At 30.4% G+C, this 115,343-nt stretch carries 102 protein-coding genes, 1 tRNA gene and 1 pseudogene (1 of these 104 running past the window's edge); 54 read left to right on the top strand and 50 right to left on the bottom strand.

Annotated features, from left to right (window positions below):
• The 8 genes from clpP to ACKTTC_RS00485 form a co-directional block, all read right to left on the bottom strand.
• On the bottom strand, positions 1–121 hold the 5' end (the start) of the coding sequence (gene clpP, locus ACKTTC_RS00520; RefSeq protein ID WP_408037305.1) for an ATP-dependent Clp endopeptidase proteolytic subunit ClpP. Its footprint begins 539 nt before the window's first position; 121 of the gene's 660 nt are visible here — the first part of the coding sequence; its start codon is at positions 119–121; its stop codon lies beyond the left edge, outside the window.
• Between the two features lie 803 nt (positions 122–924).
• A complete protein-coding gene (locus tag ACKTTC_RS00515; RefSeq protein ID WP_408037304.1) occupies positions 925–2,565 on the bottom strand; it encodes a tetratricopeptide repeat protein in 1,641 nt (546 codons plus the stop codon).
• Between the two features lie 63 nt (positions 2,566–2,628).
• On the bottom strand, positions 2,629–3,942 hold the full coding sequence (nqrF, locus tag ACKTTC_RS00510) for an NADH:ubiquinone reductase (Na(+)-transporting) subunit F (protein ID WP_408037346.1): 1,314 nt from the start codon (positions 3,940–3,942) through the stop codon (positions 2,629–2,631).
• Positions 3,943–3,944: 2 nt separating this feature from the next.
• Positions 3,945–4,682, bottom strand: coding sequence for an NADH:ubiquinone reductase (Na(+)-transporting) subunit E (gene nqrE / locus ACKTTC_RS00505; RefSeq protein ID WP_408037303.1), 738 nt, complete (start codon positions 4,680–4,682; stop codon positions 3,945–3,947).
• A 52-nt stretch (positions 4,683–4,734) separates the two neighbouring features.
• A complete protein-coding gene (locus ACKTTC_RS00500) occupies positions 4,735–5,379 on the bottom strand; it encodes an NADH:ubiquinone reductase (Na(+)-transporting) subunit D (protein ID WP_408037302.1) in 645 nt (214 codons plus the stop codon).
• A 2-nt stretch (positions 5,380–5,381) separates the two neighbouring features.
• Positions 5,382–6,122, bottom strand: a complete 741-nt coding sequence (locus ACKTTC_RS00495; RefSeq protein WP_408037301.1) for a Na(+)-translocating NADH-quinone reductase subunit C — start codon at positions 6,120–6,122, stop codon at positions 5,382–5,384.
• Positions 6,123–6,124: 2 nt separating this feature from the next.
• Positions 6,125–7,348: an NADH:ubiquinone reductase (Na(+)-transporting) subunit B gene (locus ACKTTC_RS00490; RefSeq protein ID WP_408037300.1), complete on the bottom strand. Its 1,224-nt coding sequence runs from the start codon at positions 7,346–7,348 to the stop codon at positions 6,125–6,127.
• A gap of 3 nt (positions 7,349–7,351) precedes the next feature.
• Entirely contained in the window at positions 7,352–8,698 is a 1,347-nt protein-coding gene (locus ACKTTC_RS00485; RefSeq protein WP_408037299.1) for a Na(+)-translocating NADH-quinone reductase subunit A, read from the bottom strand.
• Positions 8,699–8,858: 160 nt separating this feature from the next.
• On the opposite strand from ACKTTC_RS00485, the gene ACKTTC_RS00480 reads away from it, so the two are divergent.
• Genes ACKTTC_RS00480 through ACKTTC_RS00470 form a run of 3 tightly spaced genes read left to right on the top strand, consistent with a single transcriptional unit; the run spans position 8,859 to position 11,634 of the window.
• Positions 8,859–10,079 carry a type IX secretion system plug protein gene (locus tag ACKTTC_RS00480; RefSeq protein WP_408037298.1) on the top strand — a complete coding sequence of 407 codons (1,221 nt, stop codon included), beginning with the start codon at positions 8,859–8,861 and terminating at the stop codon, positions 10,077–10,079.
• Positions 10,080–10,128: 49 nt separating this feature from the next.
• Entirely contained in the window at positions 10,129–10,515 is a 387-nt protein-coding gene (gene apaG, locus ACKTTC_RS00475; RefSeq protein ID WP_408037297.1) for a Co2+/Mg2+ efflux protein ApaG, read from the top strand.
• Complete coding sequence (locus ACKTTC_RS00470; RefSeq protein WP_408037296.1) at positions 10,516–11,634, top strand: DUF3667 domain-containing protein; 1,119 nt, start codon at positions 10,516–10,518, stop codon at positions 11,632–11,634.
• Here ACKTTC_RS00470 and ACKTTC_RS00465 read toward each other — a convergent pair.
• A complete protein-coding gene (locus tag ACKTTC_RS00465; protein ID WP_408037295.1) occupies positions 11,571–12,329 on the bottom strand; it encodes an NRDE family protein in 759 nt (252 codons plus the stop codon). The genes ACKTTC_RS00470 and ACKTTC_RS00465 overlap by 64 nt on opposite strands.
• 130 nt (positions 12,330–12,459) lie before the next feature.
• On the opposite strand from ACKTTC_RS00465, the gene pruA reads away from it, so the two are divergent.
• From pruA to ACKTTC_RS00450, 3 genes are all read left to right on the top strand, one after another.
• On the top strand, positions 12,460–14,085 hold the full coding sequence (gene pruA / locus ACKTTC_RS00460) for an L-glutamate gamma-semialdehyde dehydrogenase (protein WP_408037294.1): 1,626 nt from the start codon (positions 12,460–12,462) through the stop codon (positions 14,083–14,085).
• Between the two features lie 142 nt (positions 14,086–14,227).
• Complete coding sequence (locus ACKTTC_RS00455) at positions 14,228–15,859, top strand: DUF1800 family protein (RefSeq protein WP_408037293.1); 1,632 nt, start codon at positions 14,228–14,230, stop codon at positions 15,857–15,859.
• Positions 15,860–15,883: 24 nt separating this feature from the next.
• Entirely contained in the window at positions 15,884–17,521 is a 1,638-nt protein-coding gene (locus ACKTTC_RS00450; RefSeq protein WP_408037292.1) for a DUF1501 domain-containing protein, read from the top strand.
• An 81-nt stretch (positions 17,522–17,602) separates the two neighbouring features.
• Here the strand turns inward: ACKTTC_RS00450 and rsmG are convergent, their stop codons facing one another.
• Both rsmG and ACKTTC_RS00440 read right to left on the bottom strand, forming a co-directional pair.
• On the bottom strand, positions 17,603–18,232 hold the full coding sequence (gene rsmG / locus ACKTTC_RS00445) for a 16S rRNA (guanine(527)-N(7))-methyltransferase RsmG (RefSeq protein WP_408037291.1): 630 nt from the start codon (positions 18,230–18,232) through the stop codon (positions 17,603–17,605).
• Positions 18,233–18,384: 152 nt separating this feature from the next.
• Positions 18,385–18,858, bottom strand: coding sequence for a hypothetical protein (locus ACKTTC_RS00440; RefSeq protein ID WP_408037290.1), 474 nt, complete (start codon positions 18,856–18,858; stop codon positions 18,385–18,387).
• A 348-nt stretch (positions 18,859–19,206) separates the two neighbouring features.
• On the opposite strand from ACKTTC_RS00440, the gene ACKTTC_RS00435 reads away from it, so the two are divergent.
• Together ACKTTC_RS00435 and ACKTTC_RS00430 are read left to right on the top strand one after the other, a co-directional pair.
• Positions 19,207–20,298 (top strand): fatty acid desaturase family protein, encoded by a 1,092-nt coding sequence (locus ACKTTC_RS00435; RefSeq protein WP_408037289.1) that lies wholly within the window; start codon positions 19,207–19,209, stop codon positions 20,296–20,298.
• 12 nt (positions 20,299–20,310) lie between these two features.
• Positions 20,311–21,501 carry a pyridoxal phosphate-dependent aminotransferase gene (locus ACKTTC_RS00430; RefSeq protein ID WP_408037287.1) on the top strand — a complete coding sequence of 397 codons (1,191 nt, stop codon included), beginning with the start codon at positions 20,311–20,313 and terminating at the stop codon, positions 21,499–21,501.
• 20 nt (positions 21,502–21,521) lie between these two features.
• Here the strand turns inward: ACKTTC_RS00430 and ACKTTC_RS00425 are convergent, their stop codons facing one another.
• Positions 21,522–22,001: a retropepsin-like aspartic protease gene (locus ACKTTC_RS00425; RefSeq protein ID WP_408037285.1), complete on the bottom strand. Its 480-nt coding sequence runs from the start codon at positions 21,999–22,001 to the stop codon at positions 21,522–21,524.
• A 128-nt stretch (positions 22,002–22,129) separates the two neighbouring features.
• Here ACKTTC_RS00425 and ACKTTC_RS00420 point away from each other — a divergent pair, with 128 nt between their 5' ends.
• From ACKTTC_RS00420 to ACKTTC_RS00410, 3 genes are all read left to right on the top strand, one after another.
• Positions 22,130–22,894, top strand: coding sequence for a TatD family hydrolase (locus ACKTTC_RS00420; RefSeq protein WP_408037284.1), 765 nt, complete (start codon positions 22,130–22,132; stop codon positions 22,892–22,894).
• 112 nt (positions 22,895–23,006) lie between these two features.
• On the top strand, positions 23,007–23,447 hold the full coding sequence (locus ACKTTC_RS00415; protein ID WP_408037283.1) for a doxx family protein: 441 nt from the start codon (positions 23,007–23,009) through the stop codon (positions 23,445–23,447).
• Between the two features lie 2 nt (positions 23,448–23,449).
• Positions 23,450–23,923, top strand: a complete 474-nt coding sequence (locus ACKTTC_RS00410; RefSeq protein ID WP_408037345.1) for a methylated-DNA--[protein]-cysteine S-methyltransferase — start codon at positions 23,450–23,452, stop codon at positions 23,921–23,923.
• On the opposite strand, the gene ACKTTC_RS00405 is transcribed toward ACKTTC_RS00410, so the two are convergent.
• Positions 23,920–24,366, bottom strand: coding sequence for a nucleoside deaminase (locus ACKTTC_RS00405; RefSeq protein ID WP_408037282.1), 447 nt, complete (start codon positions 24,364–24,366; stop codon positions 23,920–23,922). The two genes, ACKTTC_RS00410 and ACKTTC_RS00405, sit on opposite strands and share 4 nt — an antisense overlap.
• The gene (locus ACKTTC_RS00400) at positions 24,363–24,923 is read right to left on the bottom strand and encodes an MOSC domain-containing protein (RefSeq protein WP_408037281.1); all 561 of its coding nucleotides are present in this window, start codon (positions 24,921–24,923) and stop codon (positions 24,363–24,365) included. The genes ACKTTC_RS00405 and ACKTTC_RS00400 overlap by 4 nt, the downstream gene beginning before the upstream one ends.
• A gap of 69 nt (positions 24,924–24,992) precedes the next feature.
• Between ACKTTC_RS00400 and ACKTTC_RS00395 the strand changes: the two genes are divergently transcribed.
• Positions 24,993–25,748: a UDP-2,3-diacylglucosamine diphosphatase gene (locus ACKTTC_RS00395; protein WP_408037344.1), complete on the top strand. Its 756-nt coding sequence runs from the start codon at positions 24,993–24,995 to the stop codon at positions 25,746–25,748.
• A gap of 54 nt (positions 25,749–25,802) precedes the next feature.
• Here the strand turns inward: ACKTTC_RS00395 and ACKTTC_RS00390 are convergent, their stop codons facing one another.
• A complete protein-coding gene (locus ACKTTC_RS00390; protein WP_408037280.1) occupies positions 25,803–28,415 on the bottom strand; it encodes a TonB-dependent receptor in 2,613 nt (870 codons plus the stop codon).
• A 248-nt stretch (positions 28,416–28,663) separates the two neighbouring features.
• On the opposite strand from ACKTTC_RS00390, the gene ACKTTC_RS00385 reads away from it, so the two are divergent.
• From ACKTTC_RS00385 to ACKTTC_RS00315, 15 genes and pseudogenes are all read left to right on the top strand, one after another.
• Complete coding sequence (locus ACKTTC_RS00385; protein WP_408037279.1) at positions 28,664–29,653, top strand: AAA family ATPase; 990 nt, start codon at positions 28,664–28,666, stop codon at positions 29,651–29,653.
• Positions 29,654–29,730: 77 nt separating this feature from the next.
• Complete coding sequence (locus ACKTTC_RS00380; RefSeq protein ID WP_408037278.1) at positions 29,731–30,060, top strand: hypothetical protein; 330 nt, start codon at positions 29,731–29,733, stop codon at positions 30,058–30,060.
• Positions 30,061–30,064: 4 nt separating this feature from the next.
• Positions 30,065–30,931, top strand: coding sequence for a DUF58 domain-containing protein (locus ACKTTC_RS00375; RefSeq protein ID WP_408037277.1), 867 nt, complete (start codon positions 30,065–30,067; stop codon positions 30,929–30,931).
• A 1-nt stretch (position 30,932) separates the two neighbouring features.
• A pseudogene (locus ACKTTC_RS00370) lies at positions 30,933–31,841 on the top strand (hypothetical protein); the annotation flags it as partial.
• A 160-nt stretch (positions 31,842–32,001) separates the two neighbouring features.
• Entirely contained in the window at positions 32,002–33,006 is a 1,005-nt protein-coding gene (locus ACKTTC_RS00365; protein WP_408037276.1) for a vWA domain-containing protein, read from the top strand.
• 39 nt (positions 33,007–33,045) lie between these two features.
• On the top strand, positions 33,046–33,423 hold the full coding sequence (locus ACKTTC_RS00360; protein ID WP_408037275.1) for a four helix bundle protein: 378 nt from the start codon (positions 33,046–33,048) through the stop codon (positions 33,421–33,423).
• Between the two features lie 30 nt (positions 33,424–33,453).
• The gene (locus tag ACKTTC_RS00355) at positions 33,454–34,494 is read left to right on the top strand and encodes a VWA domain-containing protein (protein ID WP_408037274.1); all 1,041 of its coding nucleotides are present in this window, start codon (positions 33,454–33,456) and stop codon (positions 34,492–34,494) included.
• A gap of 4 nt (positions 34,495–34,498) precedes the next feature.
• Positions 34,499–35,329 carry a tetratricopeptide repeat protein gene (locus ACKTTC_RS00350; RefSeq protein WP_408037273.1) on the top strand — a complete coding sequence of 277 codons (831 nt, stop codon included), beginning with the start codon at positions 34,499–34,501 and terminating at the stop codon, positions 35,327–35,329.
• A gap of 90 nt (positions 35,330–35,419) precedes the next feature.
• Positions 35,420–37,183 (top strand): BatD family protein, encoded by a 1,764-nt coding sequence (locus tag ACKTTC_RS00345; RefSeq protein ID WP_408037272.1) that lies wholly within the window; start codon positions 35,420–35,422, stop codon positions 37,181–37,183.
• The gene (locus tag ACKTTC_RS00340) at positions 37,180–37,941 is read left to right on the top strand and encodes a tetratricopeptide repeat protein (protein WP_408037270.1); all 762 of its coding nucleotides are present in this window, start codon (positions 37,180–37,182) and stop codon (positions 37,939–37,941) included. The genes ACKTTC_RS00345 and ACKTTC_RS00340 overlap by 4 nt, the downstream gene beginning before the upstream one ends.
• Positions 37,942–38,365: 424 nt before the next feature.
• Positions 38,366–39,958 carry a SulP family inorganic anion transporter gene (locus tag ACKTTC_RS00335; RefSeq protein WP_408037269.1) on the top strand — a complete coding sequence of 531 codons (1,593 nt, stop codon included), beginning with the start codon at positions 38,366–38,368 and terminating at the stop codon, positions 39,956–39,958.
• Positions 39,959–40,030: 72 nt separating this feature from the next.
• Positions 40,031–41,893, top strand: a complete 1,863-nt coding sequence (locus tag ACKTTC_RS00330; RefSeq protein WP_408037268.1) for a SulP family inorganic anion transporter — start codon at positions 40,031–40,033, stop codon at positions 41,891–41,893.
• A 20-nt stretch (positions 41,894–41,913) separates the two neighbouring features.
• A complete protein-coding gene (locus ACKTTC_RS00325) occupies positions 41,914–42,546 on the top strand; it encodes a carbonic anhydrase family protein (protein ID WP_408037267.1) in 633 nt (210 codons plus the stop codon).
• 392 nt (positions 42,547–42,938) lie between these two features.
• Positions 42,939–46,466 carry a T9SS type A sorting domain-containing protein gene (locus ACKTTC_RS00320; RefSeq protein ID WP_408037266.1) on the top strand — a complete coding sequence of 1,176 codons (3,528 nt, stop codon included), beginning with the start codon at positions 42,939–42,941 and terminating at the stop codon, positions 46,464–46,466.
• Between the two features lie 78 nt (positions 46,467–46,544).
• Positions 46,545–46,979: a hypothetical protein gene (locus tag ACKTTC_RS00315; RefSeq protein ID WP_408037265.1), complete on the top strand. Its 435-nt coding sequence runs from the start codon at positions 46,545–46,547 to the stop codon at positions 46,977–46,979.
• Here the strand turns inward: ACKTTC_RS00315 and ACKTTC_RS00310 are convergent.
• On the bottom strand, positions 46,976–47,512 hold the full coding sequence (locus ACKTTC_RS00310; RefSeq protein ID WP_408037264.1) for a CvpA family protein: 537 nt from the start codon (positions 47,510–47,512) through the stop codon (positions 46,976–46,978). The genes ACKTTC_RS00315 and ACKTTC_RS00310 overlap by 4 nt on opposite strands.
• Before the next feature lie 70 nt (positions 47,513–47,582).
• Here ACKTTC_RS00310 and ACKTTC_RS00305 point away from each other — a divergent pair, with 70 nt between their 5' ends.
• A complete protein-coding gene (locus ACKTTC_RS00305; RefSeq protein WP_408037263.1) occupies positions 47,583–47,939 on the top strand; it encodes a hypothetical protein in 357 nt (118 codons plus the stop codon).
• Here the strand turns inward: ACKTTC_RS00305 and ACKTTC_RS00300 are convergent.
• Entirely contained in the window at positions 47,932–48,726 is a 795-nt protein-coding gene (locus ACKTTC_RS00300; protein ID WP_408037262.1) for an SDR family oxidoreductase, read from the bottom strand. The two genes, ACKTTC_RS00305 and ACKTTC_RS00300, sit on opposite strands and share 8 nt — an antisense overlap.
• Positions 48,727–48,849: 123 nt before the next feature.
• Between ACKTTC_RS00300 and ACKTTC_RS00295 the strand changes: the two genes are divergently transcribed.
• Both ACKTTC_RS00295 and ACKTTC_RS00290 read left to right on the top strand, forming a co-directional pair.
• Positions 48,850–50,241 carry a TlpA family protein disulfide reductase gene (locus ACKTTC_RS00295; protein WP_408037261.1) on the top strand — a complete coding sequence of 464 codons (1,392 nt, stop codon included), beginning with the start codon at positions 48,850–48,852 and terminating at the stop codon, positions 50,239–50,241.
• A gap of 116 nt (positions 50,242–50,357) precedes the next feature.
• Positions 50,358–51,758 (top strand): TlpA family protein disulfide reductase, encoded by a 1,401-nt coding sequence (locus ACKTTC_RS00290; protein WP_408037260.1) that lies wholly within the window; start codon positions 50,358–50,360, stop codon positions 51,756–51,758.
• A gap of 55 nt (positions 51,759–51,813) precedes the next feature.
• On the opposite strand, the gene ACKTTC_RS00285 is transcribed toward ACKTTC_RS00290, so the two are convergent.
• Positions 51,814–52,173 carry a YraN family protein gene (locus ACKTTC_RS00285; RefSeq protein WP_408037259.1) on the bottom strand — a complete coding sequence of 120 codons (360 nt, stop codon included), beginning with the start codon at positions 52,171–52,173 and terminating at the stop codon, positions 51,814–51,816.
• 37 nt (positions 52,174–52,210) lie between these two features.
• Here ACKTTC_RS00285 and ACKTTC_RS00280 point away from each other — a divergent pair, with 37 nt between their 5' ends.
• Entirely contained in the window at positions 52,211–52,450 is a 240-nt protein-coding gene (locus ACKTTC_RS00280; RefSeq protein ID WP_408037258.1) for a hypothetical protein, read from the top strand.
• Positions 52,451–52,794: 344 nt separating this feature from the next.
• Here the strand turns inward: ACKTTC_RS00280 and ACKTTC_RS00275 are convergent, their stop codons facing one another.
• The 6 genes from ACKTTC_RS00275 to ACKTTC_RS00250 form a co-directional block, all read right to left on the bottom strand.
• Entirely contained in the window at positions 52,795–53,772 is a 978-nt protein-coding gene (locus ACKTTC_RS00275; RefSeq protein ID WP_408037257.1) for a S66 peptidase family protein, read from the bottom strand.
• 36 nt (positions 53,773–53,808) lie between these two features.
• On the bottom strand, positions 53,809–55,986 hold the full coding sequence (locus ACKTTC_RS00270) for a PepSY domain-containing protein (protein ID WP_408037256.1): 2,178 nt from the start codon (positions 55,984–55,986) through the stop codon (positions 53,809–53,811).
• Positions 55,987–56,056: 70 nt separating this feature from the next.
• Complete coding sequence (locus tag ACKTTC_RS00265; RefSeq protein ID WP_408037255.1) at positions 56,057–56,713, bottom strand: class I SAM-dependent methyltransferase; 657 nt, start codon at positions 56,711–56,713, stop codon at positions 56,057–56,059.
• A 3-nt stretch (positions 56,714–56,716) separates the two neighbouring features.
• A complete protein-coding gene (locus tag ACKTTC_RS00260) occupies positions 56,717–57,259 on the bottom strand; it encodes an AAA family ATPase (protein ID WP_408037253.1) in 543 nt (180 codons plus the stop codon).
• Between the two features lie 154 nt (positions 57,260–57,413).
• Positions 57,414–57,890: a DUF2271 domain-containing protein gene (locus tag ACKTTC_RS00255; protein ID WP_408037252.1), complete on the bottom strand. Its 477-nt coding sequence runs from the start codon at positions 57,888–57,890 to the stop codon at positions 57,414–57,416.
• Between the two features lie 163 nt (positions 57,891–58,053).
• Positions 58,054–59,547, bottom strand: a complete 1,494-nt coding sequence (locus ACKTTC_RS00250; RefSeq protein WP_408037251.1) for an ankyrin repeat domain-containing protein — start codon at positions 59,545–59,547, stop codon at positions 58,054–58,056.
• Between the two features lie 130 nt (positions 59,548–59,677).
• On the opposite strand from ACKTTC_RS00250, the gene metG reads away from it, so the two are divergent.
• Positions 59,678–61,747, top strand: coding sequence for a methionine--tRNA ligase (metG, locus tag ACKTTC_RS00245; protein WP_408037250.1), 2,070 nt, complete (start codon positions 59,678–59,680; stop codon positions 61,745–61,747).
• Positions 61,748–61,928: 181 nt separating this feature from the next.
• Complete coding sequence (locus ACKTTC_RS00240; protein ID WP_408037249.1) at positions 61,929–63,383, top strand: hypothetical protein; 1,455 nt, start codon at positions 61,929–61,931, stop codon at positions 63,381–63,383.
• A 110-nt stretch (positions 63,384–63,493) separates the two neighbouring features.
• On the opposite strand, the gene ACKTTC_RS00235 is transcribed toward ACKTTC_RS00240, so the two are convergent.
• Positions 63,494–64,933: a multicopper oxidase family protein gene (locus ACKTTC_RS00235; RefSeq protein ID WP_408037248.1), complete on the bottom strand. Its 1,440-nt coding sequence runs from the start codon at positions 64,931–64,933 to the stop codon at positions 63,494–63,496.
• A gap of 204 nt (positions 64,934–65,137) precedes the next feature.
• Between ACKTTC_RS00235 and ACKTTC_RS00230 the strand changes: the two genes are divergently transcribed.
• Positions 65,138–66,040 carry a histone deacetylase family protein gene (locus tag ACKTTC_RS00230; protein ID WP_408037247.1) on the top strand — a complete coding sequence of 301 codons (903 nt, stop codon included), beginning with the start codon at positions 65,138–65,140 and terminating at the stop codon, positions 66,038–66,040.
• 43 nt (positions 66,041–66,083) lie between these two features.
• Here ACKTTC_RS00230 and ACKTTC_RS00225 read toward each other — a convergent pair whose 3' ends face one another.
• Positions 66,084–67,151 carry a hypothetical protein gene (locus ACKTTC_RS00225; RefSeq protein WP_408037246.1) on the bottom strand — a complete coding sequence of 356 codons (1,068 nt, stop codon included), beginning with the start codon at positions 67,149–67,151 and terminating at the stop codon, positions 66,084–66,086.
• A gap of 232 nt (positions 67,152–67,383) precedes the next feature.
• Between ACKTTC_RS00225 and ACKTTC_RS00220 the strand changes: the two genes are divergently transcribed.
• The gene (locus ACKTTC_RS00220; RefSeq protein ID WP_408037245.1) at positions 67,384–68,832 is read left to right on the top strand and encodes a hypothetical protein; all 1,449 of its coding nucleotides are present in this window, start codon (positions 67,384–67,386) and stop codon (positions 68,830–68,832) included.
• Between the two features lie 78 nt (positions 68,833–68,910).
• Here ACKTTC_RS00220 and ACKTTC_RS00215 read toward each other — a convergent pair whose 3' ends face one another.
• Positions 68,911–69,630, bottom strand: coding sequence for a hypothetical protein (locus ACKTTC_RS00215; protein WP_408037244.1), 720 nt, complete (start codon positions 69,628–69,630; stop codon positions 68,911–68,913).
• A 157-nt stretch (positions 69,631–69,787) separates the two neighbouring features.
• Between ACKTTC_RS00215 and ACKTTC_RS00210 the strand changes: the two genes are divergently transcribed.
• The 10 genes from ACKTTC_RS00210 to ACKTTC_RS00165 all read left to right on the top strand — a co-directional run bounded on the left by ACKTTC_RS00210 (position 69,788) and on the right by ACKTTC_RS00165 (position 85,295).
• Entirely contained in the window at positions 69,788–71,911 is a 2,124-nt protein-coding gene (locus ACKTTC_RS00210) for a Tex family protein (protein WP_408037243.1), read from the top strand.
• 41 nt (positions 71,912–71,952) lie between these two features.
• A complete protein-coding gene (locus tag ACKTTC_RS00205; protein WP_408037242.1) occupies positions 71,953–74,937 on the top strand; it encodes a sensor histidine kinase in 2,985 nt (994 codons plus the stop codon).
• Positions 74,934–75,677, top strand: coding sequence for a LytR/AlgR family response regulator transcription factor (locus ACKTTC_RS00200; protein ID WP_408037241.1), 744 nt, complete (start codon positions 74,934–74,936; stop codon positions 75,675–75,677). Before ACKTTC_RS00205 ends, ACKTTC_RS00200 begins: the two co-directional genes overlap by 4 nt.
• 166 nt (positions 75,678–75,843) lie before the next feature.
• The gene (locus ACKTTC_RS00195) at positions 75,844–78,444 is read left to right on the top strand and encodes a T9SS type A sorting domain-containing protein (protein WP_408037240.1); all 2,601 of its coding nucleotides are present in this window, start codon (positions 75,844–75,846) and stop codon (positions 78,442–78,444) included.
• 121 nt (positions 78,445–78,565) lie between these two features.
• On the top strand, positions 78,566–79,879 hold the full coding sequence (locus ACKTTC_RS00190) for a cytochrome ubiquinol oxidase subunit I (RefSeq protein ID WP_408037239.1): 1,314 nt from the start codon (positions 78,566–78,568) through the stop codon (positions 79,877–79,879).
• The gene (locus ACKTTC_RS00185; RefSeq protein ID WP_408037238.1) at positions 79,876–80,898 is read left to right on the top strand and encodes a cytochrome d ubiquinol oxidase subunit II; all 1,023 of its coding nucleotides are present in this window, start codon (positions 79,876–79,878) and stop codon (positions 80,896–80,898) included. Before ACKTTC_RS00190 ends, ACKTTC_RS00185 begins: the two co-directional genes overlap by 4 nt.
• A gap of 151 nt (positions 80,899–81,049) precedes the next feature.
• Entirely contained in the window at positions 81,050–82,564 is a 1,515-nt protein-coding gene (locus ACKTTC_RS00180; protein ID WP_408037237.1) for a nucleotidyltransferase domain-containing protein, read from the top strand.
• Positions 82,557–83,876 carry an HlyD family secretion protein gene (locus tag ACKTTC_RS00175; protein ID WP_408037236.1) on the top strand — a complete coding sequence of 440 codons (1,320 nt, stop codon included), beginning with the start codon at positions 82,557–82,559 and terminating at the stop codon, positions 83,874–83,876. The genes ACKTTC_RS00180 and ACKTTC_RS00175 overlap by 8 nt, the downstream gene beginning before the upstream one ends.
• Positions 83,860–84,285, top strand: a complete 426-nt coding sequence (locus ACKTTC_RS00170) for an NUDIX hydrolase (protein WP_408037235.1) — start codon at positions 83,860–83,862, stop codon at positions 84,283–84,285. Before ACKTTC_RS00175 ends, ACKTTC_RS00170 begins: the two co-directional genes overlap by 17 nt.
• Positions 84,276–85,295: an RNA ligase gene (locus ACKTTC_RS00165; RefSeq protein ID WP_408037234.1), complete on the top strand. Its 1,020-nt coding sequence runs from the start codon at positions 84,276–84,278 to the stop codon at positions 85,293–85,295. Before ACKTTC_RS00170 ends, ACKTTC_RS00165 begins: the two co-directional genes overlap by 10 nt.
• Before the next feature lie 116 nt (positions 85,296–85,411).
• Here ACKTTC_RS00165 and ACKTTC_RS00160 read toward each other — a convergent pair whose 3' ends face one another.
• Positions 85,412–87,403 (bottom strand): peptidase domain-containing ABC transporter, encoded by a 1,992-nt coding sequence (locus ACKTTC_RS00160; RefSeq protein WP_408037232.1) that lies wholly within the window; start codon positions 87,401–87,403, stop codon positions 85,412–85,414.
• 183 nt (positions 87,404–87,586) lie between these two features.
• Here ACKTTC_RS00160 and ACKTTC_RS00155 point away from each other — a divergent pair, with 183 nt between their 5' ends.
• From ACKTTC_RS00155 to ACKTTC_RS00125, 7 genes are all read left to right on the top strand, one after another.
• On the top strand, positions 87,587–88,906 hold the full coding sequence (locus ACKTTC_RS00155) for an SPASM domain-containing protein (protein WP_408037230.1): 1,320 nt from the start codon (positions 87,587–87,589) through the stop codon (positions 88,904–88,906).
• Between the two features lie 65 nt (positions 88,907–88,971).
• On the top strand, positions 88,972–89,880 hold the full coding sequence (locus tag ACKTTC_RS00150; protein WP_408037229.1) for a hypothetical protein: 909 nt from the start codon (positions 88,972–88,974) through the stop codon (positions 89,878–89,880).
• Positions 89,881–89,934: 54 nt separating this feature from the next.
• Complete coding sequence (locus ACKTTC_RS00145) at positions 89,935–90,291, top strand: hypothetical protein (RefSeq protein WP_408037228.1); 357 nt, start codon at positions 89,935–89,937, stop codon at positions 90,289–90,291.
• A gap of 72 nt (positions 90,292–90,363) precedes the next feature.
• Positions 90,364–92,142, top strand: coding sequence for a hypothetical protein (locus tag ACKTTC_RS00140; RefSeq protein WP_408037227.1), 1,779 nt, complete (start codon positions 90,364–90,366; stop codon positions 92,140–92,142).
• A gap of 11 nt (positions 92,143–92,153) precedes the next feature.
• Positions 92,154–92,726: a CPBP family glutamic-type intramembrane protease gene (locus ACKTTC_RS00135; protein WP_408037226.1), complete on the top strand. Its 573-nt coding sequence runs from the start codon at positions 92,154–92,156 to the stop codon at positions 92,724–92,726.
• Entirely contained in the window at positions 92,726–93,844 is a 1,119-nt protein-coding gene (locus ACKTTC_RS00130; RefSeq protein WP_408037225.1) for an RNA ligase, read from the top strand. The genes ACKTTC_RS00135 and ACKTTC_RS00130 overlap by 1 nt, the downstream gene beginning before the upstream one ends.
• 546 nt (positions 93,845–94,390) lie before the next feature.
• A complete protein-coding gene (locus ACKTTC_RS00125; RefSeq protein ID WP_408037224.1) occupies positions 94,391–94,963 on the top strand; it encodes a phosphatase PAP2 family protein in 573 nt (190 codons plus the stop codon).
• A 5-nt stretch (positions 94,964–94,968) separates the two neighbouring features.
• On the opposite strand, the gene ACKTTC_RS00120 is transcribed toward ACKTTC_RS00125, so the two are convergent.
• From ACKTTC_RS00120 to ACKTTC_RS00040, 17 genes are all read right to left on the bottom strand, one after another.
• Positions 94,969–95,370, bottom strand: a complete 402-nt coding sequence (locus ACKTTC_RS00120; protein WP_408037223.1) for an exonuclease domain-containing protein — start codon at positions 95,368–95,370, stop codon at positions 94,969–94,971.
• A gap of 12 nt (positions 95,371–95,382) precedes the next feature.
• Positions 95,383–95,517, bottom strand: a complete 135-nt coding sequence (locus ACKTTC_RS00115; protein ID WP_408037222.1) for a hypothetical protein — start codon at positions 95,515–95,517, stop codon at positions 95,383–95,385.
• Between the two features lie 7 nt (positions 95,518–95,524).
• The gene (locus ACKTTC_RS00110; RefSeq protein ID WP_408037221.1) at positions 95,525–97,279 is read right to left on the bottom strand and encodes a hypothetical protein; all 1,755 of its coding nucleotides are present in this window, start codon (positions 97,277–97,279) and stop codon (positions 95,525–95,527) included.
• A 190-nt stretch (positions 97,280–97,469) separates the two neighbouring features.
• Positions 97,470–97,588: transfer RNA gene (locus ACKTTC_RS00105), tRNA-OTHER, on the bottom strand.
• Between the two features lie 185 nt (positions 97,589–97,773).
• A complete protein-coding gene (locus ACKTTC_RS00100) occupies positions 97,774–98,283 on the bottom strand; it encodes a tetratricopeptide repeat protein (protein ID WP_408037220.1) in 510 nt (169 codons plus the stop codon).
• Between the two features lie 78 nt (positions 98,284–98,361).
• Positions 98,362–99,057, bottom strand: a complete 696-nt coding sequence (prfH, locus tag ACKTTC_RS00095; RefSeq protein WP_408037219.1) for a peptide chain release factor H — start codon at positions 99,055–99,057, stop codon at positions 98,362–98,364.
• Between the two features lie 121 nt (positions 99,058–99,178).
• Positions 99,179–99,721: a hypothetical protein gene (locus ACKTTC_RS00090; protein ID WP_408037218.1), complete on the bottom strand. Its 543-nt coding sequence runs from the start codon at positions 99,719–99,721 to the stop codon at positions 99,179–99,181.
• 187 nt (positions 99,722–99,908) lie between these two features.
• Entirely contained in the window at positions 99,909–101,300 is a 1,392-nt protein-coding gene (locus tag ACKTTC_RS00085) for an RtcB family protein (protein ID WP_408037217.1), read from the bottom strand.
• Positions 101,285–101,983 carry a hypothetical protein gene (locus ACKTTC_RS00080; protein ID WP_408037216.1) on the bottom strand — a complete coding sequence of 233 codons (699 nt, stop codon included), beginning with the start codon at positions 101,981–101,983 and terminating at the stop codon, positions 101,285–101,287. Before ACKTTC_RS00080 ends, ACKTTC_RS00085 begins: the two co-directional genes overlap by 16 nt.
• 759 nt (positions 101,984–102,742) lie before the next feature.
• Positions 102,743–102,955 carry a hypothetical protein gene (locus tag ACKTTC_RS00075; RefSeq protein ID WP_408037215.1) on the bottom strand — a complete coding sequence of 71 codons (213 nt, stop codon included), beginning with the start codon at positions 102,953–102,955 and terminating at the stop codon, positions 102,743–102,745.
• 9 nt (positions 102,956–102,964) lie between these two features.
• Entirely contained in the window at positions 102,965–103,330 is a 366-nt protein-coding gene (locus ACKTTC_RS00070) for a hypothetical protein (protein WP_408037214.1), read from the bottom strand.
• Positions 103,331–103,414: 84 nt separating this feature from the next.
• Positions 103,415–104,083 carry a hypothetical protein gene (locus ACKTTC_RS00065; RefSeq protein ID WP_408037213.1) on the bottom strand — a complete coding sequence of 223 codons (669 nt, stop codon included), beginning with the start codon at positions 104,081–104,083 and terminating at the stop codon, positions 103,415–103,417.
• A gap of 233 nt (positions 104,084–104,316) precedes the next feature.
• On the bottom strand, positions 104,317–105,018 hold the full coding sequence (locus ACKTTC_RS00060; protein ID WP_408037212.1) for a DUF434 domain-containing protein: 702 nt from the start codon (positions 105,016–105,018) through the stop codon (positions 104,317–104,319).
• Positions 105,019–105,027: 9 nt separating this feature from the next.
• On the bottom strand, positions 105,028–105,669 hold the full coding sequence (locus ACKTTC_RS00055; RefSeq protein ID WP_408037211.1) for a hypothetical protein: 642 nt from the start codon (positions 105,667–105,669) through the stop codon (positions 105,028–105,030).
• A 12-nt stretch (positions 105,670–105,681) separates the two neighbouring features.
• On the bottom strand, positions 105,682–106,284 hold the full coding sequence (locus ACKTTC_RS00050; RefSeq protein WP_408037210.1) for a hypothetical protein: 603 nt from the start codon (positions 106,282–106,284) through the stop codon (positions 105,682–105,684).
• Between the two features lie 51 nt (positions 106,285–106,335).
• On the bottom strand, positions 106,336–107,727 hold the full coding sequence (locus ACKTTC_RS00045; protein WP_408037209.1) for an RtcB family protein: 1,392 nt from the start codon (positions 107,725–107,727) through the stop codon (positions 106,336–106,338).
• A 374-nt stretch (positions 107,728–108,101) separates the two neighbouring features.
• Complete coding sequence (locus tag ACKTTC_RS00040) at positions 108,102–108,398, bottom strand: hypothetical protein (RefSeq protein WP_408037208.1); 297 nt, start codon at positions 108,396–108,398, stop codon at positions 108,102–108,104.
• 37 nt (positions 108,399–108,435) lie between these two features.
• Between ACKTTC_RS00040 and ACKTTC_RS00035 the strand changes: the two genes are divergently transcribed.
• A complete protein-coding gene (locus ACKTTC_RS00035; RefSeq protein ID WP_408037207.1) occupies positions 108,436–109,134 on the top strand; it encodes an HD domain-containing protein in 699 nt (232 codons plus the stop codon).
• Complete coding sequence (locus ACKTTC_RS00030) at positions 109,135–110,163, top strand: helix-turn-helix transcriptional regulator (RefSeq protein WP_408037206.1); 1,029 nt, start codon at positions 109,135–109,137, stop codon at positions 110,161–110,163.
• A gap of 128 nt (positions 110,164–110,291) precedes the next feature.
• Here the strand turns inward: ACKTTC_RS00030 and ACKTTC_RS00025 are convergent, their stop codons facing one another.
• The 5 genes from ACKTTC_RS00025 to ACKTTC_RS00005 all read right to left on the bottom strand — a co-directional run bounded on the left by ACKTTC_RS00025 (position 110,292) and on the right by ACKTTC_RS00005 (position 114,818).
• Positions 110,292–110,675 (bottom strand): YHS domain-containing (seleno)protein, encoded by a 384-nt coding sequence (locus tag ACKTTC_RS00025; protein WP_408037205.1) that lies wholly within the window; start codon positions 110,673–110,675, stop codon positions 110,292–110,294.
• Between the two features lie 13 nt (positions 110,676–110,688).
• Positions 110,689–112,638 carry a thiamine pyrophosphate-dependent enzyme gene (locus ACKTTC_RS00020; RefSeq protein ID WP_408037204.1) on the bottom strand — a complete coding sequence of 650 codons (1,950 nt, stop codon included), beginning with the start codon at positions 112,636–112,638 and terminating at the stop codon, positions 110,689–110,691.
• Between the two features lie 17 nt (positions 112,639–112,655).
• Positions 112,656–113,033 (bottom strand): hypothetical protein, encoded by a 378-nt coding sequence (locus tag ACKTTC_RS00015; protein WP_408037202.1) that lies wholly within the window; start codon positions 113,031–113,033, stop codon positions 112,656–112,658.
• Between the two features lie 278 nt (positions 113,034–113,311).
• Positions 113,312–114,070, bottom strand: coding sequence for a flavodoxin family protein (locus tag ACKTTC_RS00010; RefSeq protein ID WP_408037201.1), 759 nt, complete (start codon positions 114,068–114,070; stop codon positions 113,312–113,314).
• A gap of 67 nt (positions 114,071–114,137) precedes the next feature.
• Entirely contained in the window at positions 114,138–114,818 is a 681-nt protein-coding gene (locus ACKTTC_RS00005; protein WP_408037200.1) for a Crp/Fnr family transcriptional regulator, read from the bottom strand.
• Positions 114,819–115,343: the final 525 nt, after the last annotated feature.

Below are 115,343 nucleotides of genomic sequence, written 5' to 3'. Positions count from 1 at the left end.
TATTTAACTGACGTTCTTCCATAATATATGGCGTAAGACTGCTTGTTATTTGATTATAATATGTACTACTAATTCCATGATGTTTGGTAGCATATTTTTCAAATTCTTTTCCGTAATCCATTCTTGGGTTTATTTAAAAGTTACAAAGGTTAAAGATACGGAAGTTTTTTTCGTTGACAAACCTACTCTAAATAGAAAACCAACACCTTTCGATGCTGGTTAAAAAAACTAATTGTGGTTGTGAAAACCCTCCCTCCTTTTTATATAGAAAATTAGTACGAGAAAAAAACTTCTTTACAATCGTAGCATTTAAATTTTTTCTTATTTAAAAACATTAGTTTTTCCAGTAGTCGTCTCTTCTTCCTCCTCACAGAAAAAGATTTGCATTTTGGACAGTTCATAAATATTCCCCCCTTTTATGTTAAAACAAAATTAAGTGATACATGTTTCTTGATAATCACCCGAAATGGGTGATTATGAGACCAAAAGAATTCAAAAATTAGATAAAGTAAGCTAGAAAGTTTACGAGTGTAGCAAATTAATTTCCGAAGTGGCTATTTTACTATATAAAAAAAGACCAGCATCCCCTCAGACTGCTGGTCTATATAACTACTAATTTTGGGTAAATTCACTATGTGGATTAGGGATTATTGATTCTAGGGAAAAATTACCTATAGTAGTGAGTAATGTTTTAGTTTTTACTGGCGCAAGTATATAAAAACTATCAGTGCAATAGTGTTAAATTTACAGTGACAAAAAGTGACATTTTTTAAACGACACAATTACAAGTATTTAACCCCTAAATCACTTTCTTAAAAAAATGTTAATAAATTAACCCTCATCTTAAAGTTACTTCAAAAAAAAATCCTATATATTCACTAGGATTTGTAGGATTTTTACTTTTTTAGGCTTTTTTATACCTATCTAAGCAAATAAATTTTGAATAAAACTTTCGAGTTCTTGTTGTTTTGGTACTTCCATTTTTTTTCGAATTCTATAACGTAATGCTTTTATAGAATCGATGCTTGAATTTCTTATTGAAGCAATTTCTTTAATGGATAAATTTAAACGTAGTAAACTACATACTTCTCTTTCAGTTTTTGTTAGGTTTGGGTATAAGTTTATAATATGTTTATCAAATTCTTGATTAACCGCATTAATTTTATCCTGTAAAAGCGATAGTTTATTTTCTGTAGTAATTTGTTGCTGTAATTTTAACAGTAATAGATTAGCATACTCTTGCACACTTTTAGATTCACTAGAATCTTTATCTTGTTTTATTTGTTTTGATAATTGTTTGATAAACTCTAATCTCATCGTATTATCTGCAATCAAATGCTTTAGTTCTGTTTCAGATGCTTTTACTTTTTGAGACAATACTTCTTTTTTTAATTTTTCCTTCTCATACTTACTTTTTACAATTTGTGTTCTCGCCTTATAATCTCTCCAAACTAAAAAACCTATAGTACTTCCAAATACAAGAATTAAAACAAACAACATTAGATACAATCTCGATTTCATTTCTTTCTCATTTGCTACAACTTCTAATTCTTTCTTTTCTTTATTAAAAGTATTTTTAAGTTCTAATTCTTTTAGTTGTTTTTGCTTTTTTAAGTCGAAAATGGTATCTGAATACTTTTTAAATATTATTTGGTATTCATAAGCTTTTTCAAAGTCTTGCATTTCTGCATATACTCTACTCCTTACATCTGCTATTCTTGATAATCTTTGTTTAAAACCTCCATTTTTAGCAACTGTATGAGATGAATCTAAGTATATTAATGATGTTTTGTAATCTTTTAATTTGAAATAAGAATATGCAATATTAAAGTAAGTTACTGCCAAGTTAGTTTTCCCATGATTTTTCTTAACAAAATCTAAATTATTTAGATGTGTCTCAAGAGCTTTATCATATCTCTTTTGAAATCCGTAAATAATCGCTAAATCATTTCTTACATTGCTAATTTTGACTTCATTTTTAAGGCTTTTAAAAATAGCCATCGCTTTGTTATAATAGTAAAAAGAGGAATCTAATTTTCGGAGTCTTCTGTATGAGCCTCCCATGGTTAAATAACTTCTACCTATTAATGAAGAATCATTAATCTTTTTAGCTAAACGTATACATTCTTTATACTTTTTAATCGCTTTATTGTTCTCTCTGGATTGCTTGTATACCATCCCTTCTTTCAATAAAATATTAGCAACATTAGCTGTATCATGAATCTTTTCGTAGAAGTCTTTTGACTTCATATAATACATTAATGTTTCGCTGTAATCTCCTTGACGGTGGGCTGCACTTCCTAAGAATTTAAATACTTTAGCTTTATTAGCAAAATCATCTTCGTTTACTAAACTTTGAGCTTTTTTAAAATAATCTTGCGCTTTGTATATATCTTTTTCTAAAAGGTAATCTCCTATTTGTAATAATAGCTCTAATCTTGATTCTTTTGTAGTTGCTGTATCAAGTTTTTTCTGAATAGCAATGTAAGTACTGTCTATATCTTGAGCTCTTACAACAAATATAGCACAGAATAGCAATAACAATAGTTGTAGACGTGTAACCATTGATTAAATATATACAAAAAAACCAGCACGAATGCTGGTTTGTATATATTATTTGAAGTTATTTTATCCTCCAAAGTCATCAAAACGGATATTTTCGTCATCAAGACCAAAATCTTCACCCATTTTTTGTACTGCTTTGTTCATTAATGGTGGTCCACAGAAATATAATTCTAAATCTTCAGGACTATCATGTTTAGATAAATATTGGTCTATTACAACTTGGTGAATAAAACCAACAAACCCATCTCCTGCTTCATCATTAATATCTGTTTTAACTTTCCAGTTATCTTGCTCTAATGGCTCTGATAATGCCAAGTAGAATTTAAAGTTTGGAAAATCTTTCTCTAATGCTCTAAAATAGTGAATATAGAACAATTCTGCTTTAGAACGACCTCCATACCAATAAGTTACTTTTCTACCAGTTTTTAATGTTCTAAATAAGTGATAAATATGTGAACGCATTGGCGCCATACCTGCTCCACCACCTACATATAACATTTCTGCTTCAGAGTCATTAATAAAGAATTCACCATAAGGTCCTGAAATCGTTACTTTATCTCCTGGCTTTTGGTTAAAAATATAAGAAGAAGCTACTCCTGGATTAACATCCATCCATCCGCCTTTAGCACGATCAAAAGGAGGTGTTGCCACACGAACATTTAACATGATTTCTCTTCCTTCTGCTGGGTAAGAAGCCATAGAGTATGCTCTTTCTACAGTGTCATCATTCTTCATTACTAATGGCCATAATCCAAACTTTTCCCAATCTGCCTTAAATTTATCTGGCTCACCTGGATGATCATCTGGGTGTGCAGAAATATCCATATCAGCATATTTTACTTCACATGGTGGTATCTCAATTTGAATATATCCACCTGCTTTGTAATCCATTTCTTCAGGAATTTCAACTACAAACTCTTTAATAAAAGTTGCTACGTTGTAGTTTCTTACAACAACAGCTTCCCACTTCTTAATTCCAAAAATTTCTTCTGGAATAGAGATGTCCATATCTTGTTTTACCTTAACCTGACAAGCTAAACGAATTCCGTGTTGTAATTCTTTTCTTGTAAAGTGAGGTGTTTCAGTTGGTAATGCTTCTCCTCCTCCTGAGTTTACATGACATTCACACTGAACACAAGATCCACCACCACCACAAGCTGATGGTAAAAATATTTTCTGGTTTCCTAAAGTAGATAATAATGTTCCTCCAGATGGCACCTCAATTGTTTTTTCTCCGTTAATTGTAATTTTAACAGGTCCAGATGGTGCTAACTTTTGCTTAACAAATAATAATAATCCTACTAATAACAAGATAACTGCTAAGAAAGCGATTACTGTTATTGAAATTGTTCCTCCTGTACTTACTTCTAAAAACATCATTATTCTATAATTTCTTTAGTGTTCGTTGCTAATTTCTCTGCGTCCTTTACAGTATCTTCCTTCTTGTTTTCTACTTTCACTTCTGCTTTAGGAGCTTCTTTCTTCTCTGCAGGCTCGTCTCCTCCTGTTAACATTCCTCCAAAGCTCATGAACCCAATAGCCATTAAACCAGTAATGATGAATGTAATCCCTAAACCTCTTAAAGGTCCTGGTACTTGAGAATATCTAATTTTTTCACGGATTGCTGCAATAGCTAAAATTGCTAAGAACCAACCGATTCCTGATCCTACTCCATATACAAATGATAATCCGAATGTTGGAATTTCACGAGATTGCATGAATAATGATCCTCCTAAAATTGCACAGTTTACAGCAATTAATGGTAAGAAAATACCTAATGAGTTATATAATGCTGGCGCGAATTTTTCTACAATAATCTCAACTAATTGTACCATGGTTGCAATGGTTGCAATAAACATGATAAACGATAAAAAGCTTAAATCATAATCTGCATATTCTGCACCTAACCAAGATAAAGCTCCAGGTTGTAATAAATATTGATCTAACAACCAGTTTACAGGAACGGTTACAGCTAATACGAATATTACCGCAGCTCCTAAACCTACAGCCGTTGAAACTTTTTTAGATACGGCTAAGTATGAACACATTCCTAAGAATGTAGCAAATACCATGTTATCTATAAATATCGACTTAAAAAATAATTCTAAATGTTCCATATTTTATATTTTCTCTTTCTCAATTGTACTCTAAAAGATTTATTGAAAAAGTTTAATCCTCGATTAATGCTTTATTTCTACTACGTTGTACCCAAATAATAATTCCTACAACTATTAAGGCCATAGGTGATAATAACATAAATCCGTTATTTTCATATCCGTATTCGTACAACCCTGTCTTTTCAATTGGGTCTCCTAATACTTTAAAACCTAATAAAGTACCAGAACCTAATAATTCTCTAAAGAATCCTACAATAATTAAAATCACTGCATATCCCATTGCATTTCCTATACCATCTAAGAATGATTTCCATGGTCCATTTCCTAAAGCAAAAGCTTCAAAACGTCCCATAATAATACAGTTTGTAATAATTAGTCCTACGAATACCGATAGTGTTTTACTTAATTCATAAGCAAAAGCTTTCAATACTTGGTCTACAATAATTACCAATGCAGCAACTACGATTAACTGTACAATAATTCTAATTTTAGATGGAATAATATTTCTCATTAAAGAGATTACTACGTTTCCTACTCCCAATACAAATAATACTGAGATTGACATTACGATTGACGCTTGTAATTCAGCAGTAATCGCAAGTGCAGAACAAATACCTAATACTTGAATAGTAATTGGGTTATTATCCGCTAATGGATCTGTAATTAATTTTGCGTCTTTTTTTGATAAAAGTCCCATAATTATTTTAATGTTTTAAAGTAAGGTACGTACAATTTCAACTCAGTTTTAAGCATTGCTGCAACACCGTCTCCAGTAATTGTTGCTCCTGCAATTGCATCTACCTCATGATCTTTTTTATCTTCATTTTTTGGGTCTGCATTTGATTTAGAAACTTTGATTCCAACAAAATCTCCAGCACTCATCATGTATTCTCCAGTAAAATCATCCATAAAGAAACGTTGCTTAATGTTAGCTCCTAAACCTGGTGTTTCTCCTTTATGATCGAAAAATACTCCTTGTACTACCATGTCTTTATCCATGGCAACATATCCCCAAATAGCATCCCAAAGACCTTTACCTCTAATTGGAGCGATATAAAAAGTTTTTCCTTCTCTCTCTCCAATAAATAATGGTAATTTTCTTGTTTTTCCTTCTTTTGCTAATGCTTGTTGCTTTTTAATATCGATTAAATAAGCTTTATCATCTTCTGTAGTTTTATCTCCTTCAATAACTAATTGCTTCTTGATATACTTGGAAAACTCTTCGCTTACTTTATCTTTAGAGACAAAAATTACGCTACTCTCATCATTTTCGTTTACGCCCATTGCGTATAAAATGTTTTGTTGCTTTTCTATCTCTTTATTTGCTTTAATTCTACCACTTAAAGAAGAAGCAGTAAAAGCTAACAACGCACCTACTACTAATACCATTCCTATGGCAAATAGCATTGTATATACATTACTGTCTGTTCTATTACTCATAATTAAGCAGTTTTAACTTTAGCTCGTTTTAATCTTTTCTTTATGTTTCCTTGTACCACGTAATGGTCGATTGTTGGAGCAAATACATTCATTAATAAGATTGCTAACATTACCCCTTCTGGATACGCTGGATTGAATACACGAATCATAATTGAAATGAAACCAATTAAGAATCCGTAAATCCATTTTCCTTTATTTGTTTGTGAAGCTGTTACTGGATCTGTAGCCATATAAACTGCTCCAAATGCAAAACCTCCAATAATTAAGTGCTTCCAGAAATCTAGACTCATTAGTCCGTAGAACTTACTTGTTTCAGTAATAACTCCTGCATCTACAACTAAATTGAAAATGTATCCCATTACTAAAGCTCCTAATACTGCAGATAACATAATTCTCCAGCTTCCTATCTTCGTAAAGATTAAGAATAAAGCCCCTAATAAGATTAATAATGTAGACGTTTCTCCTACAGAACCTGGAATAAATCCGAAGAACATTTCTGATACAGAATAGTTTAATGGTTGTGATTGTGCTAAACTTCCTAAAATAGTTTCTCCTGAAATAGCATCTGGAACTCCATTTTGTCCTAGCATTCCAACACGAGGATCTGCTCCATATACCCATACTTTATCTCCAGACATCCAAGTTGGATAAGCAAAGAATAAGAATGCACGAATTGTTAAGGCTGGATTTAAGATGTTCATTCCAGTTCCTCCAAATACTTCTTTACCAATTACAACTCCAAAAATAACTGCAACAGCTAACATCCAAAGTGGTAAATCTACTGGTACGATTAACGGAACTAACATTCCTGTTACTAAGTAACCTTCTTCAACTTCGTGTCCTTTAATTACAGCAAAGATAAATTCAATTACTAATCCTACTACATATGAAACTAATACTAATGGTAAGATTTTTAAAGCTCCTACCCATAAGTTATCAAAGTTCCAAAAACTACCACTAAAGAAACCTGTTACTCTTTCAATCTCTCCTGTAGCTAAATGATGCTGATAACCTGCGTTGAACATTCCGAATAATAAACATGGAACTAAAGCCATGATTACAATATTCATTGTTCTTTTTAAATCATCTGCTGCCTTTATATGAGTTCCTCCATGTGTAGTCTCATTAGGCAAATATAAAAAGGTATGGATTGCGTTAAACGCAGGTGCCATTTTAGTACCTTTATATTTCTCTTTTAAATTATGTAAATTTTGTTTTAAGCCCATATCTTATCCTAATTCTGCTCTCATTAAATCTAATCCTTCACGAATGATTTTTTGATGAGGCTGTTTTGATACACAAATAAATTCTGTTAATGCAAAATCTTCTGGAGCAACTTCGTAAGCTCCTAGACCTTCCATTTCATCAAGATCGTTATATAAACAAGCTTTTAATAATTGCATTGGGTATATATCTAATGGAAATACCTCTTCGTAAGAACCAGTTACTACAAAAGCTCTGTGCTCTCCGTTAGTATTTGTATTAAGATCGTATTTCTTCTTTGGATTTAACCAAGAGAATGTTAACGCTCTAGATGTAGATATTTTATTGAAGATAGGCTTGTTCCAACCGAAGAATTCATAATCGTCTCCTTCTGGAATTGCTGTAACTTGGTTATCATAATATCCTATAAAACCATTCTCTGAAACTTGAAGTCCTGATAAAACATTACCACTGATAATACGTGTATTATCATCGTTAATATTTCCTTTAACAATATCTTTTACTTGAGCTCCAGCAAATACTGTTACATATTTTGGTTCATTAATTTTAGAACCGGTAACAGCTACAGTACGCTTTACATTGAATTTACCAGTTAGTAATAATTCTCCTATTACAACCAAATCTTGAGGTGTAACTACCCACACAACTTCTCCTTTATTAATAGGATTTACTTGTGCTATTTGTGTACTTACGTTTCCTACAGGGTGTGGCCCAGATACTGTATGTAACTCTATACCTTTTATAGTTGCAAACGGTGATTTAGAAGAACCAACTGAAACGTGTACTTTTCCTTCTGTTAGTTTTGTTAAAGCTGTAATTGCTTCTTGTAATTCAGCTTCTTTTCCTTCTAAAACATAATCATAATCTGCTGCTAAAGGCGCGCTATTGTATCCTGAAACGAAAATAGCTTTAGGAGCTTGGTTTGGGTTTGCAACAACATCATACGGACGTTGTTTGATAAACGGCCAACATCCTGAAGCAAATAAGTGATTTTTCACTTCTTCTCCAGACATTGAGTTTACATCTACCTTTCCAAAATCTTTGTACTCCTGAGTTCCGTTAGTTGTAATTTTAATTTCTAAAACTTTTCTACGAGCTCCACGAACAATCTCTGTAACTTTACCACTAACAGGACTAGGAAATAAAATACGCTCGTCACTTTTATTGTAAAAAAGTGCTTCACCAGCTTTTACTTCTGTACCTTCTTTCGCTAAAATCTTAGGGATAACGCCGTGAAAATCATCTGGCTTTATAGCAAAAACACTACCTAAAGGAAGTTCGGCAGTTACTTGCTTTGCTTCGCCAACGAGCTTTATATCAAGCCCTTTTTTTATACGGATGTCTTTTGACATAGTAACTAATGTATTTGATTTTCTTAAAAAACATGCAAATTTAAAAATTTTAAAAACGACATGTAGTTAATTACGACTATATCTTACAATAAGCCTCTTATTTATATTTGTTCTAAATAATTAATTGTTGTTTGGCTTACAATTTGATATTTTTGTTTTTATGATGTATAAACAATTAAGTATTTTATATTTTTTCTTCATTAGCTTACCCCTAATAAGTCAAGAGATTAAAACAGTTCAGTTACACCCTTACGGAAATGAAGCAGCGCAACCAATAGTACCTCTAGGTTCTGTTTTAGATCTTTCTTTTGATGATTTAGAAGCCGACAATAAAGATTATCAATATAAAATAGAACACATGACTTATGATTGGAAGCCTAGTAATTTACAGTCAAATCAATACATAAATGGCTTTGATCAAAACTACATCATTAACATCACAAACTCTTTTAACACCTTACAAAGCTATACGCATTATAATGTTCAAATACCCAATCAAAACACAATCATTACAAAAAGTGGTAATTATATAATTTCAGTATTAGACGACGATGATAATGTATTATTCACAAGAAGATGTGTTTTTTACGAAAACCTAACAACAGTAGGTGTAAACGTATTAAGAAGTAGAGAAACTTTAAATAATAACACAGAACAAACAGTTCAATTTATAATCAATCACCAAGGTTTATCTATCAATAATCCTTTTCAAGAAATCCAAGTACAATTATTTCAAAACAACAATTGGAATACTACTGTTACAAACATCCCGCCTTTGTTCATAAGAACAGATCGATTGATTTATAATTACACTCAAAAAACCAACTTCTTAGGAGGAAACGAGTTTCTTAATTTCGACAATAAATACATTAGAAACACCAACGTAAACATCGCAAAAACAACACGAGAAGATTTATTTCACAACTACCTCTATACAGATATAGATAGAACATACAAACCTTACACATACAACCCAGATATTAATGGAAATTTCATTATTAGAACATTAGACGCCGAAGATGAAAACACTGAAGCAGATTATGCTATGATGCATTTTTCACTTGAAGTTGACGAACCTTATAGAAATAAAGACGTTTATGTATATGGTGCTTTTAATAATTATGAGCTAACAGATAGCAATAAAATGACATATAATAGCTCTGAAAACACCTATGAAGCGTCCATTCTTTTAAAACAAGGCTTTTATAATTACATGTATGTTACCGCCAATAAAAACAAAGAAGTAAACTTAACCGAAATAAGTGGTTCTTTTTTTCAAACTGAAAATGAGTATACTGTGATTGTATATTACAAACCTTTTGGTGCTTTATTTTACAGAGCTATAGGTGTCGGAAACGGTTTTTTTAATCAAAATAGATAATCACTTCCATAAGTTGTAACATTCAATAAAAAAGATTACATTTATTATTATGTTTCAGCAAATCACAAAGGGGATCAAAATATCTGTGAAAACTGTTTATAACGGAACAATATATCGCGGTTACATGCAACATTATGCCTTTAGTTATTTCGTTACTATAAAAAACGACTCTAAAGAGACAGTTCAGTTATTAGAACGGTTTTGGGCAATTTACGACTCATTAAACGATACAGAGTACGTAGAGGGAGAAGGTGTAGTTGGACAAACCCCAGTAATAAAGCCTAATGAAGAATACAACTATCGATCGAACTGTTTTTTAATGTCTTCTATAGGAGCTATGGGTGGAAATTATAAAATGATAAACACCAAAACTTCTGAAGAATTCTTAGTAGACATCCCAACATTTCAACTAACTACAACTCCTACGCTTAATTAAATGGCTAAAAAAAATCAGCTAGTAAAAATTCTAGATGCTAATTGTTTAAACTGTGGGCATCCATTTTTTGGAAATGAAATCTTTTGTCCTAATTGTGGCCAAAAAAACAAAGGAAGTAAGATCACTGTCAAAAGTTTTATCAAAGAAGTCTTTGCCGGTTTTTTTTCTTGGGATGCTAAATTTTGGAGAACTCTAATTCCACTTTTAATCTCTCCAGGAAAAGTTTCAAAAGACTATATTGAAGGAAAAAGAAACAGATACACAAACCCTTTTCGATTTTATTTAAGCGTTTCAATTATATTCTTTTTAATCCTCGGTCTATCTGATACTTACGATAAATTTCAAGAGTTAAATAAAAAAAAGAAAGCTCAAAACACAACCGAAAATATAGCACAAGAAGCCGCTATTGATTCTTTAAAGAATGTTTTCAACGAAAAAATTGAAACTCAAAATATTCCAATCGATTCAACTACCCAAAAACAACTACTAGCTGTTTTAGACACTGTTAAAAACACCCAAAGAAACAAGTCTAAAATACCCAATCAAATTTCGTTTTTTGGAGACAGTAGTAATGTTAGAATTGACAAATTCATTTCATTCAATAGAGATCATAAAGATATAGAGATTGATGCTGCACTTGATAGCTTAGAGTATGAAAAAACATTTTTTAACCGTTTTTTATACGACAGAGCTCGACTTGCCAACACATTCTTTAAAGAAAAAGAAAAAAGAAACATGCTACTAAGCAAAGTATTATCATACAGCTCAATATCTTTATTTATCTTCCTTCCTATTTTTACGCTTGCTTTAAAGTTTTTATACATCAGAAGAAGATATACTTATGTAGAGCATTTAATCTTTGTATTCCACACACAAACTGTATTTTTCTTACTGCTTACAATATTTTTAATTGCAAGCATCATTTTAAATCCATCAACAGATTATATAGGCATATTCACCTTACTATTCTTACTATATTTATTTATAGCAATGAAAAAGTTTTACGGTCAAGGTTTCTTTAAAACCATGATTAAATATATTATGATAAACTCTGTTTATATGTTTTTAGCAATCATTGGTGCGTTATTAGTAGGCTTATCGGCTTTTGCTCTATTTTGATTTGTACGAGTTAACAAATCATTTAATACATCGTGATACTGTAAAGACACTTGTTCTTCTTCTTTTTTTACTGAAGTAACACTTACTGTCTCTACAAATTCTCTTTTCATTTTTGGAGAAACATGCGCTTCCTTAGTATCATCTAAATGAAATGAAATAATTTCAGATTGCTCGTATGCTTTTTTGTCTTTCAACCAATTAGCAAACCAATCTCTTCTCAATTGTTTCATTTCTTCAGTATATAATGTTGAGCTAGACCAAATATGTGGTTTTTCTTCAAGTTTTCTGAAATTCTTCTCTTTTCCAGTCCACACTAATTCGTAAGCATTTAAATTATCATTCCAATCTACCAATACAATTGTAAATGGCTCAATACCATTTAAGTCAAACTGCTCAATCATAGTAACAGCATTATCTGCTTTTAACAATTGCTTTACAATAACTCCTCTACTTGCCCTATAAGACGCCGCTCTCTCATGATTTTCATAACCACCATTCAACAAACAAATTAAACGATTGTTTTCGCTTAACCCTATCCAAGTACCACCTGCTAATTTATCTTTTGGATAGATTAGACTTATTCCATCTTCGTTATATTCTTTTGGAGGCAGTGTTTCTCTTTTTGGGTTTTCATCTCTATTCGATGTAAGAATAAAATCATTTCCTCCTAAAGGTAAATAGCTAACAGTACACATTCAGTTCTTTTTTAAAAGTTTAACGATTTATATAGTTGTATCTTAATAAGAAACATTACAAAAAACACCCTAAAAATCGTACATTTGCAAAACCAAAATTATCATATATAAATTCAATAAACAAACAACCATGGGAAAAGGATTTTTCAATGTACCTGTTGCAATAAATGAGCCTGTAAAAGGATACGCACCTGGTTCGCCTGAAAGAGAAACAGTTTCAAAACAATATAAAGCATATTTTAACGGAAATGTAGATGTACCAATGTACATTGGTAGCAAAGAAGTTAGAACTGGAGATACACGTACAATGACTCCTCCACATGATCATCAACATGTTGTAGGAACATACCATATTGGAGGTAAAGCACACACGGAAGAAGCTATTGCTACTGCATTAGAAGCTCGTAACCAATGGAGCCAAATGCCTTGGGAGCAAAGAGCTGCAATTTTCTTACGTGCTGCAGAATTAATCGCTGGTCCTTACCGTGCAAAAATCAATGCTGCAACCATGATTGCGCAATCTAAAACAATTCATCAAGCAGAAATTGATGCTGCTTGTGAGTTTATAGACTTTTTACGTTTTAACGTAGAGTTTATGTCAGATATCTATAGTGAGCAACCAAATTCTGATGACGGAATCTGGAATCGCGTAGAATATAGACCACTTGAAGGATTTATTTATGCAATCACTCCATTTAACTTTACTGCAATTGCTGGTAACTTACCTGCTTCTGCCGCTATGATGGGGAACACTGTTGTATGGAAGCCATCTGACAGCCAAGTATTTTCAGCAAATGTAATCATGGAAGTATTTAAAGAAGCTGGTTTACCTGACGGTGTTATTAACATGGTAATGGGAGACCCTGTTGAAATTACAAATACAGTTTTAGCTTCTCCAGATTTTGCTGGATTACACTTCACTGGTTCTACTTTTGTATTCAAAGAATTATGGAAAAAGATTGGTGAGAACATCCACAACTATAAAACATACCCAAGAATTGTAGGAGAAACTGGAGGTAAAGACTTTATCATTGCACATCCTTCTGCAAATCCAAAACAAGTTGCTACTGGAATTACAAGAGGAGCTTTTGAATTCCAAGGACAAAAATGTTCTGCTGCATCTAGGGTATATTTACCAAAATCAATGGCAGAAGAAGTTTTAGGATATGTAAAAGAAGATATCGCTTCTTTTAAAATGGGATCTCCAGAAGATATGAGTAATTTCATTACTGCTGTAATTCACGAAGGTTCTTTTGATAAATTAGCTAAATATATCGACCAAGTTAAAGAAGACGCAGATGCTGAAATCGTAGCTGGTGGTAATTACGATAAATCTAAAGGATATTTTATTCAACCAACAGTAATTTTAGCTAAAGATCCAAAATATACAACAATGTGTACTGAATTATTTGGACCTGTAGTTACAATATATGTTTATGATGACGCTGATTGGGCTGATACATTAAAATTAGTTGACGCAACTTCTGAATATGCATTAACAGGAGCTGTATTCTCTACAGATAGATACGCTATTACTGAAGCTACAAAAGCTTTAGAAAATTGCGCAGGAAACTTCTATATTAATGACAAACCAACAGGTGCCGTGGTAGGACAACAGCCATTTGGTGGAGCAAGAGCTTCTGGAACAAATGACAAAGCTGGTTCTGCTCAAAACTTATTACGTTGGGTATCTCCAAGGTTAATTAAAGAAACTTTTGTTTCTCCATCTGATTACAGATATCCTTTCTTAGGTTAAATTAACATAGATTAAAAAATAAAAAAGGCTGAAAATAACTTCGGCCTTTTTTCGTTTTCAGGGAAAATGTTTTCTATTTTTACGAAGAACCCTCTAAGTTAAAAAGCATTGAAAACTAACAACATATACATTTCCCCTAAAAATGAACTTAGATCAACACACTCAAACTTTAGGTTTACGTAAAGCCAAACATTTATTACGTAGAACCTCTTTTGATTACTCTAAAGAAACATTATCTGCCTTTGCTTTACTTACACCAGAACAAGCATTTGATAAACTCATAGAAGACCAACCAAATTTATGGTCTGAACCTTACGACCCAAGACCAGAAGGAAATCCAGATGGAAACTGGACCTCTTCTACACAAGATCCCAGATCTTTTAGTAGCCAACCCAGAAAAAGAAGAATCATAACTTCTTGGTGGTGGTATAATGGAATGCAACAAAATTCTCTAAAACAGAAACTAACCTTTTTTTTACACACCTCTTTCACAGTATCTAAAGATGACGGATCAGGTGCCGCAACGCACTTTTACGATCATTTACGTTTATTAGAACACTACGCCTTTGGAAATATTAAAACTTTATCAAAGAAAATCACCTTTGATAATTCCATGTTAGATTATTTAGACAACACACAGAACAACGCGAATAATCCTAATGAAAATTATTCCAGAGAATTTTTAGAATTATTTACCATTCTAAAAGCAGAACAAGTGGGCAGTGGAGATTATACTAACTACACTGAAATAGATGTACAACAGGCGGCTAAAGTTTTTTCTGGGATTAAAATTAAAACAAACCGACAACTCGTAGACTCGGACACTAATTTACCCAAAGGAGAAATTAACATCAATAAACATGATAAAAACGACAAAACTTTCAGTCACGCTTTCGACAATACTGTAATTACTGGGAGCGATACTGAAGAAGGCATTTTACAAGAATTGGACGACTTTGTAGAAATGGTTTTTAGCAAAGAAGCAACTGCAATTTCTTTCACTAGAAAACTATATAGATATTTCGTAAAAAGCGAATGGGAAGCAGATATAGAAGAAAATATTATAAAACCATTAGCTTTAGAATTAAAAGATAATAATTACGAGATTTTGCCAACAGTAAAAAAACTACTTACCTCACAACATTTCTACGATTCTGACGACACTAACGAAAGCGATGAAATAATAGGTAGCATTGTAAAAAGTCCGTTACAATTATTAAACGAAGTAATTTCATTTTTTAAACTAGACATTCCACATCCACTTACACAAGCAGACTACTTTTATAAATTCTTTAATTTCATACATAGTTTTTATTTAAACACCGCTGGAATGACGTTATGGGCACCAGATTCTGTAGCAGGTTACCCTGCTCACTACCAAAGTCCAGATTTTGATCGTCACTGGTTTTCTTCCAATACTGTTTTAGGTCGTTACAAACTCATTGAAAGCCTTCTATCTGGAAGAAATAAAATCAGAAATAATGCTAGAATTCATGCAGAATTAGACATTCCTACTTTCATAAAGGAAAACATGAGTCAACCTTCATTGGCAACAGAATTAATTACTGAGCTTGCTGATTATTTATATTCTGAACCAATTAGCGATGAACGCAAAACTTATTTTGCAGAAAACTTACTCGAAGGCTTCCCTGATTATTACTGGACGAATGCTTGGCTTGGATACGAAGGCTCAAACGACGATACTGTTGTAAAACCTCGTTTAAACGCACTGATAACACAAATGGTTAACGCGCCAGAATTCCAATTAATGTAATACTAATCCCCTAAAACAAACCCCATGAAAAGAAGAAATTTTATAAAACTAGCGAGTACCACATCTGCTTTGGGATTATTACCATTTGAATTAAAAGCCTTACTTAAAACCATCGATTTAGATGTAGTAGATTGCGGAGACGTTTCTAACAGAAAATTGGTATTAGTAAATCTAGTAGGAGGAAATGACGGTTTAAATACAACAATTCCAATTAATGGTTACGATACATATGCAAACCTAAGGCCAACAGTGAGAATTCCTGATGCTGGTTCTAGTCGTTTCATCAAATTAGACACTACATTAGCAGACGAACAACAATTAGGGTTACACCCCGCCTTAACAGGATTCAAATCCTTATATGACGAAGGTCAACTACGAATTTTACAAGCTGTTGGATACCCTTCTCAAAACAAAAGTCATTTTGCTTCAAAAGACATTTATTCTACAGGAAATGATGGAAACAACTGGCTAAACGGTAAAAGCTCTGGATGGACTGGCCGCTTTATGGAAAAGTTTTATACAGAAGAATTAGAAGCGGCTTATCCTTTAGGTGTACAAATAGGCTCTAGTAAAACAGAATTAGGTTTTCATGGCGCAGAAGAACATGGACTCTCTATAAATATTACAGGACAAGATCCCGCTGGGTTCTTCACTGAAATTAGCGGTTTAGGTGGTGAGGCGCCAACAAACATTCCCATGTCTCATTTTGGAGATGAATTGAAATATATTATCGATGTAAACAAAACCTCTAACAAATTCTCTAAGTCTATTTCCGATGCTTTTAATAACGGAACAAATGCTGCTACTTATGAAGACAATAATTTATCAAATCAATTAAAAACTGTTGCTCGATTAATTAGCGGAGGTTTACAATCCAAAGTCTATCTAGTAAGTATTGGAGGTTTTGACACTCATAACAATCAAATTCAAGGACAAGCAGATATTAAAGGGAAACACTACGATTTATTAAGTGAAGTTTCTTCTGCTGTAACAACCTTTGTAAAAGATTTAAACGAACAATCATTAGGTGACGATGTAGTTGGGTTAACGTATTCTGAATTTGGTAGAAAAGCAAAAGAAAATGGAAACTTTGGAACAGACCATGGAGAAATTGCTCCTATGTTTGTATTTGGAAAACCTGTTAACGGAGGAGTTTCTGGAACCAATGTAGATTTATCTGAAGCTACTTCTGATAACAACTATCAATTAGAAACCATTCAATTTGATTACCGACAAACAATCACCACTTTATTACAAGATTTCTTAGGAGCTTCTGATACCGTTATTGATCATACTTTTTTTAATTATTCAACCAATGAAAGTTTTGTTAACGCCAAAATCGAAAGAGTCATAAAAAGCTCATATTCTATTTCTAAAGGATGTATTGCTGATCCTGCAGAAAACATTAACCCAGAAATTAAAAAGAACTGGTTTGTATATCCAAATCCATTCACTACACAACTTAATTTGAATTCTTTAAAAGAATTTACTGGTGTATATTATAAGTTGTATGACAACAGCGGAAAACTAGTTACCCATGGTTCAAAAGAAGTAGTTAATAATGGTGTTTTAATTGAAGTACCGAAACTTCCTTCAGGTTTGTATTTTTTACAAATAGAAAGTGGAGGTCGTACTGAAAGTCATAAAGTATTTAGATTATAATCTACTACTGTACAACAAAAAAAGGAAGTCTGTTTTTAGTTAACAAACTTCCTTTTTTATTATTAATTCTTTTAATTCTACTTACCCTTTATATTTAACTGGCAAGTGTACTACTTTTTTAGTTTCGAAAAATGATTCTTCATAATAATCAACTAAATCATAAATAGTTGCACTAGGGAATTTTGCTAATTCTTCTGTTAAATCTCCTCCTTTTAAATACAAAATCCCATTTTTTAATTCATGATTTTGTTTTTTCTGAACTTTATCTTTTATCCAACGATGAAAAGTTTCCATCTGAGCTACTGCTCTACTCACTATAAAATCATAAGTTTCTTTTACTTCTTCAACTCTTCCGTGTGTAGTTTTTACATTCTTTAAACCTAGTCCTTCAACAACTTCGTTCACTACTTTAATTTTCTTCCCTATAGAATCTACCAAGTGAAAATTCGTTTCTGGAAATAAAATAGCTAGCGGAATTCCTGGAAATCCTCCTCCAGTTCCAACATCCATCACATTTGTATTTGGTTGAAATTGCATTACTTTAGCAATACCTAGCGAGTGCAAAACATGACGTAAATACAACTCATCTATATCTTTTCTAGAAACAACATTCACTTTTAAATTCCAATCTTCATACAAATCTTGCAATGCAGCGAATTTCTCTATTTGATCCTCTGTTAAGTCTGGAAAGTATTTCTTTATTATTTGCATACTATTTTCATTTCAAAGGCAAAAATAATAACAATTATTCATTAATACCTCTTACAACCTTATAAACACTTAGCAAAAAAATATGCCTGATAACAACATTTTAAAGTTTGTTATCAGGCATTATAAATTTTCTTCTTAGTTACAAAAACTATTTAGAATTTCTCTCCTCTAAAACTACCATTCGTTATAGTAGCTGTATTATCTCCTACTGTAACAGTTCCTGAAAATGTTCCTTCAAAATAATCTCCAGAAACTGAAGTTACCGTAACAGTTCCAGAATTTGCGAAATTGAAATCAAACCCTAAAGATTCAGAGGTAAAAGATATTTTATGTGGAGAACCATTTAAAATATTGCTATTCACCTCAAAAGTTCCAACCTCTATGTCTAATGGAAACCAAATCCCCATTCCTGTATCTCCAGGATCCGTTAAAGCTGGTCCATTATTTCCATTCAATGTAATAGCATTAGATTCAGCTGTAATAATATTTACAAACTCATAATCTACGCCATTTACTGTAAATCGAATATACGTTCCAGAATCTGGAGTGTCTCCATCTCCTGAACTACAAGATTGGAATACAAAAACAAAAGACAATGCGATAAAAAGTGTTTTAAAAACCTTCATAGCTTATATAAAATTTAAATTAATTGAGATTACAATTCAATAATGCCTTCTTAGCTATTTCATAAATAGCGGCTTAGACAATCACGATCATTTTTTTGAGAAGTCTATAACAATTTATCTTCTCTTTTCCTTTAACATTTACGCAAAGGTAACAAAAAAAGCGACCTTGCTAAATTATTTTTATTGGCATTTTTAATACAAAATGTTCAGTTTTTAAAATAAAATCGACCCTATATAAACATATGAAAAAGTTAAAGATTGGTATTATTTAATAATTCTCGTTAAAAACTTACGTTATCAGGTAAACATGAACGAAAAACGTTTATTTTTACCTCTTTAATTTATAGTATGAAAACAATTAAATTTTCTAGAATAGATAAAACCAAATTCTTTAGAACGTTGAATAAAAGAGTAAACGAATATTTTAAAGAAAACAATATTAAGCGTACAGGTAATTGGAAATTATATATAAAAGCAATTATTATGTTCGCACTTTTCCTAACTCCTTTTGTAATAATCCTTACCGTAGACATGCCGCAATGGTTACAATTATTATTAACTATTGTCATAGGAATTGGAATGGCAGGAGTTGGAATGAATGTAATGCACGACAGTAATCATGAATCTTTCTCTAGTAGAAAATGGGTAAATGATTTAATGGGAAGCAGTATTTATATTTTAGCCGGTAATGTATACAACTGGAAAGTACAACACAATGTACTACACCATACATATACAAACATTCAAGATCACGATGAAGATATTGATGCTGGTAGAATTATACGTTTTTCTGAACATGCAAAATGGTTCCCAATTCATAAATATCAAAAGTATTATTCTCCTATTTTATACGGATTATTAACTATTAATTGGGCAATTACTACCGATTTTAAACAAATGCACAGCTATTTAAAAAGAAAATTATCTTACGGTAAGTTTCCGAATCCAAAAGTAGAATGGACAAAGCTTATTATTTCTAAAATTATATACTACGCTATGTGGATTGTATTACCAATTATGGTATTAAACATTGCTTGGTGGAAAGTATTAATAGGTTTCTTTGTTATGCACTATACTGCTGGTATTATTTTAAGTTTTGTTTTTCAATTAGCACATGTTGTTCCTAAAACAGAGATGCCTTTGCCAGATGAAAATGGAAACATGAAAAATACGTGGGCAATTCACCAATTGTACACAACTTCTAATTTTGCACCTAAAAACTGGTTGGTAAATTTCTACACTGGAGGTTTAAATCATCAAGTAGAGCACCATATTTTCCCACATATTTCTCATATACACTATAAGAAAATAGCTAAGATTGTAAAGGAAACAGCTAAAGAATTTAACCTTCCTTATCACGAATATAAAACTACAAGAAAAGCACTTTTAGAACACTTAAGGCATATTGCCGAACTTGGAAAAAAACCGCAACTAGCATAATCAACAAAAAAAATGTCTGAAGCATTATCTAACAGAATTAACAGTTTACCTATTTCGCAAACTTTAGCAATGGCAGCTAAAGCTAGAGAATTAAAAAATCAAGGAAAAGACATCATTAGCTTAAGCTTAGGAGAACCTGATTTTAACACACCTGATTTTATTAAAGACGCAGCTATTGAAGCTATTAACCAGAACTATAACTCATACACTCCTGTAGATGGTTATGTTGAATTAAAAGAAGCTATTTGCACCAAATTTAAACGTGACAACAACTTAGATTATCAACCAAATCAAATTGTTGTTTCTACTGGAGCAAAGCAATCTATTGCAAATGTTGCACAGGTATTATTAAATCCTGGAGATGAAGTTTTACTTCCTGCTCCATATTGGGTTAGTTATTCTGCTATTGCAACATTATGTGAAGCTAAATTTGTAGAGATTCCTTCTTCTATAGACACTGATTTTAAAATTACACCAGAGCAATTAGAAGCTGCAATTACGCCAAAAACAAAAATGGTGTTTTTCAACTCTCCGAACAATCCTAGTGGAAGTATTTATAGCGAAGAAGAATACAGAGCTTTAGCAAAAGTTTTAGAAGCACATCCACAAATCTTCATTCTTTCTGATGAAATTTACGAGCACATTAACTACGGTGTAAAACCATTTAGTTTTGCTGCTATCGAAAGCATGTATGATAGAACAATTACTGTAAATGGTTTAGCGAAAGCATTTGCGATGACTGGTTGGAGAATTGGTTTCATTGGTGCTCCACAATGGATTGCAAAAGCTTGTACTAAAATGCAAGGACAAATTACTTCTGGAACCAATTGTATTGCACAACGTGCTGCTATTACGGCTGTATTGGCATCTCCTCATAAAGTACAATATATGGTAGACGAGTTTAAATCTCGTAGAGATTTAGTATTAGAATTATTAGGAAAAATAGAAGGATTTAAGTTGAATGTTCCTGAAGGAGCTTTTTATATTTTCCCAGACATTTCTGCTTTCTTTGGAAAGACAATTAAAGGAAAAGAGATAAAAGACGCTAATGATTTCTCTATGCTATTATTAGAAGAAGCAAACGTAGCAACAGTTACCGGACAAGCATTTGGTGCTCCAAACTGCATTAGAATGTCTTATGCAGCTTCTGAACTACAATTACGTGAAGCTATTAAACGTATTAGAGAAGTTTTAATAGATTAGAAAAATTAATTGAATTTATATTAAAAAGGCAACGACATTGTTCGTTGCTTTTTCTTTTTCACCTTTTTTAGATACAGTACTTTTTTGTCGTAGTCGATAAAAGCTTTTCCTTTTTCCAATACATCTGCTCCAATAATTCCATGTACTTCTTTTGCTTTATGCTGTGTTAAAGCCGTATTTACATGTGTTAGATCAAATAATACCAAATCGCAACTTGGTAATTTCCAATCACCAATTTTTAAATAATTATCAGTAGAAATATAAGTTTCCATATCTGTAGCACCTGCTCCTGCAGCTTTTACTTCACTCTCTTCCGAAGTTAATTTGAATTGCTCAGTTAAGTTTAATCCTACACAAGAGTTAGACGCGCCTGTATCTAAAATGAACACACCTTTCACTCCATTAATCTTAGCAGATAACTCCAAATGATTCGTAATCATTTTCTTCAACTTTATTCGAACGTATTTCTTTTTTCGCAATACTTTTTTCAAACTTGCCATTTCTCGTACTTTTGCATCCGAAAACAAAAATACGTTATTACAAACGAAGGGAAAGCAACAAGCAAAACTTTCAGTCTAAAAACTAGAAAACTTTAACTTTTAAGCTTCCTATTTTACATTAGAAAGAAATGATTACCGATACACATACACACTTATACTCAGAACAATTTGATGAAGACAGAGCAGAAATGATACAAAGAGCTAAAGATGCTGGTGTTTCTCGTTTCTTTATTCCTGCTATAGACAGTTCTTACACAGAAAGAATGCTTGATTTAGAACAAAATTATCCAGATGATGTATTTTTAATGATGGGATTACACCCAACTTCTGTAAAAGAGAATTACAAAGAAGAATTAGCTCATGTAAAAGAGTGGATTGACAAACGTAATTTTTACGCTATTGGTGAAATTGGTATTGACTTATATTGGGACAAAACCTTCTTGCAACAACAACAAGAAGCGTTTAAAACTCAAATTCAATGGGCAAAAGAAAAAAAACTTCCTATTGTAATCCATTGTAGAGAAGCTTTTGATGAAATTTTTGAGGTATTAGAAAGCGAAAAAGGAGATGATTTATTTGGAATTTTTCACTGTTTTACTGGAACATTAGAACAAGCCCAAAAAGCTATTTCTTATAACATGAAATTAGGTATTGGTGGTGTAGCTACTTTTAAAAATGGGAAGATTGATAAATTTTTAAATGATATTGATTTACAACATATAGTTTTAGAAACTGACTCTCCATATTTAGCTCCAACTCCTTATAGAGGAAAACGTAATGAAAGTAGTTATATAGAAAAAGTAGCCGGAAAATTAGTAGATATTTACGGTAAACCTTTTGAAGAAATAGCTGCAATTACAACACAAAACTCAAAAGAGGTATTCTCTGTTTAAATAATCAACACTTTAATAATTAACTTCTTATTTATAAGGATTCTTTCAAATAAAATTCTGAAATTACAGCCAGTTTTAACAAAAACATTGTCAACACTAAACCTAAAGTACTTTGTTTACTAAAATACGTAAGTTTCAATTTTCAGAACACAGAGTATTAGCTACACTTATAGGTATTGTTTACTTATGGTTTGGAGCTCTTAAAATATTCCCACAACTAAGTCCAGCTGAGGAAATTGCTTTCGACGTAGTTCGTTGGTTAACTTTTGGCACGCTTCCAAAACAAATAGCTATATACCTTCTAGGTGTTGGAGAAATACTTATTGGACTTGCACTTATTTTCTTTTCTAACAGAAAAATAGTTTACCAAATTGCACTAGCGCATATGTTCTGTACTTTTCTTCCTTTATTTATTTTTCCTGAAAAGTCTTTTGTACATTTTCCTTTTGCTTTCTCATTAGTAGGACAATATATTTTCAAAAACATTATCATTGTAGGAATTTTACTAATTTTATTAAACAGCACATCTAAACCTGAAAAATTATTCAATTGAATATAGAAACTACATACTATACATCTCCTATTGGAAATCTCGAAATAAAAGGAACCAACAATGAAATTCATTCTATTTATTTTATTGATGATAATTTAGCTCCAATAGAAGTAAAATCTAAAGAATTACAAAAATGCGTTTCTCAATTAGATGAATATTTTGCCGGTACTCGTAAAGAATTCGAATTACGTTTATCACCTAAAGGCACAGAATTTCAAGGAAGAGTTTGGAATGAATTATTAAATGTTCCGTTTGGAAAAACTAGAAGCTACCTGCATCAAACAAAACAATTAGGAGACGTAAAAGCTATTAGGGCTGTAGCATCTGCTAATGGAAAAAATCCGATTTCAATTATTATTCCTTGTCATAGAATTATTGGCTCAGATGGTTCTTTAACAGGCTATGCTGGAGGTGTTTGGCGTAAAAAATGGTTATTAGAACATGAAAGCGGAAGTAAACAACAAACTTTATTTTAGTTTAAATTTCTCTTTTCTATAAAGAATTTTTTAAGGATTTGACCGCATTCTTCTTCTAGAACACCCGCTACAACTTTTGTCTTTGGATGCAACTTTGTTCCCATAACACTAAAACCTAATTTTGGTTCACTAGCGCCATACACAATCTTTCCGATTTGTGTCCAATAACTAGCACCTGCGCACATTTGACAAGGTTCTAATGTAACATACAACACACAATCTTTTAAATACTTCCCTCCTAAAAAATCTGCAGCAGAAGTAAACGCTTGCATCTCTGCATGCGCAGTTACATCATTTAGTCGTTCTGTTAAATTATGTGCTCTTGCAATAATTTGATTTTTAAATACAATTACAGCTCCCACAGGTACTTCACCTTTTTCATAGGCTTGTTGTGCCTCCTGTAGTGCTTTTTTCATAAAATATACATCGTCAAAAGGATTCATAAAGAAAGTTTACTTTTTCGTTTTATTGAATATATTTCAGCAATTGTAGGTTGTGATGCATCTCTTTTAAGCAGCTCAAAGACATCTCCTTTTTTTACAGTTCCTGTTTGCAATACTTTAAAATACACTCCACTCTTGGTCGTATTCCAAAATTGTTTTATTACTTGCATATCTTTAAATCGAACACCCAATTTCATACAAGGTTGACGTGGCTTTGTAACTTCCAACACTACTTCTCCAACCTTAAAAACATCTCCTTTATGAATTTCTGTTTCCTCTAAATCAGACATGGTTAAATTTTCACCAAACATTCCTAATTCCCAATCCAAATCTGGATATAACTTTTTAAAATAGTCGTAATGCTTTTCAGAAAAAGCGTACACTGCCTGATCTACACCTCCATGATGTTTTCGATCGCAAATAACATCATCTTTAACAGTTTCTATATCTAAAAAAATAGGATGCTCTACTGGATATTTATAGATTCCTGTTACTACTTTTTTACCTTTCCAATCTATTTCTGTTCGTTCTCCTATGTTAGTAGCTACAATTTTCATATTCGCGTCTTTTTACAAAGTTAGCTAAATAAAATAGTTATTTTTACCAAAATTTTCAGTTTGATTTTAATAGATATCCCAGCAAATAAAAAGGTTTATTTTGCTTCTGACCAACATTTAGGAGCTCCCACAAAAGAAAAGAGTTTTCCCAGAGAACAAAAGTTTGTACAGTGGTTAAATGAAGTTAAAGAAGATGCAGCAGCAATCTTTTTATTAGGAGATTTATTCGACTTTTGGTTTGAATACAAAACAGTAGTTCCTAAAGGTTTTGTACGTGTTTTAGGTAAACTAGCTGAAATACGTGATAGCGGCATTCCTATTTATTTCTTTGTAGGAAATCATGACTTATGGATGCGTGATTATTTTGAAACAGAATTAAACATACCTGTATATCATTCATCTCAAATATTCTCTATTAACAACAAACGATTCTTCATTGGACACGGAGACGGTTTAGGTCCTCATGATTTAGGATACAAGAGAATGAAAAAAGTTTTCACTTTTCCTTTATTTCAATGGCTATTTCGTTGGTTACACCCAGATTTAGGTGTAAAACTAGGACAATACATGTCTGTTAAAAATAAAATGATTTCTGGTGACGAAGATTTTAAGTTTTTAGGAGAAGAAAAAGAATGGTTAGTACAATATTGTTATCGAAAATTATCACAAGAGCACTATGATTTCTTTGTGTTTGGACATCGTCATTTACCTTTAGATATCCAATTAAATGAAAATAGCAAATACTATAATCTTGGAGATTGGGTGCATTATTTTACCTATGGTATTTTTGATGGAGACACTTTCATATTAGAAAAATATGAATAAAAAAAGACGCTGTATAACTACAACGTCTTTCCAATATTTTGTTTTTATGCTTTTTTAAAATGTAAAAGTTAAACCTCCTCTAAAAGTAGTTCCATTAAATCCAAACTGATTTACTTCCCAAGGATATCTAAAACGCCCTCCTAAATCAGTAACAACATCTCCTTTTGTATCAATTTCATCAGGAAAAACATCAAATAAATTATTGATTGTTACATTAAGTGATACAAAATCAGAGAACTTATAGCCTAACCCTAAATCAGTAACTACCTTACCACTAAATGTTTGGTCTTTTAAAGGATCTGTAGCATGTTGCCAAGTAACCTCTCCAAAGAATGTATTATTAAGACTCGCATTAAAATTCCCTACTTCATAATTCCCTCCGAATAAGAATTTTGTATTAGGACGCGCGCTTATAATTCTAGATTGTTCTTTTCTATTAAAAATTGCATTTTTATAATTCGATAGTTGTGTTGGTGTCGCAACCTCTCCTTCTAACTCTGTTTTATTAATGTTCAATGCTAAATTAAAACCAAGTTTACCAGTTCCTAGCGGTATATTTCTATAACGCATTGTATAATCGAATCCTTGTGTTATTGTATTTACTGCATTGATAAAAAACTTGATACTTGTCACTTGGTTTGCATCTAAAATTTGCTGTACCGCAGCATTTACATTTCCATCATCATCTGTTCCACCTATCTCTCCAGTAAATAATACTCTATCATCTACTCTTACATTGTAATAATCTAACGAAATTGTAAAGTTTCTTGAAGCTTTAATCGTTAAACCAGCAGATATATTTTGAGATGTTTCCGCAAATAAAGGCGCTACACCTAAATCTCTAATCACCTGACTTACATTATTAAACGTACCTTGATTAGATATCGTTCCTCCAGACACTAATGTTTGTACATTACTTAAATATACTTGATGTAAAGATGGCGCTCTAAAACCTGTACTATACGAACCTCTTAACACCCCTGCTTCTCCTAATTTATAACGTGAATTTATTTTCCATGAAGTGTTTCCTCCAAAGTCTGAATAGTTTTCATAACGCACTGCTCCTCCAATTAAGAAATCTTCAGAAATATCCCAATCTAAAGTACCATAAACTCCTACATTAGTTCTTGTTTCATTTAAAGCATTACTTGGTTGTAAACCAGGAAATGATTGTGCTCCTCCGTTAATATAAGATGCTTCTTCCCCTTCGGTAACTTCAAAACGCTCTTGTCTTGCTTCAACTCCTAAACCAATACTAATATTCTCACCAAATTGTCTGTTTACATCAAAATTTCCAATAATATTACTAAAACCATAAGCTCCAGCATCAAAACTTGTTGGACTATTAGCCCCTAAGCCTACATTAATTGTATTTCCAATCGTGTAATCAACTGTATTTCCTCCATACGTAGCACTTAAGTCAGCATTAAAACCACCTAATCTAAATTTACTACCCGCAGTAAATAAAATATCTTGAATATTCGTCTCAAATGTTGGTTGGAAACCATTGTAAGTTTCTCCTGGAGGTGTTAGTAACCCAAAGTCATCTGTAATCCAATAAGGCGTTCTATACAATGCAAAACTTTTCCCTTTTCTATAATCAAATCCTCCAAAAGCGTATAATTCAACATCTTCATTTAGTTCATACGCTCCATTAATAAATAAATCCCCTTTAGTCATTTCTGGCTGACCAATAATCATTCCTAAAGCAGGATTATCTCTTGTCCATTGGTTATCTACACCAAATAAATCATCTTTTCCAGGCTCTCCTGCTCTATTTGTATAATCTTGATGATATCCACTTAAAGTGGCATTTAAAAACCCTTTCTCTCCAACAGCAAATGTATGATTCACATCTACACCTCCGTTAAATCCGTCTCCAACTTTAGTAATTCCCGAATAAGCATTCACCTGTGTATATTCTACATCTTTTTTCAAGATAATATTTACAACACCTGCCACGGCATCTGAACCGTATTGTGCAGAAGCTCCGTCACGTAATACTTCTACTCTTTCTATTGCAGCCGTAGGAATACTTTTCATATCTGTACCTACTTCTCCTTTACCAGGTGTATCGTTTACATATACTAAAGCACTTTGATTCTTACGTTTTCCATTTACTAACACTAAAGTTCTACTTGGACCTAAACCACGTAAATCTGCAGGATCAAAGTGCGCTGTAGCATCTGACACCGTTTGATTACTGGAATTATAAGAAGGTACTGCATACGTTAATGCTTGATCGATACTAGGCTGTCCTGTTGCTTGTAATTCAGCAAGGCCAATATTATCTATAGGCACTGCAGAATCTAAAATTGTTCTAGGCTTAGATCGGTTACCTGTTAATACAATTTCCTCTAATACATCGTTCGCATCTGACAATGTTACATTTATTGTTTGCCCTGCAGAAACATTTTTTTCAATAGTAGTAAACCCTATAGAAGAAAAAACAATTACCGAAGGGCTTTTCTTTAAAGTCAGTACAAATTCCCCCAAATCGTTTGTTGTTGTTCCGTTAGTAGTTCCTTTCTCAATAACATTTACAAACGGAATACCTTCTCCGGCGACATCCGTTACCTTTCCTTTTACAGACTGCGCAAAAATCCCCATTGAAAACAGGCAAAAACTCAATCCTAATAGTTTCGTTAAATGTTTTATTTTCCTCATAGTAGTTATGGTTTTGGTTAATTTATATTTAACAAAAATTAGAATTATACTCAACAAATGCAATAAATATGTTAATTTTCATAAAATAAATTCTTAATTTTTTATTACTACTTTATTTTAAAAATCATTTTAACATTTTTTTTTCAGTTTCACCTCACTAATCTTTAACCTACTTTTAACAAGAAAAAAATTGTTAATATTGTAGCTTTGTTCACTGAAAAAATTATAACTGATAACATTTTTTACATATGGATGTAGATGTAAGAGCTATTAACGAAAAAATTGAAGTTGAAAGTGCATTTGTAGATTTACTTACAAATGAAATGAACAAGGTAATTGTAGGTCAGAAAGATATGATCGAAAGATTATTGATTGGCCTTTTAGGAAATGGACATATTCTTTTAGAGGGTGTTCCTGGACTAGCAAAAACACTTGCCATTAACACCTTATCTAAAGCCGTCCAAGGAAGTTTTAGTAGAGTTCAGTTTACTCCAGATTTACTTCCTGCAGATGTTGTTGGTACGATGATATACAACGTAAAAGAAAACGACTTTTCTATTAAGAAAGGTCCTATTTTCGCAAACTTTGTATTAGCTGATGAGATTAACCGTGCTCCTGCAAAAGTACAATCGGCATTACTGGAAGCAATGCAGGAACGTCAAATTACAATTGGCGACGAAACTTTTAAATTAGATGAACCTTTCTTGGTTATGGCCACTCAAAACCCCGTAGAACAGGAAGGAACATACCCACTACCTGAAGCTCAAGTAGACCGTTTTATGTTGAAGACCGTAATTGACTATCCTAAATTACAGGACGAACAACTTATTATGAGACAAAGCTTAAATAATAGCTTCGGAAAAGTTAATCCAGTAATCTCTATAGACAAAATCATCAAAGCTAGAGAAACTGTAAACGAGGTATACATGGATGAAAAAATTGAGAAATATATTCTCGATATCATTTTTGCTACTCGTTATCCAGAAAATTACAATTTAAGTAACTTAAAACCTTTAATAAGTTTTGGTTCTTCTCCTCGTGGTAGTATTGCTTTAGCAAAAGCAGCAAAATGCTACGCATTTATTAAACGTAGAGGATATGTAATCCCCGAAGATGTCAGAGCTATGGCGCACGATGTATTGCGACATAGAATTGGAATTACTTACGAAGCAGAAGCTGAAAACATGAGCTCTGTAGATATTATAAATGCTATTATAAACGAAGTGCAAGTACCATAATAGTTACTTAAAAGGTAAGCTCTAGCAATTAAAAAGAAATTTTTTATATAATCCCAAACATAAAATTTTTGCTAGAAATGACTTTTAAATTAACAACGTACAAAACGCTAACTGGAAAAAAACAAATTTTAGAAACAAAAACAAAAAAAAGCACAGAGGCAATAGTCTACCAAGACGATCAACCTGCGTACTTAGTAGATTGTTTTGATTTACAAACAGAATCAAACGTTCAAATGAATTACCTTGTTCTTTGCCAACAAAGAAGCATGAGAGATGTCATTAATGAAATAGCTGAGAAAAATAATGTAAACCTTTCTTTAAAGGAAGCTCCAGCATTTTCTATTAAAAAAACATCTGTAGATCAAGAGTTGGAGTTGCCTCCGTTACCTGTAGATTGGGTAAATTAATCATATGGATACTAAAGAATTACTCAAGAAAGTTCGTAAGATAGAAATAAAGACAAAACGTTTGTCTAATCATATTTTTGGTGGCGAATATCATTCTACGTTCAAAGGACGTGGAATGACTTTCTCTGAGGTTCGTCAGTATCAATTTGGAGACGACATTCGAGCTATAGACTGGAATGTTACCGCACGTTATAACGAACCTTATATTAAGGTTTTTGAAGAAGAACGTGAACTTACTATGATGCTTATGGTAGACGTTTCAGGTTCTGAACTTTTTGGAACAGCTACTCAATTTAAAAAAGATACCGTTACAGAAATTGCTGCAACCTTAGCTTTTTCTGCTATTCAAAATAATGATAAGGTTGGACTTATTTTATTCTCAGATCAAATAGAGTTATTTATTCCTCCTAAAAAAGGAAAAAGTCACGTGCTCCGAATTATTAGAGAATTAATAGAATTTCAACCTAAAAGCAAACGTACCAATATAGATGAAGCTTTAAAGTTTTTATCTAGCGTACTCAAAAAGAAAGCTATTGTTTTTATGCTTTCTGATTTTGTTGATGAAAATTACGAAAGAACTTTAAAAATTGTTGGAAACAAGCACGATTTAACGGGTATTAGAATCTACGATAAATTTGATGAAGAAATTCCAAACTTAGGAATGGTTCCAATGGTAGATAATGAAACTCAAGAAATCCGACTCGTAAATACAAGCTCAAGAGCTGTAAGAACAAAATACAAAGCCAATGCTTTACGATTAAAAGATAACTTTGAAACTTCTTTTAAGAAAAGTGGTTTGGGAACTATTAATGTTCGTGCAGATGAAAGTTATGTAAAAAAACTATTGAGTTATTTTAAAAACAAAGCATAAATTGAAAAAATTAGTACTTTACATATTATTGCTATTTGCTGGTGTTGGTATCGCTCAAACATCTCCTGTACAAGTAGCAACAGACACTACTAATATTCGAATTGGAGAACAATTTGAATATAAAATATCTGTAGATGGCGTAGAGAATGTACGACTTCCAAAATTACAGCTTAAAGGAATTGAAGTAATTGATAGTTTAAAGGTAGACACTTTAAAAAATCGTTTGATTCAAAAATATATTCTTACAGGTTTCGATAGTGGTGCTTTTTACATACCACAACAACAAATCTTTATTAAAAATCAAGCATATTTAACCGATAGTTTACTTATAAATGTAGCTACCGTTCCTATTGATACTACTAAAGTTAAAAAATTCCCTATTAAAGGAATTAAAGGTGAACCGTATCAATTTGACGATTATAAAAACATACTGTTCTGGATTCTCGGAATCATTATTTTAGTAAGTGGTGTACTTTATTTCGCACTTAAGAGAACAGAAGATGATGAAGTAAAGACAAGTGAGCAATTACTAAATCCGTATCAAGAAGCCGTTAGAAACTTAAAGTTATTAGACGGAAAATTGTTATGGCAAAACAATAAAATAAAACAATATTATAGCGAGTTAACAGATATTGTTAGAAATTATATTGAAAGAGAACTCCATGTTCCTGCCTTAGAAACCACTACAAATGGTTTAATAGAAACATTATCTGACTTTAAAGACAGTGATTCTATTTTAACTGATAAGGAAACTATAGAACGTTTAGATAAATTATTACAACAAGCAGACTTAGTAAAGTTTGCTAAATCTAAACCTTTAGCACATGAGATTGAAGCAGACAGAAATATTGCCAAGCATATTGTTGATAATCTGAAACAAAATATTATTGAGGTAGAAACTGATGCAGATGTAGATCCAGTAATTATTGTAGAAAAACCTGTGGTTAAAAAACCTTCAATACTTATAAAAATAATTTCAATACTACTTATTATAGCAATTATTGGTTTAATATCATATTCGCTAACTAAAGTAGCACCAACGTTAAACTCGTTAAAAACACCAGTAACCAATGTTAAATAATTTCGAGTTTCATAGTCCAGAGTTTTTATGGCTATTTGTATTAATTCCAATACTAGCACTTTGGCTTTTTTCGAATAGAAAAAAAGAAAATACTGTTTTATCTGTTCCTAGTATGAAAGGTTTTGAAGGAAGTAGTTCTATTCTTCCAAAACTAAAACCTTTATTAAATGTATTCAGATTATTAGCACTCTCAGCAATTATTATTGCTTTAGCAAGACCTAGGAATGTTTCTGTAAGTAAAAAAACAAAAACCAATAGAGGTATTGATATTGTAATGGCTATTGATGTTTCTGCTAGTATGCTTGCAAAAGACTTAAAACCAAACCGTTTAGAAGCTTTAAAACGAGTTGCTTCAGATTTTGTAAACAGAAGACCTAATGATAGAATTGGTATTGTAGTGTATGCTGGAGAAAGTTTTACGCAAACGCCTATTACAAGTGATAAATCTATTGTAAAAAGAACCATTTCTGAAATTAAATGGGGACAATTAGAAGGAGGAACTGCTATTGGAATGGGACTTGGTTCTGCAGTAAATAGGTTAAAAGAAAGTAAAGCCAAAAGTAAAGTGATTATTCTACTTACCGACGGTGTAAATAATGCTGGTTTTGTAGATCCTAAAACAGCTACAGAACTTGCTAAAGAATTAGGGATAAAAGTATATACTATTGGAATAGGAACTAATGGTATGGCTCCATTCCCTTGGGCAAAAGATCCAAGAACTGGTAAATTATCTTTCAGAAATCAGCAAGTTGAAATAGATGAAAAACTATTACAATTTATTGCCAATGAAACTGACGGACAGTATTTCCGTGCAACTGGTAATGCTAAACTGAAAGAGATTTACGATGAAATTGATAAACTTGAGAAAACCAAAATAGAAGAGTTCAAATACTATAATTATAGCGAACAATATCGATTTTGGATATTCTTAGCAGGAATATTCTTGTTACTAGAATTTATATTAAGAAACACAGTATTTAAAAGCTTTATATAATTTTATTGTTAAATCGTTAAATAGTTGATTTGTTAAGTTATGCATTTGTTCTCATTTGAAAAGCTAGAAGTTTGGAAAGAAGCTATTTTGCTTTCGAAGAATATTTATGTATTAACAGAAAAATTCCCTAATAATGAAAAATTTGGTTTAATTAATCAATTAAGAAGAGCTTCAAATTCTATTTCAGCTAATTTAGCAGAAGGAACAAGTAGAATTACAAATAAAGATAAAGCTCATTTTACAACAATAGCTTATAGTTCTACTATGGAAGTTTTAAATCATTTAATATTATCTAAGGAGCTAAAGTTTATTAATGAAGTCAATTATTTAGAAATTAGAAAACAATTATCAAAAATCGCTAATATGTTAAACGCACTACGTAAATCGCAATTACATAGTGAGCCAATTAACAATTAAACGATAAAACATATAAATATCATAAGAAATATGTATAAGATAGAAGAGCCAATATATTTTTACTTTTTTGCAATTATCCCTGTTATAATTGGAATATTCTTATTGGTTTTATGGTGGAAAAAAAGAACACAACGTAAATTTGCAGACAGTGCTCTATTTGCTAAACTTGCTCCTAATTTTTCTGTATTTAAATCTACTTTAAAACTTATATTTTTATTAATTGGGTTGTCATTTTTAATCGTTTCGTTAGTCAATCCTAAAATGGGAACAAAACTACAAACAGTTAAAAGAGAAGGTGTAGATGTTGTTTTTGCTTTAGATGTTTCTAAAAGTATGTTAGCAAAAGATATTGCTCCAAACCGACTAGAAAAAGCAAAGCAAATTATTTCAAAAATTATAGATAAATTAGGAAGTGATCGTGTAGGAATTATTATTTATGCAGGAAACGCATATCCTTTACTTCCTATTACTACAGATCATGCTGCTTCAAAAATGTTTCTTCAAAATGCAAATCCAGATATGGTTTCTAGTCAAGGAACTGCTATCAATGAAGCATTAGACTTAGCTAAAACTTATTATAATAATGATGAGCAAACAAATAAGTTTTTAATCATTATTTCAGATGGAGAAGACCATCAGGAAGAAACGAAGCAGAAAGCACAAGATTTAGCTAATGAAGGCGTAAAAGTTTACACTATTGGAGTAGGAACAGAAAAAGGTGGACCAATTCCTATTGAGTTAAATGGCGGGCACATTGGTTATAAAAAAGATAGAAAAGGGGAAACTGTTATTACGCAGAGAAAACCAGATATTCTGAAAGATATTGCAAATGCATCTAACGGAATTTATATTGATGGAAATAAAACTGAACAACCTGTAAAAGCAATTGAAAAAATTATAGGAAATGCTCAAAAGAGTGAATTTGAAACTAAACAGTTTTCAGATTATAAAGATCAATTCCAATGGTTTGTTGGTTTAGGCTTTTTATTCTTAGTTATAGATCTTTTCTTCTTCGAAAGAAAAACAAAATGGCTAAAAAAAGTAGATTTATTTAATGAAAAGGAGGCATAGACACATGAAAAAATTAATCCACATAAGTTTTGTTTTTGTTGTTTTATTCGCAACAAAAGTGCAAGCACAAATAGATACATTAAGCTTACAAAGAGAAGCTCGTGCATTACTAAGAGAAGGAAATAAACTTTATAATAAAGAAAAGTTTAATGAAGCCTCTATAGCTTATAGAAAAGCTTTAGGAAAAGATAGCAAGTACGATAAAGCAAGTTACAACTACGGAAACGCTTTGTATCAAGGAAAAAAATATAAAGAAGCTGTTTCTGAATATGAACTAGCTACTAAAACAGCAAAAAATAAAGCAGAGAAAGCAGAAGCTTACCATAACATTGGAAATGCAATGATGGAGCAAAAGCAATACCAACAAGCTGTAGACGCTTATAAAAATGCTTTGAGAAATAATCCTAATGACGACGAAACACGTTACAATCTAGCTGTCGCTCAAAAAGAAGCTAAAAAGCAACAAGATCAGCAGAAGAAAGACGACAAAAACAAGGATAAAAATAAAGATCAGAAAGATCAAAAGAAGGATCAAAAGAAGGATCAGAATAAAGACAAAAACAAAGATCAAAAAGATAAAGACAAGAAGGAAGGAGACGATAAGGATAAAAAAGATCAGGACAAAAACAAAGATCAGAAAGATCAAAATAAAGATCCTAAAAACCAAAAAGACAAAAAAGATAAGCAACAACAAAAGCCTCAACCAGGAAAGATGACACCTGAACAAATGAAGCAATTGTTAGAAAGCTTAAATAACGAAGAAAAGAAGACACAAAAGAAGATGAACGTTAAAAAGTCGAAAGGAAGAAAAATAAAGCAAGAAAAAGATTGGTAAAAATTAATAAAACTTTAAGACCAAAATCTTAAAAATCAATTAATTTAAAGTATCAAAAAATAATTATTTTTGCTCGTTTTGAATCAACAAATGAAAGTAAAGTTTATTACATTTATTATAACGCTGTTTACTATTTCGGCTTTTTCTCAAGAGCCTCTTTTGACAGCTAAAGTAAGTAAGAACAAACTTGGGATTAACCAACGTTTACGTGTTGAGTTTGCCATTAACAAACAAGGTGGCGATAATTTTAAACCGCCAAATTTTAAAAACTTTAAAATCGTCGGCGGCCCAAGTCAATCTGTAAGCCAATCTTGGGTTAATGGTAAAGCTACTTTTTCTCAATCGTACTCATATATTATAAAGCCATTAAGGAAAGGAGAGTTTAACCTTCCTCCTGCCAGTATTCAAATTGATGGTAAAACATTATTATCTAAGCCGGTTAAGATTATTGTAACGGAAGCTGTTGAGGTTCCTAAAAACCCAAACGATCCAGATTACATTGCAGAACAAAATATTCATTTAGTTGCCGAAGTTTCTAAATCTAAACCTTATGTGGGTGAAGGTATTTATGTAGAATACCGTTTATACTTCAGTAATAATGTAGGTATTTACGATAATGCTGTAACAGAATCTCCTCAATACAATGGTTTTTGGAATCAGGAAATCAAAAGAGATAATGGATCGCAAGTAAAAACAGCTATGTACAATGGTGAACAATACCGTTATGCCGTTTTACACAAAGCCTTATTAATTCCTACAAAATCCGGAAAGTTGACTATAGATCCTATGAAAATGGATATTGTAGTAGCTGTTCCTACTGGTAGAGGTGATTTTTTTGGAAATCCTATTACTAGACAAGTTAGAAAAGAATATACTTCTGCTAAAAAAACTATTATTTCTAGAGAGCTACCTCTAGAAGGTAAACCAGAGAGTTTTACTGGAGCTGTGGGAGATTTTTCGTACGATTTAATTGCTAGTAAAAATGTATTAAAAGCAAATGAATCATCTCAAATTAAAGTTTCTGTAAAAGGAAAAGGTAACTTAAAATTATTTGAATTACCTAAAATAGAAACACCAAAAGAATTGGAAGTATACCAACCAGAACGAAAAGAAAAAGTTCGTATTACTGCTTCTGGTTTAAGTGGATCTGTAACCGATAATTATACTGTAGTTCCAGAATACAAAGGAAAATATAAAATTCCTAAAACTGAGTTTTCTTACTTTAATCCAAAAGAAGGAAAATATCATACTATTACTACTGAGGATATATATGTTGATGTAGTGCAAGGAAAACAACTACCAACAACTTCTAATGAAGATCAAGTAGCAAAACAAGCTGTAAAAACTACTGGAAAAGATTTTAGGTATATTCAAACTACAGCAGATTTAAAACCGTACAAACCTTCTCGCTTTTTTAAGTCTATAGGTTTTTATCTCTTGTTATTATTACCGCTAATTACAATTCCAATCGCAATTATCTTACAAAAGAAAAACGAAGAGAGAAATGCTGATATTATTGGGAATAAACAGCGAAAAGCAGATAGATTAGCTAAGAAATACTTATCTGAAGCTAAATTGCAATTAGGTAATAAAGAACCTTTCTATGAAGCTTTAGAAAGAGCGCTACATAATTACTTAAAAGCAAAACTATATGTAGAAACTTCTGACATTAGTAGAGATAAAATCACTCAAATATTAGAAGATAAAAAAGTAGATACTGCTAGTATCAATAATTTTATAGATGTATTGAAGAATTGTGATTTTGCACGTTATACTCCAATTGACAACGTGCAAATGAAACAAGAATTTGAGAATGCAAAACAAGTAATCACTCAATTAGACAAGCAATTATGATGAAGAAGTTATTTTTATTACTTGTATTAGTAGTAGCTACTGTTGGTGCTCAAAATGCAAATACTATTTTTTCTGAAGCAAATGCACTGTATAAAAACGGTGAATATCAAAAAGCAATTGATTTATACGAACAAGTTGTAGCTTCTAAAGAAATTTCCTCAGAATTATTCTACAACCTAGGGAATAGCTATTACAAACTAAATAAAGTTGGTCCGTCTATTTATAATTACGAAAAAGCTTTACAATTAGACCCGCTAAATGAAGATGCGCTAAATAATTTAATTTTTGCAAAACGATTGGCTTTAGATAGAATTGAAGAATTACCAAAATCGGCATTACAAAAATTCAATATAAATTACTTAAGTAAGCTTAGCTACAATCAATGGGCAGTTATTACTGTATTGTTTTCTTTTATTGGAGCTATTTTATTTCTTCTATATTATTTCACACAAACTCCTGCTAGAAAGAGATTATTTTTCACAACTAGCATTTTTAGCTTTATACTCTTAATCATTTCTTTGGCTATTACTTATCATCAGTATAACAAGGTTATGAATACTGTAGAAGCAATTGTTTTTGTACCAGAAATATCTGTTAAAAACGAACCTACTAAAAATGCAGAAGAAGCATTTATAATTCATGAGGGAACGAAAGTAGCTGTTTTGGATGAAGTAGATGATTGGAAAAAAATACGACTGGCAGATGGTAAAATTGGGTGGCTAAAAAGCGGAGATATTAAAGTATTAAACATTTTTTAGTCTTTTTTAACAAGATCGTTAACAAGTTTTTTTATTTTTATATCTTAGAAATGAGGAGACTTTTATTTACATATTTTCTCGCCACTGTGTTTATCACTTCAATGGTACTTCCTACCTACTTAAGTTTAATAGAAACGGGGTGTGAATACTCACTGGTTATCAATGACATAGAAGACGACTCAGAAAAAACAAATGATTTAGATATAAAGATTATTCATTTTTACGAAGAAATACTTCCGTATAAACATATAGAATGTCAAAATAAGATAGCCTATTTGTTAAGTGAATATAATTCTTTATCCCAAAAATTAGAATCACCTCCACCAGAATTATATAGTTACACTCTCAATAACTCAATAATAACTATATAATAATCATACAACTTTAATTCTAACAAGATAGAAGTTGTACAATTTTTTTCATCATGTTTAAAACAATTAAAAATGATTTACCCGCTAGTATAGTGGTATTTTTTGTTGCATTACCTTTATGTTTAGGTATTGCATTGGCGAGTGGAGCGCCATTATTCTCTGGTTTAATTGCAGGGATTATAGGAGGAATAGTAGTTGGTAGTATTAGTGGCTCTAACATTGGAGTTAGTGGTCCTGCAGCTGGTTTAGCAGCTATTGTACTTGTAGCTATTACTTCTTTAGGTTATAAGAATTTTTTAGTAGCTGTTGTTATAGGTGGTATTATCCAAATACTTTTTGGAGTTTTAAGACTTGGTATTATTGGATATTTTTTCCCATCATCTGTAATTAAAGGAATGCTAACTGGTATTGGAATCATTATCATTTTAAAGCAAATCCCTTATTTCTTTGGAATGGATAAAAACCCAACTGGAGATTTTTCTTTTCTACAAGTAGAATGGGACAATCTTGTATCTGGACTATTAAATGCTGTTAATGCTTTATTAAGTGGTAATATTAGTATGGGAGCAACAGTAATAGGTATTGTATCTATAGGAATATTACTTTTATGGTCTAATGTATTATCTAAAAAAGGAAAAATATTTCAATTAGTACAAGGGCCTTTAGTAGCTGTTGTTGTTGGTATTGTTTTTTATCTTCTTACTAAGGATAGTTCATTTAGTTTAGTAGAAAGTCAATTAGTTTCTGTTCCTGTACCTGATAGCTTGGATAGCTTCATTGGACAATTTAACTTTCCTAATTTTGGCGTAATTGGTAATAGCGAAGTATGGATTACTGGTTTTACTATAGCCTTAGTTGCTTCTTTAGAAACATTATTATGTGTTGAAGCTACAGATAAATTAGATCCACATAAAAATGTAACACCTACTAACAGAGAATTATTTGCACAAGGAGCTGGAAATATTGTATCTGGTATGATTGGTGGTTTACCTATTACTCAAGTAATTGTTAGAAGTTCTGCAAATATCCAATCTGGAGGAAGAAGTAAAATGTCTGCAATTATTCACGGATTTTTCTTATTAATCTCAATTATATTAATTCCAACATTATTAAATAAGATTCCTTTATCTGTTTTAGCTGCAGTATTATTCATTGTAGGGTTTAAATTAGCGAAACCATCTACATTTACTAGTATGTATAAATCAGGTTGGAAACAATTTGTTCCTTTTATGGCAACGGTATTACCAATGGTAATTACTGGAGATTTATTATTAGGAATTGGATTAGGACTTGCTGTTGGAATCATAGTTATTTTACTTAAAAGCTACCAAAATTCTCACTTCTTACATATAGAAAGCCAAGGTAATGGCGAGCATAACGTTAAAATGACATTAGCTGAAGAAGTAACTTTCTTTAACAAAGGAGCTATCTTAAAAGAATTAGATAACCTTCCTAAAGATTCTTTCTTAGAATTAGATGTTAGAAAAACGAGATATCTAGATAATGATATTATAGAAATTTTAGAAGACTTTGCACACAAAGCTAAAGAGAGAAATATTACGATTAAACTAGTTTCTGAAAGAGGTGTTGTAGAAAATCCTCCAAGCTATATTGAGTTTTTCAAACTAAGACCTAAAGTTGCTTAAACAGCATAGAAAATTAGAAATTTAACATTCAAAAAAGTTTTATATTTATGTATATAACATAAGCTTAGAACTATGAAAAATATATTCTCGAACATAAAAGGCGACCTCTTTGGAGGTATAACTGCCGGTATCGTAGCATTACCATTAGCACTTGCATTTGGTGTATCCTCTGGATTAGGGCCAAGTGCAGGTTTATATGGTGCTATTTTAATTGCATTCTTTGCTTCTTTATTTGGAGGTACAGATACGCAAATTTCTGGTCCAACTGCTCCTATGACAGCTGTAAGTATGGTAGTAATTGCTACTATTATTGCAGCAAACGATGGTAACGTAACTCAGGCATTGCCAGTTATACTTTCCATTTTTCTATTAGCAGGAATTATACAAATTGGTTTAGGTCTATTAGGTTTTGGTAAATACATCAGATACATACCTTACCCTGTAGTTTCTGGTTTTATGACTGCTATTGGAGTAATAATTTTAGTGACTCAGATTTTACCATCAATAGGTTATTATGCTAAAGAAGATAGTAGTTTTGTAGATAAATTCAAACCTCAAGCACAGGAAATAATTTTACAAAACATTCTTAAGGATGAAGCTGGTGATGGTATTTTAGTACTTGAAAATTTTGAAGAAACCATAAAACGTTCCAACGAAATTACTAAAGAAGGAATTTTGAAAGAAGCCAAAACCTTAGCAGGAAAAGAATCTTCTGGGGTTTTAGGTACTTTTAAAGTATTACCAAGAGCTTTAAAAAATATTAATTTTTTAGAATTGCTATTAGCCTTAGGAACTATTCTGATTATTTATGGTTTTAAAAGAATTACCACAGCAGTGCCAAGCACATTGGTAGCATTGGTAATAATGACCACAATTTCTTTGATTTTCAGCTTAGACTATAAACCTATTGAAGAAATTCCAAGTGGTTTTCCAGTGCCTAATCTGGAAATCTTCACAGGTTTTGACTTTTCAAAAATCCAACCGTTTATTTTTACAGCGTTCACTTTAGCTCTATTAGGAGCAATTGATTCTCTATTGACTTCGGTCGTAGCAGATAATATGACCAAAACTAAACACAAACCTAATAAGGAATTAGTTGGGCAAGGAATTGGTAATACAATAGCCGCTATTTTTGGTGGAATTCCAGGAGCTGGAGCTACAATTAGAACAGTAGTGAATATCAATTCAGGAGGAAAAACAAAACTTTCAGGAATGATAGCTGGTGTAATGCTCTTAATTATCTTACTAGGATTAGGACCAATTGCATCAAAAATTCCTGCAGCTGTTTTAGCTGGAGTTTTAATTACTGTTGGAATTGGTGTAATGGATTATAAAGGTTTACGTGCTATTCCAAATCTTCCTAAAGATATAAAAATAGGACCTTTAAAAATTAGCTCAGAAGTTATCATCATGTTGGTGGTATTATTCTTATCTACTTTTTGGGATTTAGTGTATGCAGTAGGAATTGGACTGGTTATAGCTTCTTTAATTTTTATGAAAAAAATTGGAGATGTGACTGCTAAACGTTCAGATATTACACCTTTGGAAGAGGAAGCTTGGGAAGATGAAGTTGATTTTCCTGAAAATTTATCTCAGGAAGTATTTATTAAACATATTAAAGGCCCTTTATTTTTTGGATCCACAAGTGATTTCCAACAATTGGCCAAACAAATACCCAATACTGCTCAAATAGTAATTATTAGAATGGGAAAAATGCCATATATAGACCAGTCTGGACTATTTGCATTAGAAGACATTTTAATAGACCTAGAAAAAGGTGGTATTCAAATACTTTTTGTAGATGTTCTAGAACAACCTAGATATATGATGGAAAGAATTGGAATAATTCCTGATTTAATACCATCTAAACGCATATTTAAAACCTTCTCTCAATGTTTAGAGTGGGTAAAACAAAATGTAAAAGACAAACATTAAATTAATTTAAAAGAATTAAAATGAGAAATACAGCATTAACAAAAGAATTACAAGCTGATTTAACTCCACAATCAGTTTTAGAAGATTTACTAGAAGGAAACAAACGTTATGTAGCAAACAATTTAACTGGTTCAGACGTTACTTCTTTAGTACAACAAACTACTGGAGGGCAATTTCCTAAAGCCGTTATTTTATCGTGTATAGATTCTCGTGTACCAGTAGAATTGGTATTCGATCAAACAGTTGGAGATGTATTTGTTGCTCGTGTAGCAGGAAACTTTGAAAACATAGATATTTTAGGTAGTATGGAATATTCTTGTGCTGTTGCAGGAAGTAAACTAGTATTTGTATTAGGACACGAGAGTTGTGGTGCTGTAAAAGCAGCTTGTGATGGTGTAGAATTAGGAAACATTACAGCAATGTTAGACAATATTGTTCCTGCTTGTAAATTATCATCTGAACAAGTTGATGGCGCTACTGATTCTTCTAACAAGGAATTTGTTGCTAAAACAGTAGAAAATAATGTTAGATTAACTATTGAAAGAATTAGAGAAAAGAGTAAAATCTTACAAGAAATGGAAGAAAATGGTGAAATTTCTATTGTAGGTGGTGTATATTCATTACAAACAGGAGAAGTAACAATGTTATCATAACAAACTTTCTCATTTCTATAAAAAAGCGATGAATTTTAACTTCATCGCTTTTTTTATTCCATAAAAATCACCTATGAACAATACCGCACTCAAAACACTCAAAACCAACACATTTAATTCAATAATAGTTGCTGAAATTTTTACAAATCAATAATCGTTTTATCTTAAAATTAACATTTGTAATAAAATGCTCCCTAAGTTTTTAGACTAATTTTACTAAAAATTAACTAAAAATTTAAATCACAATTATGAATTTAAAATTACTTAGGACAAAGATCCTCATCTTCGTCCTATACTTAATGGGACAATCCTTTTCGGCCCACGCGCAAAAATTAGTTCCCCAAACTGATTCCCCGAAAATCAAGAAAGATCAGGTGTACAAAAATCAAAAGATGTTTGATAGTAGAACTGGAGCTACAAACACTAAAACACCTATAGAACGTCAAGCAGACAATGCTATTGAAAGAGCAAACTACGATTTTGAAAGGCTTAAAAACCCAACTACTGGTAAAATTCCTCAAGGAATTAGAAGTGCAGAAGTTGAATTCTCTAAGAAAATAAGCGTTAATCAAGATTTAAAAAAACTTCTAAGTAGTGCTAGATCTTCAGGAAGAAATAACTTTTCGGATTGGAAAAACAGAGGACCTTTTAATGTTGGTGGTAGAACCAGAGCATTAGCAATTGATAGAACTAACGAAAATGTTATTCTAGCTGGTGGTGTATCTGGTGGTTTATGGAGATCAGAAAATACGGGGCAAACTTGGAGAAAAGTAACACGTATTTTCCAAGAACCAAGTATTACAGCTATCGTACAAGACCCTAGACCTTCAAGAAGTTTTACATGGTACTATGCTTCTGGAGAACGTTTAGGAAATTCAGCATCTGGTGGAGGAGCTTTCTATTTAGGATCTGGATTATACAAATCTCAAGATGGTGGTCGTACTTTTGAACCTTTAAGAGCTACACAAGACAATACTATTAGTACAGCTTCTCCTTTTGATATTGTTAACTCAATCGCTGTTAATCCTACAAATGGAGATTTATATGTTGCTACTTTAAATGGTTTACACAGATCACAAGATGGTGGAAACTCGTTTAGTGAAGTACTTGTTGGTGGATTTGACAATACGATAGAAGTAGCGATTACTTCAACTGGTGTGATCTATGCTACAATAGCTTCTAGCGGAAATCCTAATAGAGGTTTTTTTAGATCTGTAGATGGAAATAACTGGACAAACATTACTCCAGATAACTTCCCTGCAACGTATCAAAGAACTGTAATGGGAATTGATCCTTCTAATGAAAATACAGTATATTTTCTCTCTCAAATAGGAGCAAGTGCAACATTATACAGGTATAATGCTACAAACGTAGCAGAACCATGGACGAACCTAACTGCGAATATTCCATTAAATTCTATTGGAAATCCAGTTGGAAACTTAAATTTACAAAGAGGTTATAATATGGTAGTTAAAGTACACCCTTCTAATAGCAATATGGTATTTGTGGGTGGTACTAATATTTATAGATCTACAGATGGATTTACTACTCCTGTGAATAGCACTAGCTGGATTGCTGGATATTCTCCTTTAAACAATATTAGTTTGTATACAAACCAACACCCAGATCAACATGCATTAGTATTTTTCCCATCTAATCCTAATAGAGCTTTATCTGGAAATGATGGTGGTGTATTTTTAACTGAAGATATTACTGCTACAAATGATGGTACAGAACCTGTAGCATGGGAATCTTTAAACAATGGTTATATTACTACACAGCCATATCACGTAGCGTTCGATCCTCAAGCTAATTCAGATGATTTAGTAGCAGGTTTCCAAGATAATGGAACTTGGTATACTAACTCTACTGCTTCTAATGCTATTTGGAGTGAAGATTTTGGAGGTGATGGTACATATAGTGCTATTTCAGACAATGGACGTACACGTTATGTTTCTTCTCAAAATGGGAATGTATTCAGATTTAATTTTAATGATAATGGAGAATTTGCTTCTTTTACAAAAATTAAACCTGCAGGAGCATCTGGATTCTCTTTTGTTAATCCATTTATATTAGATCCTAATAATGATAACATTATGTATATGCCTATTGGTAATACAGTTTGGAGAAATAGTAATTTAGATGAAATTCCTTTATTTTCTAATGCAGATGCAACTGTAAACTGGAATGCAATTACAAGTTCTCAAACACCAGCTGGATCTAGAATTTCTGCGTTAGATATTTCTACATATCCAGAGGCGAATAGACTATATTATGGAACTAACAATGGTCTTGTGTTTAGAATGGATAATGCAAATATCGATAACCAAGAAGCTGTTAACATTACAGCAGGTAAAGGACTACCTACTGGTTTTGTAAACGATATTAACGTAGATCCTTCTGATGCTGATCGTGTAATTGTTACATATTCTAACTACGGAATTCTTAGTGTATTTATGACTACAGATGGAGGAGAAACTTGGTCGAATATTAGTGGTAATTTAGAACAAAACCCTGATGGATCAGGAAACGGACCTTCTGTAAGAAGTACTGCATTCCTTGGAGCTAGTGGAGATCGTAACTCTAGAGATCAAAAAATATTTGCTGCTACTAGTACTGGTTTATATTATACAGACCATGTAAATGGAAGAAATACTGTTTGGAGAAAAGAAAATCAAACTATTGGAAACTCTGTTACAGATGAAGTAGTAACAAGAAAAGATGGTTTTGTTGCTGTAGCTTCTCATGGTAGCGGACTATTTAGTGCTCGTTTCCCTATCACAAACAATCCATTACCAGAATTAACATTAAGTGTTGCTCGCGATTTAGACGATGTAAGTGTTAATGAAAACAGTGCTGATACTGAAATAGATATTACTGGTTTATTTGTACAGTCTCAAGGTTTACCTGTTAATATTAGCATTACAAATACAAACTCTGATCTTGTAACTGCTGAATTATCTGGTAATACAATTACCCTTTCATATACTCCAAATAGCGCAGGTGTAGCGTCTATTGGATTAATTGCTACTGCTGATGGACAACAAGTTTCTGCTGGATTTAATGTTACTGTTTCTGAAGTTGCTATTTACGAGCAATTAAATGCTCCTATTTCTTCAGTTCCATCTCAAAACATTACAGATTTTGGTGGTTTAATTCAAGCTGCAGATGACTTTACTGTTCCAAACGGAAATGAGTGGGTTATTGATAGAGTATTAGCCTTTGGTAACTCAAGAGGAGCTCCAGAATATACAAGTGTATCTATTGTTATTTATCAAGATAATGAAGGAACACCTGGAGATGCAATATATAATAGTGGGGAAATTGCTCCAGTATCTGGTAGTAACGATTCTAATTTAAGTATAGAATTACCAGAAGCTTTACGATTAGAAAGTGGAAACTACTGGATTTCTGTATATGTAAACTTAGCCTTCTTACCTGGTGGAAACCAATGGTTCTGGGCTTCAGAAGGGAATAATGTAGGACAAGTAACTAAATTTAGAGACCCTGCGAATTTATTAGGAACAGGTGCTCTTGATTGGACTGCTGCAACTATTGCTTTAGGTAGACCTGCAATAGATCAAACATTCCAAATTTTTGGTGATATTGTAAACTTAGGTGCTGAAGAAGAAGATGCATTAGCAGAAGCTGCTTTAACAACCTTAAACATTGATTTCAACTCATTAGCATGGCCAAATCCATCTACAGGAGCTTTTAATTTTGATGTAAGTAATATCACTACAGATAAAGAAGTATCTCTTTCTATTTTTGATATTTCAGGAAAGCTTGTACATCAAAAATTACACATGCAACCTAAAACACGTTATACTTGGGATGCTTCGAATATGGCTACTGGATTTTACTTTGTAAAAGTAGCTGGTTTGAACACCAACAAACGTTTTAAAATAGTAAAAAAATAAAAACAACCTTTTTTAGTTAATTTTATATAGAGGATGTCTAACAGGCATCCTCTTTTAAAAAAAATAATATTCCTCCTTATGAATACAGTATATAAACTATTAATCTTTAGTTGTTGTCTTTTTTGCACAACAGCTTGTTACACACAGAAAAAAAATACTCCTTCAAAACACAAAATAGCAAAACCAACATATGCAGGAGAAGCCTATAAGGAAAGTATTTCTCCTAATTTTATGCTAGTATCTGTATCAATAATAAAAGGTACTTGTACAAACACAGGAAAACAATCAATGATTAAAGTGCTAATTAAAAAAACGATACAGCAAGGTAGTTCTATTACGAATCCGCTAATTTCTGGTACTGAAAAATGTTTGTCGATTAATAATACTTTAAAACAAAAACTTCCTCAAAACAAAAAGTCTGCACACAAAGAAAGTATAACATTATTAGTCAAAGAAAAATTAACTCAAGATATGAGTAACACAGCATATGAAATAGTAGAAATCCAACGTTAATCTGTCGTCGTATTTTCTTCTTCTTGTTCTTCTTCAGTCTCCTCATTTTCATCTCCTTTTATTATTGAAGGAAAAATCATAGGAGCTATTTTTTTTACAGGTTTGTATAATATAGATTCCTCTAAACTTTCTTTTTTAACAAAAGGAATTGTATCGTTCATTTTCCCGAAGAAGATAAAAACAACACTTAAAATCAGGCCTATTTTTAATGCTCCAAAAACACCTCCTAATAATTTATTTAAGATTCCCAACGAAGCAAAGTCTGCAATCTTTGTTAAAATTTTTCCTAGCAGAGTTATTACGACAATAATAATAACAAATGTACCTGCAAATGCAACCAAAGTAATATACTTTTCATCCCAATCTAAACTATTCTTTAGCCAATCTCCTAAGAAGTAAGAAAAATGAATTGCTCCATAAACCCCAGCAATCAATCCTACCAGAGAAGCTACCTCTACGAACAAACCTTTCATTAATCCTCTAACAAATCCAAAAAGTAATAAAGAAGCAATAATAATGTCAAAAATATTCATAGGTATAGAAATAGATTTTTAACAAATATAACTAACTCGTTTGTATCTTTGCCTCAACAATTATAAAGGAATGGCTAAAGTCAATAATTTAAAAGAAAAGTGGGATTTTTTAATTACTTCATTAACTGAACAGTTTTCAGATGGAGAAGAATTAAATATAGATGGTGTTATTTATTTAATAGGTGTTCAAGAGCTAGGTCAAGGACAACGTAAATTTAAAAAAGATGAAAAAGTAAATTTAATGCATATTGCTATTTGCAAACTTCTTGAACCTTATGGTTACTATGAGTTTGATTACTTTGATGATGATGGTTGGCCACATTATAAAACACTTACAGAGCTTCCTAATTTAAAACCTGGAGAACAAACTGTATTAATGAAAGAAGCTATTGTTACTTATTTTGAAGCTATTGATTTTTTTAAGTAACACTTAATTTTCGAATCATAGTAGATAATAACTTTGGGTAAAATCGCTTAGCATATACACCTAATTTTTCTTTTGCCCCAGCAATATAAACTTCTTCTTTTTCTTTTATAATTGCTTTCATCATTAGTTTAGCAAAACGATCTGGATCTATGCCATTAGCTGTAGCTGTGTCCATTGTATTTTGAGCTGTTCCGTCTCCAGTTAAAGCATTTTTTGAAATACCTGTTGTTACAAAACCAGGACAAACTAATGTAACTTTAATATTATACTTATGTACTTCTGCTCGTAAACTATCGAAAAAACCATGTAATGCATGTTTAGATGCAGCATAAGTAGATCTAAATGGTGTTCCAATTTTTCCAACAATACTAGTAGTTACCACAAAATATCCTCTTTGTTGTTCAATAAAATAAGGTAATAATGCTTTTGTAAGTGCAACTGTTCCTAAATAATTAATATCCATTAACCGCTTATCAACACTAATGGTAGTTTCTTCTGCTAATGAACGCTGACTAATTCCTCCGTTATTTACTAATATATCTACCGAGCCAAAAAATGAAATTGCAGTTGTTACTTTAGACTCCATTTCTTCATGTTTTTCTAAATCCAAAGGTAATATTGCTATATTTTCAGGATTCTCACATAATTCTTTTACTACATTTAAAGAAGATTCATTCCTTGAAGATAATATTAATTTTGTATTTTGCTTCGAAAGTTGGATTGCAAGGGATTTTCCTATACCTGAAGACGCCCCTGTTATCCAAATTGTTTTATTATTGAGGTTCATTATTACAAAGAAAGTTTACTCTAAAGTACTCAAATTAAATAAGAAATAGTAATTTTGGTACACTTATTGAAACAGTGGAAAGTGAAAATTAAATATTATTGTAAAATAAATCCCTTATTAACGATGAAAAAATTACTTGCATTACTATTATTTGTCACGTCGGTTGCATATGCTCAATATTCAATCAAAGGGACAATGACGCCTCCTGAAGAAAGCGATTGGGTTATCTTATACAAAATCGAAGGAGCTAAGCAGAAGTTCATAAGTAATTCTACTATTAAATTTGAAGATGTAAGCATTGGTGGAACTGTACAAAAAGTTGGTAGATTTGAATTGACATTACCTGCTAATGCTGAAGTAGGAGCTTATAGAGTTACCTACCGAAATCAAGGCGCTGGTTTTGTAGATCTTTTCTTTAATAAAGAAAATGTAGAATTTGTATTCAACCCTCAATACCCAGAGGAATCTATTGTTTTTATAAAGTCTAGAGAAAATAAAGTATATCGTGAGTATTTAGATGCATTAGCAGTAACACAACGTGCTATTGACTCTTTACAGGTTGAATATTTAAAAGCAGACGAAAAGAAAACAAAGAAAGCTTATAAAACTGCTTATAAACAACAAGAAGAAGTACAAGATATTTACGAAGGTAAATCTGAAGGAATGTTAGTAAATACATATATCAAAGCTTCTAAGCCAACAAACTCTTCTTCTATTTTTGATGATACTCAAGAATATTTAGATCATGTAGTTGGAAGCTTTTTTGATAATGTAGATTTTTCTAACAAAACATTATACAACTCTCCTTTTATCATTGATAAAATTACAAATTATGTATTCTATTTAAACATTGCAGAGAATCAAGCTTTACAGCAAAAACTTTACAATGAGTCTATAGAAAAAGTAATGAAACGTGCTAAAGATGATAAAGTAAGAAAAGAAGTACTTGAATATTTAATTACTCGTTTTACAAACGCTAGAAATTCTGAAATTGTAGATAGTTTATTTGCTAACTATTACGATAAATTAGATTCAGATTTACAAGATCAAAAATTTAGAGATAGTAAATTAGCTGAATTAATGGCTTCTGTTGGTAGAACTGCTCCAGATTTTTCTTGGAAAGAAGGTGATAAAGAATATTCGTTATCTACATTAAATGATTCAGATAATTACTTATTAGTGTTCTGGAGTACTGGATGTTCTCACTGTTTAAAAGAAATTCCACAGTTATATGACTTCATGAAAACACATGATAAAACTTCTGTAATAGCTTTTGGAATAGAACAAGACGCTCCAGAGTGGACAGAATATGTAAAAAAATTAAACGGATGGCATAATGTTATAGGAACACATCCTGATAACAAATGGGATAATGAAGTAGTAAAGACTTACCAATTAGTTGGTACTCCTACATATTTTATCTTAAACAAAGACAAGAAAATTGTTGCAATGCCTAATTCTTTTGAAGACGTAAAAGACTATTTTAATAATAGTAATGCCGAGAAAGAAGAATAAATTATAAAATATTTTAGCTTATTAAGGCTATCTAAAAACAATATTTCGTTAATTCTTACGATTGTTCAGTTTTTAGGTAGTCTTTTTCTTTTAACTATACTAAACATTTACTTTACATGATTAAAAAAATACTTTTTTTACTAGTTTTCGCTACATCTATTACTTACGCGCAGTATTCTGTTAAAGGTACCATGACTCCTCCAGAAGAAAGTGATTGGGTAATCTTATATAAAATTGAAGGAGCTAAACAAAAATTTATTAGCAATGGTACAATTACTTTTGAGGATGTAACTATTGGTGGAAACGTACAAAAGGTAGGTAGATTTGAATTGACGTTACCTGCTGATGCTAGTATAGGAGCTTACAGAGTTACATACAGAAATCAAGGTACTGGATTTGTAGATTTCTTCTTTAATAAAGAAAATGTAGAATTTGTATTTAATCCTCAGTACCCAGAAGAGTCTATACTTTTTACAAAATCTAGAGAAAATAAAGTTTACCGTGAATATTTAGAACAAATTTCACTTACGCAAAGTGCTTTGGATTCTTTACAAGATGCTTACTTAAAAGCAGACGAAAAGAAAACCAAAAAAGCTTACAAGAATGCTTATAAACAACAAGATGAAATTCAGGAAGTATATGAAGGAAAATCTGAAGGAATGCTAGTAAACACTTATATTAAAGCTTCTAAACCAACTTATTCTTCTTCTATCTTTGACGAATCTCAAGAACACCTAGATTATATTATAGAAAGTTTTCTAGATAATGTAGATTTTTCTAATAAGCAATTATACCAATCTCCTTTTATTATCGACAAAGTAACAAACTATGTTTTCTACTTAAATATTGGAGGAAATCAAGAAGAACAACAAAATTTATACAAAACTTCTATCGCTAATGTGATGAAGCGTATAAAAGATGAGCAGATTAAAAAAGAAATTCTTGAGTATTTAATTACACGTTTTACCAATGCTAGAAATTCAGAAATCGTAGATCTTTTATTTGCTGAGTACTACGACAAATTAGACTCAGAGTTTCAAGATCAAAAATTTAAAGATGATAAACTAGGCGAATTAATGGCTTCTGTAGGTAGAACTGCTCCTGATTTCTCGTGGAAGGAAGGTGATAAGGAATTAAGTTTGGCTAACTTAAATGACGGTGAAAATTACTTACTAATCTTTTGGAGTACACAATGTGGACACTGTGTAAAAGAAGTTCCAGAAGTGTATGAATATATGAAAAGTCAACCAAATACGTCTGTAATTGCATTTGCTATTGAAGACAATGACACTGATTTTAAAGACTGGGCAACAAATAAATTACCAGATTGGCATAATGTAATAGGAACACATCCTGAGTTTAAATTAAAGAATAAGACCGTACAAGCTTATAGAATTGAGCAAACACCAACTTATTTTTTATTAGATAAAAACAAAAAGATTATAGCTGTTCCTAACACAGTACCAGACGTTAAAGATTACCTTAAAAACTTAGCTACTGAAAATAACGAGGAGTAGTAAAACACATACATAACTTTATGAAACGACATTTCTTTTGAAGTGTCGTTTTTTGTTAAAAAAACAAAAAGGCATCTTCTATATGCTCAACCTCAAAAGTTCCTTTAGTATTTAAAACAGCTATAATATCAAAACGTACTTCTACATTTAAATCTTTATATTGTACATAATGATCTATTGCCATTGTTAATAGCTGAATTTTCTTCTTATTTACAAACTCTTCTGGATTTCCAAAGTAATTTGAAGAACGCGTTTTTACCTCAACAGCTACTAATACATCTTCTTTTTGAGCAATAATATCTACTTCTGCTTTTAAATATCTATAGTTTTGTTCTAGTATAGAATACCCTTTTTCTTTAAGGTGTTTTATAGCAAATTCTTCTCCTTTTTTCCCTAGACTATTATGTAATGCCATACTGAAAGATAAAAATATTATGTAACTTAGTTATCTTATGAAGGAAGAAAAATTATTTAAGTACTTAGCTTTTCTAAAAGCTGAATGTGTTAGACATAGCCATGATGAATTTATTAATGAAGATGAAATCAATCAACTTACCATAGAAATTAAAAGGTTTAAATCACTTGTAAATCAAAGCAATCAACTCTCCAATTTCTTTAAATCAAAAATTAATAACTTTAATTTCAACCTTACTAACTATAATGAACAAAGAGTCAAATCAAAGTTATTATAGGGACTCTTTTTTAGTAACTATGGCAAACAAATCGCAGAACAAGACAATAGAAAATATAGATTCAAAAAGTTATCGAATGATTTAGAAGCTCTAGAATTTGAATTAAAAGCGTATTAAAGCTACTCAAAAACAATCAAACTCAGCTTACTAAAGAAACCTTCTTATTAACTAAAAGATTGCTTCATTACACTGCTGTGTTTCATTCGCAATGACGTTTCTATTCTCACGTCATTCCGAAGTAGGAGACTGAGTTACATCGAAGTCAACTACTGAAGGAATCTTTTAAATTAAAGAGAGCTACCTCTTTCATATCTAGCACTAAAGTAATGCTCTAATTTCAGAAACTACTCAAAAACAACAGAAGACTCTTTATTTCCTACTTTTAAAAGAATATTTTTCCCCATTAGTAAAGCTCTGTTATCTGGTTCATGCCCCGCTGGAAAATCAAACAATACAGGAATATCTTTAGGTACAATATCTAAAATTAATTGTTCTATAGAACTTCCCCAAGGAGTTGTGTTTTTTCGAACTTTTGTCATATCTCCTACAATGACAGCTTTTACTTTTCTAAAATATCCTGCACGTTTTAGGCTTTGTAACATTCGATCTATAGCATATTTATATTCTCCTATTTCTTCAATAAATAAAATTTTACCATCAGTATTCATTTGACTATCTGAACCTAACATCGAAGCTAAAATTGCAATATTTCCTCCAACTAAAACTCCTTCTGCTTCTCCTACTCTATTGTAATTAGATGATCTTATAGTATAGACTAACTCTTCACCAAACAATGCTTTTCTAAACGTTTCTATCGTTTCTGGAATATCTTCTGGTTTATCTTGCATACTTGTTCCCATCATGGCATGCAATGTTGCTACTCCTAAATTATGAATATGATTATGAAAGGCTGTAATATCAGAATAACCAATTACCCATTTAGGCTGTTTTTTAAATTTTGTAAAATCGAGCTTATCTAAAATTCGAACAGAACCATATCCTCCTCTAGCACTCCAAATTGCTTTAATTTTAGGGTTATCTAATGCTTCTTGGAAATCCTGACAACGTTGTGCATCTGTTCCTGCAAAATGATGCGCTTGCGTAAATACATGTTTACCAATTATCACATGTAGTCCCCAACTCTCTGCTAACTCTTTGGCAGCGTCTATTACATGTTTTCTATTTTTTAAAATTCCAGCAGGAGCAACAATAGCAATGGTATCTCCTTTTTGCAAGTAAGGTGGAGTTACTAAATTCATATTCTCTTGAGCATTTACCGATAATAATACCAGTGATAGCACTACTATAAAAAGTCTTTTCATTTCGTACAATACGTTTCGAAGGAAAATTTACTAAAATTAGTAGCAATCTACCAAGATTTGTTTTCTTTTTTCATAATAACTTAACGATTTACCTTTTTGCTGTAACGCCTTTTCTAGTATTTGAAAAACGGAATTTTGCATTGCAATAGCTCCACAAAGCATTAATACAGCTCCTTTATCCAAATCAGCAAGTACTTTGTTTATATCCTTTTGAATAAGATCTTGTACATATATTTTTTCTGAAGATGCTCTTGAAAAAGCATATTGTACATTATTTAGACGACTCTCATTCAATGTATCTTCATATATTTTTAAAGATTCTTGAGTACGCACTCCAAAATATAAATCGACAGGTATTTTAGATGTTTCTTTTAACATTCCTAAAAATGGAGCAATACCAGTTCCAGTAGCTATCATAATTACTTTAGATGCTTTTTTAGGAAAATGGAAAGATGGATTTCGTTGTACAAACGCATTTATAGTTTCACCTTCTTTTAAATTGTATAAATAATTTGAACACACACCTAATTCATGTTTTTTTATGCTCAGCAAAAGTGAATCTTCTACATTAGCAATAGAATACAAACGCTCGTGTGTAGTACTGTTTGGATAAATTCCTAATAAATCACCTGAAGTAAATTTTTGAGAACCGTTTTCAAATTTCAACAAGAAAGTATCTTCAGTAGTTGTACTTAATTTTTTCTCTGTAAGTATAAATGAACTAGTTTTCTTTCTTTTTGAAATAATTGCTTTATCTAATGTTAAATTCAGGTTTGTTTTATTACAAAAAGCCTGAGTCCATGCAGCAAAAGCTTCGAAAGACTTATTATGAATTGTTTGAATAGGCAATAATTGACTTGCTTCTTCCTTTACTTCCAAACCTAGTTGTACTTCTATCCCAAACTGACAGAATTTTGGATAAGACAATGATCCAAAAGCAACTACAGAAAAATTAAAAGGATTTAAATTTACTTTTCTTTCTCTCAATAGTTTTAAAAACTTAGTAGCGTTCGAAGGTGCGTCTCCATTTCCATACGTAGCTGTTAACACAATTAAATGTTTCATCTTAGGAAAAGACGTATATGCATTTAAATCGGTAACAAATACTTTTTGATTAGCTTGTAAAAATGCCTTGTATAACATTTTAGCAAAACTTTTTGTACTTCCATTTTCAGTTCCAACCAAAATAACATACTCACATTCGTGTTTTTTATACCTATTACGTATGTTTCCTTTCATTCGTTGAAAGGTCATTACAAACCCAGAATAGATAAAAAACAATGTTGCTATACATGTTAATGCTAAAACAATAGCCCACATAATACTTCCTTGCCCTGTATGTAATAATAAACTATAATATGATGCTAGTTTTGTAAACGGATAATGTACTTCACTTAATACTTCTCCTGTAATTTGGTTTATCGTTAATTCCTTATCAATTAATTGAATTAAGAAATAGTCTTCAACATCTGTAGAAAAAGGAAATTCTATTTTTCGAACTTCAGAGAGTTTGGTATTTTGAAATATTGGAAACGTTGCAATGGTACGTTTCGGTTTTGAAGACAATGCTTCAAAATCTATTTGGTGTTGTACTTTTTCTTTTGGAAATACATTAAACTTTTCTAATGATAAATAAACTCCAGTTACCGTAATGATGATTAAAGGAATTAATGACAACCTTCCTAAAACAACATGAAAATATTGATAGAAATTTTCCCAGGTTATCTTATTAAAAAACTTTTGAAAACGCCCTTGACGTTTTAGGATTAAAACAAACCCAGAGATAGAAATTAAAAAGAGTAGAAAAGAAAAAAGCCCCACAAAAAATCGACCGATACTTTTTAAAAACAACGAACGATGTAAACTAGTTGCAAACTTATAAATGGGGGCCTTCTCTATAATAGCTCCTAACTTTTTTCCAGTTTTTGGATCTATATAAAACGTTTCATTATTTCCTTCTTTTGTTATTACAGAAGCTGTTACATAATTATTCCCGTCTACTTCTACTGCGATTACTTCATCATATTCTTCTTGTAAACCTTCTAAGGTTTCAGCTACAGAAATAGAAGATAGTTCTGAAATAGCAAATGGCTCTAACTGATTTGAAATAGGTTCAAAAGCTAGAATGATACCAGTTACGGCCGCAATAATAATAAATAAAAATGAAGATATTGCCAATGTTAAGTGACTATATCTCCAAATTGAAAGTGTCATATATTAATTAAACTTTAATCATTATCTATATAAGAAATGATGTGGCAAATATACAGTTTTGTGCAGTGAACTAACTTTTCTTTAACACAACAACTTTAAACGCTCTATGTACCAATTCCCCTACTTTATTCGTTACCTCTTCTTCTTTATTCTGAACTCTATCTATTTCTAAATTCGTACTCGTTATCAGTTCTTTTATAGCTTCTAAATCATATAATGTAAATCGCTCCCCAACAAAAGGCAATTCCTTCATAAACTCTTTATCTGCAAAAGCAATACTAACCAATCCGTTTGGTTTTAAAACTCGAGATATTTCTTGAAGTAATCCCTTAGGATTTGCCCAGAAGTAAATCGTATTTACAGTTATAATTCGATCGAAAAAATAATCTTCATGAGGAATATTTATTCCATCATACAACTCAAAAGAAGCATTTGAATTCATATTAAACGCAATAGCTTCTTGTTGCATAGTTTCAGAAATTTCTAATCCATAGTATTTAATCCTTGTTGCTTTTCCAGTAATTTCTTTAAGATGATGACAATTTCCATGACCTAATTCTAATACAATATTTTCATCTTCTATTTGCAATGCATTTATTGCAGCCATAGTCATACCAATATTAGACGCATGCATTTTGTGTCCTAATTCTACTCCTTTAACTCCTTCTGGACAACTTAGTTGTTTTTCTATTCCTAAGATTTGGGTTGTAGTAAACTTATTTTTCATCCTTTATGAAATTGAAAGTATATTATTAATCACTATTCCCATTCGTTCTTCATTTGTTAAATCCCCAGTAAGTTCTATTACTTTACAACTTAATTTTTCAATCCATTTTTTATGCTGTGTAATACTTCTTCCTGTAAACAACGGATCATCATACTGTGCTGCCCAATCTAAAAAAGCTTTTGAATTAGCTATAATTTCAGGATTATGTAGCAATTGTTCGCCATATAATGCTTCTTCTCTTTTTAAGAGTCTTTCCATTCTAATAGGTGCAGGTATTCTTAAAAACACGCCTAAATCGAAAGCTGTATTCCAATAAGATTCCCAAGTTGCTAAAGAACCACTAACAATAACTTGGTTACTTTTTAAAAAGTCTTCTTGTAAGTTCTTATTTCGTTTTTGTTTAGCTACTTTCTTCTGAAATGGTGGTGTAGTTTTCTCCCAATAATAGTTATCAGCATCTAAATGAGTCCAATTTAATTTTTCTGCTAAAGTTTTGGCTAAGGTTGTTGTACCTGAACCAGATGCCCCAAAAATGATGATCCTCATTTTTATTATTTTAAATTCAACGAGCAACTATTAAGAGCTGCTTAAAACTGGTAATCACATAGAAATACTACATATTCTCAGTGTATTAAATATTGCACGTCATTAGTTACATAATTATCTTATAAAACTGCTGACGTGCATATTACAAACCTCATTATTGAGGCATCATTCGTACGTAACGTATAAAACCTTTTCCTTCGAATTTATTCTTTACATTCTCTGATGTTAAATCAAATTCAACATCATCGGCATAATATTCTTGATCTTCTACTGCCGTTTCAAAACGAATTTTGTAGCCTGCGTCTATCTTATCGTTATCAATTTCTATAACCTTAATAGCACGTTGTCCTCCACTAATTGTTGCTCCTGTAATAGCATCTATGTTTGGTCTTCTTTTTCCGTAAAAATCCCACCAATCGTATACTTCGTGATACCATTCGTCATCGTCTCCTAAAACTTGTAGCGTTTCTACATAGTTACCATCTTTATCTAAAAGAGAAACAACCACATACGCTCCTTCTCCATCATAATTTTTTAACTGAATCATACATTTGTACTTACTACTTTCTATAGTTGTAAAAGCAAATGCAATTATGCATACTATCAGTAATCCTCCTATTTTTTTTAACATTTTTATGTATTGTTTACGTTATTTTTATATAATTTTTCTATCAGTTCGAGGTGTTTTACAAAATGTAATAATTTCACTACGATTGATAACTTTTATTGTCCTTTTCTTTTCCTTGATTTTCAAAATTTTGATTCAGAGGTCGTTTTTATTCAATATCCTACTGCTATTTTAAGAAGTTTAAATCAAACTTCGATAACTGTTCGTTTTCTTTTGCTAAATCATAAACTGTTTCATCAAAACTAGTAGTTACAGTTTTATCTGCTCCATTTTTTATTAAATACTCTAAAATTTCTGGCTTTTTTGCTACCATAACAGCTTTTTGCAATGCTGTTTGGCCTTCTTTATTTTTAGCATTCACATCTATAGCATACTTTTTTAAAAATTTTAATAATGCTAAGTTACCTTTATCTGCAGCTAAATGCACTAATGTATTTCCGTCTTCTTGAGGCTTTGTAATTTTAAATCCTTTCTCTTCTAGTAGCTTTATTTTCTGTAAGAATTCTTCTTCTTTTTTAGGATTGTATGCTTCTGCTAAATAATATGCAAGATTATTTCCTTTTTTATCTACAATAAATACATCTGCATTTTTACCTAATAAATATGTGATTACTTCTGGTGAGTTTCTAAGTGCATTGGTTAATGCTGAACGTCCTTTCTTATTTTGAGAATTAATGTTTCTTGTTTTTTCTCCAAGTAACTTTACAGCATCTAATGTATTTCTATAACTCGCATTCATTAAAGCTGTATTTCCTTCTTCATTTTGCTGATTTACATTGGTTCCTTTCTCTATAAAGTATGTTAGCGTAGCTATATCTTTATTGCTATAAGCCAGATTATGTAATGGAGTTTTTCCTTTGCTATTTGTAATATTTGGAGTTATTCCTAAACTTTCTAAGTATTTAAAAAATGCTAATGGGTTATAGCCTCTTCTTCCTCCTTGGGTTGCTAATAACATTGCGTTACCTCCATTTTTATTCGTGTTTTTATAAGGCAATCCTTTTTTAATTAACTTTTTAATTAGTTCTTTATTTCCTTTTTTAGCTGCATAATTTATTGCTCCGTTACCATTCTTATCGGTATCTTTTATGCTTAATCCTTTAGATTCAAAATAATCCACCATTGTAAAGTCTTTCAAAGAAGGAATTAGTAATAACAATGCATTTGCTCCACTTAAACTTTTCTCTTTCTTTGGATCAGCTCCTTTTTCTATTAAAAAATCATATAACTTAGGATTTTGTTGCCCAGTTGTAGCTGCAAAATTTAAAACAGAATATCCATGGCTGTCAATTACATCGGTTTTAGCTCCTTTTTCAACCAAGTATTTCATTAAATATACTCTACCTGTGTAAGCTGCCCAAAAAATATAGGTTCTACCATCGTGAGTTATCTTATTGATTCCATTTCCTTTTTGAGTAAGTAAAAATTTAATTACATCATCACTAACTACTTCTGGTTTTTCTAATAAGGCATATGCTATAGCATCAAAACTATGTTTATTTAATTGTGTAGGATCATTTCCTTCTGCTATTTTTTGTTGTACGATTTCTACCGTTGGTTTAGACTTCCAAAATGCTCGGTCTAAAAATATATTTTTGCTTTGCTGTGCTTGTATTAAAACTGCTGTAAATACAAACAAAATGAAACTTTTAATTCTCATTACTTAATAGATTTATCGCTGCAAATATATTTATTTAGAATTAATCTACATAAGAATAAGTGAGTTAAAAAGTTTATAAAATTCAAGGAAATTATTAATTACTTTTGTACTCCTAATATTTAAGATACAAATGAATTCTTCTAAAAGATATACAATCACAGCTGCACTACCTTATACTAATGGTCCTATTCATATTGGACACTTAGCTGGTGTGTATGTTCCTGCTGATATTTATGCGCGTTTTTTACGTTTAAAAGGCAATGATGTTGCTTATATATGTGGTTCTGATGAGCATGGAGTTGCAATTCCTATGCGAGCAAAAAAAGAAGGAGTAACTCCACAAGAAATTATAGATAAATACCACGCAATTATTAAACAATCTTTTGAAGATTTTGGGATTTCTTTCGATAATTACTCACGTACTTCTGCGCAAGTGCATCATGATACTGCTTCTGATTTCTTTAAGAAGTTATATAATGATGGTGAGTTTATTGAGGAAGTTTCTGAGCAACTATATGATGCTGAGGCTGATCAGTTCTTAGCAGACCGTTTTGTTATTGGTACTTGTCCAAAATGTGGTTTCGAGGAAAGCTATGGAGATCAATGTGAAAACTGTGGTACAAGTCATAACGGAACAGATTTAATTAATCCTAAATCTGCTATTACTGGAAATACACCAATCTTAAAACAAACAAAACACTGGTTTTTACCTTTAGATAAACATGAAGCGTTTTTACGTGAATGGATTTTAGATGGTCATAAAGGCGATTGGAAACCAAATGTATTAGGGCAAGTAAAGTCTTGGATAGATGATGGTTTACGTCCGCGTGCAGTAACTCGTGATTTAGACTGGGGAATTCCTGTTCCTGTAGAAGGTGCTGAAGGAAAAGTGTTATATGTTTGGTTTGATGCGCCTATTGGATATATTTCTTCTACTAAAGAATGGGCTGCTCGTGAAGGAAAAAATTGGGAAGATTATTGGAAAAATGAAGATACTAAATTAGTACACTTCATTGGAAAGGATAACATTGTATTCCACTGTATTATTTTCCCTTCGATGTTAAAAGCACATGGAAGCTACATTTTACCAGAAAACGTTCCAGCAAACGAATTTTTGAATTTAGAAGGAAATAAATTATCTACTTCTAAAAATTGGGCCGTTTGGTTACATGAATATTTAGAAGATTTCCCTGGACAACAAGATGTATTACGTTATACATTAACAGCAAATGCTCCTGAAAACAAGGATAACGATTTTACTTGGAAAGATTTTCAAGCAAAAAATAATAATGAGTTAGTAGCTGTATTTGGTAATTTTATTAACCGTGTAGCTGTATTAACGAATAAGTATTACGATGGAGTTGTTCCTACTCCTGGAGATTATACAGAATTAGATGAAGAAGTTTTAGAACAACTAAAACAATTCCCAGATAGCATTCAAAAGTCTATTGAAAGATACCGTTTCCGTGAAGCTTCTCAAGAATTTATGAATGTAGCTCGTTTAGGTAATAAATATTTAGCTGACGAAGAGCCTTGGAAGTTAATTAAGGAAGATGAAGAGCGTGTAAAAACAATTATGTTTGTTGCCTTACAAATTTCTGCTGCATTGGCAGTTTTAGCTGAGCCTTTCTTACCATTCACTTCAGATAAATTAAAAAATATCTTAAACCTAAGCGCTGGTAACATAGATAATTCTTGGAATGATATTATTGAAAAAGATGTATTGTTACCTGAAGGACATGAAATTCAGAAAGGAAAACCTGAATTATTATTCTCTAAGATAGAAGACAAAACTATAGAAGCACAGTTAGCTAAATTAGAAGCTACAAAGAAAGCGAACGAGCAAGCGAATAAAACAGTAGAACCTCAAAAAGAAACAATTGATTTTGATGATTTTACTAAAATGGATATTCGTATTGGAACGATTTTAGAAGCTGAGAAAATTGCAAAAACTAAGAAGTTACTAAAGTTAAAAATAGACGTTGGTATAGATGTTCGTACCATTGTTTCTGGTATTGCAGAAAGCTTTAAACCAGAAGATGTTATTGGGCAACAAGTAACTGTTTTATGCAACTTGGCTCCACGAAAAATTAGAGGTATAGAAAGTCAAGGAATGATTTTAATGACAGATGCAACAGATGGTTCTCTAGCCTTTGTAGAACCTCAACAAAAAGTACAAAACGGAGGACAAGTTTGTTAAAAATAAAAAGAGCTGCAAAAATGCAGCTCTTTTTATTTTACCACACCTTACCTCTTTTACAATATTTCATATTCAAATCAGCCTTTTCTTTTCCTTTAAAACATAGCTAACTTTCTAATTATCTATGGAATGTTGAATCCTAAATTAAGATTGTGTAAATTAGCTTACCCAATATATGTATATGATAAGAATACTACTTTGTCTTTTTTTTCTTTCATTTCGCCTCGTTTCTTCAAGTCAAGTAAGCGTAGGGAGCATTAGTCATTCCTTAAAGAAAACGGCTAAGAATATACAGGGTTCTTTTTCTGTTGTTAATACTAAAAATAATGATATCGCTACATTTATAAGTGATCGAAAATATATTTATGGTTACTTAACTGATGCTAGTTTTAAAGTAGAAGATACCCTTTTATTGAAAAAAAACAGAAGGTATCGCGGCATTGTAGGAACAATGTTTAGCTCAAAAAACACCTATACTTTTATTGTCGCAAATCCTAATGTTACCAACTTTGCTAGTATTATATTTGATTTTAAAAAAGATACTACTTTTATTTCTAAAGAAATTTTTAATACGAAAGGGCTTACATTACTTCAAAGTATTAGTAAACCTGATAAAGTACATTTGCTCTTTTTAAAACAAAATACTTCAGATTTAGTTGTTAAAACCTATAATGAAAATGGAAATACAACCTCTAAAGTTTTTCGTTTAAAAAATGAAAAACTGCTGATTAACAAAACCAAAGAAACTACAATAGCAAAACTGCTCTTTAATGTATTGTATAATGACTATACTATTACTAAAATAGAGAATTCTAAAGACAATCATGTTAGTTCACCTCCTTTAGAAACAGCAGCTGAATTTTCTAAATTATATGCTGGCGAAAACGATATTCGAATAGTTTTTGACAAGAACAAGTTTTATACACAAATTCTAACACTGAATTTAAATGACGGAACTTATGCTTTTAAAAAAATAAAGAAACCTTTATTTACGATATCAGGAAAAAACAAAACTTCAAACTCTTTCCTTTATGATAACTTATTATTTACTACAGCTAGTTCAAAAAATAAACTAGTTATACAAGTTCATTATTTAAAAACAAATGAGTTGCTAAAGGAATTCATAATAAACTCAGGCAAACATATTCCTTTTAAAAACCATTCCTTAGTTATTCAAGGAAAGAAATATAAAACAAAAAAGAACTCTACCCTGTCTAAGAGCTTTGTTAGAAAAATGTACTATGGAGATATTGGGATTTCTGTAGAAAAACAGCCACAAGGTTATGTTATTTCTATAGGAGGTAAAAAACCAGCTACCTTAAACAATCCTATGATGAGTTTTAAGATAAGTGAGAATACTTTTCAAGCAATTAATAATTATAGAGGTTTTATAGATCCTCATTCACAAAAATTACAAAGTATTAGAAATAAAAAACCTACTTATTTAAAAACTACGATAGATAATGATTTTACCCCTTCAAATGGAAAGTTTGAAGACGATGTATATACAAAAATCAACAACTATATCGAAAAGAAAAATCCTAGATCTACTAGTCATATTTTTCAATTAAATGATACAATGATTTTTAGCTTTTACGATAAAAAAACGAATACGTATCAATTTGTTGCTTTTTAAGCTTTTAACTTTTTCAACACTTAAAAAATATAAGATTACCATAATAAAACAGAGCCGTTAAAAAATTATAACGACTCTTGTTTTTGTTTAAAACTAACTCTAATAATATATTATTTAACTGTAAACTGCCCCATCATTCCATGATCTTCATGCTCTAAAATATGACAGTGATACATATATGGAAATTCGTCAGGTGCCTCGTAATCAAATCTTAATAAAATTTCTCCTTTACCGTTAGGCATAAAAGTATCTTTCCAACCTCTATTTTCTGGTTTAGGAACTCCTCCGTTTTCAGAAAGGATTAAAAAAGATACACCATGCATGTGAAACGGATGCCTACCTGAATTTACAATCCATTTCTCTAAAATACCTTTTGTTACTCGTTCATTAATCACATTCATATCCATACTAACATCATTAATTTTACCATTAGATATTTTAAATCTTCGTGTATTTTGAACATCAGAAGGATTATATCGTTGTATCATATTAAGTGAACCTGGTATGCTTTTATTTTTTACTTCTAAATGCTTATTTCTTTGCAAATACAAAACCCTATGTAATTCATCTTTGTTAGGGTTTGCTTTTGATAGATTTTTGGGTAAGTAATATGCCATTAACTCTACATCTTTATTCGTCGACATATCAACAATTATTTCATTTCTTTCACCTGGAGCCATTACAATACTTGTTAATGTAACTGGAGCTTCTAAAAAACCACCTTCAGTTGCAATCTTTTCAAAAGGTACATTTCCTTTAATAAAGAACTTGTACGATCTTGCATTAGAACCATTTAATAAACGTAATCTTACATTTCCTTTAGGAACCTGAACATATGGATCTATAGTTCCGTTTATAACTAACGTAGGTTCTCTTAAATCATCTTTTTGACCTACTGGATAATTTTTCATAACACCATTAACAAAAGTTCTATCTTGAACAACAATAGGTATGTCATCATATCCATAAGTTTTTGGCAAGTTTAAATTCTCTGAATTATCATCCTCTATAAGATATAAACCTGCTAAACCTGCATGTACGTGTTCTGCTGTTTTTCCCATTAAATGAGGGTGGTACCAATTTGTAGAAGCCTCTTGTCTAATAGGTAAAGTTACATCCCAAGTTTGTCCTGCTCTTATTTGCAACTGCGGGCCTCCATCAACATTCCCTGGTACATGCAAACCATGACCATGAACTGTAGTACTTTCTCCGATAAGGTTCGTAAAATTTATTTTTACATCGTCTCCTTTTCTCATTAAAATAGTAGGTCCTAAATAGTTTCCATTAAAACCTTTTGTTTGGCTTTTTATTCCTTTTACAAATTCATGATTTCCTTCTTGAATGTCTATTTGAACAGGAGTAACTCTACTTCTAGTATCTATAAGCTCTGGAATTAATAATTTATTTAAATTGTTTGGAGGCTTTATTGTTCCTTCAGTTTCAGTAGGATTTATAATTTCAGGATTATCAGAAGTTACTACGTCTTTTGGATTACAAGCCATTATAATTCCTGTTATAAAAAGCATTGTGATTTTGTTTTTAATCATCATGTATTAGGGGGTATTAAATTATTTGTATTTTCGGGGATATGTATTTAAAAAAACAAAGGAAATAAGTAACATTTACTCTCCTTAAAAATTTCAATCAATGCTATTAAAAATTCAGTAAAGTACTTTTTTAGTGATAGTTTAAGCAAGCTATTAAGGTCTTTCTGACTAAATTTTAGCATCTAAATACGAATAAAAAAGATTAAAATGCTGAAAATTGCATATCACCCTATATACAATCATCCATTACCAGACAAACATCGGTTTCCAATGGATAAATATGATTTAATTCCTGAACAGTTATTGTATGAAGGCACCTGTACAGAAGATAACTTCTTCGAACCAGAAATTCCAAATAACAAATACTTTTTCTCTGTTCATACTCCAGAATACTTTTTCGATTTATTAAATATTACGCTTTCTAAAAAAGAGGAACGCAAAATAGGTTTTCCTTTAAATGAGCGATTGATAGAACGTGAAATTATGATTGCTGATGGCACTATGAAGGCTTCTGAGTTTGCCCTCAAATATGGTATTGCAATGAACATTGCTGGTGGTACGCACCATGCATTTACCAATAGTGGTGAAGGTTTTTGCTTATTAAATGATCAAGCAATTGCTGCTCGATATTTACAAAATAAAGGATTGGTTAACAAAATTCTTATTGTAGATTTAGATGTCCACCAAGGAAATGGAACTGCTGAAATTTTTAAAGATGACCCAACTGTTTTTACATTTTCTATGCATGGAAAACGTAATTATCCGTTCCACAAAGAAACATCAGATTTAGATATTGCTTTAGAAGATGATACAAAAGACGATGTCTATTTACATATTCTAAAAGAAACATTACCTCAACTCATACAAGAACAACAACCTGATTTTATTTATTATTTATCGGGTGTAGATATTTTGGAAAGTGATAAGCTTGGAAAATTGAGCATTTCTCCAAAAGGTTGTAAAGAACGAGATCGTTTTGTATTACAAACTTGTTTCGATGCTAAAATTCCAGTTATGTGTAGTATGGGAGGAGGTTATTCTAGAGATATAAAAGTAATTGTAGAAGCACATGCAAATACTTTTCGTTTGGCTCAGGAAATATTTTTTTAATAAAAAGCACCTTAAAAATTTAAGATGCTTTTTTCTATGTTTTTTATTTATACGGAGTTTCTTGTTCTGAAATACGAATATTTTGAAAAGGAGCTGTTTCTCTTAAAGCTACTGTATTTGCATCTGTATTAGCAAGAAATACTACTTGTTTCCCATTACAAAAACTATCGTTGTGAATACAACATTCATCTACTGCAATAGCATGGCCATCAGATGGAAATCTAAATACTGTGAAATGATACTCTGGTTGTTTTTTGTTTCCATGTCTTTCAGGACATCTATTCTCTGCCCAACTTTCTCTATTATCTCTTTCTTGCTCCTCTTTTGATTCTATTATACGTCCTAAAAGTACACGACAAATATTTGTATCTCTTTCATTTTCATTTGGATTTGGAAACCAAATATGCGGAAACGGATGATGCTCTACAAAAAGTCCACCACCGCCATACGATTTCATTACATAATCTTGAATGTATCCTGGTAAACTTGTATCGTATTCCATACCAAACAACGGTTTATCAAACCCCATATTAAAAGATTCGTTGGGTTGTAAAATCTTAGCTCCATAATAGGCCAAGGTTTCATCAAAATCTTTGTGATGTATATCTAATACAGGAAAATCTATTTCCGTTTCGTTTACTAGTAATGATCCTGTTGCTCCAAAGACATTTGCAGAACCTCCAACATTAGACAAACCTCCTCCATCTTTACCACTCACCCATTTTGCTTGTACTTTTATTACATTTTCTTTTTTAGGAGTTTTTGCATGTATTCTTCTTTCTTTTAGTTCATCTAACAAAGATCTTTCTTCAACATAATTGTGTATAACTTTCACGACAGCTCCTTTTCCTTTCCCTTGTTCTAAACGTACTTTTTGATAGGGCGCTATTGGTCCGTAAATTCCAGTAGTTGTCATTAAAGGAATTCCTTCTGCTCCTGAACGAATTACAACAGCATCATTTAAAAAATTGAAATTATCTTTTAAAACTTTATCTGTTATTCCTACATCTACATATTGCCATCTTCTTTCATTCATAATTTCTTTCATTTGCTCTTCTGATGTAATTTCTTTTTGCTCTTTATGTCTCGTTGGACTGTATACGTGACTCATAATGGTATGCTTTAGGTTAATTGATTACACTTTGAATTTCAATAAATTAATCAGCCGTTTTTAATTAAATTCTATGAGTACCTTATATTTAATCAAGAGTACACGTATTTTGAACATGAAAGAAATAGCAAACTATTTCTCTTTTTCCTTATTATCTGCACTTTACTATACATAAAACTTCTTTTCCCTATCTTGCGGCCCGAATGAAAAATTAAATTTTAACTGAATTATTATGATTAGAAAAAACACATTCTGCTGGTCCTGTGTTATGGTTTTATTCTTAACATCTATAACCACATTTGCCCAACAAAGACTGACAAGTTTTAAAAATGTATTAAAAGAAAACTCTACCGATATTAAAGATGTGATTCCTGTTGTTAATAAAGAAAATGGGAATACGATTATGTTTATTGCAGATGCTAAAAATGTATATGGATATAAATTGAATCCTGAATTTCAATTAATAGATAAATTAGCTTCTGAGACCAAAAAAAGAAAATATAAAATATTTATAGGTGGAGATATTCACGGACAAGATTATAGAATCTTTTTATCGAATACTAGTCAGAATAAATTTGCTTCTATAAACTTTTCTTTTACAAATAAAACAACGAGTAGTACAGAGTTTAAGCTTCCTCAATACGAATATTTTGTACAAACAATTGCTCCTAAGAATAAGTTGTATTTATTAACTGCTGATAAAAACTCTGGAAACCTCTATTTGTATAGTTTTGATAAAAATGGAACTCCTATAAAGGATAAAATTAATTTAGAAAGTACCCATATTGTTGGTAAATACGATAGAGCAGTTAAAATTGCTACTCTTTTAACTGGTCAAGAAAGTGTTCAAAAAATAGAAAAGGATACTCCAAATGCTATTGAAACAGTCTCTGATCCTGTTAAAATGTATGTTAGAGATGGGAATATTATAATCACTTTCGATCAAAACAAAAAAGTTACTTACGTATTAAACATTGATATTGAAAGTAAAAATTCATCTACGAAGGTTTATGATAAACCGTTAGCCAATTTAAAATCGTCTAGAAAAAAAACGAATTCATTTATTTACGGTGATTATATGTTTGGAATTGCTGCCAACAAAGAAATTTTCTCAATGCATATATTAGACTATCCTTCTGGAAATTTTATTAAAGAGTATGCAGTTAGTAAAAACGAAAAAATCTCCTTTAAAAATACGCCTATTATTCAAGAAGGTGGAGCGTATAATAGTTACAGAGAACTAGAAAAAACAAAAAAGTTTTTACGAAAAATCACTTCAGAAAACATTGGGATTTCAGTAATAAAAATAGCTGGTGATTATTTATTTACCATTGGAGGATATGTTAATCAGAGACAAGGTGGTGGAATGATGATGATGGGAGGTGGTTTTGGTGCAATTCCTATTGGTACTATTGGAAGTGCTACTTTTTTCTTTAACCCTACTATGTTTGCATATAACTCTTTTTCAAATACAAAGTCTACTAGAATAGAAGGAGTTTTTAATGATAATTTTGAACACATTCCTAATAAAGAAATTCCTGAAAATGTTTTTGATAAAATAAACGATTCTAAAACCTACAATGAAACTGCAAAGACCGTTTTTAGGTATAAAGACTTTTTCATTAAGGGAGATTATAATACAAGAACGAAAATTTACCATTTAAAAAAGTTTACTGAATAAATACATACACTTCAGTATACAATAAAAGTCCAGATGAGAACATACATCTGGGCTTTTTTAGTTAAACGTTTTTTATATCTACTTAATCTTTAGTTTCAATAATTCTTGAATAATTTTTTCTAGAACTCCCTTATACTTTACCTCACTCTCAACTACATATTCTTCTTCATAATCTTCAATTATTTTTACTACCATTTTATTTTTTCCTAAAAAGTTGATTTGTACATAAGGTCTATTATTTGCGATACCATGCCTTCTTTCTCTAGAAATGAGAAAAAACCATAACGATTGTCCTGCCCTCAATACTTCATCAAGTCCTTCATTTCTCATTTCTTGAATAAGCTTTAAAGCATCTCCTGTAAACGGCCTGTTACTATCTGGATATTCTCTATAATATATTTCTATTTCATCCCAACTTTTAATAAATTCTCCCTTAATTCCTTCTCCTTTTTCATAATAATATGCTAACTCACAAAAAGCTAATTCTGGAGATTCTTTTTTTAGTAAAGATGGTATTGTTTTTTCAAATACCCATTTCTCAATAATTTTACCAACCCTCTTATAATCCTCATTTCTAATTTCAATTATTTTACACTCATCCCACTCTAAAACAAATCTTGGCATCTCTTCTCGTCCATATAAATAAATCCGACAACTTCTATCTTCATCTAGGAATAATAAATTCTGTGTAGAAAAAAGAGGATCTGGTATAATTATTTCGTTTTGTGCAATCTCTAATAGTTGAGGATATTGTTTATTAAATTCTAATTGTAATTTTTCTAACTTACTTTTTCCCATTTCATTTATAAAATTAAGAAGTGAATATAACTATTTAAGGATTAGACCGCCAAAGTTCTTACGTAGATAGAGCAAAAAAACACTTACAAAAAACCGTTTGATTTTGTTTATTTGTAGTTAGAAAACTATTGAATTATTCAATCTTTAAATAACAAGTATGCAACTTATTCCATATATATCCTCACAAACTTCATTTTCAGAAAAAAGCATTCAAAATACTGTTGAACTTTTAAATGAAGATTGTACTATTCCTTTTATTGCACGATATAGAAAAGAAAGAACTGGCAATTTAGATGAAGTTGAAATTGGAGAAATTGTAGCTTTAAAAGAAGCATTCGAAACCCTTGAAAAAAGAAAGGTTACCATTTTAAAAGCATTGGAAGAACAAGAAGTGCTAACCAACGAGTTGAAAACTAAGATTGAAAATGCTAAAGATTTAACTACTTTAGAAGATATATACTTACCTTATAAAAAGAAACGTAAAACAAAAGCAGAAACTGCTCGTAATAATGGTTTAGAACCTTTGGCTAAAATTATTATGAGTCAGCGAAATGATGATTTGGATTTTGTTGCTGCAAAATATATTAATGAGAATGTAGCAGATGTAGATAAAGCATTAGAAGGAGCTAGACATATTATTGCTGAATGGATTAATGAACGTACCGATATTCGTAATTTAATTCGTAGAGAGCTCGAACGTTTTTCTACTATTACCACTAAGGTTGTAAAAACTAAAAAAGAAGAAGAAAATGCACAGAAATTTAAAGATTATTTCGATTGGTCTGAAAATTTAAGTAGAATTCCATCACACCGATTATTGGCTATTTTACGTGGAGAAAAAGAAGGATATATTCGTGTTAAAATTGAAATTGATGACGATCGTGTATTAGAAAAAGTAGATCGAAAATTAATTCGTAGTAACAACGAATGTGGTGCAGAAATTCAATTAGCTATTGACGACTCTTATAAACGTTTATTACTTCCTTCTTTAACTACAGAAGCAATGAATCTAGCAAAAGAAAAAGCTGATGAAGCTGCGATTACTGTATTTAAGAAAAACTTAGAACAATTATTATTAGGAGCTCCTTTAGGAGAAAAACGTATTCTTGCTATAGATCCAGGATATCGAACAGGATGTAAAGTCGTTTGCTTAGATGCACAAGGAGCTTTATTACATAACACAGCTATTTATCCAAATGCTCCTCAGCATAATACTGCTGAAGCTGGACATACTATAGAGCACTTAATTAAAAAATATGCCATTGAAGCCATTTCAATTGGAAATGGAACTGCTTCTAGAGAAACGGAACGATTTGTTAAAAGTTTACCTACAGCCAAAGGTCTAGAAATATTCGTTGTGAATGAAGCAGGTGCTTCAATTTATTCTGCTTCTAAAATAGCAAGAGATGAATTTCCAAAACAAGATGTTACTGTTCGTGGGGCCATTTCTATTGGAAGACGTTTAGCAGATCCTTTAGCAGAATTGGTAAAAATTGATCCTAAATCTATTGGTGTAGGACAATACCAACACGATGTAGATCAAAATCAATTAAAAAAATCGTTAGATACCATAGTTGCACATTGTGTAAATAAAGTAGGTGTAAATATTAACACTGCTAGTGCTTCTTTATTAAGTCATGTTTCTGGTATTGGTCCAAAATTAGCAGAGAATATTGTAAATCATAGAAATCAACATGGTGTTTTTAAAACAAGAACAGATATTAAAAAAGTAGCTCGTTTAGGTGGTAAAGCATTTGAACAATCTGCTGGTTTTTTACGTATTAAAAAAGGAGATAATCCGTTAGATGACTCTAGTGTACATCCAGAAAGTTACTCTTTAGTAAAATCTATTGCCAAAGATTTGAAGTTAAATACTTCCGATTTAATTGGAAACTCAAAAGAGTTAAAAGCTATTAAATTAGACAAATACGTTACAGATAAATTCGGACTTCCAACACTAAAAGATATTGTAAAAGAATTAGAAAAGCCTGGATTAGATCCAAGAGAAAAAGCCAAAGCTTTTTCTTTTGATGAACATGTAAAAACTATTGACGATCTAAAAATAGGAATGATTTTACCTGGAATAGTAAACAACATTACCAATTTTGGATGTTTTGTAGATATCGGAATTAAAGAAAGTGGCTTGGTACATATTTCAAATTTATCAGACAGTTTTGTAGATGATATTAATAAAATTGTAAGTTTACAACAACAAGTACAAGTTAAAGTCTTAGAAATAGATCTAGCTAGAAAGCGAATACAGCTCAAAAAAGTGAGTTAATATTATAGGTTTATTTCTTTTTTAAATAAACTGTAAATCAAATGTCCCCCAACAATAGATTTTCTAAATATTTCGTTGTACCCAAAACCGAACTATTTTATATCGTTTTTTTCATTACCAATTTTCTCTTTTCTCAAGAGCAAAACGTATATCATTTTACTACAGATCAAGGGTTACCTAGTAATGAAACATATGATATTTATCAAGATACAAAAGGCTACATCTGGATTGCTACAGATAGAGGACTGAGTAAATATGATGGTTATAATTTTAAAAACTTCACTACAGACCATAATTTAGGAGATAATACAATCTTTAAATTCTATGAAGATCGTTTCGGAAGAGTTTGGTTTTTGTCTTATAACGGAAAATTATCTTATTACTATAATGATCAAATATTTCAACCTAAAACGAATCTAAAACACACTACTATTGGGCATATACTTTCCATATATGTAGACAAATATGAAACGATATGGATAGGTAGTTCTCTTGGGGAATTCAAAGCTCAATTTACACATCAAGATTCACTCTCAATTTCTCCAACTAAAGAACAATATACCTTACGACAAATAGACTCTAATGGGTATATCTACTCTGGAAGCTATTATAGAAAGAAAATAAAACCTCGTCTCTTCAAAAATGCATTCAACATCAAGTTAATAGACAAGCATTTCTACCTAACTTTTTTATTAACTAAGAAAGGAAAATTAAAAACAAACACCTCATCTGATACAATAGACTCTTCATATAAAAGAGTAAATGGAGCTACACGAAAATGGTTGCTACACAATGAAATACTTTTTTATTCTAATAGTGGAAGTTCGTTAAACTTTTTCGATTCTAAAAAAAAGAAATTTAAGACTATTAAAGTTTCAGGAGAAAATCGATTTTCCTCAATTCCAATTATAAAAAATAAAAATGGATTTGCTTTTTCTGACACAAATAACAGAAAATTTTACCCTATTAATCTTGATTCTGTATCTATTTCTCATGGTAAAAACACACGAAACAGTATTACAAATATCGTTACAGATTCTCAAAATGGTATTTGGACTGCCACTCTTAATTCTGGTATCTATTATCAACCTCAAAGTTTTATAAAGACTATTCCTAATAAGCATTACAATTATGAAACTATAAAAGAATTAGACGGAATCGATCATCTTGTTTTAAGAACTAGAGAAAGTGATATTTTACAATATACCAAAAATCGTTTTGAGAAAATTGTCGATCAACCTTATAATACAATAGATGGGCGTTTAACCAATTTTAGAAATAAAGTTGTTTTTTATTGTATTAAAGATAATGGACTTAAATATTTAAAAGAAAAAAGAAAAGTTAGTCCCAATAATGCAATGCTTCCTGTTAGAAATGTTGTTACTCTTAACAAAGAACATTATACACTCTATAATAGATTATTCGTATACATGTTAGGAAAAAACGATTCTATTTTGCTCTTTAAACAATTCTTTAGTAAAGATAAAAATCTAATGATACGGAAAATTAAAAGTATTTCTTATAAAAACAAGAGCACTTTATATATAGGTACATTAGAAGGTTTAATAGAATTAGATGAGTCTGGAAAAGTTATTGATTTAAGGGAACAAAATCCTCTTTTTAAAACACGTATTGAAACTATTCAAAGAGATAAATATGGAAGAAATTGGGCAGCAACCAAAGGAAAGGGTGTACTACTTTTACATAATGGAACTGTTACTAATATAACAACATCTCAAGGATTACTAGGTTCTATATGTACACAATTATATATCGGACAAAAACGGGTTTGGGTTGCTACTGAAAATGGGCTATCTGGAATCAATTTAGAAAACATTAATGATATTGATAACTTTACGAAGAAAGATGGTCTTATTTCCAATCAGATAAATGCAATTCATGAGTTCAACAATAAAGTATGGGTAGCTTCAGACATTGGAATTTCTTATTTTGATAGTGACTATTATAAGAAAAAGTATATTCCTAGAATTTACATTAAAGATGTGCTTGTTGAAAATCAACAAAAAAATAAAGATGATTTTTGTATTGCACCAGATGAGAACTTATTAACCATAAATTTTCTAGGAATTTCCTTAAGAGATCATGGAGACTTGGTTTATCAATATAGACTCAGAGGTTTAGATTCCAATTGGTACACAACTAAAAATCCATCAGTACAATATTCTACGCTTCCAAAAGGGAGTTATGTATTTGAAGTAAAAACAATTAACCACCAAGGAATTAGTAGTTCTTCCCAAACAATTCAGTTTTCTAAAAAACCACACTTTTGGGAAACAATTACTTTTAGCTTTTTAATAGCGATACTTACTATTCTAAGCACTATTTTCTTTGTGAACCACCGTCTTAAAATAATAAAGAGAAGAGAATTTCTAAAAAGGCGAGCAATTCAAGCAGAATTAAAATTATTACGTTCTCAAATGAATCCGCATTTTACATTCAATGCGATGAATAGTATTCAGTATTATATTCAGCAAAACAACACTAATAAAGCTCTAGAATTCGTTCATAAGTTTTCTAAACTTATTCGACTTATACTTCAAAACACTCAAAAAGAAACAATAACACTAGGCGAAGAAATTGAAGCTTTAACCCTTTATATGAATATTGAACAAGAGCGACTTAAAAATAACTTCCAATACACTTTTAACATATCTAAAAACATAAATCAAAATCAAGTTAAAATAGCGCCAATGTTACTTCAGCCTTATGTTGAAAATGCTATTTGGCATGGAATTATGAATACTCCTAGTGGAAAAGGAACAATCATTATTAATATTTATGAAGAAAATAATCGGATTATTTGTGAAATTATAGATGACGGCATTGGAAGAGAAGCTTCTAAACGATTACAAAACAATGTAAAAAACTCTATTGGTATGTCTTTATTAGAAGAACGTCTTTCTTTAATTAATACTAGTAAAGTTATAAAACAAACTGTTGAGATTTTTGACATTCTCAATAGTAAAAAAGAAATCTGTGGAACCAAAGTAAAATTAACACTATGAAAACTTACAACGTTATTATTGTAGATGATGAACACATGGCTAGTACTACATTACAAAACTACATTAATGAATTCTGTCCCAATCTAAAAGTTATTGCAATTGCCAATGGAGGCGAAGATGGTTATAAAAAGATAACAGAATTAACTCCAGATTTGGTTTTTCTAGATATTCAAATGCCTAGAGTAAATGGTTTTGAAATGCTAAAAATGTTTACAGAAATTACTTTTGATATTATTTTCTGTACAGCTTATAATGAATTCGCTATTAATGCTTTTAAATTCTCTGCTTTTGATTACTTATTAAAACCTATTGGTATTAGTGAACTCAAAGAAACTGTTAATCGATATACTCACCAAAAAAATAAAACTAATCTTAGTCTAACAAATAATATCAAATCATTATTACAAAATATAGATATTTCAAAAAAACAGATTACAATTCCAGAAATAGGATCCCATACAATTCTCCATACTTCCAATATTATTTGTTTAAAATCTGATTGTGGTTATACCAATATTCATTGCTGTGATGGTTCCAAGATTACCTCTTCTAAAACACTCAAACACTTTCATAGTATACTAACGAATAATCCTAATTTTTATGAAATAGGAAAATCAAGTATTATCAACCTTAATTACATCTCTAAATACTTTAATGAAGGGGTAATTGTTCTCAAAAATAATATTAAAATCACCGTACCCAGAAGAGTACGAAAAGAATTTTTAGAAAACCTTCCTTAATCATTCTAACTAATTTATTCTCTTAATTTCTATTTCTGAAATTTTACCAAATATAACTTGAAAGTAACCCTTTTCGAAAGTTAAGCTACCATATACCTATTCATCAAATAATAACTCATAAGAGCAAAGTACTTTTACATGAAATAACTTTTAAATGTCCCTACTTATGAGAAAACTACTCACAATTTTATTAATCTTAGGAGGAATTATTCTTTCTCACTCATTTAGTGATAATCATAATTTCGACACTAAACCTTCATTAACTTACAGTGAAAAAAACACCAATCTAACATCTAATCCTTGCCCTATAAAAGAAGCTTTTACTTTAGATATAATAGTACAAAATGGAATACCTAAAGTGTTTATAAATTTTAATTATGCATTAGGAAATTATAGAGATGTTAAATGGTTTATTAGAAACCCAAATCAAGTAAAACCTGGGCTTTATTTAAAGAAAGGAATTCATAATTTAAGTAAAGGCTCTCGATTAGAATTAAACTATTCATTTGATCCTTGTAGAAGTTATGAAATTACGATAGAATATGATGCGTGTGGAACAACTGATAAGGAAACTAAAACTATCAAAAAACCAACCATTGATTTTGATATTTTTAACAGTAGTACTGGGTATAGAGGAGTACTAAAATCTAGTCCAAATTCTTTTCCTATAGCTGCTATTACTCCTAGCGTAACATGGGAAGTTATTGGATACGGAAACATCACAGTACCTTCAACACAAACAACTATTGATTTTAGTTCTGCTTTAGGATTCCCTTGGGTTAATTGTAATTTGTATTCATTTAAATTAACTTATACAGATAATTGTAACGGAAACACGAGAATACTAGGACCTAAAGACATGCATTATTCTCCTCAATTATACACAGGGGGAATTCCTATCTTAACCAATTCCAATGGTAATACGCGTCGCTTTAATGGTTACAGATATGTAAGAACAGGAAAAACGATTACTGTTAAAAATTCAATAATAGAATTTGAAGGAAAAAATTCAGGAATCATTGTTGAACCAGGAGGTACTTTAATTATAGATAACTCTACAATTCAAGGAATGTGTAATTCAACTTGGGGTGGTATTACTGTACAAGGTGATCAATCAAAACCTGTAATTGCAAGCAATCAAGGTTATTTAGTTGTACGTAATAATAGTAATATCAAAAATGCTAAAATTGCTATTAATGCTTCTAATGGAGCAATAATAAGTACTCATAAATCTAACTTTATTAATAATGAAATTGCTATAAATGCATTTAACAGAAGTAACGCACAAATAGGTATTTCAGAATGTAATTTTACGACTGATGATTCTATTTTATTTAGTAAAATGAAATATTTTATTAAGTTAAATAATACTTCAGCTATATTTTCAGGAAATACTTTTATAAATAATCAAACACCAACAGGTAATACATCTGACCTTGGTGTTGGAATAGTTAGTTACTACTCTAATATAAAAGTATTATCAAAAAATAGTTCTGGTCCTTATAATCCTAATGATCCTTATGCCAATAGCATACCTAACACTTTTCAAAATTTATACAAAGGTATTGATCACTATGCCAATCATGGTAACACTTCAATATTGGTTACGAGAAGTACATTTACAAATGTAGCTAAATGTATTTCTTCTTCTAGAAGCAAAGGAGATAGAATAACGTTAAATGAATTTAATATTGCTGATGTTGCTAAAAGTTCAGGAGGATTAGGCAGTTTAACTTCAGGTTGGGGAGTTCACACTAGTGAATGTAATAATCATATTATTGATGAAAATACATTTAAAGGGGCTGATTACAGTTATGGTATTATTAATTCTCATACAGGATATACAACACAAAATCTACCTACTACTAATTCAGGAATTGGCGGTAAACTATATCTTAATGACTTTGATAATATGCTTATTGCTATTCAAATACAAGGACCAAATGATAATACTGAAATTTCATGTAATAACTTTGTTGATAACAATCAATATGGAATTAACATAGAAAAAATAACATCTAACGGGACTACATACAATGGAAGATTAGGGCACCAAGGTAGTTGCGGCCTAGGCAAAGGAGCTGGTAATCAATTTAACTCAGATTTTATGTATCAATACTTTAATTGTTTTGTTCCAAAAGAATTTAGATATATAAAATTGAATGGTTCATTTCCTTTCACTTACACTGACGTTAATGCTATGAGTTTATCAAGCTCTCCTTGCACAGATTCGTCTGTTAATTTTCAAGATGCTAGTGGTTGTGGTTCTGCTATAAACCTATTTAATAAGTGTGAAACTCTACATACTACGATCCCTACAAGTAGTAAAATAACTAATTTAAAATCTACTGATTTTGAAATAGCTTTATTAAACAATAATATAGAACTAGCGGAAAGTTTATTAGATGATGACTTTTCTATTGAAATCTTAAATGCTTATAGAGAAAACTCTTTATTAGATTTAAAAATTACACCTTTAACTTTACATAAAGAAGAGATTTTATTTAATGAATTAGATGCCAATAATATTGGTGTATACCCTAATCCGACTATAAATGGTCGTTTTAATATTTCTGTTAAAAACAGTAATATTAGAAATAATCTTATGTTAGACATTTTTAATATTCAAGGAAAACGCATATTACAAAGTTCTTTAAGTGGTCCTAATGAAAATATTGATATTTCAAAATATCCAAAAGGATTTTATATTCTTAAAATACATAATGGAAAAGAGATTATTAGTTATAGTAAATTAATTTATAGGTAAAAAACAATAAATTATTTATTCAAAAGGTTGTCTATTCAGACAACCTTTTTTGCTTTTATTAATAGTATAAGAACCTATTATTTCGTAAGTTTACTGTACTTATCTCAAAGACTTTTTTGTTATGGAAAACTTAGATGCAGCAAGACTTCAAATGGCATTTACGCTCATTTTTCATATCGTATTTGCATGTATTGGAATGGTCATGCCTTTTTTTATGGTTGTTTCTCATAAAAAGTGGCTCAACACCCAAAATCCAATGTATTTACAACTCACTAAAGTATGGCAAAAAGGAGTGGCTATTTTCTTTGTAACTGGAGCAGTTTCTGGAACTGCTTTATCTTTTGAATTAGGCTTATTATGGCCCGAATTTATGGAACACGCTGGACCAATTATTGGAATGCCGTTTTCTTTAGAGGGAGCGGCATTTTTTGTAGAAGCCATTGCCCTTGGGTTTTATTTATACGGTTGGAATAAAATCCCTCCTAAATTTCATTGGTTTACAGGAATAATTGTAGGTATTGCTGGAGTTGCTTCTGGAGTTCTGGTAGTTTCAGCTAATGGATGGATGAATGCTCCTTCTGGTTTTGATTATGTAGATGGAAAGTTTTTAAATATTGATCCTATACAAGCTTTACTCAATCCTGCATGGTTTACGCAAGCATTGCATATGGTATTGGCTGCTTTTACCGCAACAGGATTTGCAGTTGCTGGAATTCATGCATATCAAATTTTAAAAGGAAAGCAGAAAGAAATTCATACCAAAGCATTTAAAATTGCCATTACTTTTGGAGCCATTGCTGCCATTTTACAACCTATTAGTGGCGACTTGTCTGCGAAGGATGTAGCGCAACGTCAACCTGTAAAATTAGCTGCTATGGAAGCACATTATGAAACAGCTAAAGGTGTTCCGTTGTATATCGGTGGAATTGTAGATCAAGAGAAAAAAGAAGTCAACTACAAAATTGAAATTCCCAAAGCTTTGTCTTTTTTAGCTTTTGGTAATCCTAATGCAGAAGTAAAAGGACTAAATGACTTTCCTGAAGATGAAATTCCGAATGTAGCCATTGTGCATTATGCTTTTCAGATTATGGTAGGCTTAGGCGGAATTCTATTTTTAGCAGGAATTCTGTTCTTTATTATTAACTACCGAAAGAAACAATGGTTTAACAAAAATAGTTTCTGGAAACTATTTATATTCCTAACACCAACTGGTTTTATTGCTCTAGAAGCAGGTTGGATTGTTACGGAAGTTGGTAGACAACCTTGGATTATCCACCAAATTATGCGAACAAAAGATGCTGTAACACCAATGCCAGGGATTGTATATAGTTTCTACTTATATGTCGTTTTATATAGCATTTTAACTCTTACTGTTGCTTGGCTGCTAAATAGACAAATAAAATCGTTAAATAATTCTCCAAAACCTAGCTTATGATATCTGTTGTATTATTTTTCTTAGCTTTTTCTTTATTGTTATATGTATTATTAGGCGGTGCTGATTTTGGTGCTGGTATTATAGAATTATTTTCTTCCAAAACAAATCAGACAATTACTAAAAAAACAATTTATAGAGTTATGGGACCTGTTTGGGAAGCCAATCATATTTGGGTAATTATTCTCATTGTAATTCTATGGATAGCCTTTCCGCAGTACTATAAAGTAATGGTTACTGCATTGCACATTCCAATTACTTTAATGTTAATAGGTATTACATTACGTGGTGTTGCTTTTGTTTTTAGACATTACGATGCCTATCAAGATAGTTCTCAACATATTTATAATGCTTTATTTCGTATATCGAGCTTAGTAACACCTATTTTTCTTGGGATGATTTTTGGCGGAATGATTTCTAATAAAATTGTACTTCCATCAGAAAGTTATATTCCTTCTTTTGCTGAAGGATATGTAACTCCTTGGTTCAATTTATTTTCTTTTTTAGTGGGATTGTTTTTTGCAAGTTTATGTGCTTTTTTATCAGCCGTATTATTAATTGGTGAAGCAGATGAAGAAGGATATCCTGTATATGTAAGAAAAGCGAAAATAGCAACTATTGTAGTGGTTGTACTCGGATTAATTACAATTGGTTATGGTTATTTCGCAGATCATGATTTTATAAGTCGTGTTATAAAAAGTCCTATTAGTATTTCTTTAATAATACTTTCCGCCATTGGTTTATTTCCATTATGGCGTGCCATAAGAAAAGGAAACCGAATTAGTAGCAGAATTTATGCGGGTATACAAGTCATTTTAATAATTGCTGTACCTTTAATTCCTCATTTTCCCAATTTACTATTACTTAAAAATGGTAAAATGAATCTTTTAGAAAATACAGCTCCTGAGTCTGTGATTCATGTCTTAGGAATTTCTCTTATTATTGGAGGATTGATTATTATTCCTGGATTATTTCATTTATTAAAATCTTTTAAGATGATTAAAGTTTTGGAGAAGTATTAAATTTCGAAATAATAGATTGTAAGAAATCTTTCCTTAAGGTAAAGAAACAGGAAAAAGCAATGATCTTATCTAAATTCTAATATGAAGTATAATTTTTTTAATATATCTAAATAAATATATTTGCTAAAAAATTAAATTCATATTATTGAAATTGAAAACACAGCACTTAAGTAGTATAAAAAGCTTTGTAAAAGAAACATTTCCTGATGCTACAGGAGCCTTATTAACTGGAAGTTTTGCTAAAAAGAAAAACACTGAGAACTCAGATATAGATATAATAATATTTTCTGACTCCGTATCTCAAACTTTTGTTGAAAAAATTAAACATCAACAGTTTAAGTATGATATAATTTATCTTTCAACTCATTACAACTATTTATTACGAAATCTATATTTAGATATAAACTCAAGATATGGCGTTTACTTTAATATGATTTCTTCTGCAGTTATCTTATTTGATAAAACAAATTTTTTAAGTGAATTAATTCACTTTTCTAAAAAAAAGTTAATCTTAGAATATGGAACATTAACTTCTAACCAATTAAATTTTAAGAAAAAAACAATTGTTAATGCATTAGAAGATATTGAAGATATAAAAACTTTCGGTGAGTATTATTTTGCTTCTTACCTTATTGTAGATGAATTAACAGACATTTTGTTATCTCATAAACTCTCAACAATAGGTCGAGGCAAAAATAAAGCTAGAGAATTAGCTAAAGCTTACCCTAGTTTTTATAACAAAATAATGAGAGAAATTGAAAATTGGAATAAAATAGAGTTTAAAAAACTAGTTTTAGATAAGTTATTATTCTTTGGTGAAATTCAAGACTCTAATTCTCTAAAGAGCATACCTACTTTTAATAATGAAAAAAATTATGAAGTAGTTTTAAAAAGAAAATATATCCCTGAATCTTTTTTTAGGAAAGATTTACATAAAATCTCTCAAAAACTAAAAGCAGAAAACTTTGCTTTACAATATTATTCATATAACAATGACAATTTCACAATAACTGTACAATCCTCTAACACAAAAGAAAAGTATCCAATTCTTCTAAAAAGTTGGTTAATTAATTATTATAAAATAGCTTCAAGTGATCGGGTAAATATACAACTCAAACAAACCAAGCTTTTACCATTTTGTAATACGGCACTTAATAATGCTCTAGAAAAAGACTTAATATTAATTACAGATTTAATTCTAGAAAATAAAAACATATTAGCAAATAAAATAGCTATTTTCTCATTTGGTAAACTTTTTATAAAAAAGACGTTAGAAAGTATGTCTATAAAAAACTCCAAAGAGTTTTATCAATATATATATTTAAGTAACATAGCTAATTCTTATGACATTGATTATACATATTATAACTATAAGCAACTAATTAAAAAAAGAAAAGAAAAAATAAAGGAAATTAAGATGTTAAATGAGTCATTAGTTTCTTATAATGAGGTTTCTCATACTTACAATATATTCTGCAAAAACTCTTCTTTTATTAAGACATATAAAAACGCACAAAAAGAAATGCATTTTCACTTATTAAAGTCTCAAACAAAAGAAGAATGTTTGGAAGACAAAATAATTTTAAATTTCTATTTCAATTTCATATTAGATACTTTAAACCCAAATATTTTAAGCCTAATCGCATACAATCTTTATAATGAGTAATAATATTCTTGATAATATAGATAATAAAAGTGAAGAGTTCGATATATTAATGAATGATCCTCCTAAATTTTATCTAAGATCTGGTTTTTCCATAATTTTCTTTTTTTTACTAGCTGTTGGAGTCGCTTCTTATTTCATTGACTATCCTGATTATATTAGTAGTGAAATAAAAATCGTTTCGATTACCCCTAGAGCTCCTATAATAAGTAATATTAATGGACGAATTATTGATTTAAAAAAGAATAACTCTATTGTAAAAAAAGGAGAAATTCTTGGCGTTATAGAAAATCATGCAAAACTTAAAGATGTTTTGTCTCTTGAAAAAAAATTACATCATTTTAATATAATTACAGATACCATTTCCTTTAATAAGCTTTCTACTTATGAACTTAAATTAGGGGAATTACAGGCTTCTTATTCTAGTTTTTTAAATGCTAAGAATGAATTTGATATATTTTCTAAGATAAAAAGAAACGACACTAAAATTTCAAATCTTAAAGGTGAATTATACTCTAATACACATCTAATAGAAAGTCTAAACAAAGAGAAAGAAATCCTTATAGAAAAAACAAAGCTATCTAAATCTCAACTAGATAGATCTATAACCTTATACAAAAAAGGAGTTATTTCTTTAAAAGATTTAGAAACTGCAAAGCAAAAGGATATTGATATTCGTAATAATCTTCTCTCCAAAACTTCTGCTATTCGACAAATGGAAGCTAATAATCTAAAAACAAATTCTAACCTTAATTTGACAAAAAAAGAAGGTGATGAAATTTATTTAAGGTTATTATCTAGTTATAGAACATCTCTTTACCAAATAAAAAGCAATATAGAAGCTTGGAAAAAAAAGTACTTATTAATTTCTCCAATAGATGGGAAATTAGTTCTTAATAATATTTGGGGAAGCCAACAAGTTACTTCTGTTGGAAATGAAATCGGTTCTATTGTTCCTAAAAATGAACATATTTTTGGTATTGCTAAAATGCCTGAATTTAAATTTGGAAAAGTAAAATTAGGTAGTAATGTAATGATTTATATCAACGGTTATAATTTCAGCGAATTTGGGATTATAAAAGGTACAGTTAAAAGTATTTCTCCTGTACCTTATGAAGGTTTTTATAATGTGGAAATAAAACTTACAAATAACTTAACAACAGATAATATGTATGTTATACCATTCTCTCCTGAATTAAGTGGTGAAGCAAAAATAATAACCGAAAAGATGAATTTATTTGAAAGGTTATTTTATAAAATAAAAAGGTTATTTAATAGAAAAAAAAGAGAAAATAAAAATGAGGATAGCAAATAACTTGATTATTTCATCAGGTGTAATTATTATAAATAATGACGGTAAAATCTTGTTAATTAAACCTAAAAACCTTCCTGAAGGTCAATACTCATTACCAAAAGGAATTATAAATCAAGGAGAAAGTTTAAAAATGGCTGCTATAAGAGAAGCATATGAAGAGATAGGGATTTCTTTAAACCTAAAAGATCTAGGAAAACAATATATTATTAACTATTTCAATAAAGGAGTTTTAACAAAAAGAGTATTTTGTTATTTAACAAAACTTAGTAAAAGTAAAGAGCAAGAGTTTATTCCTAAGCTACAAAAAGAAGAAGTCGATTCATATGGTTTTTATGATAAAAATGAATTTGAAAAATTAGTTTTTTGGAGGTTTTTACCTCTATCAAAAATCAATGAAATATGGAATTAAACAATACTAAAGAACTTCACTCTCTGATTCAACATGGTTATATAAACAAAATCAAACATCCATATTACAATATTTTTTTACTGTCTTACACTAAAAAAGCGTCCAAAGAAGGTAAATGGAATGATTTAACATTAAATTGCAGAGGAATAGTTGTTGATAGCAATCTTAATATACTATCTAGACCTTTTAGAAAGTTTTTTGAAACATCTCAACTTGATAAAAAAGTAGAGATTCCTTTTAAACGAAAATATACAATTTTTGAAAAACTTGATGGTTCTCTACTAATTCTATATTGGATAAATAACAAACCATTTCTTACAACAAAAGGAAAATTTGATTCTTTCCAGTCAATTATAGCTAATAAAGTTTTTCATCAAAAATATAGTAAGTACTTTTCTTTACTAAATAAAGATTACACATACGCTTTTGAGTTAATATCTCCATCAACTCGTAATATTGTTAACTATAAAGACATTGAAGATTTATTTTTAATAGATGTTACTGAAACTAATACAGGAAAACCTATAAAATTAGATGAATTTCCTTTTTTTAAAAAACCTAAACAATATAATATATCTTTAAACAGTGCTTTTAATGATATTTCAAAAAAACCAGAAGAAGGTTATGTTGTTAAATTCGATAATAATTTTAAACTTAAAATTAAAAAACAACACTATAAAACAAAACACGATCTTCATTCAGATATGAAGAAATATGTATTAATAGGACTATTTAACCAAAAATCTTTAAGTGATTTGATCAATAAAAATAATAGTTATGACAAAAAACTATTATCAGACTTATATAAAAAAGCTATTGACTTATTAGAATATATAACATATTATCTTAATAGCTCACCTAAATGCAAAATGGAAATTATTGAGTTTTTCAAAGAGCATTATAAGCATGATAAAAATTTAAAGTTCTATATTTTAAAAAGGCTCTTTATGGCCTCACAATATTATTCTATAAAAACGCCCTATGATATAACTTTTTTTGAAGATATTTAATTTTAATTAACATCAAAAGAACAAATACTTTCTAAATCAATTATTACCTTAAAGCAATTGATTCAGAAAGTATTTTATACAAAAAAATAAAACTCATTAATTAATCATATCCTTAATTAGACCATTTCAATAGATGAGAGCCTTAACATTCTCTGATAAATTTTATTTTTAGATTCAATTAAATCATGATGTGTTCCTTGCTCTATAATCTTACCATTATTAATCAAGATAATATTATCTGCTTTTAAAATTCTATTGATTTTATGCGTAACAATAACCACTGTCTTATCTTTAAAAAAGTCTCTTAAGTTTTCTAAAATTTCGAACTCATTTTTCACATCTAACGAGCTAGTAGCTTCATCCATAAAAATGAACTTAGGATTTTTATAAATCATTCTTGCAAGAAGAATTCTTTGCTTCTGCCCTGCACTAAGCCCCTTTCCATTACTCCTCATCATAGTTTTTAAACCATTGGGAAGCGAATCTATATAATCATGAATATTCGCTGACTTTATAGCATAAAGAAGTCTATCCATATCTATATCTAATGTTTCTCCAACTATATTTCTCAGAATTGTTTTATCAAATAAATGACTATCCTGTAAAATAACACCACAATTAGACCTCCACCATCTTGTATCTATATTTTTTAAATTCATTCCTCCAATAGTTATCTTCCCTCCATTAGGATTTTGAATTTTTACAAGCATTTTTAATAATGAAGTTTTACCACTTCCGCTATTTCCAATTATTGCAGTAATCTTTTTTTCAGGTATAACAAATGAAATATTACTTAAGGTAAATACCTTCTTCTTTTGTAAAGAATATTTATAATATACATTATCAAAAACAATTGTATTATCCTTTGGAATAGAAGTTATTACCTCATTTATCTTTTCATGTTCATTATTTTCATCATTAATAGAATTAATTCTCTTAATACTAATTATCGCCAGTTGATATTCTAAGACAAATTTAGAAAACTCATTAATAGGCCTATTTGTCTGTCCAACAATGTACTGAACAGCGACCATAGCCCCCAATGTAATTTCTCCATTTATCACTGCAACAGCAGCTAAATAAAGTATTAACACATTTTTTACTTCATTAATTAAAACAGAACCTAATGTATTAAACTGTTCATACAATAACATTTTCTTTTTTTCATGGAAAAGTTTTACTTGATTTCTCTCCCATTTCCATCTTTGTTGCTTTTCTAAATTTTCTAATTTAATATCTTGCATCGTATCCAATATTTGGATCAATACATTTTTATTATAAGCGGTAAGTCTAAAAATATTATAATCTAACTTTTTTCTTATTTTCATGAAATATATATTCCATAAAATATATGATATACTAAAACTGATGAAAATTAAAAAAATATCTGTGTCATATAGAAAAAGAATAATTCCAAAAACTAAAAATGTTAACGAAGAAAATAAAATGTTAATTAAGGATTTAGTTAGGAATGCTTCCACTCTTTTTTGATCATCTATTCTTTGAATAATATCTCCAATTGATCTAGAGTTAAAAAAGCCTAAAGGCAACTTAAACAACTTAACCAAAAAATCTGATACTAAAGCTAAATTTATTCTTGTGCTAATGTGTAAAAAAATCCAATTTCTAATAAACTCAGAAATAATTTTACTTAGATGCAATACAATAAGAGCTATTAATATTACATGTACTAAATTTAAATCTTTACCATTAACTGCATTATCTATTAAGAGTTGAGTTAAGAAAGGAGCTATTATTTGCAACGTTGTTATAATTAAAACTCCAAAACCTAATTGAACAAAAAACTTTTTAAAAGGCTTTATGTAATTCATTAAATACTTAAGACCTTGGTTGTTTCTTGTTCTTTTTTCATAAAAAGAAGGAGATGTTTCTAATGTTAAAATTTTTAAACTATCATTATTAGATGTTAGTTTTTGTACAAACCTTTCCCATTCTACTTCTTTTTCTTCTCCTTTACTATAAACTATTATTTTTTTACCTTTCCTCAACACCCCTATTAACTCCCCTTCATCTAAAATAATTAATGGTTTATTAATATTAAGTTCTTTAAATTCTTCTTCTGTTACATTATTTATTAAAGTCCTCATACCCAAATGTTCAGAAACATCACTTATAAGTAATAGTTGTTCTTTATAGGGAGAGGTAATAAATTTTTCATTTAAATATTCATATGAAACAATCTTTTTATAGAATTTACAAATCCATTTTAGCAATAAAATATTCTTATCTTTTAACATAAAATTCAATACATTTGTCGCAAAAATAATAGCATGAAGAGACTAATAAAACTTCTAGAAGTTCAGCAAACTTATTTTATATACGACATTGAGGGCGTAAATTTATACAAAATAGATAGAAAACTATACGAATCATTAAAAACAAACGAGGTTTCTTTTGATGAAGTTATCCCAATCTCTAATAATGATTTAGTTACAAACGCAAAAAAACATATTAGTAATATACATTTAAATGTAGCTCAAGTATGTAATTTAGTGTGTGGTTATTGTTATGGTATTGAAGGAGAATATGGTTTAAAAGGAAAAATGAAAGAAGGGAATGCCTTAAGAGCAATAGACTATTTAATTGAAAACTCAGGAGATGAAAAAAAATTAACTGTTGTATTTTTTGGAGGTGAACCCCTATTAAATTTTCCTTTAATTAAAACTGTTGTAGATTATTGTGTTAAAAAAGAAAAAGAGATTTCAAAAAAGATAGGGTTTGAAATTGTTACAAATGGAACAAAGTTTGATGATGAAATAAACAACTTTCTTAATCATTTTAACTTTGAAGTTACTATTAGTTTTGATGGTGATAAAGAAACTCAAGATAAAAACAGACCCTTTAGAGGAGGAAAAGGATCTTATGACAAAACACTTCCAAAGATTAAATCTTTCTTAGATAGTAGAAACGGAAACGCAACAGCTAGAGCCACTATTACAAACCATTCTAAAGACCTCTTGCATTACAGAAATAATCTTAGGAGTATGGGATTTAGAAATAGTTTTGTTGAAGTAGCAACACTATCTGACTTTTCTAAAGAAAAATACAACTTAGAAGATACTGATACTTTACAAAAAAAGAATTTAATTAAATATGATAAAGATGAACTTAATGAGTTTTTAGTAAACATTAAAGAACGTAATAGTTTATCATACTTTAAAAGTACTAAATATGCAAAGTATATTAATCAACTAATTACAAAATCAAAAAAGGTAGATTTCTGTGGAGTTTCGAGAAGCATGCGCGGTATTGCTGTTAATGGAGATGTATACCCTTGTCATAGATTTGTTGGTGATAATGACTTTAAAATAGGTAATGTAAAAAATGAAAATAACAACAAAGAAAAAGAGTTTGATTTAGATTTTGTTAATACACACCCTCAATGTAAAGGTTGTTTTGCAAAATACTATTGTGGCGGTGGTGGCTGTATACATAATAACTATATAAAAAATGGAGCTATTGATAAACTAGATTTAGAACACTGTCATAGAATGCATAATAAAATTAAATCTCTTTTTAAATTTTATGATGACCTAACATTAGAAGATAGAAAGTATATGGTAGAACAATTAAACATTGAAATTAACTAATGAAGCTTATTAATTTAATTAAAAACGGAAGTTTATTTTATTTTAAATTTAATAACAAGTGCTATTTGTATGCTAGTACACTAAATCAAATTTTTAAAATTGATGAACTTGAGTTTAAGTATTTAGATCAAAAAGATAAGTTTATTTACAATGAAGAAATTGAAAAAAAAATCTTACAAAATTTATCTATTAAAAATGCGCCTTCTCATCTAAAAAATCTTTTTATTAACGTATCCGTTAATAAAATAGATACTGAAAGTTTAATTGTAAAAAGTGTTTTAGATAATTATAATTATTATCATAAATTATATTTAATTGTAGAAACAAATCACTCATCTATATCTTTATTGGAAAAGATATTATCTTGGTTTAATGGTTTTGAAAGACTTACAATTGTTTGTCAATTTCCACAAAAAGAAGATTTGTACTCTAATCCAATTAAAAATGAAGTTCTTAGACTACAAAAGCAATATGATTTAAAATTTATTCTGGAACCATATTATACTATATACAATACCGATAATTATGGAAAAAGCAAGCCAAAGAAAATTAAAATTAGCCCATTAATTAGCTCAAAAGAACCAGATATCACAGAAGCTAAAAAGCTTATTTCTATAATAAGAAATGATATATCAAATATAAATTTTAATAAGAGCATTCAATTAGGTTTAAAATCCAGGCCTTCATCTATAATTAGCATTACTGACAATGACCTAATTAATACAAATAACACATTAAATAAAAGTTGTAATTCCTGTTGGGCAAAAAGCGCTTGTTTTGCTAATCACAGCTACAAAATGTTTTCTACCCACCCATATATTTGTTCAATAAATACTCAAAATTGCTTCTTTATAAAGAAGACTATTTTAGATACTCTAAAACAAAATTTAGCTTTACAAGAAAAATTTGTCAACGATAAACTTGAAAACAAAATACTTAAATATAAAGAGCATAAAATTTACTCTCTAAACTAAAAAACTCGCATATTTTGTTATCTTCGTCAACTTAATCAAAAAATTATAAATTATATGAAAAAATTAAATTTTAAGCTAGAAAGAATAAGTTTAAAAAATCTTGAATTAGTTAAAGGATGTCCTACGGACATAAATGGTAATGGTGTTGGTGGTCATGATGATGATTTTAATGGTGATGGTCAAGTGGATGATCGCGACCAAGATTACTATGATGGTTATATGGATGGCTATAATGGAAATGAAAGTGATCCTGATTGTGACTATAGCGATGCTTATCATGCAGGTATGAATGATGGTGCAGAAGATAATGCAGGTGATGAAGAGTGGAAATCTGACCCTTTTGATTTTAGCGATCATAACATAGAGGCTGACATTAAAGGGGAGTTCTTTAGAGCTCCAACTCATTATTAATATCTAACTTCAACGATTATTAATTCATATCCCTAAAGAATTTCTTTAGGGATATTTTTAACTTATAATATAATGATAAAGAAAAGTCGCTTTTTACTTTTTATTATATACTCTTTCTTAGCAGTTAGTTGCTCTTCAGCACAAAATACAATAGATGCTACTATAGAGATTGATTCCTTTGGAAATTTATTTATAAACGAGGATATAAAAAACTTATCTTTAGAAAAGGACACTTTAGTCACAGATAGTAAAATATTAATACACAAAGATGAAGCTGACTTAATTGGGGGAACAACTATAAATTCTAATTATCTTACAGAGTATAAACCCAAACAAGATAAATTTAAGTATTTAATAAACTTACCTAAAAGATCAAATGCTTATTTTAAAAATAGAGTTTTTTTTATGACGACAATAAACTATCTATTGTCTAATAAGCAGAATTTTCTAAAGAAAAAGATCTTTAATTTAAAATTTAAAAACTTTAACAATCTAATATACCCAACTCAAAATGATTTACAAGAGAGTTATTTATACCCTCCTCCAATAATTTCAGGAAATTTTCAAACTCAAAAGGTAAAAGATTGGGATGTATATTGGTTGGAAAACAAAAATAACATTGAGAAAACAGACGTTATAGTTAATTATATAGATGAAATTTATAATTACTATGCAAAAAAATATGGAAAGAAAAATAAAAAAATTAAAATAATCTTTATTCCTTTTAAAAATAAAGACCTACTAGGTAAAACATTAGATAACGTAATTCTTCTTAATGAGAAAATGTTATCTAAAAAACATAAACTAGAAAAAAGATTATTAGCTCATGAGGTTGCTCATTTATGGTGGGGTGTGGGAGGTCTTCAATTCAAAGAAAGAGTATTTACAGAAGGAATTGCTGAATTTATGGCTCTTGAATTTTTAAAATTCAAAGGAGAAAAAGAATATGTTAACGATTTAAGGCATGTAAAAAACTATATAAGTGAAGGAATAAAAAATATCGATCCTCTTTTTAAAGTTACCCGTGATAGCAAAATAAAATATTCTTATAACTTTATTCCCATACTCTTAAATAGTATTCAGCACAATAGTGAAAAAGACTTATATGAAGAACTCTCTATTTTTTACTCTAAGAACTTGTCTAAAATATTTGTAAATATTAATGATTTAAATCATTTCCTTAAAAAAAATAATACTACTACATCATTAATTACTAAAAGAAGCTTACCAGAGTACTTTATTGAAGAAGATAAAGATAGTATAATGATTTATGGAATTACAAAAACTCCTACATCAATAAATATTGAAATAAAGGATACTTTAAATAACAAAAAAACAGAGACATTGTTTTTCTCAGATAGACACACTGTTTTTAAGAGAAGTAAACTTAACTTAAAGAGAATCATCATTGACCCCAAAATGGAGAAACTTCAATTTTCTCGATTAAATGATATTTGGACAAAAGATCAAAATTCTCTTTTAGCTAAAAACAGATATTTTAATTTTTACCATTCTAACAAAAAAGCCATAGAATATGCTTCAGAAGTAATTAATTATTTAAGTTCAAATAATAATGACTTTTTAACTAAAATATGTGGAGCTAATAAACGCTTTATAAATACTTTGAAAAAAACTAAAAGTGAAATAAACAAAAATGGTAAAATAATTTTCACTGGTGCTTCAGCTAATTATAAAGAAAATATTAATAGAATTGATGTAAAAGCAACATATTATTTAAAATCTAGGAAAAACTTCGACCTTATTTATTTTCAACTTTTTACAACAAAAAACCTTGAACATCTTATTGGTATAAAAATAATAACCCCTAAAAATAAAAGAAGGTCCAGATAATTAATAAACAAATGATTTTTTTTTCAAAGACTAAAGCTTTTATATTAAAATATCTGGATTTTTTAAAAAACAAAAGTTCTTTTAAAATTTCAGTTTTTTTACTATTATTAATAGTAACACTACAGTTAGTATACACTAAAAATATTTATGAGAAATTAATAATTCTTTTCTCTTCTATTACTGTTACTTACTTTTATTTTATTTCTCTATATTTCCTATTGGATAAAGAGAAATTTCTAAAAATAGTAAAACCTACCTCTATTATAAATTATTACAGAAAAACGAATTTATCTTATTTTAAAAAACAAGTAAATGGAGTTTTCATAGAAGAGGTATTATTTAGATTACTCCCTATGTTCTTTTCCTTAATAATCATTGGAAGTTTTCCTATATGGGCTGCACTATTAGTAATCTTATTTTTCACATTAATACATAGATTTGAAAATATAATTGTTCTCTTGGAATTTTTTTTATTTTTTATGATATCGTATATCATATATATAAAAACAAAAGATTTTAGTGTAATTTTTTTTAGTCATTTAATCAGAAATCTTATAATAGAATATTTAATAAATAATAAATAATGAAAAATAGAGAAAGTATAGATATTACTGAGTTTCAAAAATACGTAAAGGAAGGATACTTCACTTTAGAAAAGCATCCTAATGCTGATTTACAAATATATGGATATTCAACTGGCCCTTTAGCTTCAAAAAACCTGAGGTGGAACCCAGTTACTAGGCAGATGAGAGGGTTAATAACAAATAGTAAGGGAGAAATTAAAGCTAGATCTTTTGAAAAGTTTTTTACGTTTATAAAATATACTTCTCCAAGTACTGTTCAACTAAGTGATGGACAATTAGCAAAATTGCCTAATTTACCTTATAAAGTATATGAAAAATTAGATGGATCTTTAGCCGTTCTTTACTGGATAGATGATACACCTTACTTAGCAACACAGCGGTCTTTTACTAGCTTAAAGGCACAAAAGGCTACAGAAATACTACATCAAAAATATTCACATACTTTTGATAAACTTAAAAAAGATAGAACTTATATTTTTGAAGCTATATACCCTGAATCGAAAGTATTAATTGATTATGGGCAAGAAGAAAAGCTTATTCTTTTAGGAGTTTTAGATAACAAAACAGGTAAAGACCATCCTCTAGAAGATATTGGTTTTCCTATAGCAAAAGAGTGGACACAAGAAGTTTCTAATTTAAAAAGTTTTGATGAATTAGTTAGTTTAAATAGTGAAAACAAAGAAGGATTAGTTATTGTTTATGAGAATGGATTTAGGGTAAAAATTAAGTTTCCATGGTATAAGGAAGCGCATTTAATGATTAATAAAATCATTCAGTATGAATATCATATTGATCTTATTAATAAAAAATTGAAAAATCTTTTAAACTTACCTGAAAACAAGCCAAATTCAATAAAAATATGGGAACGATTTAATAATAATGAAACTGTTTCCGATATTCTCAAAGATTTCCCTAATCAATATCAATTTTTAGGAATCGAAAATATATTAAATAAAGAGTTCACAAAATTTAAAAAAACAAAAAATTCTGTAAAAACTCCTAGTCCTGATGATAGTAGTCTTAATATAGATTTAGATATCAATAAAAATATTCTGCATCCTTCAAGTGAAAATATAATGTGGAATAGATGGAAAAACCTAGAAAATAAATACGATTAAAAAAGCTACTTATAAATAATAGTTCGAAACTAGTTTTCTATCTAATTTAAAAATACAAATGTAAAAAGCTAATTCTTTTTTTAGAATTAGCTTTTTACATATTATTTGCATTCATACTAATATGTTTACAACAAGCGAGAAGTACCATATTAGAATCTATATAGCATAATTCTTAAAGACAAGGTTCAACATCAGGATTTCCTAAATCTGGATTTATATAAATAGCTCCCCTTTTGCTAATTTCTATTGTGTTTTACTTAATTTTAATCCTAAGCTTATAGACATGTATATTTTTCTGTCAGTTCAAGTAATTTTACTAAATACTAACGGAATAAGATTTTATTGAAAATTAGTCAAACACTTCTCAATAAGTTTACTTAGTAATATCGAAGTGAAAAATTATTTCCCACTTTATTACAAATAATTTCACTCGAAGTCACAGGAACTTATTCAAACAAGATTGCAATAAACACTACTATCTATAAGAAATCTTTTTCATTTTAAAGTATTTTATTATATTACTGAAATTCAGCCCTAAACTAAACAATGAAAAATACATTCATAATAGTACTCTTTTTGGGATTGCTTGCTTTTAATAATCAAGCAGTTTTTTCGCAACAAACATTGACTCCTTCTGAGAATTTTCACAAAACATCTGGTGATGTTCTTGTTGGCTTACTTCCTGCGTTGGCTTTAGGATCAACATTTATTTGGAAAGATGGCCAAAAAGGAACACTTCAGTTTTCAAAATCGTTTGTTAGTACCGTTGCAATAACTTGGGGCTTAAAACTATTAATTGAAAAAGAGCGTCCAAATGGTGAAAGCTTGAATAGTTTTCCGTCTGGACATACCTCTATTTCTTTTGCTAGTGCGGCTTTTATTCAAAAACGTTACGGTTGGAAATATGGTGCTCCTGCCTATGTTTTAGCTGGATATGTTGGTTATTCTCGTATAGAAGCTAACAAACATGATATTTGGGACGTAATTGCTGGAGCAATTATTGGTACCGGAATGAGTTATTTATTTACCAAACCTTATGATACAAAAAGCAACTTAAACATCTCTTCTGGTTTTTTAGACAATACACCTACCTTACGAATTACCTACACAATTAAATAAAATAGTTACGCTTTATTACGTAAACACCAATCTAATACCTTTGCAATGTTTTTTGCATCGTCTACACCTCTGTGATGTGTTCCTTCTAAAGGAATATTCAGCATATGTAAAGCTCCTTTCATTCCTACTCGTTTAGAAATTCCTTTTACTTTTGAGAACAATTCTTTTACATTAATGTGTTCTTGCGATAATGGGTATTCTACTCCTCTAATTTTGCATTGATTCTTAATCATTTTTAAATCGTAGGCTCCATAACTCGCCCAAGCATACTCTTTAGCGTTATATTCTTCTCTTAATTTGGTACAAGCTTCTTCAAAAGAAATTCCTTCTGTATTTAATTGTTCTTGAGTAATGGTTGTAAGTTCTGTACAAAACGGACTTACTTTAGATCGTTCTGGTTGTACCAAAATCCCTTGATTTTAGGTTATTGCTCCTGTATCAGTATGTAAAACACTAATACCAAATTCTATGATCTCACTTACTTGATCTGATGGAATCTTCCCATTCCAACAGGTTGCTTCTATATCTATTACTATAATTTTATTCTTATTCATTTCTGTTTTAATTAAAAAGCTTAATAAAGCTATCTTTTTCTAATGTTTCTAAAGAAAAATTGTGTGTTGATTCTTCTATTTTATTAACTAACTCAGCACCTAATAAGTTTACAATAGTTCTAAATGATAATGCATTGTTCCATTGTTGATATAATGCTTTTGTAGCCAAGTTAGAAACTTCAGCTGTTCCAGATACATTTGCATGACCGGCTCCAAAATTTAATAAAACAAAAGATTGTTCTTTTTCACCAGGCAATAACATTCCAATTATAGATTGTTTTTGAACTGATGTACATTTTACCTCTGCAAATAGGTTATTTGGATTCATCATATAATCTTTGGTGATTTTATCTCCTTTACCGATTATTATTTTGAAGTCACAACTGGCAGATCCTGAGAAAACATTTAAATTTACCAAGGTAGGAGCGTTTAATCCATTATTTGCATACAAGTATTCAACAGCACCAAAGGGAGCTGATGTAATATCACCCGAATACATTAAACTACCTTTATTTTGATTATAACTAGCATTCCATCCTACTTTACCTCCAATATTTACCCCAGATAGATCCAAATCTCTTGCTCCCCAAGAATCTTCCCAATAAATACCTACAGCTAGTTTATCACCATAGAATCGTGTACCTGTAGGAATATTACCAACAAACATTTTTTCCGAGGTAGGTAATGCATATTCAATATCCTCAGGCAAAAACAATTTCTTATCTGTAAAATCAAGTCTGTTTTTTAAATATGCTAGAATAAAATTAAAATTCATTTCACTTGCATATGAAAAATAACCAGGCTTAACCCAAGATTTTCCATTTCTAACCCTGTACAAAAAAGTATCTTGTCCATTTTTTCTACTATAACAAGCACTTAATGCCTTAAATAAGGCAAAAGGGGTTGCATTATCTAACCAATGGATATCATTTTCTGTTAATAAAGAAAATGTTACTTCATTCAATGGATTTGTTACAAGAGGTTTGTGAAACTTCTTAGATAATTTACTTATTCTATTAATAGTTTTAGGAGCTTTAGTTTTATAAGCTAAAAACAAAGGTTTAAACCTATTAAATATTTCTGCTAACTTTTCTAAACCAAATTTATTAAACGCAGCTGATGGATTGTATTTACTATTTTTAATCTCTTCAATTAATTCATCATTCTTAATTAATAAAGTCGAGTTAGTAGTTCTATAAATGGTATATCTAAAAAACTCTACAACATTCTCAGGATAAACTTGATACAGCTCTGCAATTTTAACGATTGCTTCTTTATTTTTAATATTCTCTTTCCCTGTGAATTCATAACCTAAATGATCCGTCAAAATAGATAAGACATCATCTATTGTTTCCTCTTTTAATGCAATTCCTGATTGTAACAAAGACAAACATTTCTTAATTAATTCTTGTTTAGTATAAGCTTTAACAACTTTATAAGTTAATTTGACATCAGGTACTTCTGTTATTTCATTAGGTATATAGATTTCACTCTTAAAATCACTACCATACGTAGAGAGGTAATGTTTTATCTGTTCTAGCAATAAATCATGGCGAGTCAACCTCTTAATTTTTTTCCAAGACTTATGGAAAGTTTTATTTAATTCATTTCCTGATAACTTTTCTTTCTCATAGTAATCAATAATTAAATCTTTTGCCCAAAGAGCCTCTTTCTCAATTATCACTCCATTATCTAAGATTAATGGTTCAGATTTATATGCTTCTTTTGCAATTACTGCATTAAATAATTTTAACGTTTTCAATTTTCATAGTGTTTATAAATGAGATGTATTTATAATAAATAGGAACACCTTTTACCTAAAGAAAAGACGGAGAGTAATATTTAGAAGCTTTGTCTATCAAATAAAAAAGGAACCCTCTTGTGTCTTTCTATTCTGACGGGAAGTATTGTTTTCGAGTCAATATATAGGAACTTCCTTTGTCAGTAATTTGTAGTTCGGACAGGACTCGAACCTGCGACCTATAGATAAAAATATAGGAACTATTTTTGCCTTTTTCATAGCGAATAGTATAATGGAGTCTATCGCTCTATCCAACTGAGCTACCGAACTATTTTAATGAACTTTTTTAATTTGCCTCATCATAATCCAATTATTATGATGAGGCTTTTTCTTTTTCTACTTTCGCTTTTTCAAGCTTTTTTCTTCCTCTTTTTCATAATTACACTGCAAATATTCAATCCTATTACGCATTCTTTTTGCGTAGTTGGAATTATTTTTTCTTTTTCTTTTCTTTTTTACCTTTTTCTTTCTTTTTCTTTCTTTTTCTTAGGCAATTTGCTTTTTATACGTGCTTTTTCTTCATCTATTACATACAGATAATTACTATTACAGGTATGAATTCTAGCTTGTTTTAATACTGTCAAAGCTTTTTTATATTCTTGTTTTTGTTCTAATAATTGAGCTTTTCCTACATATAAAACTGCCTTGTCTGATCCTTTTATTGTTAAAGCAAAATCAATTAATTTTTCAGCTTCTTTTAGATCTTCATTCCATAACAAAACTTTTATATAATGTGGATACACTTGAAATGCATGAATGTCTTCTGCTAAAACTTCTGTAAAATATTCCTTAGCTTTTTCATAATCTTTTAAAGACTCAGCGTATACACGTCCCATTAAACATAAAGCGGTTGTATTTTTTTCATCGTATGCCAATGCATAGGTCAACGCTTCTATGGTTTCTTCTAAATCATACGGAAACGCATCTAATGCTTTAAATATGTAATTATTCGATAGTGTTTTCATTTTTTTAATTCTTAATAACCGTCATTTCGAGTGCTCCCTTCGACCTAGCTCAGGGAACACCTTCAATGATGACCATGTTTATTCTAATTCTTTTCTTAGCTCATTTTTTAATTGACCTCTTTTTCTTTTATAATTCTTCTTTTTCTGTTTTTGAATTTTAAAATTGGTTCCAGTAAATATTTGTACTGGATTTCCTCTTTTTAAATTCAAATGATTTTCCCATTCTTGTTGTACTGTTTCTTCTAATTGTTTCAAATGATGAGTTGTTACTTGCTCTTTTAATCGCTGTATTGCTATTTTTTTATTTTGATGTTGCGATCTACTTTCTGAAACTAATACTTGAATTCCACTAGGTACATGTTTTGCTCTTACTGCCGAGCTCACTTTATTTACATGTTGTCCTCCTGGGCCTGAACTCCGAATTGCTTGAAACTCGATGTCTTTTTCATGTATAATTTCTTTTGTTTTTTTCTCTAATTCAAAACAACCGATAAACCAGTTTTTTCGTTTGTGGTGTTTTCTGAATGTAGATGTTCCAATCCATTGGATGGTGCCTATCCATTCTTTTAAAAATAAGTCGAGTTGTTTTCCTTTTAATTGGATGGTAACAGATTGTACTGTTCCGTTTTCATTTCCATTTTCTTTATGGATAATAGTATACTTCAACTTATTTTCTACTACTTTGTTAATGAACATTTTTAATATTTTGGCAACTACCCAACTACATTCTACAGGGCCACGACCTGCGGTAAATTGAATTGTTTTTATTTCCATGTTATTTTTTGCAGCTGTCAGTTCGAGATATTTTATCGAGAACTATATTTTTACTTCTCTATACAAAACTATTCATCATTTTATTCTGAATATTTTCACTCGAAGTGACAATAAAAAGCTGCTATGGTATTTTTGACAACAATGGATTACCTACTGGATTTTCTCCTGTTTTTAATAGTTTAGTTACTGCTTTTACGGCCCAACATGCATCACTTGAATGAATGTTGTTATAAAAGCTTAATAGCATTTCTGGTTTTACTACATTCCAACCATTTACTTGGATACTTTCTACAGTATTTGATTCGAAAAAATCGATGGTTACTCGTACTTGTTTTCCTGTTGGTAACCATTCTATTTTTTCATACCTTCTAAAGTTTTCGTTGCTTGGCATATGATCGTAGCGTGTCCACACTTTTTCAAAGCCTTCGTCTAAAAGCGTTTGCATTACTACTCCTACATTTTTCGGATTCACAAAAATGTCTATGTCTTTATGATCGTGTGCATGTTTAAATTCTTTATGGTTCATTTCTGACATAAAGTGCCATGCCCATCCTCCAGATACAATAACCCATTGTTTTAGTTTTTTTAATATTTTTAGTCCTAATGTTACTCGGTAACTAGGCCATAGTTCTCCGTACCTTTTTATGTTATGTGTTGTTTTCATAGTTTTTTAATACAATGAGTTGAAACTCATTATTTTTTTATGTTGTTTATCATTTCACTTTATTGCATTCATCGTGATGATGGTTTTCTTTTGATTTCGACGGAGCTCAATCGCCAGAAAAAAATTACTCGAACTGACGAGTTATTGTTGATAATTGTTCAACTTCGACAGGCTCAGTCTCCAAGGTTTACCTATCCATGCGAACGATTTTTGGTGTAAATGTTCCTACAACGTCTACCAATTCTTGTTGGTTGGCCATTACTTTTTTAATGTTTTTATAAGCCATTGGTGCTTCGTCTACACCTCCTCCAATCAAGCTTACATCGTTCATATTTAATTGATGCTTGATATCACTTTTTGTAAATTTTTCTTTACACTTTCTTCTCGAATGTTTTCTTCCTGCTCCGTGCGATGCCGATTGTAAACTTTCTTCGTTTCCTAAGCCTCGAACAATGTATCCTGGTGCTGTCATAGATCCCGGAATAATTCCTAATGTTCCTTTACTAGCTGGTGTTGCTCCTTTTCTATGTACAATTCTTTCAACTCCATTTACTTGTTCTTTCCAAGCAAAATTGTGATGGTTTTCAATCATTGCTACTGCCTTTACACCTAACAACTTCGTAATTCGTTTATGAATATTATCGTGACATGCTTTTGCATAATCTCCTGCTAAATTCATTGCCATCCAATATTCTTGTCCGTCGTGCGTATCTAAATCTAGCCATGCTAAATGTTGTACGTTTTTTGGTAACGGGCATTGTTTACTTGCCAAATACGTATAGTGTTTTGCAATATTGGCTCCCAATCCTCTCGATCCACTGTGTGATAATAGCCCAACATATTCTCCGACAGGTAATTGAAATTCATTGTTATCATCGGTAATGGTTACAATTCCAAATTCTACAAAATGATTACCTCCTCCTGAGGTTCCTAATTGATTATAGGCTTTGGTTTTCAATCTTTTTACCAATGGTATGTCTTGAAATTCACTTCTGCTAAATATTTCATGATCTTGTTTTTTATCATGTGTTTCATACATTCCAAACTTGGTATGTTCTTTCAAAATATTTTCCATTTGATGTTGCTTCCCTTTTATATAGGATGCTTTCATTGGATAAATACTTAGCGCCATTCTACAACCAATATCTACTCCTACTCCGTATGGAATTACAGCATTTTCTGTTGCTAAAACACCTCCTATGGGCAAACCGTATCCCGAGTGTGCATCTGGCATTAATGCGCCTTGCACCGCTATTGGTAATTTTAAAGCGTCGTATAATTGATACTTTGCTTGTTCATCAATTTCGTTTTCTCCGTATATTGAAAACGGAGCTCTTGTGTTCCGTAATTGATGCATTTTAATTTCTACTGGTTTGGTTAAACCTTCTGCAACTTTCCCCCAAATCGCATTTCCTTGATATTTTTCTGGATGAAGCAGTACGTCTTTTGCTTCTTCTAAAATGCGATCTTTCTTTTCCTTTTTTCTGTATCGGTTAATTTGCCCTAAGGCGATGTTTATGCTATTGTTTTTTGGAAATCCTAAATTAATTAGGTCTTTTCCTTTTAATTTCTTTCCCATGTTACTTTCCCATTTAGAACTTCTTCTATCGAATATTTTTTTAAAGCTTTTAATTGTTTTTTCGCTTTAAGTTTATCTTTTTTAAAATCAAATGTAGTCCAATAGTCTTTATTACTATTCCAACCACAGAGTTTTATATTTGCTTCGTAGTATCCTTCTTTTAATAATTTATTATCTAGTAAAGCATCTTCACTTTCTAAAACTGGATCAATTCTCTTTGAGTGTGTTACATAAGCTCTTGTATATTTTATACGATATGCATTTTTAGGAATTCGTACATAAAATCTTTTTCTAAGTTTTTTATCCCTAGTTCTGTACGAATACACTGTGCACATTTTTTGTGCTTTGTAACTTAATCGGTTAAATTGACGTTTACTTATTGTTGGAAAATTTTTATAGATCTGATATTTTGAAATTTGACGAAACCATTGTTTATCAGCTTCATCTTTAGTTCTTCCCCAAAATTTCTTTTCTATAACATCGTATAATTCAAGAATGTGTTCTTTGTTCTTGTATCGATCTACATTTTGAGTTATAACAATCTCTTTAAACCAACCATGTCGAATCGGTTTTTTAAGTTTTATATAACCTAAACTTTTCTTTTGTTCCCAAATTTGACGTTGTCTTTTCCAGATACCACGAACTTCTTTAAGCCTTTTCGACTTTTTATGTTCTGGTTTCAATTGTTCTCCTATTAAACGTTACTTTGTTTGTTTCGGAAATGGTAAATAAACTAAACGGAATTGTGTAGTATTAAAAATCCGAAACTTTGTGTTGGCTTCGGACTTTTCATATAATAAACTAACTTTTTTCTATTTATATATGAAGTCACGAAGCGAATGTGCTAAAGAGCCTTGCCCTTTTGTTACACTGATGTTTATTCTTAAATCGAACATGTTTTACTTCGTTTTTAAATGTTATGTTTTAATTGCTTCTTTTCTTTTATGGTAACCAGACTCCCCTAGTTATTATAATAAAGTAATTAAAACGAATCTTTTGTTTTGCTTTTTATACGCTAACAATGTTTTGTATAAAATTGCCGGTGCAAATATGTAAGCCTTTTTTGTACTGTGCAAATATTTTTAAGAATTATTTTCCTGATTTTCAGTGGTTTAAATAAATCTAGAGATAAGAAATTCCTGTCCGAATTTCTTCAGATTATTAACCTATTGGTTTTGAGTCATGTAGTACTTGCAACTCTTTTTTCAATGGCTTGAAAATTTTTCATAAAAAAAGCGTCCAAATTTTAGTTTTTGGACGCTTTCTTTTGATTTTATACTACAATAACCTATTTGTAAGAGCATAGAAATCGCTTTTGAGCGTCCATAATGTCTTTAAATTGCTTTAGCATAGGTTCTATTTTGTTTTATTGTATTAATATTTCCAGGGCAAATATGGTATTTTAATTTGATTTTGCCTATTAGATTGATTTTAAATTATTGTTATTTACACAGTTCTTCTGCTACTTTCTTAACTTTTCCATACTCAATATTTTTTATTAGTTTCATTAAAACATCTTTTACCTTCCCGAATTCTTGGTTTGAAAACTGAGATGAGGCTATAGAATAGATAAAGTTTTCTGTTATTCTAGAAATGAATACTTGTTTGTCTACTTTTACTGCTGATTGAAGTTTCTTTTTAAAACCCTCTGGCAAATCAAAAGACTATAATACTGCCTTTTTCCCATCTTTTAATTCAACTGGCTCTAACTTTAGTTGTAATTTTTCTTTATACACTCCACTTAAATATTCTACTTCATTTACAATATAAGTAGCTAATATTTCTAAATCTTTTTTTCCTTTTGTTGGAATGGTATTCTTATTAATTAATAGGGTTTGAATAGGAAAATCATTAAGAGTAAATACACGTTTATTCTCTGTTTCTTTTATTTCCCCTTGTATTTTTATATAAGAATGAAAATCGTTTTCAGTTTGGTATAAAAAACTCAATTTTTTATTACACTTTATAATTTCTTGTGTATAGCCTATTTTAATAATTGTAAAACAAATGAGTATTAATATTTTTTTCATTCTTTTATATAATATTTTTATTCCTAATAATTTTTCCAATATTAAAATATTATTATTCATTTCTATAAAGATTTATTTTGTTTTTTAACCTATAAAAGGCTCTACAAATCCTATAAATTCTAAATTACTTTTTTTCCAACGTGCGCCATGTCCTGAGGCAATTCGTACTTCGTAAATGAATTCGTGTTTATAATGGTAAAATACATTCCACCAGGTGGTGTTTTCTAGTAATTGGATTATTAATTGTTGTACATGTGTTTCTTTTTGTTTTGGATTTCCTTTGACAGTTCCCCAGAAACTTTGTGTACTACGTTCTGCATGTTTTTCAAAGGCTCTCACCGCTTTACTTATTTGTGTATTATGCGCTACAAAGCTTGCTTTAAATACGTTTGTATGCAATGGTGGTAATGCCTCTATGCTTCTTACTGTTGCTGGAGTAACTCGTTGTCCTAATATGATTAAGAAATCGCTTATAGTTGTTTTTTCAATTGCTGTGATAACATTATTTGTATTATTTTGTACTAAACATTGAAATTTCATGAAAGCTTCTGGTCGGTCTATTTCTTGTTCTTCTTCGAATGCTGGTAGTTCCAGTGTTTTTAAAAAGTGTTTTTCTGTAAAGTAACCATGCAAATTTTTAGCTGCTTTTTGTAAATGTTCGTCTTTACATGCTATTAAATAATGGGATCTATTTTCTTTTCGATAGTGCTGCTGTAATTGTTGGAGTTGGTGGTATATTTTTTCTTGTTTCATTTTTTAACCTGTAATTTTTCTTGATAACTATACATAGTGAGATCGTGTTTTCATTTCGATTTCGACACAACTCAATCTCTATAGAATCTTATCTCTTCCTTCTATTATAATCAGGGAACACTATAATTAATCACTTTTATAAAAAAATTAAACTCTCTTTCTTTGTCTTGACACAAAGAAACAAAAGCCAAGACGCAACAGATAAATTTCATAAATCTTCTTTAACGAATACATTAACAAGTCACTAAATATTTGTAATCATGAGGTATGACTGCTGCTATAAAGTTAAACCATGTGTTTACTCTGTCGAGAATCCAAGCATCTGAGGTAATTGCTACCGCTGTGCTATTTGCTATGAGTTTATCTGGATTGTTTTCTAAAAGTACTTCCCAATTGTAATTATGTATTGCTGCAAATTCTAGTAGTTTTGTTTTCATTCGTCCACTATTAGAAACTGGTTTATCAAATACCCAAATTACTTTGCTTACTTCTTGCATTGTTAAGAAACTTCCTACCATTTGTATGGCTTCTTCTGTTTGATTCACACTTTTATAGGTTCCGTGTAAAGAGGATAAATCTCGAAAGGCTCCATCTTTTCCTTCAAATAAATAAGCTTGGGACAACATACTTTCTAACAAAATAATCAGATTGAATCCATCTATAATTATTTCTTTTCCTTTTAGTTTTTCCTTTGTTAATTGTTTGGCTTTTCGGTTAGCGACTGCTGTTCTTCCTGCAGCCATTCCTTTTATAGCTTGCTGTTGACGTTTGTTTAGTTTGTATCGATGTCCTACCAACTCACATGACGATGCTTCTCCATATCCTCTTTCTAATAAAAAGGACATATCAGCAACAGCTTCTTTCATTTTTCGTTGCATAAATACTTGTCCAAATAACTTATCGTCTGATCCTTCTTTTCCTCTGTTTTTAGGCATTTGTTTAGTTTATCGTATTCCTAAAATTCCTTTTATGATATTTAATGTAGCTGTAAATAAACTAACTGGTTCTTTCTCGTAAAACTCTATTTGGTTATTTCTAGCGTATACTTTAGTTTCTTCTTCTAAAACATTATCTTTTATGAATTCATATAAAAACGTATCCCAATCTTCCTTTTCTCTATTTATCTCAAACCAATTCAGTACTTTCTCACAATGTTCTTGCGTTTTTCTAATAATTATATCTTTTTTCATGAGACTATAACCATTTTCTATAGCATCGTATCTCGTATTTAAAAAATAAAATTGATAAATTATATCCAACTCATAAGAATTATCAACATACAAACTGGCGAAAAACTGTAAGAAGTAAAATGTTTCCTGTTCTCCATTCTTCTTAAGAAATTCTAAACAGTTTTCATAAATTTTTAGACTTAGTAATTCTTCTTCTGAATACGAATTAAGAACTAATTTCTTTAGATTTTCCTTAAAGCTTTCTGATTTGTAATTGATACTTATTAAATCGAATAATAAAGACTTACTATCAATTATTTTATCATCTACTAATCCGTAAATAACCCCTTCAAAAGTGTTTACATCTATTTTATTTATTAAAAGTTCGTATGCTTTTTGCTTAATTTCTTGATTCATTCTTTTTCATTTTTAATCTGTGGTAGAAGCAATTATTCCTATAAATTGATTTTTCTCATAGGAATATACTGTCCAATAAAATTCTCCCCACCATTCTTTTCCTAAATCAAAATAGCTTGAAAAAGCTGTACTCCATTCATAAATCTCTAAAAAATTAAAGTTCCCTAATAATTCAGAAAAAAACTCAAAGAAAAAATCACCTTCTTCTTTTACTGTATCTCTAAACCTAAGTGTATAAGGTGTATGGAAAAATGCATATCCTAAACCTCCATTTGTATATGTTACAGATACTTCTTCATGTATATCATGTTTATAAAATTTATTCCATTTATTGTTTTTACCTCTTAAAATAATTTGTTTTTTTTCAATATCAACCAGATTACCAAAAAAATCATTTAATGAAACTTTTCTTCCTGATTCAATAAATTCTTTTTTATTCTCTTCATTTAACAAATCATTTTCTACTGTACAAAGCGCTACTTCTGAATGAATTTCTTGGTGCGTTAAATCCGTATTTTCATCAATCTTAAAAGCTTTGAACTCCATACAGCCTCCAGCAACATCAAATTCTAATAACATTTCATCTAACCTACTCGTAAATCCTATTTCTTCCATATTCTTTTTTAAACCTCACGGATTTTAAAAACCTGTGAGGTTTATTGTAAACTACTTTCTATTTCTCTTTTTATCTTGCCTTTTACGAATTCTCCAAGGTGCATTTTTTTGCCAGTCTCCTGCCATAATACATCCGTATGGTAGTACTTCGTCAATAACTTCTCCTAAACCAAATTCTTCCATTTGATTTCTAACAGTTTCCGCATTTTTATATGCCGATGGTAATTCTGTAATATCAATTTCATTAGAGAAGAATCGTACATCTAAACCTTTAGTTTCTGCTTCAAAAATTTCTTCAAACGTTCCTATTTTACTTTTTCTATGTTGTGTTCTACTAATATTTCTTCCTGCTCCGTGTGGTGCAAATCCTAAATTAGTCTCAGTGGTTTTTCCTTTTACAATTAATACAGGTTCACTCATATTTAAAGGAATTAATCGAGGCCCTGTAATATCTGGCATAAACTTAGGATCTAACGGCGTTGCTCCTTTTGCATGATAGAACAAATCCCCATCTTTAAACACAAAATTATGTTCGTTCCAAAATCTGTTTTCTTTCTCTATTCCTAACTTTTCTAAGGTCGCATCGTGTAATACTTCATGGTTCTTTTTTGTCCACTTTCTTATTATTTGTAAAGCTTCCCAGTATGTTTTTCCTTCTTCTGTTTCATAAGGAATCCATGCATTATGTTTTAAGGTTTCTGGCGATAATTCTTTTCTGAATCGTTCTGCTACTTTCATTCCTTTTGTATACAAATTTGCACCAAATCCTCTACTTCCATGATGTGTGACCAACATGGTATTTCCTGTTGCTTTAGATTTCCCTACAAATAAAAAATGGTTTCCATCTCCTTGTGTTCCTAAATGACTTCTCGCCGCAGCAATACTTTTTTGGTCATTTAAGAATTCATTTCCTTCTATTTCTTCTAGTAAGTCCATTGGGAATCTAAACTGATTTTCTCTTGACCTTCCTCCATACCCAAAATGTGTAATGCTATGTGCTGCATCTAACACTTCTTTTGGGTCTGCTTTTCCAAAATCGGTTAACATTACAGAACAACAAATATCCGCGCTATGCATTCCAGGGTGAATTGCATTCTTTGCCACTGCCACTCCTCCTACTGGAATTGTTCCTTTCCCTCCTGTTGGACAAGCATCTGGCATTACAGCTCCATTTACTAATGTTGGTGTTTTCATTAATACTTTCATAGAAGTAACTACTGAATTCACATTCACTTCTTCCAATTCATTTTCAGCTTTAATATTTATACTGAATTTTGCTGCATTTTCTAGCAATGGAATTTCTGGAGCCGGTCTAAATTGCTCCAAATATTCCAAAACTTCTGTTTTACTTAAATCTCTTGAGTTTACATATTCCATAGCTTCAGGAAACCACTTCCCAGATTTAAAACCGATTTCGATTAACATTTTTCCGTTGATTTTCATTTTCTTTAATTTTTAATTGAATATCCGTATCAAATCATAATTAAGTTTTTAACGTCATTCCGAATTTACTTGTGCTGAACTTGTTTCAGTATTTCGGAATCTCATAATCTTATTAAATAATAATTTGGGATGAGAACCTTAAACAAATTCAGGTTGACGTTTGTTACTTATTATATATTACGAATAATCATAATTTTTAATTAGTTCTTTTTCTGTTCATAGCTTTTTCCCACTCAAACGACGTTTTTTCTTAATCATGGTACAAATATTTAGTTTTATTACGCAATCTTTTTGCGTAACAAAAATTATTTTTAAAAAATTGGCTTATTTTCTTAGAAAGAGAAGTCTATAAACAAAAAAAGTGCTTATTAGCACTACTTAATTGGTAAAATTTCTATGACTTTACCATACACATTTTTCGTCCATCCATTCAGATGTCCACGATTATTACCTATTAGTAATCCTCGTTTTTCATTTTTGCCTTTTACCAAATGTGTAAAGCAATTTCCTCTTACTTTACAAAAAACAATATCTCCAGCTTCGCAATCTTGCCACTTTACTGGCTTTAAAACAACGGGTTGTTTTGATTTTAAAATAGGTAACATAGAGTTCCCTGGTTCTTTAGAGATAATTGTTTCTCCATTCAATAGCTTTTGAATTTTCCAATTCATAATCATTAGTATTTAATATTAATTCAAAGACTATTGTTTGATAAAAAATAAAGAACGAATGACTTATGTAGTCGATGTAAAATTAGTTTTTATTTTTGTAAAGCAATCATTTACCTTAAAAAAATTGACTTTAGAAAATCGTTTTAAAAATTTAATTAGGCTTTATACAACAGATTCTGATGTAATTTCTCGTTTATGGGAACAGCTGTATGTAAGATACACTGAAAAGCATAGAACTTACCACAACCTTCAACATTTAAAGGAATTGTTTGGTTATTACGATACTTATATAGGCGAGCTATCGCAACCTAACCTTGTCGCTTTTTCTATTTTCTATCATGATATTATCTATAATATTTGGAAAAAAGATAATGAAGAAAAAAGTGCTAAAGTTGCTTTACAAAGTTTAGCGACTATTATATCAAGATCAGAACTCAATATTATTAATGAACAGATTATTGCTACCAAAACACATGAAAGTAATTTTTCTGACACGCAATTTTTAATCGATTTTGATTTGGCTATTCTTGGTCAATCAACAGCAGTTTACCAACAATATGCAACACTAATTCGTACAGAATATAAACTTGTTCCTGATTTTCTTTACTATAAAGGAAGGAAAAAAGTTTTACAACATTTTATAGATAAACCATTTATTTATAAAACCGAAGTTTTTATTAACCTTTATGAAAAAGCTGCGAAAAAGAATTTGGTAGAAGAATTAAATCAATTATAAATGGCTTCAAATAAAAATGCTTTAATCCGTTATAAAACCATCGACCAATGCTTGCGAAATACGATGCGACGCTGGACTTTAGATGATTTAATAGATGCTTGTTCTGATGCTTTGTATGAGTACGAAGGAAAAGATGTTTATGTAAGTAAACGTACTGTACAGTTGGATATTCAAATGATGCGTAGTGATAAGTTAGGTTATAATGCACCTATTGAAGTATACCAACGAAAATATTATCGATATGCTGAAGAAGGTTATTCTATTATGAATATTCCTGTTACAGAGAATGATGTAAAAGTTATGAATGATGCCATTCAAGTACTACGTCAGTTTAAAGACTTTTCGCTGTTTAAAGAAATGGATGGTGTGCTACAACGTTTAGAAGATTCGGTATACTCTTCTCAAAAAAACAATCGTGCAATTATTCATCTAGATAAAAATGAACAGTTAAAAGGATTGCATTTTATTGATCCATTATACAATGCTATACAAAAGAAAAAAGCAATTAAGATTACTTATCAATCTTTTAAAGCACGTCAAGCTTCTGATATGATTGTACATCCGCAATTGATAAAGGAATATAATAATCGTTGGTTTTTATTGGCTTATGTAAAAGGAAAGGATATTACATTGGCATTAGATCGTATGAGTGCTGTTAGTATTGTTGAGGAAGTATTATATATAGATTATGAAATTGATGGAGATGAATTTTATAAAGATGTTGTAGGTGCTACCGTTGCTAACACTAGAGCACAACGTATACAATTTTGGATTGAAAAGCAACATGCTCCTTATGTGATTACCAAACCTTTTCATAAATCGCAACGTTTAATTAAACGAACAGAAGATGGTGTTATCTTCAATATTTTTGTAAAAATGAATTTTGAATTGGAACGCTTAATCCTAGGATATGGTGATACGATTGAAATTTTAAAACCTGAAAAATTAAGAAATCAAATTCAGCGCAAATTACGTAAGGCTCAAAAAAGATATCAAGAGTCTGAAAACATCAATAAAGAAAGGAATTAACATCTACTTTGAGAAAAGATATTAGGTTTTACAAGGGACTGAAGTCCCTTGGTTAAAAAAAACCTTTCGGTTTATCTCTAATATTTTAGATTACCGAAAGGCCATTTTTAAATACTACTTCACTAGTTTTATGTATTCCTCCTCTCCCATGCTTTATCGGCTAGTGCTCTTTTTGTAGTAGGTGCTTTTACCCACTGACGTTTTGCATCTATAATTCCGAAAAGCAATCGTGTGAAAAAGTATAATCTTCCGTCTCGTACTTCCCAACTTTTAGGGTTAGGATCTACTTCTTTGTCTTCTGACATTGCAATGGCGCAAAAGCCACCGTATTGAGGCGCATATTTTTCAGGATTTGCTTCAAATAATTCTTTATTTTCTAATGATGAAAAAAGAAACTTCCCTCCACTATACTCTGCTGTATATTCTTTGTGTCCTTTTTTGGGTTTACCATTAAAGAAAGAAACAACATCATACCCTTTGGCAGCAATCCCGTCTTTTAAATTCAATTTCATGTATAAATTCTAATTATATAAGTGTTGCGTCTGTTATAATTTCTAATAAAGCTGGTCCTTCGTGTGCTTTTAACTTTTCTAATGCTGGAATTAATTCTTCTCTCTTCGTTACTCTAATTCCTAAAGCGCCGCAATTTTCAGCATATTTAGCAAAGCTTACATTGTGTAAATTGGTTTCCCATACATCTAATTCTGCTGCTCTTTGTTCTTTAGATATTTTTCCTAATTCTGAATTATTTAAAAGTACGTGTTTGATGTTCATATTGTACTTTACTAAAGTCATCATTTCTCCTAAATACTGACCAAATCCTCCATCTCCAGAAACAGACCATATTGGTCTTTCATGTCCTTGCGCAGCCCATGCTCCCATAGCTGCAGGTAAAGAAAACCCTATAGACCCTAAATATCCTGACATTAAGATTGATTGATGTTTTGGTTCGAAATAACGTCCAAAAGAATAGGTGTTATTTCCTACATCTACTGCAATTACTGCATTTTCTGGAACTACTTGATTCATCGCATCAAAAACAGCAATAGAACTCAATCCAATTTCACTTTCGTCTTCTAACCTACTTGCTTTTTCTTCTTTCCAAATAGCCCACCTTTTAGCAATTTCTTCTCTACGATCTACTGTATCTATAGCTCCTTCAGTTTGCTCTTCTATTAAAGCTAATGTTTCGGAAATTTCTCCCCATAAAGCCGCATCAATTTTATGGAACTTACTTAATGCTGTAGGGTCGTAATCTACTTGAATAATTGGTTTCTTAGGTGTAATTCCTGTATGATTAGAGAACGATGCTCCAAATACAATTAACAAATCACTTTCATTCATAAACCAAGATGCAATAGGTGTTCCACTTCTACCTAATACACCACAACCTAGTTCATGTGCATCAGAAATCAATCCTTTTCCTTTAAAGGTTGTTATTACAGGACATTTTAATTTTTCTGCATATGCAATAATTGCATCCATTTGAAAACGTGCTCCATTTCCTACAATAATCGCTGGCTTTTTAGATGCTTTAATCATTTCTACCGCTTTCGCTACCATTTGTTTTGGTGGAGAAATATTCATTGGCGTAATTCGTCCTTCTGGTGTTTGAGCTTCTTCATTTTCTGGTTTTGGTGAAAAAGCAACTTCATCTGGAAATGTAATATGTGAAACACTCTTGTTTAACAAAGCACTCTTAATAGCCAAACTCATTAATTCACTATGCTTAGAATTATGATATACGGCATGGTTAAAATCTGCAACGGCTTGGAACGCTTTTACTAAGTCTACTTCCTGAAAAGCTCCTGTTCCCATTACTTGTGTATTTACTTGACCAGAAAAGGCTAACAACGGAACTCTATCTACTTTAGCATCCCACATTCCTGTAAACATATTCGTAGATCCTGGTCCTGCAATTCCAAAACATGCTGCTGGCTTTCCTGTTAACTTACCATAAGCAGATGCTGCAAAAGCTGCTGCTCCTTCGTGTCTAATTCCGAAAAAGCGTAGGTTTCCTTTTTCTTCCTCACGCATAAAAGCATCTGCAACTCCAAGGTTTGAATGTCCTACCATTCCAAATACAGCTTTTAAACCCCAGTTTACTGCAGTTTGTATCATTACATCTGAAATCGTATCGTGATGAGCTTCTTCTTCTGGTACTCCTACATAAATAGCATCTCCTTCTTCTTTTACCTCAAATGTTTGTACACCATCATCATACCCTCCTGGAGGCATTCCTGTACATGGATCAAAATCCCAACCGTGCCAAGGGCAACGTAACTTTCCATTTTCTATAGATCCTTCTCCTAAAGGACCTCCTTGATGTGGACATCTATTGTCTAACGCTGAAAATTTACCTTCATAATGTGTTAAACAAATTCCATGATGACCTGCTGTTACTGTTTGTACTCTTCCTTCTGGCAAGGCTGCCTTATTATCGAGTACTTTATACCATTTTGTTAGTTTTTTCATGTGTGTAGGTATCTGAATTATGTGTTGTCTGATTTTTTAAATTGATCTTGTCGTATACTTACTGCTTTGTAAGAATATCCTATTAGAAAACAAATTCCTGTGAGCATAAATAAAATTCCAAGTATGCTGGTATATGAAGCTATTTTAGCATGAAGTTCTAAACCTCCTATTAATCCAGAAACTGCTAAACAGGCTATTGATAAATAGAAAAAAATCATGGTTCTATTTAATGTTTTTAACTGTAACAATTTTCGATCAACAATTGATGTTTTTACAGTTGTACTCATCATAAGTCCATGTATTTCATTACTTAAAGTGAGCATTAGATTAGATGTAGATAGAATGAGTAATCCTATACCGGGTACTATTGTTATAGGTAAATACCAGTTATGCATGCTTGTGTTAGCTATATATTGCTATTGATTTTCTAAAGAATTCGCAGTCTTTTTCGACCACTTAAATTATGTCTCTTATCAAGATTTTGACCTTTAAAAACTTATTAGTTTTTTAATTTCTTGTGTAGTCTTTTTTTCGTTTATGAAGTAAATAAATACATCATTTTAGAAAATTGTTAGTTTAAAAAGGAAAGTATTTTGTCTTATAAGTTCTACAACGTAAAGATTTTAGAACACTTCATATTTCAAACTGATAAAATATGAAGTGTAATTTCTTTTTATCTTTTGTGTTCAGGGCTATCGAAACCTGCTTTACAACCTGCTTCCCATTCGTCTGGCTGGTTTCCGTGTGCTGGAATTCCACCTTGATCTTTTAACATTCTTGCCAAGTGTAGTGTATTCCAAGTAAGGAAAGTTGTGTTTCTGTTTGTAAAATCATTTTCTGGACCTCCAGAACCTTCATCCATGTATGACGGACCTGGACCAGCTTCTCCCATCCATCCAGCATCTGCTTGTGGTGGTACTGTATATCCAATGTGCGATAATGAGAATAAGATGTTCATTGCACAGTGTTTTACACCATCTTCATTTCCAGTAATTAGCGTAGCTCCAACTTTACCATAGTCTCTATATTGTCCTTTTTCGTTAAAGTTATGTGTATATCCATACATACGTTCTAAAACTCTATTACATACAGATGATTTTTCTCCTAACCAAACTGATGTACATAAAATAAGAATATCACAGGCATCTATTTCCTTTTGAATTTGTGGCCAATCGTCTCTATCCCATTCTGGTGTTTTAGACATATCTAATCCTAAACCTGCTGGTATTACATAATCTACTGGGCGTATAATTTTAGTTGTTGCTCCGTTAGCTTCAAAAATTCGTTGAGACACCTTTATTAAACCTTCAGTATGTGATAATACAGGTGTTCTGTTTAACGTACAATTTAAGAAAAGTACTTTCAGATCATCGTATTTTGCTGGCGCAGTATCACAATGATGTTTCATTTTGTTTGCTAATTGTTTCGTCATGATATGATTTTTAAGGTTTATAAAATTTTATGTTTATTATTTTTTAATCAGCTTTATCTACAAATTATTAAACCATGTTTTCAACTAATGCTTTCTTATTAGTAGAAATATATTGTGTGTCGTAATTAATAATTCCCTGTTTTCGTAGATTACTCATCACATTGTTCACTGTTTGTCTTGAAGTATTGGTTAAATTTGCTATTTCAGCGTGCGATAATAGGTTTTTGGCTTGTAGGATATCTCCCTCGATTTCTTCTCCTAATTCTGATATATAATCAAATACAAATTCTTTTATACGAGTAGTACTGTCTTTATATAACAAATCATTTAAACGTCGTTCTAATTTCTTAATTCTAAGTCCATAGATTTTTAAGATTCCATTTTTAAGAGATTTATGCTTTTGCATTAACTCCTCCATTTGATTAGCCTCTATGTAACATACAATACTATCTTCTAGTGCGTATGCTGCTTCTAAATTCTTTCCTTGCTCATATAAAGCTAATTCACCAAAAATATTACCCCGTTTAACAATATATTTTACAGTATTAGTTTCTGTGTTTACTATTTTAATTGTTCCTTTTTTTAAGAAAAAAATTTTCTTTTCATTACTATTTTCTAATTCAATTTTTTCTCCTTTATCAATGGTATCCATTTCAAGAATTTCACAAATTCTCATCATAGTAAGAGCACCTAACTTTTTAAATAGATTGAACCCTTCCAGAAACCAATATTTTGTATAGTTTTTCAAACAGATATTAATTTTACAGTAAAATTAATTATTCAAAGTCATCGGTTATAGTATTAATTTTTAAAAAGTTACTTTACCCGACACTTTAAATTATTTATTCCTGCATCTATGTCTCTTTGACGTATTATTTCTCTTCACATTACTTACTTTTTTAATTTATTTAAAAAACAAGTGAAAACACTATAAAAAGTATTGTTTTATAGCTAAATAAATGAGGAAATATTAAAATTAAATCTTTTTAGTATAGAAGCTATTTAACTTACAAACTCTTTCAATTATAAATTATTGAACAAAGTTTTTCGTGGCTTAATTAAACGATTTAAGCGCTTTTATAAGCTCAGTGAATATAGATTATAAAACTTAGTATTTCTTTTCTTAAATAAGCTTTAAAGGAAGTATTTGAAGTTTGTGATGATTCTCTTTTAGTAAGAGTATTCTGAAGGCATTTTAGTTTTTATGGAAGTTTTGTAAACAAAAAAACCACATACTAATGTTTAGTATATGGTTTTGTTTAAAAGAAAGGCG

Source organism: Tenacibaculum amylolyticum (assembly GCF_964511145.1).
GTDB lineage: Bacteria > Bacteroidota > Bacteroidia > Flavobacteriales > Flavobacteriaceae > Polaribacter > Polaribacter amylolyticum.
This window is presented reverse-complemented; position numbering and strand designations above follow the sequence as displayed.

Bases quoted from the DNA above. Each gene is read 5' to 3' on its own strand.
- ACKTTC_RS00200 (WP_408037241.1), top strand. From the start codon at position 74,934: ATGAAAACTTACAACGTTATTATTGTAGATGATGAACACATGGCTAGT.
- ACKTTC_RS00220 (WP_408037245.1), top strand. From the start codon at position 67,384: ATGATTAGAAAAAACACATTCTGCTGGTCCTGTGTTATGGTTTTATTC.
- ACKTTC_RS00285 (WP_408037259.1), bottom strand. From the start codon at position 52,173: ATGGCATTACATAATAGTCTAGGGAAAAAAGGAGAAGAATTTGCTATA.
- ACKTTC_RS00425 (WP_408037285.1), bottom strand. From the start codon at position 22,001: ATGGCAAGTTTGAAAAAAGTATTGCGAAAAAAGAAATACGTTCGAATA.
- ACKTTC_RS00265 (WP_408037255.1), bottom strand. From the start codon at position 56,713: ATGAAAAATAAGTTTACTACAACCCAAATCTTAGGAATAGAAAAACAA.
- ACKTTC_RS00465 (WP_408037295.1), bottom strand. From the start codon at position 12,329: ATGTGTACTGTTAGCTATTTACCTTTAGGAGGAAATGATTTTATTCTT.
- ACKTTC_RS00495 (WP_408037301.1), bottom strand. From the start codon at position 6,122: ATGAGTAATAGAACAGACAGTAATGTATATACAATGCTATTTGCCATA.
- metG (WP_408037250.1), top strand. From the start codon at position 59,678: ATGAATTCTTCTAAAAGATATACAATCACAGCTGCACTACCTTATACT.
- ACKTTC_RS00020 (WP_408037204.1), bottom strand. From the start codon at position 112,638: ATGAAAAAACTAACAAAATGGTATAAAGTACTCGATAATAAGGCAGCC.
- ACKTTC_RS00305 (WP_408037263.1), top strand. From the start codon at position 47,583: ATGGCTAAAGTCAATAATTTAAAAGAAAAGTGGGATTTTTTAATTACT.
- ACKTTC_RS00070 (WP_408037214.1), bottom strand. From the start codon at position 103,330: ATGAAAAAAATATTAATACTCATTTGTTTTACAATTATTAAAATAGGC.
- ACKTTC_RS00435 (WP_408037289.1), top strand. From the start codon at position 19,207: ATGAAAACAATTAAATTTTCTAGAATAGATAAAACCAAATTCTTTAGA.
- ACKTTC_RS00420 (WP_408037284.1), top strand. From the start codon at position 22,130: ATGATTACCGATACACATACACACTTATACTCAGAACAATTTGATGAA.
- ACKTTC_RS00480 (WP_408037298.1), top strand. From the start codon at position 8,859: ATGATGTATAAACAATTAAGTATTTTATATTTTTTCTTCATTAGCTTA.
- ACKTTC_RS00055 (WP_408037211.1), bottom strand. From the start codon at position 105,669: ATGAATCAAGAAATTAAGCAAAAAGCATACGAACTTTTAATAAATAAA.
- ACKTTC_RS00290 (WP_408037260.1), top strand. From the start codon at position 50,358: ATGATTAAAAAAATACTTTTTTTACTAGTTTTCGCTACATCTATTACT.
- ACKTTC_RS00195 (WP_408037240.1), top strand. From the start codon at position 75,844: ATGAGAAAACTACTCACAATTTTATTAATCTTAGGAGGAATTATTCTT.
- ACKTTC_RS00500 (WP_408037302.1), bottom strand. From the start codon at position 5,379: ATGGGACTTTTATCAAAAAAAGACGCAAAATTAATTACAGATCCATTA.
- ACKTTC_RS00355 (WP_408037274.1), top strand. From the start codon at position 33,454: ATGTATAAGATAGAAGAGCCAATATATTTTTACTTTTTTGCAATTATC.
- ACKTTC_RS00010 (WP_408037201.1), bottom strand. From the start codon at position 114,070: ATGACGAAACAATTAGCAAACAAAATGAAACATCATTGTGATACTGCG.
- ACKTTC_RS00455 (WP_408037293.1), top strand. From the start codon at position 14,228: ATGAACTTAGATCAACACACTCAAACTTTAGGTTTACGTAAAGCCAAA.
- ACKTTC_RS00400 (WP_408037281.1), bottom strand. From the start codon at position 24,923: ATGAAAATTGTAGCTACTAACATAGGAGAACGAACAGAAATAGATTGG.
- ACKTTC_RS00250 (WP_408037251.1), bottom strand. From the start codon at position 59,547: ATGAGAATTAAAAGTTTCATTTTGTTTGTATTTACAGCAGTTTTAATA.
- ACKTTC_RS00300 (WP_408037262.1), bottom strand. From the start codon at position 48,726: ATGAACCTCAATAATAAAACAATTTGGATAACAGGGGCGTCTTCAGGT.
- ACKTTC_RS00130 (WP_408037225.1), top strand. From the start codon at position 92,726: ATGAAAAATAGAGAAAGTATAGATATTACTGAGTTTCAAAAATACGTA.
- ACKTTC_RS00145 (WP_408037228.1), top strand. From the start codon at position 89,935: ATGAAAAAATTAAATTTTAAGCTAGAAAGAATAAGTTTAAAAAATCTT.
- ACKTTC_RS00140 (WP_408037227.1), top strand. From the start codon at position 90,364: ATGATAAAGAAAAGTCGCTTTTTACTTTTTATTATATACTCTTTCTTA.
- ACKTTC_RS00335 (WP_408037269.1), top strand. From the start codon at position 38,366: ATGTTTAAAACAATTAAAAATGATTTACCCGCTAGTATAGTGGTATTT.
- rsmG (WP_408037291.1), bottom strand. From the start codon at position 18,232: ATGCAAATAATAAAGAAATACTTTCCAGACTTAACAGAGGATCAAATA.
- ACKTTC_RS00115 (WP_408037222.1), bottom strand. From the start codon at position 95,517: ATGAATAAGAATAAAATTATAGTAATAGATATAGAAGCAACCTGTTGG.
- ACKTTC_RS00015 (WP_408037202.1), bottom strand. From the start codon at position 113,033: ATGCATAACTGGTATTTACCTATAACAATAGTACCCGGTATAGGATTA.
- ACKTTC_RS00275 (WP_408037257.1), bottom strand. From the start codon at position 53,772: ATGAAAAGACTTTTTATAGTAGTGCTATCACTGGTATTATTATCGGTA.
- ACKTTC_RS00340 (WP_408037270.1), top strand. From the start codon at position 37,180: ATGATGAAGAAGTTATTTTTATTACTTGTATTAGTAGTAGCTACTGTT.
- ACKTTC_RS00255 (WP_408037252.1), bottom strand. From the start codon at position 57,890: ATGTTAAAAAAAATAGGAGGATTACTGATAGTATGCATAATTGCATTT.
- ACKTTC_RS00385 (WP_408037279.1), top strand. From the start codon at position 28,664: ATGGATGTAGATGTAAGAGCTATTAACGAAAAAATTGAAGTTGAAAGT.
- prfH (WP_408037219.1), bottom strand. From the start codon at position 99,057: ATGGAAATAAAAACAATTCAATTTACCGCAGGTCGTGGCCCTGTAGAA.
- ACKTTC_RS00170 (WP_408037235.1), top strand. From the start codon at position 83,860: ATGAGGATAGCAAATAACTTGATTATTTCATCAGGTGTAATTATTATA.
- apaG (WP_408037297.1), top strand. From the start codon at position 10,129: ATGTTTCAGCAAATCACAAAGGGGATCAAAATATCTGTGAAAACTGTT.
- ACKTTC_RS00135 (WP_408037226.1), top strand. From the start codon at position 92,154: ATGATTTTTTTTTCAAAGACTAAAGCTTTTATATTAAAATATCTGGAT.
- ACKTTC_RS00190 (WP_408037239.1), top strand. From the start codon at position 78,566: ATGGAAAACTTAGATGCAGCAAGACTTCAAATGGCATTTACGCTCATT.
- ACKTTC_RS00225 (WP_408037246.1), bottom strand. From the start codon at position 67,151: ATGAGTCACGTATACAGTCCAACGAGACATAAAGAGCAAAAAGAAATT.
- ACKTTC_RS00050 (WP_408037210.1), bottom strand. From the start codon at position 106,284: ATGGAAGAAATAGGATTTACGAGTAGGTTAGATGAAATGTTATTAGAA.
- ACKTTC_RS00280 (WP_408037258.1), top strand. From the start codon at position 52,211: ATGAAGGAAGAAAAATTATTTAAGTACTTAGCTTTTCTAAAAGCTGAA.
- ACKTTC_RS00185 (WP_408037238.1), top strand. From the start codon at position 79,876: ATGATATCTGTTGTATTATTTTTCTTAGCTTTTTCTTTATTGTTATAT.
- ACKTTC_RS00060 (WP_408037212.1), bottom strand. From the start codon at position 105,018: ATGCCTAAAAACAGAGGAAAAGAAGGATCAGACGATAAGTTATTTGGA.
- nqrF (WP_408037346.1), bottom strand. From the start codon at position 3,942: ATGTTTTTAGAAGTAAGTACAGGAGGAACAATTTCAATAACAGTAATC.
- ACKTTC_RS00260 (WP_408037253.1), bottom strand. From the start codon at position 57,259: ATGAGGATCATCATTTTTGGGGCATCTGGTTCAGGTACAACAACCTTA.
- ACKTTC_RS00100 (WP_408037220.1), bottom strand. From the start codon at position 98,283: ATGAAAACACTATCGAATAATTACATATTTAAAGCATTAGATGCGTTT.
- ACKTTC_RS00350 (WP_408037273.1), top strand. From the start codon at position 34,499: ATGAAAAAATTAATCCACATAAGTTTTGTTTTTGTTGTTTTATTCGCA.
- ACKTTC_RS00125 (WP_408037224.1), top strand. From the start codon at position 94,391: ATGAAAAATACATTCATAATAGTACTCTTTTTGGGATTGCTTGCTTTT.
- ACKTTC_RS00295 (WP_408037261.1), top strand. From the start codon at position 48,850: ATGAAAAAATTACTTGCATTACTATTATTTGTCACGTCGGTTGCATAT.
- ACKTTC_RS00325 (WP_408037267.1), top strand. From the start codon at position 41,914: ATGAGAAATACAGCATTAACAAAAGAATTACAAGCTGATTTAACTCCA.
- ACKTTC_RS00490 (WP_408037300.1), bottom strand. From the start codon at position 7,348: ATGGGCTTAAAACAAAATTTACATAATTTAAAAGAGAAATATAAAGGT.
- ACKTTC_RS00360 (WP_408037275.1), top strand. From the start codon at position 33,046: ATGCATTTGTTCTCATTTGAAAAGCTAGAAGTTTGGAAAGAAGCTATT.
- nqrE (WP_408037303.1), bottom strand. From the start codon at position 4,682: ATGGAACATTTAGAATTATTTTTTAAGTCGATATTTATAGATAACATG.
- ACKTTC_RS00440 (WP_408037290.1), bottom strand. From the start codon at position 18,858: ATGAAGGTTTTTAAAACACTTTTTATCGCATTGTCTTTTGTTTTTGTA.
- ACKTTC_RS00165 (WP_408037234.1), top strand. From the start codon at position 84,276: ATGGAATTAAACAATACTAAAGAACTTCACTCTCTGATTCAACATGGT.
- ACKTTC_RS00390 (WP_408037280.1), bottom strand. From the start codon at position 28,415: ATGAGGAAAATAAAACATTTAACGAAACTATTAGGATTGAGTTTTTGC.
- ACKTTC_RS00160 (WP_408037232.1), bottom strand. From the start codon at position 87,403: ATGAGGACTTTAATAAATAATGTAACAGAAGAAGAATTTAAAGAACTT.
- ACKTTC_RS00090 (WP_408037218.1), bottom strand. From the start codon at position 99,721: ATGAAAACAACACATAACATAAAAAGGTACGGAGAACTATGGCCTAGT.
- pruA (WP_408037294.1), top strand. From the start codon at position 12,460: ATGGGAAAAGGATTTTTCAATGTACCTGTTGCAATAAATGAGCCTGTA.
- ACKTTC_RS00430 (WP_408037287.1), top strand. From the start codon at position 20,311: ATGTCTGAAGCATTATCTAACAGAATTAACAGTTTACCTATTTCGCAA.
- ACKTTC_RS00270 (WP_408037256.1), bottom strand. From the start codon at position 55,986: ATGACACTTTCAATTTGGAGATATAGTCACTTAACATTGGCAATATCT.
- ACKTTC_RS00485 (WP_408037299.1), bottom strand. From the start codon at position 8,698: ATGTCAAAAGACATCCGTATAAAAAAAGGGCTTGATATAAAGCTCGTT.
- ACKTTC_RS00515 (WP_408037304.1), bottom strand. From the start codon at position 2,565: ATGGTTACACGTCTACAACTATTGTTATTGCTATTCTGTGCTATATTT.
- ACKTTC_RS00320 (WP_408037266.1), top strand. From the start codon at position 42,939: ATGTTTGATAGTAGAACTGGAGCTACAAACACTAAAACACCTATAGAA.
- ACKTTC_RS00085 (WP_408037217.1), bottom strand. From the start codon at position 101,300: ATGGGAAAGAAATTAAAAGGAAAAGACCTAATTAATTTAGGATTTCCA.
- ACKTTC_RS00215 (WP_408037244.1), bottom strand. From the start codon at position 69,630: ATGGGAAAAAGTAAGTTAGAAAAATTACAATTAGAATTTAATAAACAA.
- ACKTTC_RS00205 (WP_408037242.1), top strand. From the start codon at position 71,953: ATGTCCCCCAACAATAGATTTTCTAAATATTTCGTTGTACCCAAAACC.
- ACKTTC_RS00375 (WP_408037277.1), top strand. From the start codon at position 30,065: ATGGATACTAAAGAATTACTCAAGAAAGTTCGTAAGATAGAAATAAAG.
- ACKTTC_RS00155 (WP_408037230.1), top strand. From the start codon at position 87,587: ATGAAGAGACTAATAAAACTTCTAGAAGTTCAGCAAACTTATTTTATA.
- ACKTTC_RS00240 (WP_408037249.1), top strand. From the start codon at position 61,929: ATGATAAGAATACTACTTTGTCTTTTTTTTCTTTCATTTCGCCTCGTT.
- ACKTTC_RS00330 (WP_408037268.1), top strand. From the start codon at position 40,031: ATGAAAAATATATTCTCGAACATAAAAGGCGACCTCTTTGGAGGTATA.
- ACKTTC_RS00405 (WP_408037282.1), bottom strand. From the start codon at position 24,366: ATGAATCCTTTTGACGATGTATATTTTATGAAAAAAGCACTACAGGAG.
- ACKTTC_RS00235 (WP_408037248.1), bottom strand. From the start codon at position 64,933: ATGATGATTAAAAACAAAATCACAATGCTTTTTATAACAGGAATTATA.
- ACKTTC_RS00345 (WP_408037272.1), top strand. From the start codon at position 35,420: ATGAAAGTAAAGTTTATTACATTTATTATAACGCTGTTTACTATTTCG.
- ACKTTC_RS00380 (WP_408037278.1), top strand. From the start codon at position 29,731: ATGACTTTTAAATTAACAACGTACAAAACGCTAACTGGAAAAAAACAA.
- ACKTTC_RS00365 (WP_408037276.1), top strand. From the start codon at position 32,002: ATGTTAAATAATTTCGAGTTTCATAGTCCAGAGTTTTTATGGCTATTT.
- ACKTTC_RS00065 (WP_408037213.1), bottom strand. From the start codon at position 104,083: ATGAAACAAGAAAAAATATACCACCAACTCCAACAATTACAGCAGCAC.
- ACKTTC_RS00045 (WP_408037209.1), bottom strand. From the start codon at position 107,727: ATGAAAATCAACGGAAAAATGTTAATCGAAATCGGTTTTAAATCTGGG.
- ACKTTC_RS00315 (WP_408037265.1), top strand. From the start codon at position 46,545: ATGAATACAGTATATAAACTATTAATCTTTAGTTGTTGTCTTTTTTGC.
- ACKTTC_RS00470 (WP_408037296.1), top strand. From the start codon at position 10,516: ATGGCTAAAAAAAATCAGCTAGTAAAAATTCTAGATGCTAATTGTTTA.
- ACKTTC_RS00030 (WP_408037206.1), top strand. From the start codon at position 109,135: ATGGCTTCAAATAAAAATGCTTTAATCCGTTATAAAACCATCGACCAA.
- ACKTTC_RS00040 (WP_408037208.1), bottom strand. From the start codon at position 108,398: ATGAATTGGAAAATTCAAAAGCTATTGAATGGAGAAACAATTATCTCT.
- ACKTTC_RS00175 (WP_408037236.1), top strand. From the start codon at position 82,557: ATGAGTAATAATATTCTTGATAATATAGATAATAAAAGTGAAGAGTTC.
- ACKTTC_RS00310 (WP_408037264.1), bottom strand. From the start codon at position 47,512: ATGAATATTTTTGACATTATTATTGCTTCTTTATTACTTTTTGGATTT.
- ACKTTC_RS00230 (WP_408037247.1), top strand. From the start codon at position 65,138: ATGCTGAAAATTGCATATCACCCTATATACAATCATCCATTACCAGAC.
- ACKTTC_RS00025 (WP_408037205.1), bottom strand. From the start codon at position 110,675: ATGAAATTGAATTTAAAAGACGGGATTGCTGCCAAAGGGTATGATGTT.
- ACKTTC_RS00210 (WP_408037243.1), top strand. From the start codon at position 69,788: ATGCAACTTATTCCATATATATCCTCACAAACTTCATTTTCAGAAAAA.
- ACKTTC_RS00450 (WP_408037292.1), top strand. From the start codon at position 15,884: ATGAAAAGAAGAAATTTTATAAAACTAGCGAGTACCACATCTGCTTTG.